This is a genomic window from Exiguobacterium sp. R-17 (assembly GCF_049913315.1).
In the GTDB taxonomy this organism is placed as follows: domain Bacteria; phylum Bacillota; class Bacilli; order Exiguobacteriales; family Exiguobacteriaceae; genus Exiguobacterium_A.
This window is the reverse complement of sequence record NZ_CP184372.1, coordinates 1691410-1806752: the sequence shown is the minus strand read 5'-3', so window position 1 is coordinate 1806752 and position 115343 is coordinate 1691410. Positions and strand designations below refer to the sequence as shown.

Annotated in this window: 117 protein-coding genes and 1 tRNA gene (2 of these 118 only partly in view); 98 read left to right on the top strand and 20 right to left on the bottom strand. The window is 45.3% G+C overall.

Going from position 1 to position 115343, the window contains the following annotated elements; translation table 11 throughout:
• From ACN9MT_RS09725 to ACN9MT_RS09705, 5 genes are all read left to right on the top strand, one after another.
• A protein-coding gene (locus ACN9MT_RS09725) for a GntR family transcriptional regulator (protein WP_035407101.1) crosses the window boundary here: on the top strand, positions 1 to 231 show its 3' end. The gene continues 489 nt to the left of window position 1, outside the view; the window shows 231 of its 720 coding nt (coding positions 490-720); the start codon falls outside the window, past its left edge; it ends in the stop codon at positions 229 to 231.
• Between the two features lie 130 nt (positions 232 to 361).
• Complete coding sequence (locus ACN9MT_RS09720; protein ID WP_035407104.1) at positions 362 to 1435, top strand: BMP family lipoprotein; 1074 nt, start codon at positions 362 to 364, stop codon at positions 1433 to 1435.
• Positions 1436 to 1500: 65 nt separating this feature from the next.
• Positions 1501 to 3030 carry an ABC transporter ATP-binding protein gene (locus ACN9MT_RS09715; RefSeq protein ID WP_035407107.1) on the top strand — a complete coding sequence of 510 codons (1530 nt, stop codon included), beginning with the start codon at positions 1501 to 1503 and terminating at the stop codon, positions 3028 to 3030.
• Complete coding sequence (locus ACN9MT_RS09710; RefSeq protein ID WP_368915522.1) at positions 3027 to 4097, top strand: ABC transporter permease; 1071 nt, start codon at positions 3027 to 3029, stop codon at positions 4095 to 4097. Before ACN9MT_RS09715 ends, ACN9MT_RS09710 begins: the two co-directional genes overlap by 4 nt.
• The gene (locus ACN9MT_RS09705) at positions 4097 to 5056 is read left to right on the top strand and encodes an ABC transporter permease (protein ID WP_035407114.1); all 960 of its coding nucleotides are present in this window, start codon (positions 4097 to 4099) and stop codon (positions 5054 to 5056) included. Before ACN9MT_RS09710 ends, ACN9MT_RS09705 begins: the two co-directional genes overlap by 1 nt.
• Positions 5057 to 5189: 133 nt before the next feature.
• Here the strand turns inward: ACN9MT_RS09705 and ACN9MT_RS09700 are convergent, their stop codons facing one another.
• Positions 5190 to 5438, bottom strand: a complete 249-nt coding sequence (locus ACN9MT_RS09700; RefSeq protein ID WP_029342027.1) for a ferredoxin — start codon at positions 5436 to 5438, stop codon at positions 5190 to 5192.
• A gap of 230 nt (positions 5439 to 5668) precedes the next feature.
• On the opposite strand from ACN9MT_RS09700, the gene ACN9MT_RS09695 reads away from it, so the two are divergent.
• The 8 genes from ACN9MT_RS09695 to ACN9MT_RS09660 all read left to right on the top strand — a co-directional run bounded on the left by ACN9MT_RS09695 (position 5669) and on the right by ACN9MT_RS09660 (position 13567).
• Positions 5669 to 6691: a helix-turn-helix domain-containing protein gene (locus ACN9MT_RS09695; RefSeq protein ID WP_426272134.1), complete on the top strand. Its 1023-nt coding sequence runs from the start codon at positions 5669 to 5671 to the stop codon at positions 6689 to 6691.
• On the top strand, positions 6691 to 8121 hold the full coding sequence (locus ACN9MT_RS09690) for a RecQ family ATP-dependent DNA helicase (protein ID WP_375091885.1): 1431 nt from the start codon (positions 6691 to 6693) through the stop codon (positions 8119 to 8121). The genes ACN9MT_RS09695 and ACN9MT_RS09690 overlap by 1 nt, the downstream gene beginning before the upstream one ends.
• A 43-nt stretch (positions 8122 to 8164) precedes the next feature.
• A complete protein-coding gene (locus tag ACN9MT_RS09685; RefSeq protein WP_035407120.1) occupies positions 8165 to 8359 on the top strand; it encodes a hypothetical protein in 195 nt (64 codons plus the stop codon).
• A gap of 71 nt (positions 8360 to 8430) precedes the next feature.
• Entirely contained in the window at positions 8431 to 9315 is an 885-nt protein-coding gene (locus ACN9MT_RS09680; RefSeq protein ID WP_035407123.1) for a MerR family transcriptional regulator, read from the top strand.
• 57 nt (positions 9316 to 9372) lie between these two features.
• A complete protein-coding gene (locus ACN9MT_RS09675) occupies positions 9373 to 9963 on the top strand; it encodes an adaptor protein MecA (protein WP_329468762.1) in 591 nt (196 codons plus the stop codon).
• A 139-nt stretch (positions 9964 to 10102) separates the two neighbouring features.
• Entirely contained in the window at positions 10103 to 11035 is a 933-nt protein-coding gene (locus ACN9MT_RS09670; protein ID WP_056062191.1) for a D-alanine--D-alanine ligase, read from the top strand.
• A gap of 146 nt (positions 11036 to 11181) precedes the next feature.
• A complete protein-coding gene (locus tag ACN9MT_RS09665; protein ID WP_035407132.1) occupies positions 11182 to 12447 on the top strand; it encodes a Glu/Leu/Phe/Val family dehydrogenase in 1266 nt (421 codons plus the stop codon).
• Between the two features lie 130 nt (positions 12448 to 12577).
• Positions 12578 to 13567: a YpdA family putative bacillithiol disulfide reductase gene (locus ACN9MT_RS09660; protein WP_056062188.1), complete on the top strand. Its 990-nt coding sequence runs from the start codon at positions 12578 to 12580 to the stop codon at positions 13565 to 13567.
• A gap of 51 nt (positions 13568 to 13618) precedes the next feature.
• Here the strand turns inward: ACN9MT_RS09660 and ACN9MT_RS09655 are convergent, their stop codons facing one another.
• Positions 13619 to 14587, bottom strand: coding sequence for an asparaginase (locus ACN9MT_RS09655; protein ID WP_056062186.1), 969 nt, complete (start codon positions 14585 to 14587; stop codon positions 13619 to 13621).
• A 167-nt stretch (positions 14588 to 14754) separates the two neighbouring features.
• On the opposite strand from ACN9MT_RS09655, the gene prsW reads away from it, so the two are divergent.
• The 26 genes from prsW to ACN9MT_RS09525 all read left to right on the top strand — a co-directional run bounded on the left by prsW (position 14755) and on the right by ACN9MT_RS09525 (position 35822).
• Positions 14755 to 15432, top strand: a complete 678-nt coding sequence (gene prsW, locus ACN9MT_RS09650) for a glutamic-type intramembrane protease PrsW (protein ID WP_035407140.1) — start codon at positions 14755 to 14757, stop codon at positions 15430 to 15432.
• Between the two features lie 19 nt (positions 15433 to 15451).
• The gene (locus ACN9MT_RS09645) at positions 15452 to 16108 is read left to right on the top strand and encodes a flagellar brake protein (protein WP_035407143.1); all 657 of its coding nucleotides are present in this window, start codon (positions 15452 to 15454) and stop codon (positions 16106 to 16108) included.
• 76 nt (positions 16109 to 16184) lie between these two features.
• Positions 16185 to 16859 (top strand): (d)CMP kinase, encoded by a 675-nt coding sequence (gene cmk / locus ACN9MT_RS09640; RefSeq protein WP_035407146.1) that lies wholly within the window; start codon positions 16185 to 16187, stop codon positions 16857 to 16859.
• The gene (locus ACN9MT_RS09635; RefSeq protein WP_035407149.1) at positions 16856 to 17455 is read left to right on the top strand and encodes a lysophospholipid acyltransferase family protein; all 600 of its coding nucleotides are present in this window, start codon (positions 16856 to 16858) and stop codon (positions 17453 to 17455) included. Before cmk ends, ACN9MT_RS09635 begins: the two co-directional genes overlap by 4 nt.
• A gap of 102 nt (positions 17456 to 17557) precedes the next feature.
• A complete protein-coding gene (gene rpsA / locus ACN9MT_RS09630) occupies positions 17558 to 18691 on the top strand; it encodes a 30S ribosomal protein S1 (protein WP_056062180.1) in 1134 nt (377 codons plus the stop codon).
• 123 nt (positions 18692 to 18814) lie between these two features.
• Positions 18815 to 20125, top strand: coding sequence for a ribosome biogenesis GTPase Der (gene der, locus ACN9MT_RS09625; protein ID WP_029342014.1), 1311 nt, complete (start codon positions 18815 to 18817; stop codon positions 20123 to 20125).
• A 14-nt stretch (positions 20126 to 20139) separates the two neighbouring features.
• Positions 20140 to 21165 (top strand): NAD(P)H-dependent glycerol-3-phosphate dehydrogenase, encoded by a 1026-nt coding sequence (locus ACN9MT_RS09620; protein ID WP_426272133.1) that lies wholly within the window; start codon positions 20140 to 20142, stop codon positions 21163 to 21165.
• 18 nt (positions 21166 to 21183) lie between these two features.
• Positions 21184 to 21381, top strand: a complete 198-nt coding sequence (locus ACN9MT_RS09615) for a DUF2768 domain-containing protein (RefSeq protein WP_231496841.1) — start codon at positions 21184 to 21186, stop codon at positions 21379 to 21381.
• Positions 21378 to 22112: a hypothetical protein gene (locus ACN9MT_RS09610; RefSeq protein WP_035407154.1), complete on the top strand. Its 735-nt coding sequence runs from the start codon at positions 21378 to 21380 to the stop codon at positions 22110 to 22112. Before ACN9MT_RS09615 ends, ACN9MT_RS09610 begins: the two co-directional genes overlap by 4 nt.
• A gap of 85 nt (positions 22113 to 22197) precedes the next feature.
• Positions 22198 to 22470, top strand: a complete 273-nt coding sequence (locus ACN9MT_RS09605; RefSeq protein WP_012370671.1) for an HU family DNA-binding protein — start codon at positions 22198 to 22200, stop codon at positions 22468 to 22470.
• Between the two features lie 140 nt (positions 22471 to 22610).
• A complete protein-coding gene (locus ACN9MT_RS09600; protein ID WP_426272132.1) occupies positions 22611 to 23189 on the top strand; it encodes a heptaprenyl diphosphate synthase component 1 in 579 nt (192 codons plus the stop codon).
• A gap of 22 nt (positions 23190 to 23211) precedes the next feature.
• A complete protein-coding gene (locus ACN9MT_RS09595) occupies positions 23212 to 23919 on the top strand; it encodes a demethylmenaquinone methyltransferase (RefSeq protein ID WP_035407160.1) in 708 nt (235 codons plus the stop codon).
• Between the two features lies 1 nt (position 23920).
• Positions 23921 to 24883 (top strand): polyprenyl synthetase family protein, encoded by a 963-nt coding sequence (locus tag ACN9MT_RS09590; RefSeq protein ID WP_035407163.1) that lies wholly within the window; start codon positions 23921 to 23923, stop codon positions 24881 to 24883.
• 93 nt (positions 24884 to 24976) lie between these two features.
• Complete coding sequence (gene ndk, locus ACN9MT_RS09585) at positions 24977 to 25393, top strand: nucleoside-diphosphate kinase (protein WP_035407166.1); 417 nt, start codon at positions 24977 to 24979, stop codon at positions 25391 to 25393.
• Between the two features lie 192 nt (positions 25394 to 25585).
• Positions 25586 to 26362 carry a CheR family methyltransferase gene (locus ACN9MT_RS09580; protein WP_290774980.1) on the top strand — a complete coding sequence of 259 codons (777 nt, stop codon included), beginning with the start codon at positions 25586 to 25588 and terminating at the stop codon, positions 26360 to 26362.
• Positions 26363 to 26381: 19 nt separating this feature from the next.
• A complete protein-coding gene (gene aroC / locus ACN9MT_RS09575) occupies positions 26382 to 27536 on the top strand; it encodes a chorismate synthase (RefSeq protein WP_426272131.1) in 1155 nt (384 codons plus the stop codon).
• Positions 27533 to 28594, top strand: a complete 1062-nt coding sequence (gene aroB / locus ACN9MT_RS09570) for a 3-dehydroquinate synthase (RefSeq protein ID WP_426272130.1) — start codon at positions 27533 to 27535, stop codon at positions 28592 to 28594. Before aroC ends, aroB begins: the two co-directional genes overlap by 4 nt.
• On the top strand, positions 28585 to 29841 hold the full coding sequence (aroA, locus tag ACN9MT_RS09565) for a 3-phosphoshikimate 1-carboxyvinyltransferase (protein ID WP_426272129.1): 1257 nt from the start codon (positions 28585 to 28587) through the stop codon (positions 29839 to 29841). Before aroB ends, aroA begins: the two co-directional genes overlap by 10 nt.
• Before the next feature lie 11 nt (positions 29842 to 29852).
• Positions 29853 to 31139, top strand: coding sequence for a tetratricopeptide repeat protein (locus ACN9MT_RS09560; protein WP_231496842.1), 1287 nt, complete (start codon positions 29853 to 29855; stop codon positions 31137 to 31139).
• A gap of 28 nt (positions 31140 to 31167) precedes the next feature.
• Positions 31168 to 31698 carry a ReoY family proteolytic degradation factor gene (locus ACN9MT_RS09555; protein WP_035407179.1) on the top strand — a complete coding sequence of 177 codons (531 nt, stop codon included), beginning with the start codon at positions 31168 to 31170 and terminating at the stop codon, positions 31696 to 31698.
• A gap of 183 nt (positions 31699 to 31881) precedes the next feature.
• On the top strand, positions 31882 to 32322 hold the full coding sequence (locus ACN9MT_RS09550) for a DUF2487 family protein (protein ID WP_035407181.1): 441 nt from the start codon (positions 31882 to 31884) through the stop codon (positions 32320 to 32322).
• Positions 32323 to 32426: 104 nt separating this feature from the next.
• A complete protein-coding gene (locus tag ACN9MT_RS09545) occupies positions 32427 to 32933 on the top strand; it encodes a ubiquinol-cytochrome c reductase iron-sulfur subunit (protein WP_035396830.1) in 507 nt (168 codons plus the stop codon).
• Positions 32934 to 32936: 3 nt separating this feature from the next.
• On the top strand, positions 32937 to 33608 hold the full coding sequence (qcrB, locus tag ACN9MT_RS09540; RefSeq protein WP_012370658.1) for a menaquinol-cytochrome c reductase cytochrome b subunit: 672 nt from the start codon (positions 32937 to 32939) through the stop codon (positions 33606 to 33608).
• A 40-nt stretch (positions 33609 to 33648) separates the two neighbouring features.
• Entirely contained in the window at positions 33649 to 34440 is a 792-nt protein-coding gene (locus ACN9MT_RS09535) for a menaquinol-cytochrome c reductase cytochrome b/c subunit (protein WP_035407183.1), read from the top strand.
• 54 nt (positions 34441 to 34494) lie between these two features.
• The gene (locus ACN9MT_RS09530) at positions 34495 to 35097 is read left to right on the top strand and encodes a DUF1405 domain-containing protein (protein ID WP_035407193.1); all 603 of its coding nucleotides are present in this window, start codon (positions 34495 to 34497) and stop codon (positions 35095 to 35097) included.
• Positions 35098 to 35141: 44 nt separating this feature from the next.
• Positions 35142 to 35822 (top strand): zinc metallopeptidase, encoded by a 681-nt coding sequence (locus ACN9MT_RS09525; RefSeq protein WP_035407205.1) that lies wholly within the window; start codon positions 35142 to 35144, stop codon positions 35820 to 35822.
• Positions 35823 to 35863: 41 nt separating this feature from the next.
• Here ACN9MT_RS09525 and ACN9MT_RS09520 read toward each other — a convergent pair whose 3' ends face one another.
• The gene (locus ACN9MT_RS09520; protein WP_035407218.1) at positions 35864 to 36751 is read right to left on the bottom strand and encodes a YitT family protein; all 888 of its coding nucleotides are present in this window, start codon (positions 36749 to 36751) and stop codon (positions 35864 to 35866) included.
• A gap of 170 nt (positions 36752 to 36921) precedes the next feature.
• Here ACN9MT_RS09520 and bshA point away from each other — a divergent pair, with 170 nt between their 5' ends.
• The 13 genes from bshA (at position 36922) to nth (ending at position 49871) form a co-directional block, all read left to right on the top strand.
• Complete coding sequence (bshA, locus tag ACN9MT_RS09515) at positions 36922 to 38064, top strand: N-acetyl-alpha-D-glucosaminyl L-malate synthase BshA (RefSeq protein ID WP_290751204.1); 1143 nt, start codon at positions 36922 to 36924, stop codon at positions 38062 to 38064.
• Positions 38051 to 39184 (top strand): CCA tRNA nucleotidyltransferase, encoded by a 1134-nt coding sequence (locus ACN9MT_RS09510; RefSeq protein ID WP_426272128.1) that lies wholly within the window; start codon positions 38051 to 38053, stop codon positions 39182 to 39184. Before bshA ends, ACN9MT_RS09510 begins: the two co-directional genes overlap by 14 nt.
• Positions 39154 to 40125, top strand: a complete 972-nt coding sequence (locus tag ACN9MT_RS09505; RefSeq protein WP_426272127.1) for a biotin--[acetyl-CoA-carboxylase] ligase — start codon at positions 39154 to 39156, stop codon at positions 40123 to 40125. The genes ACN9MT_RS09510 and ACN9MT_RS09505 overlap by 31 nt, the downstream gene beginning before the upstream one ends.
• A gap of 248 nt (positions 40126 to 40373) precedes the next feature.
• On the top strand, positions 40374 to 41213 hold the full coding sequence (gene panB / locus ACN9MT_RS09500; protein ID WP_035407228.1) for a 3-methyl-2-oxobutanoate hydroxymethyltransferase: 840 nt from the start codon (positions 40374 to 40376) through the stop codon (positions 41211 to 41213).
• Positions 41210 to 42040: a pantoate--beta-alanine ligase gene (gene panC / locus ACN9MT_RS09495; protein WP_035407239.1), complete on the top strand. Its 831-nt coding sequence runs from the start codon at positions 41210 to 41212 to the stop codon at positions 42038 to 42040. Before panB ends, panC begins: the two co-directional genes overlap by 4 nt.
• A gap of 2 nt (positions 42041 to 42042) precedes the next feature.
• Complete coding sequence (gene panD / locus ACN9MT_RS09490; protein ID WP_029341994.1) at positions 42043 to 42426, top strand: aspartate 1-decarboxylase; 384 nt, start codon at positions 42043 to 42045, stop codon at positions 42424 to 42426.
• Between the two features lie 104 nt (positions 42427 to 42530).
• Positions 42531 to 45344 (top strand): ATP-dependent DNA helicase DinG, encoded by a 2814-nt coding sequence (gene dinG, locus ACN9MT_RS09485; protein WP_426272126.1) that lies wholly within the window; start codon positions 42531 to 42533, stop codon positions 45342 to 45344.
• A gap of 62 nt (positions 45345 to 45406) precedes the next feature.
• Positions 45407 to 45577: a YpmA family protein gene (locus ACN9MT_RS09480; RefSeq protein ID WP_012370646.1), complete on the top strand. Its 171-nt coding sequence runs from the start codon at positions 45407 to 45409 to the stop codon at positions 45575 to 45577.
• Complete coding sequence (locus ACN9MT_RS09475) at positions 45574 to 46041, top strand: hypothetical protein (RefSeq protein ID WP_035407242.1); 468 nt, start codon at positions 45574 to 45576, stop codon at positions 46039 to 46041. Before ACN9MT_RS09480 ends, ACN9MT_RS09475 begins: the two co-directional genes overlap by 4 nt.
• A gap of 14 nt (positions 46042 to 46055) precedes the next feature.
• The gene (locus ACN9MT_RS09470; protein ID WP_058704903.1) at positions 46056 to 47237 is read left to right on the top strand and encodes a pyridoxal phosphate-dependent aminotransferase; all 1182 of its coding nucleotides are present in this window, start codon (positions 46056 to 46058) and stop codon (positions 47235 to 47237) included.
• Between the two features lie 20 nt (positions 47238 to 47257).
• The gene (gene asnS / locus ACN9MT_RS09465; RefSeq protein ID WP_035407248.1) at positions 47258 to 48556 is read left to right on the top strand and encodes an asparagine--tRNA ligase; all 1299 of its coding nucleotides are present in this window, start codon (positions 47258 to 47260) and stop codon (positions 48554 to 48556) included.
• A 75-nt stretch (positions 48557 to 48631) separates the two neighbouring features.
• Complete coding sequence (locus tag ACN9MT_RS09460; RefSeq protein WP_023468616.1) at positions 48632 to 49210, top strand: DnaD domain-containing protein; 579 nt, start codon at positions 48632 to 48634, stop codon at positions 49208 to 49210.
• Between the two features lie 4 nt (positions 49211 to 49214).
• On the top strand, positions 49215 to 49871 hold the full coding sequence (gene nth, locus ACN9MT_RS09455; protein ID WP_023468615.1) for an endonuclease III: 657 nt from the start codon (positions 49215 to 49217) through the stop codon (positions 49869 to 49871).
• Between the two features lie 38 nt (positions 49872 to 49909).
• Here nth and ACN9MT_RS09450 read toward each other — a convergent pair whose 3' ends face one another.
• Together ACN9MT_RS09450 and ACN9MT_RS09445 are read right to left on the bottom strand one after the other, a co-directional pair.
• Positions 49910 to 50824: a DUF3800 domain-containing protein gene (locus ACN9MT_RS09450; protein ID WP_023468614.1), complete on the bottom strand. Its 915-nt coding sequence runs from the start codon at positions 50822 to 50824 to the stop codon at positions 49910 to 49912.
• Positions 50825 to 50997: 173 nt separating this feature from the next.
• The gene (locus ACN9MT_RS09445) at positions 50998 to 51300 is read right to left on the bottom strand and encodes a DUF1798 family protein (RefSeq protein ID WP_023468613.1); all 303 of its coding nucleotides are present in this window, start codon (positions 51298 to 51300) and stop codon (positions 50998 to 51000) included.
• Between the two features lie 74 nt (positions 51301 to 51374).
• Between ACN9MT_RS09445 and recU the strand changes: the two genes are divergently transcribed.
• The 7 genes from recU to ACN9MT_RS09410 all read left to right on the top strand — a co-directional run bounded on the left by recU (position 51375) and on the right by ACN9MT_RS09410 (position 59857).
• Positions 51375 to 52001 (top strand): Holliday junction resolvase RecU, encoded by a 627-nt coding sequence (gene recU / locus ACN9MT_RS09440; protein WP_215148244.1) that lies wholly within the window; start codon positions 51375 to 51377, stop codon positions 51999 to 52001.
• Between the two features lie 20 nt (positions 52002 to 52021).
• Positions 52022 to 54733 (top strand): PBP1A family penicillin-binding protein, encoded by a 2712-nt coding sequence (locus ACN9MT_RS09435; RefSeq protein ID WP_426272125.1) that lies wholly within the window; start codon positions 52022 to 52024, stop codon positions 54731 to 54733.
• A 97-nt stretch (positions 54734 to 54830) separates the two neighbouring features.
• Entirely contained in the window at positions 54831 to 57095 is a 2265-nt protein-coding gene (locus tag ACN9MT_RS09430) for a DEAD/DEAH box helicase (RefSeq protein ID WP_056062151.1), read from the top strand.
• On the top strand, positions 57092 to 58297 hold the full coding sequence (locus ACN9MT_RS09425; protein WP_426272124.1) for a ribonuclease H-like domain-containing protein: 1206 nt from the start codon (positions 57092 to 57094) through the stop codon (positions 58295 to 58297). Before ACN9MT_RS09430 ends, ACN9MT_RS09425 begins: the two co-directional genes overlap by 4 nt.
• Positions 58294 to 58854 carry an SLOG family protein gene (locus tag ACN9MT_RS09420; RefSeq protein WP_426272123.1) on the top strand — a complete coding sequence of 187 codons (561 nt, stop codon included), beginning with the start codon at positions 58294 to 58296 and terminating at the stop codon, positions 58852 to 58854. Before ACN9MT_RS09425 ends, ACN9MT_RS09420 begins: the two co-directional genes overlap by 4 nt.
• A 5-nt stretch (positions 58855 to 58859) precedes the next feature.
• Positions 58860 to 59174 carry a cell division regulator GpsB gene (gpsB, locus tag ACN9MT_RS09415; protein WP_035407267.1) on the top strand — a complete coding sequence of 105 codons (315 nt, stop codon included), beginning with the start codon at positions 58860 to 58862 and terminating at the stop codon, positions 59172 to 59174.
• A gap of 128 nt (positions 59175 to 59302) precedes the next feature.
• A complete protein-coding gene (locus tag ACN9MT_RS09410; RefSeq protein ID WP_290751162.1) occupies positions 59303 to 59857 on the top strand; it encodes a nuclease-related domain-containing protein in 555 nt (184 codons plus the stop codon).
• A 43-nt stretch (positions 59858 to 59900) separates the two neighbouring features.
• On the opposite strand, the gene ACN9MT_RS09405 is transcribed toward ACN9MT_RS09410, so the two are convergent.
• On the bottom strand, positions 59901 to 60218 hold the full coding sequence (locus ACN9MT_RS09405) for a hypothetical protein (RefSeq protein ID WP_056062146.1): 318 nt from the start codon (positions 60216 to 60218) through the stop codon (positions 59901 to 59903).
• Positions 60219 to 60251: 33 nt separating this feature from the next.
• The gene (locus ACN9MT_RS09400; protein ID WP_035407276.1) at positions 60252 to 61826 is read right to left on the bottom strand and encodes an FAD-dependent monooxygenase; all 1575 of its coding nucleotides are present in this window, start codon (positions 61824 to 61826) and stop codon (positions 60252 to 60254) included.
• A gap of 88 nt (positions 61827 to 61914) precedes the next feature.
• Between ACN9MT_RS09400 and yvfG the strand changes: the two genes are divergently transcribed.
• The 11 genes from yvfG to ACN9MT_RS09345 all read left to right on the top strand — a co-directional run bounded on the left by yvfG (position 61915) and on the right by ACN9MT_RS09345 (position 71617).
• On the top strand, positions 61915 to 62136 hold the full coding sequence (gene yvfG, locus ACN9MT_RS09395; protein WP_035407279.1) for a protein YvfG: 222 nt from the start codon (positions 61915 to 61917) through the stop codon (positions 62134 to 62136).
• Entirely contained in the window at positions 62133 to 62744 is a 612-nt protein-coding gene (locus ACN9MT_RS09390; RefSeq protein ID WP_058704911.1) for an NUDIX hydrolase, read from the top strand. The genes yvfG and ACN9MT_RS09390 overlap by 4 nt, the downstream gene beginning before the upstream one ends.
• Positions 62745 to 62804: 60 nt before the next feature.
• The gene (locus tag ACN9MT_RS09385; RefSeq protein ID WP_023468601.1) at positions 62805 to 63014 is read left to right on the top strand and encodes a hypothetical protein; all 210 of its coding nucleotides are present in this window, start codon (positions 62805 to 62807) and stop codon (positions 63012 to 63014) included.
• A 351-nt stretch (positions 63015 to 63365) separates the two neighbouring features.
• Positions 63366 to 63995, top strand: a complete 630-nt coding sequence (locus tag ACN9MT_RS09380) for a 3D domain-containing protein (protein ID WP_290751148.1) — start codon at positions 63366 to 63368, stop codon at positions 63993 to 63995.
• Between the two features lie 188 nt (positions 63996 to 64183).
• A complete protein-coding gene (locus ACN9MT_RS09375) occupies positions 64184 to 64915 on the top strand; it encodes an ABC transporter ATP-binding protein (RefSeq protein WP_035407287.1) in 732 nt (243 codons plus the stop codon).
• The gene (locus ACN9MT_RS09370) at positions 64912 to 66429 is read left to right on the top strand and encodes an ABC transporter permease/substrate-binding protein (RefSeq protein WP_056062137.1); all 1518 of its coding nucleotides are present in this window, start codon (positions 64912 to 64914) and stop codon (positions 66427 to 66429) included. The genes ACN9MT_RS09375 and ACN9MT_RS09370 overlap by 4 nt, the downstream gene beginning before the upstream one ends.
• Positions 66426 to 67298 carry a diacylglycerol/lipid kinase family protein gene (locus tag ACN9MT_RS09365; RefSeq protein ID WP_035407293.1) on the top strand — a complete coding sequence of 291 codons (873 nt, stop codon included), beginning with the start codon at positions 66426 to 66428 and terminating at the stop codon, positions 67296 to 67298. The genes ACN9MT_RS09370 and ACN9MT_RS09365 overlap by 4 nt, the downstream gene beginning before the upstream one ends.
• A gap of 172 nt (positions 67299 to 67470) precedes the next feature.
• A complete protein-coding gene (locus ACN9MT_RS09360) occupies positions 67471 to 68814 on the top strand; it encodes a sodium-dependent transporter (RefSeq protein WP_426272122.1) in 1344 nt (447 codons plus the stop codon).
• Positions 68815 to 69062: 248 nt separating this feature from the next.
• Entirely contained in the window at positions 69063 to 69806 is a 744-nt protein-coding gene (locus tag ACN9MT_RS09355; protein WP_035407298.1) for a 5-bromo-4-chloroindolyl phosphate hydrolysis family protein, read from the top strand.
• Positions 69793 to 71001 (top strand): toxic anion resistance protein, encoded by a 1209-nt coding sequence (locus tag ACN9MT_RS09350; RefSeq protein ID WP_214854348.1) that lies wholly within the window; start codon positions 69793 to 69795, stop codon positions 70999 to 71001. The genes ACN9MT_RS09355 and ACN9MT_RS09350 overlap by 14 nt, the downstream gene beginning before the upstream one ends.
• A 49-nt stretch (positions 71002 to 71050) precedes the next feature.
• The gene (locus ACN9MT_RS09345) at positions 71051 to 71617 is read left to right on the top strand and encodes a deoxycytidylate deaminase (protein WP_056062130.1); all 567 of its coding nucleotides are present in this window, start codon (positions 71051 to 71053) and stop codon (positions 71615 to 71617) included.
• A 270-nt stretch (positions 71618 to 71887) separates the two neighbouring features.
• Here ACN9MT_RS09345 and ACN9MT_RS09340 read toward each other — a convergent pair whose 3' ends face one another.
• Positions 71888 to 72373, bottom strand: coding sequence for a hypothetical protein (locus tag ACN9MT_RS09340; protein ID WP_426272121.1), 486 nt, complete (start codon positions 72371 to 72373; stop codon positions 71888 to 71890).
• 145 nt (positions 72374 to 72518) lie between these two features.
• On the opposite strand from ACN9MT_RS09340, the gene ACN9MT_RS09335 reads away from it, so the two are divergent.
• Genes ACN9MT_RS09335 through ACN9MT_RS09325 form a run of 3 tightly spaced genes read left to right on the top strand, consistent with a single transcriptional unit; the run spans position 72519 to position 75071 of the window.
• A complete protein-coding gene (locus ACN9MT_RS09335) occupies positions 72519 to 73706 on the top strand; it encodes an HD domain-containing protein (protein WP_426273500.1) in 1188 nt (395 codons plus the stop codon).
• 11 nt (positions 73707 to 73717) lie between these two features.
• Complete coding sequence (locus ACN9MT_RS09330) at positions 73718 to 74677, top strand: CobW family GTP-binding protein (protein WP_035407311.1); 960 nt, start codon at positions 73718 to 73720, stop codon at positions 74675 to 74677.
• Positions 74670 to 75071: a reverse transcriptase-like protein gene (locus ACN9MT_RS09325; RefSeq protein ID WP_035407314.1), complete on the top strand. Its 402-nt coding sequence runs from the start codon at positions 74670 to 74672 to the stop codon at positions 75069 to 75071. The genes ACN9MT_RS09330 and ACN9MT_RS09325 overlap by 8 nt, the downstream gene beginning before the upstream one ends.
• Positions 75072 to 75093: 22 nt before the next feature.
• Here ACN9MT_RS09325 and ACN9MT_RS09320 read toward each other — a convergent pair whose 3' ends face one another.
• Positions 75094 to 76398, bottom strand: a complete 1305-nt coding sequence (locus ACN9MT_RS09320) for a hemolysin family protein (protein WP_035407316.1) — start codon at positions 76396 to 76398, stop codon at positions 75094 to 75096.
• 115 nt (positions 76399 to 76513) lie between these two features.
• Between ACN9MT_RS09320 and fumC the strand changes: the two genes are divergently transcribed.
• Positions 76514 to 77908 (top strand): class II fumarate hydratase, encoded by a 1395-nt coding sequence (gene fumC, locus ACN9MT_RS09315; RefSeq protein WP_426272120.1) that lies wholly within the window; start codon positions 76514 to 76516, stop codon positions 77906 to 77908.
• A gap of 81 nt (positions 77909 to 77989) precedes the next feature.
• Positions 77990 to 79507, top strand: coding sequence for a diguanylate cyclase (locus tag ACN9MT_RS09310; protein ID WP_426272119.1), 1518 nt, complete (start codon positions 77990 to 77992; stop codon positions 79505 to 79507).
• Positions 79508 to 79553: 46 nt separating this feature from the next.
• On the opposite strand, the gene ACN9MT_RS09305 is transcribed toward ACN9MT_RS09310, so the two are convergent.
• From ACN9MT_RS09305 to ACN9MT_RS09295, 3 genes are read right to left on the bottom strand one after another with little or no spacing between them, the layout of a single operon-like run.
• The gene (locus tag ACN9MT_RS09305; protein WP_290775028.1) at positions 79554 to 80036 is read right to left on the bottom strand and encodes a dihydrofolate reductase; all 483 of its coding nucleotides are present in this window, start codon (positions 80034 to 80036) and stop codon (positions 79554 to 79556) included.
• The gene (locus ACN9MT_RS09300) at positions 80033 to 80827 is read right to left on the bottom strand and encodes a thymidylate synthase (protein WP_029341960.1); all 795 of its coding nucleotides are present in this window, start codon (positions 80825 to 80827) and stop codon (positions 80033 to 80035) included. The genes ACN9MT_RS09305 and ACN9MT_RS09300 overlap by 4 nt, the downstream gene beginning before the upstream one ends.
• 51 nt (positions 80828 to 80878) lie before the next feature.
• A complete protein-coding gene (locus ACN9MT_RS09295; protein ID WP_290786570.1) occupies positions 80879 to 81496 on the bottom strand; it encodes a hypothetical protein in 618 nt (205 codons plus the stop codon).
• Between the two features lie 224 nt (positions 81497 to 81720).
• On the opposite strand from ACN9MT_RS09295, the gene ACN9MT_RS09290 reads away from it, so the two are divergent.
• Positions 81721 to 83391: a glycoside hydrolase family 13 protein gene (locus ACN9MT_RS09290; protein WP_056062112.1), complete on the top strand. Its 1671-nt coding sequence runs from the start codon at positions 81721 to 81723 to the stop codon at positions 83389 to 83391.
• A gap of 52 nt (positions 83392 to 83443) precedes the next feature.
• Here ACN9MT_RS09290 and ACN9MT_RS09285 read toward each other — a convergent pair whose 3' ends face one another.
• The 3 genes from ACN9MT_RS09285 to ACN9MT_RS09275 form a co-directional block, all read right to left on the bottom strand.
• Positions 83444 to 83815 (bottom strand): PilZ domain-containing protein, encoded by a 372-nt coding sequence (locus tag ACN9MT_RS09285; RefSeq protein ID WP_035407335.1) that lies wholly within the window; start codon positions 83813 to 83815, stop codon positions 83444 to 83446.
• A gap of 57 nt (positions 83816 to 83872) precedes the next feature.
• Positions 83873 to 84571: a queuosine precursor transporter gene (locus ACN9MT_RS09280; protein ID WP_035407338.1), complete on the bottom strand. Its 699-nt coding sequence runs from the start codon at positions 84569 to 84571 to the stop codon at positions 83873 to 83875.
• Between the two features lie 124 nt (positions 84572 to 84695).
• Entirely contained in the window at positions 84696 to 85178 is a 483-nt protein-coding gene (locus ACN9MT_RS09275) for a GNAT family N-acetyltransferase (RefSeq protein ID WP_426272118.1), read from the bottom strand.
• A gap of 204 nt (positions 85179 to 85382) precedes the next feature.
• Here ACN9MT_RS09275 and ACN9MT_RS09270 point away from each other — a divergent pair, with 204 nt between their 5' ends.
• Entirely contained in the window at positions 85383 to 85697 is a 315-nt protein-coding gene (locus tag ACN9MT_RS09270) for a hypothetical protein (RefSeq protein ID WP_023468579.1), read from the top strand.
• Positions 85698 to 85738: 41 nt separating this feature from the next.
• Positions 85739 to 86530 (top strand): class I SAM-dependent methyltransferase, encoded by a 792-nt coding sequence (locus tag ACN9MT_RS09265; protein WP_426272117.1) that lies wholly within the window; start codon positions 85739 to 85741, stop codon positions 86528 to 86530.
• A 56-nt stretch (positions 86531 to 86586) separates the two neighbouring features.
• Here ACN9MT_RS09265 and putP read toward each other — a convergent pair whose 3' ends face one another.
• Complete coding sequence (gene putP, locus ACN9MT_RS09260; RefSeq protein WP_035396955.1) at positions 86587 to 88059, bottom strand: sodium/proline symporter PutP; 1473 nt, start codon at positions 88057 to 88059, stop codon at positions 86587 to 86589.
• 261 nt (positions 88060 to 88320) lie between these two features.
• Entirely contained in the window at positions 88321 to 89496 is a 1176-nt protein-coding gene (locus ACN9MT_RS09255; protein WP_426272116.1) for a MalY/PatB family protein, read from the bottom strand.
• A gap of 156 nt (positions 89497 to 89652) precedes the next feature.
• On the opposite strand from ACN9MT_RS09255, the gene ACN9MT_RS09250 reads away from it, so the two are divergent.
• The 7 genes from ACN9MT_RS09250 to ACN9MT_RS09220 all read left to right on the top strand — a co-directional run bounded on the left by ACN9MT_RS09250 (position 89653) and on the right by ACN9MT_RS09220 (position 94652).
• Positions 89653 to 89850 (top strand): hypothetical protein, encoded by a 198-nt coding sequence (locus tag ACN9MT_RS09250; protein WP_035407347.1) that lies wholly within the window; start codon positions 89653 to 89655, stop codon positions 89848 to 89850.
• Positions 89851 to 89935: 85 nt separating this feature from the next.
• Positions 89936 to 90006, top strand: a tRNA-Thr gene (locus ACN9MT_RS09245).
• Positions 90007 to 90094: 88 nt separating this feature from the next.
• Entirely contained in the window at positions 90095 to 90982 is an 888-nt protein-coding gene (locus ACN9MT_RS09240; RefSeq protein WP_308101706.1) for a helix-turn-helix domain-containing protein, read from the top strand.
• A gap of 7 nt (positions 90983 to 90989) precedes the next feature.
• Positions 90990 to 91880: a helix-turn-helix domain-containing protein gene (locus ACN9MT_RS09235; protein WP_426272115.1), complete on the top strand. Its 891-nt coding sequence runs from the start codon at positions 90990 to 90992 to the stop codon at positions 91878 to 91880.
• A gap of 83 nt (positions 91881 to 91963) precedes the next feature.
• Positions 91964 to 92845, top strand: coding sequence for a helix-turn-helix domain-containing protein (locus ACN9MT_RS09230; protein WP_426272114.1), 882 nt, complete (start codon positions 91964 to 91966; stop codon positions 92843 to 92845).
• Between the two features lie 36 nt (positions 92846 to 92881).
• Entirely contained in the window at positions 92882 to 93748 is an 867-nt protein-coding gene (locus tag ACN9MT_RS09225) for a helix-turn-helix domain-containing protein (protein WP_426272113.1), read from the top strand.
• A 28-nt stretch (positions 93749 to 93776) separates the two neighbouring features.
• Positions 93777 to 94652: a helix-turn-helix domain-containing protein gene (locus ACN9MT_RS09220; protein WP_035407359.1), complete on the top strand. Its 876-nt coding sequence runs from the start codon at positions 93777 to 93779 to the stop codon at positions 94650 to 94652.
• On the opposite strand, the gene ACN9MT_RS09215 is transcribed toward ACN9MT_RS09220, so the two are convergent.
• The gene (locus ACN9MT_RS09215) at positions 94649 to 95278 is read right to left on the bottom strand and encodes an FMN-dependent NADH-azoreductase (RefSeq protein ID WP_056062089.1); all 630 of its coding nucleotides are present in this window, start codon (positions 95276 to 95278) and stop codon (positions 94649 to 94651) included. The two genes, ACN9MT_RS09220 and ACN9MT_RS09215, sit on opposite strands and share 4 nt — an antisense overlap.
• A 145-nt stretch (positions 95279 to 95423) precedes the next feature.
• Between ACN9MT_RS09215 and ACN9MT_RS09210 the strand changes: the two genes are divergently transcribed.
• The gene (locus ACN9MT_RS09210) at positions 95424 to 97265 is read left to right on the top strand and encodes a putative bifunctional diguanylate cyclase/phosphodiesterase (RefSeq protein WP_426272112.1); all 1842 of its coding nucleotides are present in this window, start codon (positions 95424 to 95426) and stop codon (positions 97263 to 97265) included.
• Positions 97266 to 97348: 83 nt separating this feature from the next.
• On the opposite strand, the gene ACN9MT_RS09205 is transcribed toward ACN9MT_RS09210, so the two are convergent.
• Positions 97349 to 98026, bottom strand: coding sequence for an amino acid ABC transporter permease (locus ACN9MT_RS09205; RefSeq protein WP_290784344.1), 678 nt, complete (start codon positions 98024 to 98026; stop codon positions 97349 to 97351).
• Positions 98027 to 98028: 2 nt separating this feature from the next.
• Positions 98029 to 98871 carry a transporter substrate-binding domain-containing protein gene (locus tag ACN9MT_RS09200; protein ID WP_035407369.1) on the bottom strand — a complete coding sequence of 281 codons (843 nt, stop codon included), beginning with the start codon at positions 98869 to 98871 and terminating at the stop codon, positions 98029 to 98031.
• A 294-nt stretch (positions 98872 to 99165) separates the two neighbouring features.
• Between ACN9MT_RS09200 and gltB the strand changes: the two genes are divergently transcribed.
• The 12 genes from gltB to ACN9MT_RS09140 all read left to right on the top strand — a co-directional run.
• Positions 99166 to 103638: a glutamate synthase large subunit gene (gene gltB / locus ACN9MT_RS09195; RefSeq protein ID WP_426272111.1), complete on the top strand. Its 4473-nt coding sequence runs from the start codon at positions 99166 to 99168 to the stop codon at positions 103636 to 103638.
• Positions 103635 to 105101, top strand: coding sequence for a glutamate synthase subunit beta (locus ACN9MT_RS09190; protein ID WP_426272110.1), 1467 nt, complete (start codon positions 103635 to 103637; stop codon positions 105099 to 105101). Before gltB ends, ACN9MT_RS09190 begins: the two co-directional genes overlap by 4 nt.
• A gap of 158 nt (positions 105102 to 105259) precedes the next feature.
• Positions 105260 to 105553: a hypothetical protein gene (locus ACN9MT_RS09185; protein ID WP_290751047.1), complete on the top strand. Its 294-nt coding sequence runs from the start codon at positions 105260 to 105262 to the stop codon at positions 105551 to 105553.
• On the top strand, positions 105546 to 107558 hold the full coding sequence (locus ACN9MT_RS09180; RefSeq protein WP_426272109.1) for a BglG family transcription antiterminator: 2013 nt from the start codon (positions 105546 to 105548) through the stop codon (positions 107556 to 107558). The genes ACN9MT_RS09185 and ACN9MT_RS09180 overlap by 8 nt, the downstream gene beginning before the upstream one ends.
• A 194-nt stretch (positions 107559 to 107752) precedes the next feature.
• Positions 107753 to 109183, top strand: coding sequence for a PTS mannitol transporter subunit IICB (locus ACN9MT_RS09175; RefSeq protein ID WP_035407382.1), 1431 nt, complete (start codon positions 107753 to 107755; stop codon positions 109181 to 109183).
• 34 nt (positions 109184 to 109217) lie between these two features.
• Complete coding sequence (locus tag ACN9MT_RS09170) at positions 109218 to 109655, top strand: PTS sugar transporter subunit IIA (RefSeq protein ID WP_200934376.1); 438 nt, start codon at positions 109218 to 109220, stop codon at positions 109653 to 109655.
• A gap of 2 nt (positions 109656 to 109657) precedes the next feature.
• Positions 109658 to 110800: a mannitol-1-phosphate 5-dehydrogenase gene (locus tag ACN9MT_RS09165; protein WP_426272108.1), complete on the top strand. Its 1143-nt coding sequence runs from the start codon at positions 109658 to 109660 to the stop codon at positions 110798 to 110800.
• 246 nt (positions 110801 to 111046) lie between these two features.
• On the top strand, positions 111047 to 111844 hold the full coding sequence (locus ACN9MT_RS09160) for a hypothetical protein (RefSeq protein WP_035407387.1): 798 nt from the start codon (positions 111047 to 111049) through the stop codon (positions 111842 to 111844).
• A gap of 68 nt (positions 111845 to 111912) precedes the next feature.
• Positions 111913 to 112437 (top strand): TraR/DksA C4-type zinc finger protein, encoded by a 525-nt coding sequence (locus ACN9MT_RS09155; protein WP_023468557.1) that lies wholly within the window; start codon positions 111913 to 111915, stop codon positions 112435 to 112437.
• Between the two features lie 196 nt (positions 112438 to 112633).
• A complete protein-coding gene (adh, locus tag ACN9MT_RS09150; protein WP_056062075.1) occupies positions 112634 to 114154 on the top strand; it encodes an aldehyde dehydrogenase in 1521 nt (506 codons plus the stop codon).
• A 22-nt stretch (positions 114155 to 114176) separates the two neighbouring features.
• Positions 114177 to 114539: a DUF779 domain-containing protein gene (locus tag ACN9MT_RS09145; protein WP_023468555.1), complete on the top strand. Its 363-nt coding sequence runs from the start codon at positions 114177 to 114179 to the stop codon at positions 114537 to 114539.
• A gap of 186 nt (positions 114540 to 114725) precedes the next feature.
• On the top strand, positions 114726 to 115343 hold the 5' portion of the coding sequence (locus ACN9MT_RS09140) for a S66 family peptidase (RefSeq protein WP_426272107.1). 393 nt of this gene lie beyond the right edge of the window; the window shows 618 of its 1011 coding nt (coding positions 1-618); its start codon is at positions 114726 to 114728; the stop codon falls past the right edge of the window.

The window sequence follows — 115343 nt, the reverse complement described above, 5'->3', positions numbered from 1 at the left end:
ACATCATTGTTTGATGCTTTAGAAAAAGAACTCGGACGACGTGTCACACATGCTGTGACGCATATCGAGCCGCGTATTGATCCGAAAATCGCTGAACAATTACATACGGACCAACCTCTGCTCGCTTTGCGTCAGACGCATTATGATGAGCTCGACCGTTCCGTTCTTTTTTCAGCGAACTATTTCCGAGCAGATAAGTTCGATTTCCACGTCATCCGTAAACGTGTGTGAGCCATTGTTTTAGGATGAATACTGAAAGCGCTTCCCGTCAAAACCTACGTAACGCTCCTCATCGCCAGCCTCAGGTGCTAGACGTAGTCTTGAACTTTGTATGACCATATTCGAAAGGGGATTTTTCCAGATGAAAAAGAAGTCACTTCTCGCATTAGCAGCAACAGGTTTAGCAATGAGTTCCGTCCTTGCAGCATGTGGTGGCAACGACGATTCGAAAGATTCAGGTAGCGGCAGCAAATCAGAAGGCTTTAAAGTAGGTATGGTTACAGATACAGGCGGCGTGGATGATAAATCATTCAACCAATCTGCTTGGGAAGGTATCCAAAAGTTCGGGAAAGACAATGACTTAAAAGAAGGTACTGGCTATAAATATCTCCAATCTGCAAAACAATCAGACTATCAACCGAACCTTCAGCAATTAGCACGTGCAAAATACGACTTAATTCTCGGGATTGGTTTCTTGATGGCTGAAGATATCGGTAAAGTAGCGGATCAGTTCAAAAAGAACAACTTCGCACTCGTTGACCAAGTCGTCGATAAACCAAACGTCGCTTCAATCGTCTTCAAAGAAAACGAAGGTTCGTTCCTCGTTGGTGTCGTTGCAGGTCTAACGACGAAAACGGATAAAGTTGGATTTGTCGGTGGTGTCAACTCGGACTTGATCAAAAAGTTCGAAAGCGGATTTAAAGCAGGTGTTAAAGCGGCTAACCCGAAAGCGGAAATCGAAATTCAATACGCAGAAGATTTCAACGCTGCAGAAAAAGGACAAGCAATCGCTTCAGGTATGTACGGTAAAAAAGTCGACGTCATCTATCACGCAGCTGGTGGTACTGGACAAGGGGTATTCACAGAAGCGAAAAACCGTAAAAAGAACGGTGAAGATGTTTGGGTTATCGGTGTAGACCGTGACCAAGTCGAAGAAGGTATGCCAGAGAACGTCACATTGACATCAATGGTCAAACGTGTGGATACAGCAGTAGAGCAAGTCGCGAAAGACACGAAGGACGGCAACTTCCCAGCAGGTAAAGTCGTTGAGTTCGGTCTAAAAGACGGCGGTGTCGATATCGCTCCTTCAAAAGACAACGTCTCAAAAGAAGCCCTCGACAAAGTCGAAGAGTACAAAAAACAAATCATCGATGGTGACATTAAAGTTCCATCGACTGACGACGAGTATAAAGAGTACGAAGCGTCACTTAAATAATAATGAAAGCGGGGGTCGCTAGCATTGCGACTCCCCTTTTAAACTAAACATGGGAGTGGATTTTCTTGGAATACGTCATTGAGATGCTGAACATCAGAAAAGAGTTTGGCAATTTCGTCGCAAATGATAATATCACGCTCCAGCTTCGGAAAGGTGAGATTCACGCTTTACTTGGTGAAAACGGTGCCGGAAAATCGACGCTGATGAACGTCTTATTTGGTTTGTATCAGCCTGAGGCTGGAGAAATTCGTGTACGTGGTGAAAAAGTCAATATTACGAGTCCGAACGTCGCGAATGATCTTGGAATCGGCATGGTGCACCAACACTTCATGCTCGTTCAAAATTTCACTGTTACTGAAAACATCATTTTAGGTGCAGAGCCACGTACAGGGATTAAGATTGATCGTGCATCGGCGCGTGAAAAGGTACGCCAGATTTCTGAACAGTATGGTCTTGCTGTTGATCCTGATGCAAAAATCGAGGATATTTCAGTCGGAATGCAACAACGTGTTGAAATTTTGAAGACGTTGTACCGTGGGGCAGACATCTTGATCTTTGATGAACCATCTGCTGTTTTGACACCGCAAGAGATCAAAGAATTGATTCAAATCATGAATCGCTTGATTGCGGAAGGAAAGTCGATTATCCTCATTACGCATAAACTGAAAGAAATCATGGAAGTAGCTGATCGCTGTACGACGATTCGCCGTGGTAAATATATCGGCACGGTCGATATTGATGAGACGATGACACAGTCGCGTCTTGCTGAAATGATGGTAGGTCGTGAAGTCAACTTTAATGCGGAGTATTCCAAGGCAACTCCACAAGAACTCGTCCTCGATATCAAGAATCTAGTCGTCAAGGACGGTCGTGGCATCAAAGCAGTCGATGGGTTGAATCTCGACATTCGTGCCGGAGAAATCGTTGGAATTGCCGGGATCGACGGGAACGGACAAACGGAATTGATTGAAGCCATTACAGGTCTTCGTAAAGCAGACAGTGGCGAAATCTTCCTCAACAACAAATCGATTAAAAACCTGAAGCCACGGAAAGTAACGGAATCAGGTGTCGGTCACATCCCGCAAGACCGACATAAACATGGACTTGTCCTTGATTATTCGATTGGACATAACATGGTCTTACAAACGTACTACAAACAACCGTACTCAAAAGCAGGCATCATGAACTATAAACAAGTCATGGAAAAAGCCAAAACGCTCATCGAGAAGTTCGACGTCCGAACTCCAAGTCCAGAGACGTTCGCTCGTGCCTTGTCTGGTGGTAACCAACAGAAGGCGATCATCGCGCGTGAAGTCGATCGTTCACCAGATTTGCTGATTGCGGCTCAGCCGACTCGTGGTCTTGATGTTGGGGCAATCGAGTTCATTCATGAACAATTAGTTCTTGAGCGCGAAAAAGGTCGTGCTGTCTTGTTGATTTCATTCGAACTCGAAGAAATTCTGCAAGTCTCTGACCGGATTGCCGTGTTATATGAAGGAAAAACAGTGGCCTTCTTGGATCCGAAAGAAACGAACGAAATTGAGCTTGGCTTCCTGATGGCCGGCGGTAAGAAAGAGGAGGTAGGTCATTCATGAAGTTAGAGCGTTTTTACGGCATCCTCATTCCGATTCTTTCCATCGTGCTTGGGATGGTCGTCGGGGCAATCGTCATGCTCATTGGTGGGTATAACCCGATTGCTGGGTTTGATCAATTATTCTATGGTATTTTTGGCGAACCGTACAGCATCGGTGAAACATTGCGTGCGGCGGCTCCATTGATCTTCGCGGGTCTTGCTGTCGCGTTTGCTTTTCGGACAGGACTTTTTAACATCGGTGTCGAAGGTCAAGTGCTCGTCGGCTGGATGGTTGCAGTCTGGATTGGAATCAAGTTTGATTTGCCGACAGTTGTTCATTTACCACTCGCTTTGATTGGAGCAGGTTTAGCAGGTGCGCTTTGGGCATCGATTCCTGGTATCTTAAAAGCGAAATTCCACGTACATGAAGTCATCACGTCGATCATGATGAACTATATCGCGTTATACGTCACGAACGATATTTTACGTCATGTCATCGGCATTACGAATGAGCGGACGGAGACAATCAAGGAATCAGCATCACTTGCGTCGCCGTTTTTACAAGAGATCACGGATTTCTCACGTCTTCATAACGGAATTTTCATCGCAATCATCGCTGCACTCGTCTTTTGGTTTATTCTTTGGAAAACAACACTCGGTTATGAACTTCGAGCTGTTGGATTCAATAAGAATGCTGCTGAATATGCAGGGATGGGCGTTAACCGCAATATCATCTTATCGTTCGTCATCTCAGGTGTGTTCGCTGGTCTTGCTGGGGCGATGGAAGGTCTTGGGACGTTCCAAAACATGACGCTGAATGCGTCCTTCACTGGTGTTGGATTCGACGGGATCGCGGTTGCCTTGTTAGGTGCGAATAATCCGATCGGCGTCGTGCTCGCTGCATTACTATTTGCAGGACTCAATATCGGTGGTCTGTCGATGCAACAGATTGGTATTCCACCGGAACTGATCAAAATTATCATTGCGTTCATCATCATCTTCGTGGCTTCTGGATACGCGATTCGTCTCGTCATCGAGAAGTTCGCAGTTAAGAAAGAATCTAAAAAAGCGAAAGGAGCCGGTCAGTAATGGGCTTTCTTGAAGTACTTTATATCATCGTGCCAATCGCACTTGCCTATTCGGCTCCGTTGATCATTGCAGCACTTGGCGGCATTTTCAGTGAGCGTTCTGGCGTCGTTAACATCGCGTTAGAAGGTTTAATGGTCATGGGTGCCTTCACGGGTGTCGTCACGGCATTGACGCTATCAAAAATGGGCTTGGGTGCTGCGAGTCCTTGGCTTGCGATGCTCATTGCGATTGTCGTCGGAGCAGTTTTCTCGCTCTTCCTTGCGATTCCGGCAATCCTTTTCCGGGCTGATCAAACGGTTCTTGGAGTTGCGATCAACTTGCTTGCAGTCGGTCTTGCCATCTTCCTCGTCCGGGCGCTTTACGGAAAAGGACAAACGGATTCGATTCCAAACCGAATCTCAAAAGAGAACGTGCCATTCTTGTCCGATATTCCTGTGCTGAAGATGTTCTTCGCGAACGTCTACTACACATCGTATATCGCGATCATCCTTGCCTTCGTCGCGTGGTACATCATTTTCAAGACGCCATTTGGTCTTCGTTTACGTTCTGTCGGGGAACATCCGATGGCGGCAGATACAATGGGAATCAACGTCACGAAGATGCGTTTCATCGGTGTCATGATCTCTGGTGGTTTCGGTGGTCTTGCTGGTGCTGTTTATGCGACATCAATCTCACTGAACTTCAGTGTGACGACGATCCTCGGTCAAGGGTTCCTCGCGATTGCGGCGATGATCTTCGGAAAATGGAATCCACTCGGGGCTATGGGTGCTGCACTATTCTTCGGATTCGCTCAAGCGATTTCAATCATCGGTCAGCAATTGCCGTTACTCGATCAAATTCCGCAAGTGTATCTATTGATTGCACCGTATCTCTTGACGATCCTAGCACTCGCTGGTGTCGTTGGTCGGGCGGATGCACCAAAAGCTGTTGGTGTACCATATATCAAAGGAAAACGCTAAATTTTTTACCACTTAGAAACCGGATGTTGCCAAATGGCGACATCCGGTTTTTTTAATGATTGATAGATATATCGAGTGAATAAAAGACCAACAAAAAAAGATGTTTCGCAAGGAAACATCTTTTTTTATTCACTTATTCGAATTTTAACGCATCGCCTTCGAACGATTCATCTGCTACTTTGATTGAATCCGTCGGGCATCCTTCAAATGCATCAATCATATCGTCGAATAATGCTTCTGGAATTTCGGCAGTACCATTGTTATCATCAAGAATGACATATGCCAAACCCTCATCATCATAATCATAGATATCTGGTGCCGCTGCTCCACAAGCACCACAAGCGATGCAAGTATCTTTGTCGACAATCGTAAATTTAGCCATTGAACGGTCTCCTCTCTATACGAAAACATTATTGAAACACGCTGTTCTCATCTATATGTCATTGTATCGGACTCATCGTTGCATTTCAATGACGAAGCGTAAGTGATAACAGAAAATGTATATATCATCACATGCCCGCAAACAGTATGTCTAAAACGTAACGAAAAGAAAATGGATGAGGTATCATCTTCAAATCGATAAACACTATATATCAGAAAGGAGCGTGGCAGATGGAAATTTCATTACTAGAGCGCATTTTTCTAGAATCGATTCAGCGTCTTCGAGACGAACGTTCGGACCGGAGTCTTTATCATGTTTTTCAAGGGAAGAAGTCAGCAACTTCTCTTCAAGATGCTCATTTTTATGATTTAGAGTCGACGTTCGGTACCGTATTAGTCAGTAAACAGCGATTCGAGTCGGTTTTAACGGAACTCGCTCAGAAAAAGTGGATCGAACGGCAAGAGACACTTCGACTGACGAGCGAAGGCGCTCGACTAGTAGGACAAACGGATGGAGTAATTATTGATCAACTTGGTGGTGAACTTCGGGGATATGCTGAAATGATGTGGAAACGGCTCAGTCTTCTCGTTCAAACGGTAATTTGTCTAGAAGCGCAACAACCATTCATTCCCGTGCAACAAGAGACGATCGTTCGGGAGTGGGTCAAGAGTGTTCTTCCGACCATCTCGAATCGAGCAGATTGGTTAGCGCAGATGTATCAAGAATTGACGCTCCTCCTTGAGCGCTTACCGGAACGAGATGCGACATTGATCAGTCATCGATTATCAGGTGTGCAAACGGGATGGTCATATCCTCAATTGTCACGAATGATGAAGGTAGATGTCGAGACGGTCCAGTTCGAATTTATCATAGCTTGGCGAAGATGCATCAATGACTTAAAAAGTACACCGCTCATTCAACAAATCGGAGCCGGTCTCCACACTCCGAAGATGACGCAGTCTGCTCAAACGACTTGGGAATTATTGCAACAAGGACTCACTGTTGAAGATGTTGCGGTCAGAAGACGTCTAAAAAATAGCACGATGGAAGATCATCTTGTTGAAATTGCAATGTATGCACCCACTTTTCCGTTAGATCATTTCGTTGATACGGCTCAACAAGAAGAAATTCGACATATCGCACAACAACTCAAAACTTATGCGCTCAAGCGAATCAAAAGCGCGATGCAATCAGACGTATCCTATTTTCAAATTCGATTGGTCTTAGCTCGTAGTAAATGGGAGGGAAGTTAATGGAAGCGTTATTGCATCGACATTTCGGTTATGAAGCGTTTCGACCTGGACAACGCCAAATCATCGAATCCATCCTGAATGGAACAGATACGTTAGCAATTTTACCGACAGGTGGAGGAAAGTCTGTTTGTTATCAGTTTCCTTCGTATGTAAAAGGAGAGGGACTGACATTGATTTTGTCTCCGTTGCTCTCTTTGATTGAGGATCAAGTCATGCAAATCAAACGTCGGGGAGAACGTTCTGTCGCAAAATTAACATCTGTTGAGACGCGAGAAGAAAAAGAGCAAATCTTATCCGTACTCGAACATCTACGGTATCTCTACTTATCACCGGAACAACTCGCGTTACCACAAATACGGGCTCGTCTGAAACAGGTCGACATCGCGCTATTCGTCGTCGATGAAGCCCACTGTATCTCGCAGTGGGGACACGAGTTTCGACCTGAGTATGCAAGACTTGGGCAAATTCGCCGGGAACTAGGTTTTCCGCAGTGCCTCGCCTTAACCGCAACAGCGACTCAAGCTGTCGAACGAGATATCCGAATACAATTGCAGATGCGAGAACCGCATGTCATCCGTCGTTCCGTCAATCGACCGGAAATCCAATACATCGTGGATCGCGTCGATCGAGAAGAAAAAGACGCAGCACTCGACCGTTGGATGACTCGTATCGTTCGTCCATGTGTCATCTATACGACAACGCGTAAAGAAGCGGAACGGATTGCAGGAATCATTGAAGGGGCAACCTACTATCATGCCGGATTAACGATGGAAGACCGTCAGCTTGTTCAACAACAGTTTCTTCATGATGAAATGGACTGTCTCGTTTGTACGAGCGCATTTGGAATGGGTGTCGATAAAGGAAACGTTCGTACAGTTATCCATCATACGATGCCGGCGACGCTTGAAGCTTATATGCAGGAAATCGGACGTGCCGGTCGGGACGGAAAAGAGGCGACGGCGATCTTGCTTTATGCTCCTCAGGATGAACAATTACAAACCTTTCTGATTGAGACACAATATGCGCCTGTCCTTTGGATTGATCAGTTACAACAAGGGGTGAGAAGAGGTGAGTCCTACGCGAAAATCGAGACTCGTCTACACCTCAATCCGGAAGATCCAGCATATCGGTTACTGAAATCGCAACTTGAGAATGGCTGGTCGAAGGAACGTATCATGCAATGGCAGGTGGAACGAAAACAGCTCAAAGGACGAGAAGTCAGCCAGATGATGGACTATATTCACCGGAATGAATGTCGCCGTAAGATGTTATTGCATCATTTTGATGAACCGGCAATCGTTCAGCCACGTTGTTGTGATATATGCGGTACGATCGAATGGCAGGATCCCGTGAAGAGTAAGGTGCTTCAAACGGTAAATTGGAAAAAGCGTTTAGAACAAGTCTTTTTTTCGTCACTAGATTCGGTGTAAACTAGAAAATATCCTTATTTTTTTCAAGAAAAGGTGATGAACATTGAGTAAACAAGATCAACGGCGGTTACATCAGAACGAAGAGGAGCAACTCTTACCACCACGTTCCTCGCGAATCGAACACGTTCGAAATGAACGACTGAAGCAACCATTTCGAAAAAATCCGCTGGCAATCACGCTAACGGTACTCATGATCACGATCATCATCGCCTTCGTCTCCATCGGTTTCATGATGTAAAGGCACATTGTGAACGGAGATTTTTTTCCTTTCAGCGTATACTAGAAAGGAAGGGGAAGGAGGCACGATGCATGGATCGTGGGAAATACAATATCAAAGCAGTCGCTGCGTTGGTGGGACTCAACCCGACGACCATTCGTGCTTGGGAGCGGAGATATCAAGTGCTTGATCCGGATCGAAGTGAATCCGGGCATCGCATTTATAGTGATAGTGACGTTGCGAAATTGCGTTGGATCGTCGATAAACAAAAAGAAGGATTGTCGGTTTCAAAGGCAATTCAATTATATGAGATGCCTGTCAATCGAGCTGAAGTGCCCCATGATTACGGAGTCGAACTACGAGATCAGTTATTCCGTGCATTGACGAACTTCGAAGAACGACACGCGCATGACATCATGAATAAAGCGTTCTCGATGTTTAGTTTCGATAAAGTCATTCAAGATATCGTTGGTCCACTCTTACATGAAATCGGACTGAAATGGGAGTCAGGAGAGATTACAATTGCGCATGAACATTTTGCAACAGCTTTCTTAAGAGCCCGTCTTTCGACGTTATCACTACAGATGCCGATCAATCCGTTCTTGCCGCGAATCGTTTGTGTCTGTGCACCAGAAGAAGAACATGAGCTCGGACTACTCTTCTTCACACTCTACTTGCGGCAATCGGGTTTTGATGTGATTTTCCTCGGTTCTGGTATTCCGGTGCCGGACTTAGTAGCCGTGACACATCAATTGCAACCGAAAGCTGTCATCTTATCGTGCACGTTATCCGATCATTTACCATTGCTTGATGAAGCATTAGACTGTTTGATGGCTGATTTTCCGAATCTTGAAATTGGACTTGGAGGATACGCGGTCGATCAGCTTCCGGAACGATACGGACCACACTTACTTGGTGCGGACGATCAATCGTGGAAAAGTTGGTTAAGTCGACTCACTCCGGTATCTGGTGTATAGTATGGTTCATAGCGAACGGAGACACCTATGTTTCCGGTCTTGACTGGAGGAGTCTATATGAGGTTTGAACAAATGAAACAAGGACACCTTCGTGTCTTCATTACGAAGCAAGAGTTATCACTTCACGATGTCCGACCAGAAACGTTGGCCGTTGGGAAGGGACAAGCTCTATTGCGCAATTTATTAGAGGAAGCTGAATCGAATTTTGGTTTTCAGGCAGCAGGAACACTCGAATTTTTCGTCACATTCTTTCCGAATGACGGCATGCTCGTTGATGTGCGTCGTGAAGGTGATCTACCGGAAGAGATGAATGACGAATTTGATCAAGTCGAAATTCGCATGACGGTCGACATCGTCCATCATGTCTTGTATGCCTTGAATTCGCTCGAAGATGTCATTCAAGCGAGCCATGGGTTATTACGACATATGCCGTACACGGAGACAGGCGGTAGTCTTTATTTCTTCGAAGGCAGCTATTATCTCTATTTCCAGGAACGAATGAATGACGCGCTCGAGCGTACGGTGACGACGATTTTGTCAGAATACGGGGAACCGAGCCCGAAAAGTCCGCTCGTCATGTCAGAGTACGGAAAAACGATTCAATCGAAACAAGCCATTGCCACGATTGCGGAACAATTCCACATTTAGAACATTAGGTGCGACATTGCCTCGTCAGGCAATGTCGCACCTTTTTATCTTCTACCAGAAGTGGCACCATTTTGTATTTTTTCGTGGTCAGAAGGATGGTATGATAATCATTGAACGTAAGAAGAAGGAGTGAAGTAGGATGAAAGTGGCAGTGTTATATGGTGGGACTTCAGGTGAACGGGAGGTTTCATTAAACAGTGGAAAATCAATCATGGAAGCGTTAAACAGTAAAGGACATGAAGTCACGGCTGTTGATTTCCATCCTGATCGAGCACATGAACTCTTCCAGCTGGATGTAGATGTGGCTGTCATCGCTCTTCATGGGAAAATTGGTGAAGATGGACGCGTGCAGGCGTTACTTGAACTTGCGAATATTCCATACACAGGTTCAGGTGTGTTAGCGTCAGCACTTGCGATGGATAAGGCACGTTCAAAAGTTCACTTTGATAAAGCGGGTATCACGATTGCACGTGATGTATTATTAGAACGTGAAGATGATGTCGAGGCGAAAATCGCAGAATGGAATGGTCAATTCCCTTGTGTCGTTAAACCAGCACAAGAAGGTTCATCGAATGGATTGACAATCGCACAAGACGAGACGATGTTACGTGAGGGGATTGCAAAAGCGTTCGAAGCCGATGATGCGGTTCTCGTCGAACAATTCATTAAAGGACGCGAAGTGACGGTTCCAGTCGTTGGTCATAAAGGTGCAGAAAAAGCATTACCGGTCATCGAGATCATTCCGAAGAATGCCTTTTATGATTACGAATCGAAATATGCAATCGGAGGTTCAGAGCATATCTGCCCAGCCGAACTAGATGAGACGACGACAGCAATACTTCAGGAGTGGGCCGTCAAAGCACATCAAGTACTGGGTTGTGCTGGGTATTCCCGGTCAGATTTCCTTGTTCCTGAGTCCGGAAATCCAGTTATTTTAGAGACGAATACATTGCCAGGTATGACGTCAACGAGTTTATTCCCGGACGGAGCACGAGCAGTTGGTATCGAATATCCGGAATTGGTCGAGTATTTCATGGAATTAGCGATTGAACGCCACGCCCAAATCAAGTAATCCAATCATTGATATCCTAGGAAAAGAAGTGAGAAAGCGCTTACAAATATGGGCGTAACCCCTTTCATTACGTTCGAGAAAAGAGTATACTTTATCCGAACAAGGAAACGGCATAGGGGATGCCACTTATGGGGAGGAACGTTGGAATGATTACTGACCAACAACATGCGAATCATCGCAAGAACGTACTGGAAGCAACACAAGAAATCGTCAAGGAAGCACTAGGGAAATTAGGGTATCCAGACGAAATGTATGAATTACTTAAAGAACCACTCCGGATGTTGACAGTCCGGATTCCGGTGCGAATGGATGATGGTTCGACGAAAATCTTCACAGGATATCGTGCGCAACATAACGATGCTGTTGGACCGACAAAAGGGGGAATTCGTTTCCACCCAAACGTGACGGAAGTCGAAGTCAAAGCATTATCCGTCTGGATGAGTCTGAAGGCAGGTATCGTTGATTTACCATATGGCGGCGGGAAAGGCGGGATCATTTGTGACCCACGTGAGATGAGCTTCCGCGAAATCGAACGTCTCAGCCGTGGATATGTCCGTGCTATCAGTCAGATCGTTGGACCGACAAAGGATATTCCAGCACCTGACGTCTTCACGAACTCACAAATCATGGCTTGGATGATGGATGAGTACAGCCGGATCGATGAATTTAACTCTCCTGGTTTCATCACAGGAAAACCGCTCGTTCTTGGTGGCTCACACGGTCGTGAAACAGCAACGGCGAAAGGTGTCGCAATCATGATCCGAGAAGCGGCAGCAAAAAAAGGCATTACACTTGAAGGAGCACGCGTCGTCGTTCAAGGGTTCGGGAACGCAGGTAGCTTCTTGTCGAAGTTCATGTATGACTTAGGTGCAAAAGTCATCGCCATCAGTGATGCTTACGGTGCACTTCATGATCCGAACGGACTCGACATCCCATATCTACTGGACCGTCGCGACTCATTCGGAACGGTTACGACATTGTTCAAAAATACGATCTCGAATAAAGAATTGCTTGAACTCGAATGTGATATTCTTGTTCCTGCGGCAATCGAGAATCAAATTACAGAAGACAATGCACATGATATCCACGCAGCGATCGTCGTAGAAGCAGCAAACGGTCCAACGACGAACGAAGCGACGAAAATTCTTGCAGAACGTGACATTTTGATCGTTCCGGATGTTCTTGCTTCGAGTGGTGGCGTAACGGTTTCTTACTTCGAATGGGTACAGAATAATCAGGGGTATTACTGGACGGAAGAGGAAGTCCACGAGAAACTCGAAAAGGTCCTCGTGAACTCATTCAACCAAGTCTATCAGACAGCACAGACGCGAAATGTCGATATGCGTCTCGCCGCTTATATGGTAGGTGTGCGGAAAATGGCAGAAGCATCCCGTTTCCGTGGTTGGGTCTAATTAAACGTTAAAAATACGTACCACCCGTTCCTCTAGATGAGGAGCGGGTGTTTTCCTATTGCAATTTCTTTCGTCTCTTGATGAGATTTGCTAAGATATAAAAAAAGCAACCGGAAGAGGAGATATTCGAATGTTAGATTGTATCGTAATCGGTGCAGGACCATGTGGTTTATCGGCAGCGATCGAAATGCAAGATCGAGGACTAGACGTCGAAGTGCTCGAAAAAGGAAATATCGTTGAAGCGATCTATCGTTATCCGACGCATCAAACGTTCTTTTCAAGTAGTGAAAAATTAGAAATCGGTGGCGTGCCGTTCATCAATAAGGAATTAAAACCACGTCGTCTCGATGCACTCGTCTATTATCGAGAAGTCGTCAAACGAAAGCAGTTGACGATTCGTCCATTTGAGACGGTCGAGCACATTGAACGTCAGGCGGATCGCTTCATCATCCACTCAGAACGCTCTGGAGTGAAGAAACAGCGAGAAGCACGATCTGTTGTGCTTGCGACAGGTTATTATGGGTTACCGAACCGAATGGACGTCCCAGGAGAAACGTTACCCCACGTATCGCACTATTTTACGGAAGGGCATCCATACTTTGATCAGGATGTCGTCGTCATCGGTGGGAAGAATTCAAGTGTTGATGCAGCAATCGAGCTTGAAAAAGCAGGAGCACGCGTTACCGTACTTTATCGTGGACCCGAGTATAGTCCGTCGATCAAACCATGGGTCTTGCCGAACTTCGAATCACTCGTTCGTTCGGAAAAGGTCAAGATGGTGTTTGACGCGATGATCGAGGAAATCACGGACCAAGAAGTCGTTTACCGAGTGGAGGGAGACAAGCGGACTGTCCGAGCAGATTTCGTATTTGCGATGACGGGTTATACACCAGACGTCGGCTTGTTCGCTGATGCTGGTATCGCGATCGATCGCAAGACAGGTGTTCCGAGTCATGATGAAGAGACGATGGAGTCGAATGTTCCTGGGATTTATATTGCCGGCGTCGTTGCAGCAGGATACGATGCCAATAAGATATTCATTGAAAACGGACGTTTTCATGGCGCGAACATCGCGAATCATCTCGTCGAACGATTACGTGGTCTATCAATTCACGTCTAAAAAAACCTCTTGATTCGGAATGATGAGTTCCCAGTCAAGAGGTTTTTTCATTTATTCGACCCGGAATGACTCTTCGAGTTCTGATTGGGTCGCATTGATTTCGAGTTCAATCATTAATTTAAGTCGTGCTTTTTGTGAGTTCAGTCCATTTGAGAAAATGACACCGATCTCTTTTAACTGTTGACCGCCACCTGTATATCCATAAACATCTTGCACGATTCCATTGAAGCATCGACTAACGATGACGATCGGCATGACTGCGATCAATTCGGCAATGGCATCGACGATACTCGGAGGGACGTTTCCTTGACCGAGAACTTCAAGTACGAGTCCATCGTAACCGAGTTGTTTCACGGCTAGTAATAAATCTGGTTCCATTCCGGCATATACTTTCAAAACAGCAACACGTTTAGAGAGCGAGGTTACCATATGTGTTTGCTTCAGAAGTGGCGTGTTGAATAGGTAAACGTGATCTTTCGTCACCATGCCAAGATTTCCGAAGTGAACCGATTTAAACGTATCGACGGATGACGTATGCGTTTTCGTGACGTTGAATGCCGAATGAATCTCACCATTAAAGACGACGAGAACACCTTTTTCACGCGCTGCTTCACTGACTGCGACACGGAGTGCCGTGATCAAATTAAACTCGCCATCCGATCCGACTTCGTTGGATGAACGCATGGCTCCAGTCAAAACAATCGGAACAGGTGCACCAATTGTCAAATGCAAGAAATAAGCGGTCTCTTCAAGTGTATCCGTCCCATGGGTGATGACGACTCCATCGTAGTGTTCCTTAGCAAGTTCACTTTCGATGAAGTGTGCCAAACGTAGCATGATGTCGGGCGTCATATGTGGAGAAGGTAAATTCGAAAAATGACGCGTTGTGATGTTTGCGATATCCGTCGCTCGAGGTAGTGAAGCATCCAGTGGATTGATGTCATTCGGTAAGACGTGACCGGAGTGATCTTGCGCCATCGCAATCGTTCCACCCGTATGAATTAATAATAATGATTTCATTCTAAATGGTCTGTGTCAAAAGACAAAAGACCTTCACCTACTTTCTATAGCATATTCAATTAGTTCTTCCATATTGTAACCTTTTTCCCTCCCGAAACAACGAGGACGTTTTCTTTTTTCCAAGAAACCTTTATTCTTATGGAGAGGAAGAAAGGGGGAGAGGAAGCGTGATTCAAATCGTTTTCTCCGGAGTTGCCCCAGGCATCGCACTCCTAACTTATTTTTATCTACGTCACGAACATGAATCAGAGCCCGTTGGATATATCCTTCGAAGCTTCATTTTTGGAATTTTACTCGTTTTTCCCTTGATGTTCATCGACTATATCGTTCAAACGGAGTTTGGTGGGCGTGAAGAGGTGCAATTGGTTCGAACAGCAGTCACAGAAGAGTTTGCAAAATGGTTCGTCGTCTTTTATACCGTGTATATCCATCAACGGTTTAATGATTATTATGATGGGATCATCTATGCCGTAGCGTGCTCGCTTGGATTTGCTACCCTTGAGAACATCTTATATCTGATGGTGAATGGAACGGTCGAACACATGCTATTCCGAGCTTTACTACCGGTATCCGGTCATGCTTTGTTTGCTGTCATCATGGGTTTCTTCATGGGAATGGCGAAATTCTCGCCTCACCCGTATCGGTGGTTGTCCTTATCGATAACGATTCCGGTATTTGCACATATCTTATTTAATTTGTTAATATTGGAAAATGGTGGTATATCTGTTTTGCCAATCGTCTTCATGATCATTTTATGGACGATCGGATTATTTCAAGTACGAGGTGCCAACCGTTTGAATCGTCGATTCAAACGAAAAAAACAACATTCAGATGGCATCGAATAGAAAGTAGGAGCGAAGTAGGATGATGGAAATCGGGGATTTAGTAATGCTTTCGAATAGTGAAGATCGACAAGGACGGTCAAAAGTAACAGCCGTAACGAATCGATTGATTTGGATCGAGGCACCAAGTGAGGTCGCGACATTGAAAACGTTCATCTTGTCAGACCACGAAGAAGTTTCGTTTTACTTCTTTAAAGAAAAAGGTAAATTATTTGGATTTGATACGGTCGTCGTGGAACGACAAAATGATCCACTTCGTGGTCAGCGGTACGCCTTAAAGCGACCAAGTGATGATCAAATCGAGCGCATCCAACGACGTCAATTCGTTCGAGTACCACAAATGCTCGATGTCGCCGTTCATCCGCATAAAACGCAATTTGATCCGTTTACGACGGTGACGCTTGACTTATCGGCTGGTGGCATGATGATTTTGTCAGATCAGTTACCGATTCAAAAAGAGGAAGAGGTAGAGATGACATTCATTCTACCTACTGGTGACGGTATTTCGAGTACGTTAGATGTTATTGCTGAGCTCGTCCGTATCGATCGACGGGAAGAACGGTATGAACTCGCATTCCAATTTACAATGATTCCTGACAGAAGTCGTGAGCTAGTATTGCGTCACTGTTATCAAATGCAAATGAAAAGTTCAAGAAGGGGCATGAATCCATTCACCTGACCGCATTTTTTTGCTATGATAACGTTCGGAAGAATGAATCCCCATCAAATATGGGGAAGATGGAAGGATTGGATGGATGATGAAGAAGATTCAAATTGCATTAGATGGACCAGCAGGTGCTGGGAAAAGTACGATCGCAAAACAACTGGCGGCACGCCTTGACTATGTATATATCGATACAGGGGCGATGTATCGTGCCGTTACGCTCGCAGCACTCGAACAATCGCTTGATCTGAACAACGGAGAAGTGCTTGGCGAATTGATGAAATCGCTTGATATTCGTTTAACACCAGGCGAAAACGGGCAACGTGTCTTTATTGGTGATCGCGAAGTGACGGATGCGATCCGTTCCATCGAAATCACGAATAACGTATCGTTCGTCGCTCGTCAAAAAGAAGTTCGAGCAGCACTCGTCACGGCGCAACGAAAATTAGCAGATCAGGGTGGCATCGTCATGGACGGTCGTGACATCGGTACAGTCGTATTACCTGATGCTGAATTAAAAGTTTTCTTGACGGCAACTGTGGAAGAGCGTGCAGCTAGAAGGCACCGGGAGAACATCGCGCGTGGGATGGATAGCGATATCACAGTTCTTCAAGAAGAAATCGCGCTGCGGGACAAACGGGACAGTGAACGTGAAGTCTCTCCACTACGCCAAGCAGACGACGCATTATATCTAGATACGACAGAGATGACGATTGATCAAGTCGTTGTTCGCCTGATGGAACTAGCGGAAGGTGTTCTAAAATGAAACGTCAAGATACCGTTTATCGGATTGCGCGGTTTGTCGTCTGGGTCATAGCCAAAACAGTCTTCCGATTGAAGGTGACGGGGCAAGAGAATATTCCGAAAGACGGTTCCTTACTCATCTGTGCCAACCACAGTTCAAATTGGGATCCCGTCTTCCTCGTCAGTGCGATTCCACCGAAACGTTCGGTTCGTTATATGGCGAAGGAGGAGTTGTTTAAAGTACCTGCCTTAAAGCAGCTGATGATTGCGGCAGGAACCTATCCTGTCGGTCGTGGTCAAGGGGACCGTCAAGCCTTGAAACGGACGATCGAGCTGTTAAATACGGATGAGACTGTTGGCATTTTCCCAGAAGGAACGCGTTCTGCTCCAGGAGAATTTACATCAGCACAACCCGGTGTAGGGTTCTTCGCCTTACGATCGAATGCTCAAATTTTACCGATTGCCATCATTGGATCGTATCGCCCTTTCAAACGAATGCGCGTCGCGATCGGAAAACCGGTCGATATTTCGGATTTACGTGATCAACGTGGTGCTGCGAAAGCAATTTCTGATCGAATCATGGACGAAATCAAATCCGTCTACTTCAATCACGCTTAATACCTTGACAAATAGTCAGAATTGTAAGAAGTTAGAAGCAGGATAAACGCATTGACACGTGTCAGGCGTTTCTTGTACTCATCGTGAGGAGGTTGTTTTGGAATGGTCGAAGAAATGAAAGATATGCCTGATTTTGAAATTCATCGGGACCAGGTAGTTACCGGAATGGTCGTGAAAATTGAAGACAAGCAAGCACTCATTGATATCGGATATAAAACAGAAGCCATCTTACCGATCAGCGAAGTATCGAGTCTTCATCTCGATGATATTCGTGGTGTGTTGAACGTCGGAGATGAACTACAAGTGAAGGTCAAGAAAATCACGGATGAAGAGGTCGTCGTCTCAAAACGAGAAATTGATGCACTTAAAGCGTGGGAGCAAGTTGAAGAGAAGTATAAATCAGGTGAGATCTTTGAAGTTGTCGTGAAAGACATCGTTAAAGGTGGTCTCGTCGTTGATATCGGTGTTCGTGGATTCATCCCAGCGTCGCTTGTCGAGCGGCATTACGTCGAGGACTTCTCGGATTACATCGGTCGTTCGATTGACGTCAAGGTCGTTGAACTCGATCAAGAGAAGAACCGTGTCATTCTCTCGCACAAAGCCGTCGTTGAAGGTGAATTGAACGCGAAGAAAAAAGAGACACTCGAAAATCTAGAAGTGGGGCAAGTTCTAGAAGGAACAGTCCAACGATTGACAGATTTCGGTGCTTTCGTTGATATCGGTGGCGTCGATGGTCTCGTTCATATCTCGGAAATGGCGCACCATCGTGTCGAACGTCCTTCGGACATCGTCACGGAAGGTCAGAAAGTCGAAGTCAAAGTACTTGGCGTCGACCGTGATACAGAAAAGGTTAAGTTGTCGATCAAGGAAACACAACCGGGTCCATGGCAACAGATGGAAGGGAAAATCGAAGCTGGGGATATTGTCAAAGGACGCGTACGTCGTCTTGTCCAGTTCGGTGCCTTCATTGAGCTTGCACCGCAGGTAGAAGGGCTTTTGCATATTTCACAAATCGCGAACCGTCATATCGGATCGCCTTCAGAAGTACTTGAAGAAGGACAAGAAATTGAAGCGAAGGTACTCGAAGTGCGTCTTGATGAGCACAAGATCTCGCTCTCGACACGTGTTCTCGAAGAGGAAGAAGGGTCTTCTGAGGACTATTCGGATTACTCGAATCAATCAGAAGGATTTTCTGTCGCTGACTTGACAGAAGACGATTCAGAGACGAAAGAATAAAGGTTGACACAAAGCGGACACAAGCGTGTCCGCTTTTTATATGCGGTTTGTTATGGTATATGAGAGTTTGATTTGATACAATAGAACGGCTATGAAGCGAGAGAAGAGAAAGAAGGTGTTGGGATGGCAATTCCAGTCGTGGCGATCGTAGGTCGCCCAAATATCGGAAAGTCGACGATTTTTAACCGGGTGATTGGAGATCGGGTTTCAATCGTAGAAGACAAGCCAGGCGTTACCCGCGACCGTATTTACGGAACTGGAGAATGGCTGAATCGTCATTTTCATTTGATTGATACAGGTGGAATCGAAGTTGGGGATGAGCCCCTACTTCAAATGATGCGTCATCAGGCGGAGCTCGCCATTGATGAAGCGGACGTCATCATTTTCATGGTGAACGGACGCGAAGGAATCACAGCAGCGGATGAGGAAGTCGCGAACATGTTGTTCCGTTCGAACAAACCAGTCGTCGTAGCTGTCAATAAAGTGGATAATTTTGAGATGCGTGATTTAATGTATGAATTCTACTCTCTTGGATTCGGGGACTTATTCCCGATTTCTGGTACACATGGTCTTGGACTTGGTGATTTACTCGACCGTGTCCTTGAACTCGCGCCAGATAAAGAAGAGTTGGAATATGACGAAAGTACGATTAAGTTTGCTTTGATTGGTCGTCCAAACGTCGGGAAATCAAGTATGACGAACTCGATTCTTGGTGAAGAGCGTGTCATCGTCTCGAATATCGCTGGTACGACACGTGATGCAATCGATACACCGTTTACGCGGGATGAACAAGAATACGTCATCATCGATACGGCAGGGATGCGAAAACGCGGGAAAGTCTATGAATCGACAGAACGCTTTAGTGTCATGCGTGCTCAAAAAGCAATCGAACGAGCAGATGTCGTCTGTGTTGTTCTTGATGGTGAAGAAGGTATCATCGAACAAGATAAAAAAGTAGCAGGATATGCCCATGAAGCAGGTCGCGCGGTCATCATTGTCGTCAATAAATGGGATGCTGTTGAAAAAGATGATAAGACGATGAAAAAGATGCAAGAAGAGATTCGGGAAGAATTCCGTTTCCTTGACTATGCACCGATCGTCTTCGTCTCAGCTAAAACAAAACGTCGTTTACAAACGTTATTACCAGTCATTCAGCAAGCAGCGCACAGTCATGCGCAACGGATTCAGACAAGTGTCTTGAACGATGTCATCGTCGATGCCGTCGCTATGAACCCTGCGCCGACAGATAAAGGAGTTCGTTTACGGATTAACTATGCGACTCAGGTCGCGTCGCGTCCGCCAACGTTCGTCTTGTTCGTCAATGATCCAGAGTTGCTTCACTTCTCTTATAAACGATATCTCGAGAACCGGATTCGGGAGGCATTTGATTTCACAGGTACACCAATCCGGATTTTAGCTCGTCAAAAACAATAATGAGGTGAGTCAGTATGACCAAAATCGCTGTCATCGGAGCGGGAAGCTGGGGAACAGCGCTCTCGCTCGTCTTAGCCGATAATGATCAGGAAGTCATTCTTTACGGTCGTGAACAAACAAATGTCGACCGTATCAATGAACATCATGAAAATGCGCAATTCTTGCCGGGCGTCGTGTTGCCACAATCATTGAAGGCGACGACGGATCTCAAAGTGGCGGTCGAAGGCGCGACACATATTTTGATCGTGACACCGTCATCTGCGATTCGTGCGGTTTCTCGTCAATTAAATGAACTATTGACAGAACCAGTCGTCCTGATTCATGCATCAAAAGGAATCGAACCGAAGACACATCTTCGATTGTCTGAGTTGATCGAAGCAGAGGTCGACCCGGCGAAACGTAAAGCGGTTTGTGTCTTGACAGGTCCTTCACATGCTGAAGAGGTTGCGTTACGTAAACCGACGACGGTGACCATTGCATCGGATGATTTAGAAGAGGCTGGTCGTGTGCAGGAATTGTTTACGAATGAAAACTTCCGTGTCTACCTCAATGCGGACATCATCGGGGCAGAACTTGGTGGAGCATTGAAGAATATCATTGCACTTGCTGCGGGTATGACAGATGGTCTCGGTTACGGGGACAATGCCAAGGCAGCCTTGATTACGCGTGGAATGGTCGAGATGGCTCGTCTTGGAACGATGCTTGGGGCAAACCCAATGACGTTCACCGGCTTGACAGGAATGGGTGACTTAATCGTCACTTGTACTTCTGTCCATAGCCGAAATTGGCGTGCGGGAAATGCCATAGGTCGAGGAGAAAAACTAGAGACAGTGCTTGAAAACATGGGAATGGTCGTAGAAGGTGTTCGTGCGACACAAGCTGCATATGATCTAGCAGAGTCGAAACAATGTGAACTCCCAATTACTTCTGCTTTATACCATGTTCTCTTTGACGGTCATACACCGGAAGAAGAAGTCAAAAAGTTGATGCAACGACCACAAAAAAATGAGATCGAGCATCTCTTCACGACGAAAGATTAACGGAGTGGGGTGGAAACCTTGAGTCCAGGATTATTAAAAATGTGGATTTCGTTCGCTGGCATCGGACTCTTTGCGATCAGTGTCTTGCTGGTCACGGTCAGTCGGACGAAGTTGAAAGGGATTTGGCAGATTCTCGTGTCAACCTTGGCATTCGTTTGTTTCATCGTTGCGTCGATCATCATGGTATTCATCGTCATGGCGGGACCGAGCGCATGAAAAAGTGGTTCGTACTACTCATGCTCATTCCGGTGACGTTATTATCAGGTTGTCTCTTTCCGGACAGCCAGAAACCATCGAACCGCGTGCCGTATCCGCAACAATTACGTACCGTTCAGGATGCCGTCGATGCATACCAGAAAGACACAGGTGTTTTGCCGATCAAAACGATGGAGGCAGATACGCCTCTCATGGAACGTTATCAAATCGAACTGGGCCGTCTGATACCTCGTTATATGAGCGATCCACCAACGAACAGTTTTGAAGGCGGGGGAACATTCATCTATTTGTTGGTCGACGTTGAGACGAAGCCGACTGTCAAATTGATGGATTTGCTTGTCGCGGAAGAACTACAGAAGCTTCAAGTCCGAATTGATGCGTATCGCAAGAAGAATGATAAGTACCCATTTAAAGGCTCCATCGGAAAAAATCAGTTTACCCTTGACTATAAAAAGTTATTCATCAAAAAAGAACCGACTGTCCCAAGTCCGTACTCAGATGAAAAGCTATCAATCTATGTCGATGGTCAAGGTCGTCTTTTCATCAACTATTTGCCAGAGTTGAAGAAAGCTGTACAAACTGCGAAGAAAAAGCCGAAAGTCGGTCAGGATATTCGGTATTTGCTTTATGAAGATCAACCTTTTGTTCCTGCCTATTCTCAAAGCTACACGATAAACGAAAAAGGCGAACCTGTGTTTTCAGAGAAATCGAGCGAAGAATCTGAAAATTGAACGTTATTTACACGAAAATGTTGTAATAGCAACGTTTATAGGGTATGATTACCCTCGAAGAAGTGATTGGGAGGGGGTGAAAGTAATGAACAAAACTGAACTCATTCAAGCAGTCGTCGAAAAATCAGGTCTTACAAAAAAAGACGTGACGAAAGTTGTTGAATCAACATTCGAATCGATCACTGAGACACTTCAGTCTGGAGAGAAAGTCCAATTGATTGGATTTGGTAACTTCGAAGTCCGTGAGCGTGCAGCCCGTAAAGGTCGCAACCCACGTACGAAAGAAGATATCGAGATTCCAGCAAGCAAAGTACCTGCCTTCAAACCAGGTAAAGCATTGAAAGATGCTGTGAAGTAATCCGGCTACATAGTCGCCCGAGATTTTCTCGGGCGGCTTTTTTGTGGACATTCAGAAGCGTGAAAGCCCGCCGATTATGGTATATTAAAAAAGAAGAACGTCCATCAACGAGATGGCACTGGAGATCGGGGGGTAAAAGCATGGAACAACATGAGCTGCGCGTGGATGAAATCATCACTGCACTCACCATTAAACAAACGACACGATTGGCTCGACATGTGGATTTCCCTTCCATCGATCGTGAACAGATCCGTTGGTTGATTGATGTCGCTCAACATGACAAGCTAGATTCAGAAGCACTCGTCAAAGCGATTCATTTCGCACAAGTCGCCTTACGTCTGCATGAACGCGTCAATAAAACATTACGCGGTTCGAAGGAAAGACAGCTTCTTGTATTAGCTGGAGATCTTTTCTCGAGCTACTTCTTCGAACAATTAGCGGGTTTGCCGAAAGAGGTTCTTGTCTCACTCGGACGGACCATTCAACGTGTCAATGAAGCGAAGTGTGCCTTACACGAAATGAACTATGAATCAACGGAAGAACGGGTTCTCTTATGGTTAACAGCAGAGTTCGGATTAATGCAAGGACTCGCGGCAATCACCAAACGAGAATGGCTGACACGACAAGGACGGCAGATCATTCAACAACAGGCAGAGCAGCTAGATCTGGTCGCACAGAAATTACTGTTATCGCATCTCGAACAGATGGCGGTAGCATGAGATCTTGGAAAGGGTGAGCAGTGTGCAGACAAAAGATAAAGAAAAAAAAGTGTATGAAGTGTTCCAATCGATATCAACGAACTATGATCAAATGAATTCAGTCATCAGCTTCCGACTGCATAAATTGTGGAGACGCGAAACGATGCGCCGGATGCAAGTCTTCCCAGGTGCTAAATGTCTTGATCTTTGTTGTGGAACGGCAGACTGGACGATTCAACTGGCAAAAGCAGCCGGTCCGACTGGTGTCATCAAGGGACTTGATTTTTCAGAGAACATGTTAAAAGTCGGCGTGGAGAAAGTAGAAGCGCTCGATATGAAAAACATCGAATTGATTCACGGAAATGCGATGGATTTACCGTTTGGTGACAACTCATTTGATTTCGTGACAATTGGTTTCGGTTTACGGAACGTTCCTGATTACCTTCAGGTCATTAAAGAGATGCATCGCGTCTTAAAACCAGGTGGAACGGTCGTCTGTCTGGAAACGAGTCAACCGACGGCACCGATTTTCCGAGAAGCATATTCGCTATACTTTGGAAAAATCATGCCACAAGTAGGTCGTTTGCTTGCTAAATCGTATGATCAATACAACTGGTTACAAGAATCAACGGAAGTGTTCCTCGACCGTGTCGAACTGAAACAACTCTTCGAACAGGCAGGCTTCATGCAAGTGGAAGTCAAAGCATTCGCGGGTGGGGCTGCTGCGATGCACCTTGGGAAGAAGTGGTGAGATGTCACTGCATTCCATCTACCGTGATGTCACGAAGGAAGTTAATTTAGTCGATCGTTTTCTGATCAGTCATATCGCTTCGGAGGAACCAACGATTGATGCAGCAGGAAAACAACTGCTGAAAGCTGGTGGAAAACGGATTCGACCAGCGTTCGTATTGTTAGCCTCTAAATTCGGTGAGGCAGATCGAGATGAACTGATCCGTGTAGCAGCAAGTCTCGAGCTCGTCCATATGGCATCGCTTGTACACGATGATGTCATTGATGACGCTGAACTACGACGAGGAAAACCGACCGTTATGCAATACTTCGATGAAGAAGTGGCGCTTTATTCAGGCAATTATTTGTTTGGGGAAGCGATTCGGTTGATTGGAGAAGTCGGAAAACCAGAGCTGGTCCAAGTCATGGTCCATACGATGCGTGAAATTTGCGAGGGTGAGATTGAACAGATCTATGATCAATATGATTGGGAACAGTCGATTAAACGTTATATCAAACGAATTGAACGAAAAACAGCCATTCTCATTGAAGCAAGTTGCCATCTAGGTGCAATCGTTGCGAATTGTTCAGCGGCCGATACGAAAGCGTTACGACTGTTTGGACGAGATATCGGACTCGCTTTTCAGATTGCTGATGATTTGCTTGACTTCACAGCGAATCGAACGCAACTTGGTAAGCCAGTGGCAGAGGATCTACGTCATGGACATAAGACGTTACCCGTCTTTTATGGAGCGGAAGATGCTGCCTTTTACGAAAGTCTTTCGAAAATCGAGACGATGCCTACCCATGAAGAAGTTGCACCATTGCTAGCATTTCTTCAAACTTCAGGTGCCCTCGAACGAACACAACGAACGGTCGATCTTTACATTCGTCGTGCCATCAACCGGCTCGAACCCTTACCTAAATCTTCCGCTAAACGATCGCTCGAAGAAGTGGCGCGCTACGTTGGTAAACGAAAAGGATGAAGATTGTCAAAAATTTCTTGCTGTTCTTCTAAAAAGCCAGTAAACTGACTATGTAAGCGCTTTTCTAAAAGCATTTCATAGGGGGAACTAGAGATGGAACAGACATTTTTAATGGTCAAACCGGATGGCGTAGAACGTGGGTTGATTGGGGAAATCATCGGACGGATCGAACGCAAAGGATTCATCATTCGTGAAATGAAAATGATGAACGTCACAGAAGAACTCGCAAAAGCACACTACGAGGAACATGCGGAGAAACCATTCTTTGGAGAGTTGGTCACTTTCCTGACGTCAGGTCCTGTCGTCGCTTTGCGTGTTGAAGGGGCAGACGTCGTTGCCGTTTCTCGTTTGATGATCGGAAAAACAAAACCACTTGAAGCAGCACCTGGAACGATCCGTGGTGATTTTGCGAACACGATGAGTGAGAACGTCATTCATGGTTCAGACAGTATCGAAAGTGCGGAGCGTGAGCTTGGTCTTTGGTTTCAAGGACAGCCAGTTAATGTCTAATACATGAATAGTAGGACAAGCGGGGAGGGATTCGATTCAATCGAATCCCTTTTGTCGTATTCTTGTAAAACGGACTGACCGGATTGGTTAATTGCTTTTTGGAATGCCTATAGCTTTATGCTACTATAGAAAATAAGTTGAACCGGTCAAAGAGATGACCATTTGATATCGAGAGTGAGCGAGGTGTGCCAATTGGAAGATTACGAACTTTTCATACAACGATTCAAGACCAAATCAGGGATTGATCTCGGTCAGTATAAAGAAGCACAGATGAAACGACGGTTGACGGCGTTACGTGACAAAAAAGGGTACAGTACGTTTGCGTCCTATATGCAGGCAATGGACAAAAGTACCTCGTTATACGAAGAATTTCTAGATCGGATGACGATTAATGTCAGTGAATTCTTCCGTAATCCGATACGTTGGCAACAATTGGAGCAAGACATCTTACCGGTCTTGGAATCACGTGCCCATGGACGAATTCGAACGTGGAGTGCTGCCTGTTCGACAGGAGAGGAACCGTATTCCCTAGCGATGATCTTAAGTGAACGACTCGATTCGTCGGCTTTTACGATTCAAGCAACGGATTTGGATGAGCTTGTCCTTGAAAAAGCGAAGCTTGGTCGATACGGAGCTTCCGCATTGAATGAGGTCGTAGAAGCGCGGAAAAAGCAATATTTCATCGAGCAAGAGCAGACATTCGAAGTTGTTCCAGAAATCAAACGACTTGTTCGTTTCAGTAAACATAATTTGTTAGGCGACCGGTACGATACCGGTTTTGATTTAATCATCTGCCGTAATGTACTGATTTATTTTACGGAAGAAGCGAAAGCACATGTCTATCGTTCGTTCGTCGAGGCATTAAAACCAGGCGGTATTCTGTTCGTTGGAGGAACGGAACAAATTTTCCAACCAGAACGATTTGGATTAAAGATGAAACAAAGCTTCTTTTACGAAAAAATCGGTTGAACAGGAAGGGATGAAGTGAATGCGTTACATGACAGCAGGAGAATCGCACGGAAAAGGATTGACCGTCATCATTGACGGGATGCCGGCAGGACTCACGATTGATTTCGAAGCCATTCAGCGTGATATGACGCGTCGTCAAGGGGGATATGGACGAGGTCGACGGATGCAAATCGAACAAGATCAGATTGATGCACGTGGTGGGATTCGCCACGGATACACGACGGGATCACCGATCAGTTTGTTCATCGAGAATAAGGATCATACGCACTGGACACAAGTCATGCAGGCGGAACCGCTCGAAGAAGAGTTGGAACGCCCACGGACATTAACGCGTCCACGTCCCGGACATGCGGATCTTGTCGGAGGATTGAAGTACGGTCATCGCGATTTACGCGATGTGCTGGAACGTTCTTCAGCGCGTGAGACAGCAGCACGTGTTGCCGTCGGTGCCTTCGCTAAACAATTACTGAATGAACTCGGAATTGAAGTATTCTCGCATGTACGATCGATCGGTGGGATTGATGCCCCTTGGAAAGATCCTGTAGAATATCAGGAAACCATTGATGCTTCACCTGTTCGCTGTGCCGACGAACTTGCAGGACAACGAATGATGGAGGAAATTGATGCTGCCAAAAAAGAAGGCGATACACTCGGCGGTGAGATCGAAGTCGTCGTGACGGGCATGATGCCAGGCATTGGATCCTTTACCCAAAACGATCTAAAGCTCGACAGCCGAATCGCGCAAGCTGTCATCAGCGTCAATGCGATGAAATCAGTCGGTTTTGGTGACGGGTACGAGCTCGGTCGTCGCAAAGGAAGTACCGTCCAAGATGAGATCGTCCATGATGCATCCGGATATCATCGACGGACGAATCATCTAGGTGGAATCGAAGGAGGGATGTCGACAGGGATGCCGATTCGTGTCCAGGTCGCGATGAAGCCGATTCCGACTCTCTATCGCCCCCTGCAATCAGTCGATATTGAGACGAAGGAAGCCTTCACGGCACAAATCGAGCGAAGTGATGCCTGTGCCGTTCCTGCCGCATCTGTTGTTTTAGAAGCCGTCGTTGCGTTTGAGATTGCGGTCGCTATCCTTGAAATGTTCGGAACATCAACGATTGATCGTCTTCAAGCTGCCGTTACCGCTTATACAGAGGAGGTTCGAACGTTTTGATCGAGCTTGATATCCGGTTAAAAACTTCATATCCAGTATTTGTCGGAAATGGGGCATTAGCACGTTTATCGCATCTTTCGGCGCTGAACGAGGCGGATCGCATCTGGATCATTACAGATGAGACAGTTCGCGACTTACACTTGCACACATTGCAAGAGGCATTAGGGTCTATATCTCAATCAACAAGTATTCATGTCAGCACTGTACCAACTGGGGAGAAGAGTAAATCGCTTGCGGTCTACGGTTCTTTATTGGAAGAGGGAATACGTCATGGAATGACACGACATAGTATCATCCTTGCGTTTGGTGGTGGCATGATAGGTGATTTAGCGGGATTCGTTGCAGCGACTTTTTTGCGCGGCATTCCGTTCATTCAAATTCCGACGACACTCTTAGCACATGATTCGAGTGTAGGTGGAAAGGTCGGTTTGAATTTATCGCTTGGAAAAAACTTGGTCGGGGCATTTTATCAACCGAGCGGTGTCTTGTATGATTTAACGCTTCTTCAGACATTACCAGATCGGGAATGGCGGAGCGGCTTCTTTGAATTGGTCAAACATGGATTCCTCGCACGACCATCGTTTGCAGATACGTTACTCGATGTCTCGTTGGATACTATCAAAGGGCTTGATCTTGAAGACTGGCTCGCACGAGGGATTAACGTTAAACGGGATATCATCGAACAAGATGAGACGGAACAAGGGATGCGTGCCTTCTTGAATTATGGGCATACATTCGGGCATGCCGTTGAATATGCGAGCCCGGGTCTGTCGCATGGCGAGGCAGTAGGGATCGGACTCGTCTTCGTCAAGTTTTTGGAAGGAAATGAGGAACAGGCGGAACAACTCGGACGATTGCTCCACCGTCTCGGAACCGGATTGCCGGACCGACAATCGTTCGAGACATATCTGGAACTGATGCGTCGTGACAAAAAGAATCACCAAACTACGATCCGATTCGTCCTTGAGAAAGAAGGACGTTTTGACTTAGAGGCAATCAGTGAAGAACGATTGCAACAAGCGTTCAATCAAACAATGAGGTGTTTAGAATGGGATTAAGAGGAACAGTACAAGTACCGGGCGATAAATCAATGACACACCGTGCTTTTCTGTTCGGTGGGATCGCTAAAGGAACGACACATGTCAGAAATGCACTCGAAGGAGCGGACTGTCTCGCTTCATTAGAAGCGATGCGAGCGCTTGGGGCACATGTCGAGCGAACAGCAGGAGAAATTCGCATCACCGGTACGGAAACGTTTCAAGAAGCAACGATCGATTGCGGAAACTCGGGAACGACGATCCGTCTTTTATGTGGGATTCTAGCAGGCGGTCAAGCAACGTATGTACTCGATGGAGATGCTTCCTTGCGCAGACGTCCGATGAAACGGATCACGGAACCACTTGCCTTGTTCGGAGCGAACATAACAGGTGAGACGGCACCGCTTCACATTACGGGAACGCCACTTGTCGGAACGACGTATACGTTACCGGTCGCAAGCGCGCAAGTGAAAAGTGCCGTCTTACTCGCAGGTTTACAAGCGACGGGCGAGACGACGGTCATCGAGCCGATTCTATCACGGGACCATACAGAACGCATGTTGCCGCAGTTTGGCGTTGACGTATCGATCGATGACTACGAAGATGGTCGACATATTCGTGTTCAAGGTCCTGTACATTTACAAGCGACGTCACTCGACATCCCGGGGGATCCATCGTCAGCAGCGTTTTGGTGGACGGCAGCAGCGATTGGGCAGGATAGTCGGATCACAACGACGCACGTCTTGATGAATCCGACACGGATCGGTTTTTTACAGACGTTGCGCCAGATGGGGGCAAGTGTCGAAATCGATCATCGCTCAGAAGACGGTGGAGAGGAGACGGCAGATGTGACCGTCGAGACGACATCGTTGCAAGCGACCACGGTCGAAGGTGAACAAATCCCTTCCTTGATCGATGAGATCCCGTTACTTGCATTGCTTGCGACGCAAGCGGAGGGACGGACGATCATTCGCGATGCGGAAGAGCTCCGTGTCAAGGAGACGGACCGAATCGAGACGGTCGTGACGGCGTTACGGCGTCTCGGGGCGAATATCGAGGCGACGGATGACGGTATGATTATCGAAGGACCGACACCTTTGCAAGCAGCGGAAGTCGACAGTGCAGGTGATCACCGACTCGCGATGATGTTGACGATCGCGGCGACGATCAACCCGGAAATTATAGTGCATGGACGCGAAGCAGTTGAAGTCAGCTACCCAACGTTCTATGATGATTTAAAGAAACTTCAATCCGACCGATCTGAGTAAGAAATAGGCGGATGACAGAAAGTGGGGCGTTTGCCTTGAATGAACAAGTATTGAATGGCATCATCGAAGAACTAGAACACGGCCATACCTCGGAAGCCTTAGCGACACTAGAACAACTCGAAAAGACAGGAACGGATGAGGATCGCCTCGCGGTTGCCGATCTCTATATCGAACTTGGATTATCAGACCGAGCAGTTAATCTATTGGCACCGCTTTACGTCGAATACGCAGGTAACGCCGGAGTCGCCTTGTTACTGGCAGAATGTTATATCGATTTGGACCGGGAAGAGGAAGCGATTTCTGTCCTTGAGCAGGTCGACACAACGGACATGGAATATGGTCCCCGTTCTCTCGTATTACTCGCTGACCTCTATCAGTCACAAGGTCTTGACGAAGTGGCATTAGCGAAGCTGAAGGAAGCACGTAATCTCGCTCCTGAAGAACCACTACTGGCATACGGATTAGCCGAGCTCTACATGACGCTAGGAGCATTTGATCAAGCGGTACCACTATTCGCTGAAATCGCAGAGCGTCCAGAGTTACGTGCTGAATTGCCGCTCGATGCCCTGTACGCGGAATCACTCGCGATGACAGGACAATTTGAAGATGCGATTCCACTGTATGAACGTGCTGTCGCAGAACGTTCCGACTTGCATACGCTGTTTGGTCTTGCGATGACGGCTCACCGTGTCGGTCAACACCAAAAAGCAGTCGAGACATTCCAACAATTGATTGCGCAGGATCCGGATTATACATCAGCGTATGTACCGTACGCAGAAAGCCAAGCCGAACTTGGTCTGACGAAAGAAGCACTGAACGTCATCAAGCAAGGGATGGAGCGCGATGATTATAATGACGAGTTACGGACGATGGAAGCCTTATTCCTTCTCAAACTCGGCGATCGCGCAGGAAGTGTTCAAGCGTTACGTGAAGCACTCGCTTTGAACCCGGAATCAATCGTCGCAGCGGAACGTTTGCTTTCGTTACTGGCAGAAGACGAGGACCATGAAGCGATGATTGAGACGATCTCAGCCATTGAAGAACATGTCACGGCTCCGATTTTGACATGGTACCGAGCGCGCGCTTTATATGCGTTAGAGGAATACACGCAAGCGATGGAGAACTATGCGATAGTCGAAGGCGCATTCACGGAAGACGCGCTTTTCTTAAAAGAGTATGGTTTTGCACTCGTCGAGGAAGGACGGCGTGAAGAGGGACAACGTCTCTTACGACGCGCTGCACAGTTGACACCAGAGGATAACGAACTCGTCGACTATGTTGAACGAATGGATGGATGACTTCACGGGAGAAGGGAGTAGGATTGAGATGATAGAGAGAAAGCAGCGATTCTTACGCCGCATCTTGACCTATTACACGTTAAAGCGACGGGAAGCAAAATGGATCATCGATTACTGGTTGCGTAACGAGGCAAAACTCGAGCAGGTACACTTCGTTCAAAATGCGACTTTCGCTCCGAAAGCCATCATCATGACGACATATGGATTCGATGCGGAACCGTTTCTTTTTAAAAAAGGGGACGTCACGACGCTAGATCCAGAAAAAGCGTATCATGACATTCGTTTGACATCGGAAGATATCTACATCGAGCTAAACTTCCAAGGCATGATGATGGACGATGAATACTTGTCTTTACTGGAAGAAAATCCATTTCGTCCGGAAGTCGCTGTTGAACCGCGTTTAGCAGATGAAGCGACTCATTTCATCGCTGTCACGGTCAATCGACAAGAAGAAGAACGGTTGGTCCGATTGATCGATGAAGCACTTGATGCACGCGATCAACATCGATTCCACTCCCTGTCCGAACAGTTACGTCTCGTTCGAAATCAACTCCCTTAATCAAAGAACTCTATTGCTTATAACAGGCGATAGAGTCTTTTTCGTATGTGAAGATTTGTGCAAAATATGAAGAAAAATAGGGTGGAATTTCATAAAACGTTCACATTAAGAGAGCAGGAGGAAATGTGGATATGATACATTAAATGTGACGAATTGTAAGTAAGAAAGAAAGGGGGAAATGACTTGCGTTTCAAACCATCCGACGTACAGCGGACACGAAGCGAGCAAGCGTATATCGACACGCTAATCGTGCCTTTGCTTCCGATCGGTTTCGATGAGGCGATGCATGCTTATGCGGAATGCGCAGACATGACATTGACGGTGGCGTCCGAAGTCGAACGCCAGCTATCTGGACGGGCGTTGCTCTTACCTGCCATGACCTACATCGATGTACCGTCGATCGAACAGTTGGAAGGATGGCGTCAAGCGGCTGCTTCCGGGCAATTCCGTTTCATCACCTTCATCACCGCTGATTTAAGGTGGAAGGAGACTGCCGCAGAAGAGATTATCTACGTGCCACGTCTAGCTCTTGAGACGATGAGTCGTGACCAACAAGGTCAGATGGTCGGGAATTTTGTTGGACAAGTTCTCGAACAGTTAGGAAACCGTTGGACCGCGCTATGAAGCGGTTGACGCAATGATTTTATTAAGATACTATTACCATGTGAGAAATTTGTGTGAAGTACTGTCGTCTTGGGGCACAGCGTACATCACAAGGGGGGATCGAGATGGCTCAAAACGGGTCTAACGTAACACGTCGTCAATTCTTGACGTATACATTGACAGGCGTCGGCGGTTTCATGGCTGCGACAATGGTCATGCCGATGGTCAACTTCGCAGTTGATCCAGTCCTGAAGAAATCAGGAGCAGGCGATAAAGTAAAAGTAATGAAGTTGTCGGATATCACGACAGAACCAAAACGGGTCGACTTCAAGAAACAAACGCAAGATGCGTGGTATGAGTTCGAAGAAACGTTGTCGGCTTGGGTGTTCAAAGATGATAAGGGAGAAATTTTGGCCCTTTCACCGATTTGTAAACACTTAGGTTGCCAAGTCAGCTTCGGCGCAGATCCAACGCACCCGGAGCAATTCTATTGCCCATGTCACTTCGGACGGTATACGAAGGATGGCACGAACGTACCTGGTACGCCTCCAACGAAACCACTCGATGAGTATGAAATGCAACAGAAAGATGGTTACCTCTACCTTGGTAAACCAGTCGAAAGAGGTGCGTAAGCGATGATGCAAAAAATCTATGATTGGATTGATGAGCGCGTTGATATTACGCCGCTCTGGCGAGACATCGCCGATCATGAAGTACCGGAGCACGTCAACCCGGCACATAACTTTTCAGCTTTCGTTTATTGTTTTGGCGGATTGACGTTCTTTACGATCGTCATCCAGATTCTTTCGGGGATGTTCTTGACGATGTATTATGTACCGGACATCATCAACGCACACGCGTCCGTCTACTATCTACAAAACGAAGTCGCACACGGACAAATCGTTCGTGGTATGCACCACTGGGGTGCGTCTGTCGTTATCGTAATGTTGTTCCTACATACATTACGTGTCTTCTTCACTGGTTCATACAAAAAACCACGTGAATTGAACTGGGTCGTCGGAGTTCTCTTGTTCTTCGTCGTCTTAGCTCTCGGTCTGACAGGATACCTATTGCCTTGGGACATGAAAGCGTTGTTCGCGACAAAAGTTACGATTCAGATTGCTGAAAGTATCCCGGTCATCGGTGGTATCGCGAAGACCCTCCTTGCGGGTGGAGAAATCGTCGGCGCAAGTACAATCGCTCGATTCTTTGCGATTCACGTCTTCTTCCTTCCTGCAGCATTGTTCGTCTTGCTCGGGGCCCACTTCATGATGATCCGTAAACAAGGGATCTCTGGACCACTTTAAACCGACTATCATCTAGACAACAAAAAAGGGGGAGAACACGATGCATCGTGGTAAAGGAATGAAATTCGTCACCGATTCACGGGTGTCGATCAATAACCGGATGCCGAACAAGTCAAAAGACTATTCGGAATATCCAGGTCGAACGGAAGCGTTCTGGCCGAACTTCTTACTTCGCGAATGGATGGTTGGAGCGGTCTTCTTGATCGGCTTCATGACTCTGACAATCGTAGAAGCAGCACCACTTCAAAACATTGCCGATCCGACGAATACGTCGTACATTCCACTTCCGGACTGGTACTTCCTATTCCTCTATCAGCTCTTGAAATACCAATTCGCTGCAGGTCCATACATCTTGATGGGAACAGTCATCCTTCCAGGTCTTGCGTTCACAGCACTTCTCGTCGCGCCATGGCTCGACCAAGGTCTTGAACGCCGTCCTGCGAAACGGCCAGTCGCCGTCAGCATGATGCTCCTCGCAGTCGTCTCGATCGTCTTCTTGACATGGGAATCTGTTCAAACGACACACTGGGATACAATCCACAAGCAAGGTGAGTTGACGATGAACGAAGGACCAAAAATTGATACATCGGCAAAAGGATACGAAATTTATTCGAACCAGTCATGTGTCAACTGTCATGGTAAGAACCTCGAAGGTGGAGCAGCAGCTCCAGCGCTCGTCGGAACGAAAAAGACTGAAAAAGAGATTTATGATATCGCAGTCAAAGGTGTCGGTTCGATGCCGGCTGGTCAGTTCAAAGGCTCAGATGCCGATCATAAAGAACTTGCGAAATTCATCGCTTCATACGGTGAAGGCGGCGAAAACAATAAATAAGCCAAAAGCCGGGGGAGCAATCCTCCGGCTTTTGTCGATGATGAGGTGAAACGATTGCAAGGAATATTTACTTTACTCCGTCATAAAGCCGTGCTTTGGATCGTCGGATTGATCAACTTAGCAGGCACCTTATACGGCTACTACTGGTATGAACCACAACTCGCGACATCGAAGTGGTACTTCTATCCGTTCATTCCGGATAGCCCAACCGCATCGCTGTTCTTTACGATCATCGTTTTTCTATGGATTTTCGGACGACGTTCCCGCTTGTTTGAAGCGCTCGCATTCGTGACATTGATCAAATATGGTGTCTGGGCGGTCGTCATGAATGCCTTGATGTTGAACGAACTCGGCACATCAAACGCCTACTTAACAACGATGGCACTGATGCTGATGGTGTCGCACGGAGCGATGGCGTTTCAGGCGTTGTTATTCAGTCCTTTGATGACATTTCGCATCAAGGAACTTGTTCTCGTTGCGATTTGGGTCGTTCATAACGATGTCGTCGATTATGTCCTTGGGCAATGGCCCCGGTACCCGGCGCTTGCAGAGCACATCAAATGGATCGGATACGGTTCTTTCTGGTTGACTGGATTATGTCTTTTGATGGGATATCTGTTTGTCGCACGCGATTCAATTGACAATAAGGTCGCTTGAACATAAAATAGACCTATAAACAAAAAAGAAAGGAACGATGTCTCGTGGCAAACTATTTGATTTATCTCGCGATCATCATGATCGTCCCGATTTGGGCTCAGATGCGGGTGCGGAGCACCTATAAAAAATATCAAGATGTTCCGATTCAGAGTGGGGTGACAGGAGCACAGGTCGCTGACTTCATCATGAAGCAGAACGGGATTACGAACGTCCGGCTCGAGCCGATTGGTGGAACGATGTCCGATCATTATGATCCGACAAATAAAGTCGTCCGGCTTTCAGAAGACGTCTATTACGGTTCGACGGTCTCAGCCGTTTCGATTGCGGCACACGAAATTGGTCACGTCATCCAAGATGCGACGGATTATAACATGATGCGTGTCCGGCACCGCATTGCACCTGTCGCCTCAATCACGTCGAACTTATCGTTCCCTCTGTTGTTGATTGGTCTATTCGCTGGGTTCACTGGTCTTGCGATGCTAGGTGTCGTCCTGATGCTTGGAGCGGTCATCTTCCAACTCGTCACGTTACCGGTCGAGTTCGATGCTTCGAACCGAGCAATGGCGCAATTGACAGATCACGGAATCATCGACGCGGAAGAAGAACGTGGTTCACGTCGTGTCTTGAACGCAGCCGCTTGGACATACGTCGCGGCAACACTCGTTGCCGTCGCCGAGTTCCTTCGTCTCGCACTAATCGTCTTCAACCCGTCAAGTGATGACTAAAACGAAAAACACGGATCGCTCGTTTGAGCGATCCGTGTTTTTTACGTTTCTTTGATCGGAATCCGATTCTCATCGAACGTGAAACCTTCCCCCGTCACCTCATAGACATCATGCAAGGTGATGAAGGCATGCTGATCGACACTTTTAACGAGTGTCTTCAAGCGATTGATCTCGTTTCGAGCGACGACGACATATAATACTTCGAGGTCGCGTCCCGAGTATCCACCCTTCGCAATCAGACGGGTCGTACCTCGGTTCATCGTCGCATGGATGCCGTCCGCGATCTCCGTGCGGTGGTCACTGATGATCATCGCCGCTTTACCAGCGTAAGTGCCTTCTTGCATCCAATCGATGACACGGGCACCGACGTAGACGGCAAGTAACGTATACATTGCCTGCTTATAATCGAGATACGTCAAAGAAGCAACGATGACGAAGAAGTCAAAGACTAAGAACGTTCGACCGATCGACCAACCAAAGTAGCGTTTCGTCAGACGCGCGATGATATCGACACCACCCGTCGTTCCGCCATTGTTGAAGATGATTCCAAGTCCCACCCCGATGAACACACCTGCAAACAGGGCAGCAAGGACCATGTCTTCTCGTAAATCAATCACGAGTGGTGAATACTTCGCAATCACTCCGTACCAAAAGGAAAAACTGAATGTACCAATCAACGTATAGACGAACGTCGTTCGCCCTAAAATCTTATAGCTGACGAAAAAGAGAGGAACGTTCAGCACTAAGTTCGTGATCGATGGTGATAACCCGAACAGTCCTTTTAGAATCAGCGTGATTCCGGTGAAACCGCCCTCTGCCAATTCGTTTTGGACGTTAAAATGATAAATACCAAAAGCAAAGATGAATGACCCGACTAAAATCCAGAGAATGTTCTGAACCCGAATCGGAAACTGGAATGGAGGTGCCATTTCCGTGTGCTCCTTTCAAATCAAGACTCTTTCTCTAGGGTAACGGCACGGTCGGAAAAAGACTAGCTTTTCCTACGAAAATCAGTCGAAAAGTGATCAGTATGGTCATTCTGATCGATATTGCTTAGAATAGAGACGAATAGAAGTCATAAAGAGAGTGTGGTTTTATCATGAAAAAAGCAATTGGGATTCTCTGTTATCCATCAGTCGGCGGTAGTGGGGTTGTCGCGACTGAACTTGGTATGAAGCTAGCAGATCGTGGACATGACGTTCACTTTATTACATCGAGCATGCCGTTTCGGCTGACGGAATATCGACCAAACATCACGGTCCATTTGGTTGAGGTCAACCAGTATTCTGTTTTTAAATATCCACCCTATGACATTACGTTAGCGTCAAAAGTCGCAGAAATCATTGATTTATTCGATCTCGATGTGATCCACGCCCATTACGCTGTTCCGCATGCCGTTTGTGCAGAACTCGGACGAAACATGGCGAAGAAAAAAGGCGTCGCCGTCGTCACGACATTACATGGAACAGACATCACCGTCATCGGTCAGGACTTAGAGATGCAACCGGCCATTCGGTATGGTATCGAACAATCGGATGCGGTCACGGCTGTTTCTGAGAGTCTTGCGCTTGAGACGAATGCGACACTTAACGCCCATTACGACATCGATGTCATCGCGAACTCGATTGATGAGAGTGTCTATTATCCGATGCGGGATGAACGATTGAAGCGGCATTACGGTATCGAATCGGATGAAGTCGTCGTCATCCATATCTCGAACTTCCGACCGGTCAAACGAATCGACGATACAATCGCGGCATTCGCAATCGCGGCAAAAGATCGGAAGATGCGTCTGTTGCTCGTCGGAGATGGTCCAGAGATGGGACAAACGAGACGGCGTGCGAAGGAACTTGGCATTGACGACAAAGTCATTTTCGCTGGTAAACAGGAACATGTCGCGCAGCTGCTCGCCATCAGTGACATTCATGTGTTGCTGTCGGAAAAAGAAGCGTTTGGACTCGTCGTCCTCGAGGCGATGGCAATTGGTGTTCCAAGTGTCGTCTCGACAGCGGGTGGATTACCAGAAGTCATTCAGGACGGCGTGACAGGATATATCGTTCCGACTTACGACGTTAAGGTCGCTGCGGCGCGCATCGGTGAACTTGCGGATGATCCGTTGTTACGAGAACGGATGGCAGAAGAGGGTATTCGCGATACTCGTCGTCGTTTTGATTCGAATGAGATCGTCCGTCGTTATGAACAAGTCTATGAACGGGTGTGTGCGCGTCATGAACTTGCTTGAAGGCGCGCATCATATCATTCAGACGATCGAACAAGCGGGTGGTGAGGCTTATATCGTTGGTGGTGCCGTTCGCGACATGTTACTCGACCGGACACCAGGAGACTATGATTTAGCGAGTTCGATGTTACCGGAACAGATCATCGACTTATTCCCTGTCGTCATTCCGACAGGGCTCGAGCATGGAACCGTAACGGTTGTTCTCAACCACGTACCGTACGAAATCACGACGTTCCGCTCGGAAGCAACCTATAGCGATCGTAGGCGACCGGATGCGGTGACGCTTGGCGTTAGTTTGGAAGAGGATTTGACCCGGCGTGATTTTACGATCAACGCGATGGCACTCAGACCATCCGGACGTGTGGATTTGTTCGGCGGAGCGCGCGACATCGAAGAGCGGATCATCCGCACGGTCGGTGAACCAGTCGAACGTTTTAATGAAGATGCACTCCGTATGATGCGGGCGTTCCGCTTTATGAGTCAACTTGATTTTTCGCTTGACGAGACAACCGAGCAAGCAATCTTTGAACTTGCTCCGCATCTAGAGGCCGTTGCGATTGAGCGGATCGCGACCGAGTTTGAGAAGCTCTTACTTGGTCCAGGGAAACAGCAGGCGTTACAGGCGATGCTCCGGACAGGGATCGAACGCTATCTACCCGGCATGACTTCAGAAATCGTCGAGAGACTCGCCAAGCAATCGTTTCGGGGTGTTTCAAAGGATGCCGTCTGGACACTCGTACTTGATGCCGGTCTAACGCGCGATCAATTGACACGCTGGAAACGATCGAAACATCAAATGCAACTCGCTGTGCGTTTAGTCCCTCTGTTATACCGACCGTTAATGGACTGGGATCGTTATCAATTGTCGGATGAAGAACTGGCGATTCTGCGGGAGATGACTGGAATGGATTATCCGGATCGATCGGATTTACCGATTCGCGGTCGCAAAGAGCTCGCTGTTGACGGAAAAGACATGATTCGTCTTGGTCTTCGAAAGCAACAGATTAAAGAAGCACTCTTGCACTTGGAGTACAGCGTCGTCATACGGTCTTGTCCAAACGACCGAACGGTATTGATGAAGGAGGTAGAGCGATGGCACACACAGTCCGAGAACAAATCTTGATAGCACTGCGCAAGCGAACGTGGTATTCCGGACAGGAATTAGCGAAGACACTGAATATTTCACGTACCGCTATTTGGAAACATATGCAAACCTTAAAGGAAGAAGGATACCAGATCATCTCCAATAAAAAACAAGGCTATCAATTGGTCGATGAAGGTGACTTGTTGACACCGATTGCAATTGAGGACGGATTAACAACAGTGCGTTTCGGTCGACACATCCTTCATTTCGAAGAACTGGACACGACGCAACGGATCGCACATGAACAAGCACAACAGCAGGCGCAGGAAGGAACACTCGTCGTATGCGATCATCAGACGAATGGTCGCGGACAACTGGGACGGACTTGGCATGAGGCGAAGAATGAGGGGATCGCGATGAGTTTGCTCGTCCGTCCAGATGTACCGATGCACCAAGCGGGGCAATTGACGCTCGTAGCAGGTATTGCGCTTGCGCAGTCTCTCCGGACATTCGATGTTCCGGTTACAATCAAATGGCCGAACGATATCTTGATCAACGGTCGCAAGGTAGCTGGCATCTTAACAGAGATGCAGACCGAGGCAGACCGGATCAGTTCAGTCATCATCGGCATTGGAATCAACGTGCATCATGAAAAGTTTCCGGAAGGGATCAAAGATCGTGCTACCTCACTTGTCCGAGAATCAGGAAGAACTTTCAGACGTGCGGAAGTCGTCGCAGCTTTTTTGAATCGATTTGAACGACTATATACGCAGTGGGTCGAGCTAGGGTTCGGACCTTTCGTATTCGAATGGGAAACACTCGCTGATCGCCTACATGAACAAGTGACGCTACGGACGCGTCAAGCGACCGCTTCCGGAACATTGCTCGGTATTGACGAGACGGGAACGATCCGGATTGAGACGGATGCAGGCGAGACCCGTTTCCATTCGGCAGAGCTGATTTACTGGGAAAAAGAATGAGGATTTGAATCAGACGGTTTGCAGAGAGCTTTTCCCGTCATGTATAATAAAACCACGGATGGTATCCGCTCGTCGGAATCATACCGAATCGACAGGTGTCAGTTTTAGCTGTTTCAACTGCCTTGATCTTAACGGACAGGGACAGAAGGACGATATTCAATTATTCCGCCTTCTTTTCCGCATGCGTTTATTTTGGAGAAGAAGGCGTTTTCCTTTTGTCCTCCCTACACACGTAAGGAGAGAACACGATGCACACAATGGGTCCATTATTAAAAAAACAACAAGCTGGAGAGAAGCTCGTCATGTTGACGGCGTATGATTATCCTTCAGCAAAATTATCAGAGGCAGCAGGGGTAGATATGTTACTCGTCGGGGACTCCCTCGGAAACGTCATCCTCGGCTATGACTCAACGATTGCCGTCACGGTCGACGACATGGTCCACCATGCGCGTGCTGTTCGCCGTGGCGCACCACAGACGTTCATGATCGTCGATATGCCGTTCGCAAGTTATCATGGTTCATTTGATCGCACGCTTGAATCAGCGGCCCGTATTTTCCAAGAATCACAGGCGGATGCTTTGAAACTAGAAGGGGCAGGGGAGATCTTAAAAACGATTCGTCGTTTGACGGACGCTGGGATGCCTTGCGTCGCACATCTCGGACTAACACCACAATCCGTTGGAGTTCTTGAAGGATTCAAGGTCCAAGGGAAATCACTAGAAGCAGCCGAACAACTGATTGCAGATAGTTTGGAAGCAGAGCGTGCCGGAGCGAAAATGCTTGTCCTTGAGTGTGTGCCGCATCCGCTCGCGAAACGAATTCAAGAGCTCCTCTCGATTCCCGTCATCGGCATCGGAGCCGGTGCAGATGTCGCCGGTCAAGTTCTTGTCTATCATGATATCTTGACGTATGGCGTCGGACGTTTACCGAAGTTCGTCAAAGCGTATACGGACTGGAATACTTCAGGAACAGAAGCAATCGCTGCTTATGTCAAAGATGTCAAAGCCGGTGCCTTCCCTGAACTTGCACATTCGTTCCAGATGGACGAGGAACTAATCGGTGCGCTTTATGGAGGAAACAAGGAATGAAGATTGTTCAAGATATTCAGACGTTACGAGAACGTCTAGCGGGAGCCGGTTCAATCGGATTTGTACCGACGATGGGATTCCTGCACGAAGGGCATGCCTCATTGCTAAAACAAGCACGACAAGAGAATGATGTCGTCGTCTTAAGTATTTTCGTCAACCCGACACAATTCGGACCAAACGAAGATTTGGATCGTTATCCACGAGACGCGGAACGCGATCAGAAGATCGCGGAGGCAGAAGGTGTCGATTATCTGTTTTATCCGACGAACGAGACGATGTATCCGCTGGATATGGCCCGTGTTACGGTCCGCTCCGGTGATGATGTCTTATGCGGCGCATCGCGACCAGGACATTTTGACGGTGTCTTGACGGTCGTCAGTAAGCTGTTGAACGTCGTCCGTCCAACGCGTGCATATTTCGGCTTAAAGGATGCACAACAGCTCGCCTTGATTGAAGCGTACGTCGCTGATTACTTCGTTCCGGTTGAAATCGTCCGTTGCCCAATCATTCGCGAAGCGGATGGTCTAGCGAAATCGTCACGAAATGTCTATCTTTCGGAGACGGAACGCACGCAAGCACCGGGAATTCAACAGGCGTTGCAACAAGCGAAACAAGCACTCGATCAAGGAGTGCCCGTTGAAAAGGTTCTCGAACAGACGCGCGCAGCACTTCAATTTGAAGGAACGACGATTGATTACGTCGAAGCTGTCGACTATCCATCACTACGACCTGCCACTGAACAAACGACTACGATTCTCTTAGCTGTTGCCGTGCAGTTCGCATCGGCACGCTTAATCGATAATTTACTATATACGAGAGGAGTATGACGATGTTACGCACATTCATGCATGCTAAACTACACAAGGCCCGGGTCACCGAGGCAAACTTACACTACGTTGGGTCGATTACGATTGATGAAGATTTACTCGATGCTGTCGGGATCCTTGAAAATGAAAAAGTCCAAGTGACGAACAATCAGAATGGTGCGCGGATTGAAACGTATGCGATTAAAGGGGCTCGCGGCTCAGGTGTCATCTGTTTGAACGGTGCTGCAGCACGCCATTTTCAAGTTGGAGATGAGGTCATTATCATGGCGTATGCGCAATTGTCGACGGAAGAAATTGCGACACATGTCCCAAAAGTGGCTGTTCTAAATGAGCAGAATGACATCAAACAAATGTTGTCTCAAGAAATCGCCCACACGATCTTATGAAATTTTAGAGACCCGATTATGTCAGCGGGTCTCTTTTTTGTTAAGATGAAGAATGAGATGCCATCCAATCATGGATAGGATGGATTAAAGGTGGAGGATCAGTGTTGAAGAAAAAGTACGTCGTAGTCGACCTGGAAACGACAGGTCATTCCATAAAGGCTGGCGATGAGATGATTGAAATCGGAATGGCGGTCATTGAAGATGGACAGTTGACAGAACAACTGTCTGCCTTCGTCCGTCCGACCCAACCGATTCCTCCATTCATTTCCCAGTTGACGGGCATCACGGATAAAGATGTCAAAGATGCCGAGAAGTTCGATGTCATCGCACCACGAGTTTTATCATTGCTCGATGGTGGCGTCTTCGTCGCACATAATGTGCAGTTCGATTTAAACTTCTTAAACGATGCGTTAGAAGAAGAAGGATACTTGCCGTACACAGGTCCCGTCATTGATACGGTAGAACTTGCGCGAATCTTACTTCCAACAGCAGAAAGCCATGCGTTGTCGCATCTGTCAGAATCATTGCATCTTGCTCATCAAGAAGCACATCGGGCAGGAAGTGATGCTTCGGCGACGGCTGAATTGTTACTTGAACTACTCAAGCGACTACATACGTTGCCGCTCGAGACATTAAAACATCTCAGACGGTTATCACCACGTCTATTTAGTGCCATCGAAGAGGAAATCGACCATGCGATTCGTTTAGTCGGCATCGAAGAGGATGAGCGATTCGATCGTTTTCGTAAAATCGCTTTGAAAAAGCGTCAGACAATAGAACGTTTGTCACATCCGCCCATTCTTGAACCGTTCGGACCGTTCGTTGATGAATTGAATGCCGTGACGTTCCCTCGTCTATTTGAAGGATATGAAGAACGGCGTGGGCAGCTCGAGATGATGCGTCATGTCTATCAGTCGCTCGATCAAGAAACGCCGTTACTTGTCGAAGCGGGAACAGGGACCGGGAAATCGCTCGGTTATCTCGTGCCTGCAGCGCACTACGCGCTCGAACACGAAGTGCCGATTGTCGTCAGTACACACACGATTCAATTACAGGAGCAACTGTTTGCGCGTGATTTACCGCTATTGCGTCAATTGTTCGATACGCCGGTCCAGATTGCATTGCTTAAAGGACGAAGTAACTATATCGATTTACGGAAATTCGAGTTTTTCTTGAATGAACAAGAGGATGTCTATAACTTTACGCTCGCAAAAGCGATTCTTCTCGTATGGTTGACGGAGACGGAAACAGGAGATTTAGAGGAAGTCAGCTTACCGGGTGGTGCAGCGCAAGGCAATATCGGAATCAAGCAATTGATTCAATCTGATAGTCAATCGCAGCTTGGACGGTTTGATCCCTGGTACAGTCGGGACTTCTTCCAGCATGCGATTCGCCAAGCGAAAGATGCGACGATTATCGTCACGAACCATGCGTTGTTGTTTAGTGATCTGCAGTTCGAAGCAGGGGTCTTACCGAAAGGAAGCCCGTTGATTCTCGACGAGGCACACCAAATCGAAGAAGTCGCGAGCCATCATTTTGGTCTCGTTTTTGATGGTCATACGTTTGATCGTCTGTTCCGCCAACTCGGGTATTCATCTGACAAAAAATTATTGCACCGTTTGCTTGATCTATCGGAAGAATGGGATATTGCCGAGATGGTTGAAGCCCATAGTGAGACGGTCGATGAAGCACTGACGACGTTGCTCGAAGAAGCGGACGGCCTACTGATGATCGTTCAAGCATATGGGCTCGAACTGGCTTCCCGCAAAGCACGACGGGAAGGAATGGTCAGCATTCGCTTTAAGCGACTTGATCGTTCGATGCGTGCCGTCCAAGAGAGTGCCAAGCGGGTTGAATTGGTGTTGCGGCGTTTGCGTCAAGCAATTCGTGCGATTCATAAACTGTTCCATGAACATCGGGAGCAAATGAGTTATCGGGAGCGTTCGCTCGTCGCGGATTTAAAAGCGATCACGGCACAAATCGAAGAAGCAGAGCTCGCGATCTTCGAGACGATGCTTGCTCCGCACGATGAGACGGTATCTTGGATCGAGACGTCCGTTAAGAACCGGAAGCTAACACGCGTATACACACAACCAATTGACATTTCAGAGCGATTACGACGCGATGTCTTTTCAAAACGCACGTGTATCCTGACGTCTGCGACGTTGACTGTCTCGAACAAATTCCAATTCATTGAGAACCGATTAGGACTCGATGCTTTTGAGACTCGTCGTTTCGTCGTGCCGTCGCCGTTCGGATATGCCGATAATGTGCGACTGATGATTCCGACGGATCTCCCACTCTTACAGGATGTGCCATTGCCAGAATTCGCGGAGACGATTGCGGAAGCAATCTTACAAATCGCAGAGGTGACGGAGGGACGGATGCTTGTCTTATTTACCTCGAACGACTTGCTACGACTGACGCATGAGGCGACGAAGCTGTTGCTGCCAGACCGGTTTACATTACTCTCGCAAGGGGTCACGCAAGGTTCACGGCAACGACTGATGAAACAGTTCAAGCAACTCGATGCCTGTATCTTGTTCGGGACGGCTAGTTTTTGGGAAGGGGTCGATATCCCGGGAGATGATCTCAGTTGTCTCGTCATCGTCCGCCTACCATTCGCGCCACCAGATCAACCAATTGTCCAAGCACGCTCGGAACGGATCGAAAAACTCGGAAAATCATCATTTTTCGAATACAGCCTACCGCAAGCAATCATTCGCTTTAAACAAGGGTTTGGTCGCTTGATCCGGACGACGAACGATCGTGGTGTTGTCTTCGTGCTCGATCGCCGGATTGAGACGACGAGATACGGAAAACGATTCGTTACGAGTCTGCCGAAAGTGCCTGTTTTATCAAAACCGCTTGATGAACTGACCGCAGAACTTGAATTGTTCTTGAATGATGGCGATTGAGTCTATTCAGATAAACCCTATCGCATTATAATAGATAGAGAAAAATGAGGGAGGACATACAGATGGATTCAAAAATTGAAACACTTGCGACCGTCAAAGTGAACCGCCATGACGATACGTATAAAATCGTCGACTTATTGAACCGGACGCTGAAAACGGAAGATTTAATGTTCGGTCTTGCTCTCGATGAAAAAGACAAGGAGCAGATGGTTTTCACCATCTATCGCACATGAAGTGGAAAGTCACGCTTGGTCTACTGAGTGCACTCCTCATCTTGGCTGTTCTTGGAACAGCTGTTTATCAGGTGACGATCGCTGAGGCAAAAGACCGAGAACAGAGCGTCGCGGAACAAGCAGAGACGCGTCTGAAAAAAGAACTAAAGCCGACAGACGTCCGGTTCGAATCTGTCTTTAGCGGAAAACGCCAATATGTCGTTTTTACGATGAAGCAGAGTGGACAGGCGGTACGGGCGTTTGTTCCGGAAAAAGGAACGATTGAGACACGACCGGTTGCTGATGGTATTGCCATTAAAACGGTCATCGCGGATCATCCGGAACTCGGAGATATCGTGTCTGCTAAATACGGTTTTGAGGACCGTGCTGTCATCGAGATCGTTTCAAAGACGAAGACAGGCTATGATTATTCGTATTACACATATCAAGAAGGATCTTTTATCAAACGATTACGAATTAAGTAAAGGGAGTGGGCGACATGTTATCGAAACGCGTACGACAATTGACACCATCTACGACGCTAGCCATCACAGCGAAAGCCAAGGCACTACGTGAAGAAGGTCAAGACATCATCGGTTTAGGTGCGGGAGAGCCCGACTTCAATACACCGGAATTCATCATCCAAGCAGCATTCGAGGCAGCAGAAGCGGGCGATACGAAGTATACGCCGTCTGGCGGAACGGTTGCCTTGAAGGATGCGATCATTGAAAAAACACGCCGTGACTTATGGATGCCATACGAACGCTCAGAAGTCATGGTCGCTTCAGGAGCAAAGCATGCACTATCAACATTGTTCCAAGCGATTCTCGATCCAGGCGATGAAGTCATCGTCCCAGCACCATACTGGGTCAGTTATCCAGAGCAAATTAAACTCAGTGACGGCGTACCGGTCATTTTAGAAACGGACGAATCGTCTCGCTTCAAAGTGACACGGGAATTGCTCGAGCAACACATTACCCCAAAAACGAAAGCACTCGTTTTGAACTCACCATCGAATCCGACAGGAATGGTCTATTCGAAAGAAGAGCTCGAGATGGTAGCAGATGTTGCGATCAAGCACGATCTACTCGTCATCAGTGACGAGATTTATGAAAAGTTGCTCTATAACGGTGCGACACATATTTCGATCGCGTCCTTGCCAGAGATGCGCGAACGGACGGTCATCATCAATGGTGTCTCGAAGTCCCATGCGATGACAGGCTGGCGGATCGGGTATGCAATCGGACCGAAGGAAATCATCTCTGCGATGACGAACTTAGCGAGCCATTCGACGTCGAACCCGACATCGATTGCGCAAGCAGCATCGGTTGCTGCGTATGCAGAGGGTGATGCACCGGTCGAAGCGATGCGTGTCATCTTTGAAGAACGACTTGAAAAAATCTACGCACGACTCATCGAGATTAAAGGATTGACGTGTCTGAAGCCGGAAGGGGCATTTTACTTGTTCCCACATGCAAAGCAAGCTGCTGAGATGTGTGGATTCGATAATGTCGATGACTGGTGTACAGCTGTTTTATCTGAAGCGAAGGTTGCCTTGATTCCAGGTTCAGGATTTGGTGCACCGGACTATGTCCGCCTATCTTATGCAACGGATCCGGCACGTGTCTTAGAGGCACTCGACCGGATTGAAGGATTCATCACGGCCCATACAGCCGTTTAATAGAGAGAGGATGTTGACTGTTGAAAACAATGATTCGGGATGTAAATAAATATGTAGGAGAAGAAGTGACGATCGGGTGTTGGTTAGCAAACAAACGCTCGAGTGGTAAAATCGCCTTCCTCCAACTTCGGGATGGCTCTGGATTCATGCAGGGTGTCGTCGTTAAAGAAACGGTCGGCGAAGACTTATTTAAACAAGCAAAAGGCTTAACACAGGAATCATCACTTTGGGTGACCGGCGTCATCAAATCAGATGGCGGTCGGACAGCGATCGGTCATGAAATGGAAATTTCAAAAATCGAAGTTATCCATGAAGCGATCGATTATCCGATCACACCAAAAGCACACGGAACGGATTTCTTGATGGATAACCGTCACCTCTGGTTACGTTCAAAGCGTCAGCATGCGGTCATGGTCGTTCGGAATGAATTGATTCGTGCGACGTACGAATTTTTCAACCAAGAAGGATTCATCAAAGTGGATCCGCCAATCTTAACAGGTAGTGCGCCAGAAGGAACAACAGAATTGTTCCATACGAAATATTTCGATGAAGATGCATACCTTTCACAATCTGGTCAGCTCTACATGGAAGCGGCAGCAATGGCACTTGGAAAGGTCTTCTCGTTCGGTCCGACGTTCCGTGCTGAAAAATCAAAAACACGTCGTCACTTGATCGAATTCTGGATGATGGAGCCGGAGATGGCATTCCACGATCACGAGATGAACCTCGAAGTCCAAGAAAATTACGTCTCGCACCTCGTGCAATCGGCACTGAAGAACTGCCGTGCGGAGCTTGAGTTGCTTGGACGTGACTTGACGGTCCTTGAAAACATTAAAGCACCGTTCCCACGCGTCAAGTATACAGAAGCAATCGACATGCTCAAAGAGCAAGGATTCGACGATATCGAATTTGGGGATGATTTTGGTGCACCACATGAGACAGCGATCGCAAACAGCTTTGCGCGCCCTGTCTTCATCACGCATTGGCCAAAAGCAATTAAGCCGTTCTACATGAAAGAAGATCCGGAAAACCCAGATTTCGTTTTATGTGATGATTTGATTGCCCCTGAAGGATACGGGGAAATCGTCGGTGGTTCACAACGTGAAGAAGATCATGACAAACTTCTCGCTGAGATGAAGAAACATGGTCTTGATGAGACGGGTGCCTATAAATGGTATCTTGAAACACGTCAATACGGTTCTGTTCCACACAGTGGCTTCGGTCTTGGTTTAGAGCGGACAGTTGCTTGGATTACAGGCGTCGAGCACGTTCGGGAAACGATTCCGTTCCCACGTCTGCTGAACCGCCTCTATCCATAAGCAGTAAGGAAAAACATCGACCCATCGTCTCGACGGGTCGATTTCTTGTTTAGACTAGAGAATCGAGGAATTACGATGAATCATAATTTAGTGCAATTATTCGAGGAAGGGACGGTCGTCTTACCAAAACGATTGTTCACAGAGGCGAAACGATTAGGTATCAGTTTTGTCGAGTTCACGTTAATTGGTCAACTGTTTGCCTGTCGGGCGGAAGGCATGGAGATGCCGTCTCCGGAAGAGTTAAGTAATCGACTTGGACTATCCGAGACGGAAACAATCGAGACGACACTCGGTTTATTACAAAAAGGATTACTAGCGATGGAGAACGTCAACGGGTCTGAACGTTATTCGCTTGTGCCGCTTTACGAAAAACTGATGGCACCACCGGAACAGGAAGCACCGAACTTTGATACAATCAACCCATCCGTCTTCCAACAATTCGAGCGGGAACTCGGGATGATGTCACCGTTTCAGATGGAGCAAATCATTCAGTGGTTGACGATCGAAAATATTTCGGAAGAGCTCGTGCTCGCTGCACTTCGAGAAGCGGTCTATCATAACGTTCGCAAGATGACTTATATCAATCAAATTTTACGAACATGGGAACGCGAAGGCATCAAGACACTTGAGGATCTTGCCGGGCGAGGAGGCTGAGTAGATGTTACGGAAAGCAGAAATCGATCGGATTGAAGCGACGTTAGAAGAGATGTTTCCGGATGCATTTTGCGAGTTGATTCACCGCAATCCGTTTGAACTGGTCGTCGCGGTCGCACTGAGTGCGCAAGCGACCGACGTACTCGTCAATCAGGTGACGCCTGGATTATTTGCTGCGTATCCGGATCCTGCTTCACTTGCTGCGGCGCCGGTTGAGGAAATCGAGGACAAGATCAAACGACTTGGATTATACCGGAATAAAGCAAAAAACATCAAGGCACTGGCAGCACAACTCCTTGCGCAACACGACGGTGAAGTCCCGACGGAACGAGCCGGACTTGAAGCATTACCTGGTGTCGGGCGTAAAACGGCGAACGTCGTCTTGTCTGTCGCCTTCGATGTCCCGGCATTTGCAGTTGATACACATGTCGAGCGCGTCTCGAAACGTCTCGGAATCTGTCGGTGGAAGGATAATGTCACACAGGTTGAAGCGACACTCATGCGCCGTTTCAAACGAGAACGTTGGTCAAAACTCCATCATCAATTCATCTTCTTTGGACGTTATCACTGTAAGGCACAACGTCCGAACTGTGAAGCTTGCCCGTTACTCGACATGTGTCGAGAAGGGAAAAAGCGGACAAAAGGATTAGCGACACCATAAAAAAGTGGATCCCTATCGGATCCACTTTTTTTGAGTCATCAACCATTCCAAGGGGTATCGGACCATTCACGACGCTTTTTCGTGATCGGTACTTTTTTGAAACCCCAGTTTCGGAAATCTTGGTCCGGGCTATCGCGGCGAATGTAAATTTTATCTTTGATGGCTTTAAAAATCCGGTTTTCGTCCCCATAATGGACAAACCGTGGTTTTACCTCGATGACACCACGACGGACGCGGGACAAAGGTAAGCAGACCAAATCGGCAATCTCAAGACCAGATTGGTAGAGGTCGCTGTCTTTTTCAGCAAAGATGAAGCCCTTGATTTTTTGACGGCTTTTTTCAACGTCGAGATGGACCGTTCCTGAATTGAAGATATCGAAGAATGCCTTTTGAATTAGCAAGTTCTGATAATCATCACGACTTTCAAGCACAACACGTGCACTCGTCGCTTCTGTCTCATCAAGGAAGGAATAGAACGATTTCATCAGATGAGCGAAGGCAACGACATACGGATCCTTCGGTGTCGAGAAGAAGTCTTGCAGCTTCTGTTTATCGACTTCGACACTGACGATCGTACAATCGATATCGACTAAAAATTCCGGTAAGGCAATCCAGAAGTGACGCAACATATCGATCGTGATCCCGTCTTCTTTTCCATATGGATGTTCGGCTTTTAAAATTTCTTTGAGATGAAGCGGAATATGTGGATCCTCAAAGACTTTTGCCTTGAAGTCCATCAAACGTTGACGAAGCGGACTCGGTTCGCCCGTCTCATCCGAATCGATGGCATATTTATATTCCATCAAGACACCTGTTAGATTGAATTGTGTATTCCCCTTAGGTGTTCCTGTCTCATCAACGAACATGATGTATTTCTTCGGGGCAGGGGTTGAGTTCTTAGGAAATCCTTTGACATCAACGCCTTTGACGTTCGATTGTACCCGTTTGTTCAAATGAATCTCCTCCAATTGCACGATAATTACACAGTCTTTAAGAAAGAAATGCTCTTGATGCCACTTTACACGCTAGGCGACTGAAAAGCTATAGCCTGGCAAGTGAAACCGGTGAAACATTCCCTTATAGATTAGGTGTTCGACTCAAGGAAGATAATTCCTGTTTTTAATTATTATTCTTCGCCATTCATCAATCGATCGATATAGCGGACGGATTTAATCGTTTCATTGAAACGTTTCAGACTCGTCTTTGGCTGAAAGGCTTGGACAGAAATCTGCTTCAGTTGATCCACAGCACTTTCGACCATGCTCGGACGTAAGTAAGGACTATCTTGGGCATTCGTTTGCCACTGCGCAATCAGTTGATCTGCTCGTTCGACGAACGGTACGACGTCTCGATTGAAGTCATATTCGGTTCCGGCACGTCCTTCCTGATATATACGTTCAATCTCTTGTAATAACGGTTCAATTGTCATTGGTTTTTAACTACTCCTCTCGGCCGATACGGTACAATCACATATCATGGTACAATAAACGCGATAGGAGGGGAATCGTTTTGAATTACCCGAATGGGAAAAAATTTCAAAAGCCACTCGAGTCGCACGGAACCCGAATCAAGAAGGCACGATCAACCGATTCAACCTTTTCAAATCGTGGGATGACGCTCGAAAAATTATTGAATGAAAGTAATACGTTTTATCTGACTCATAATCGGGCAATCATTCACAAGAAACCCACTCCGTTACAAATCGTTCAAGTGGATTATCCAAAGCGATCTGCAGCTGTCGTCAAAGAAGCTTATTTTAAGCAACCATCGACGACCGATTATAATGGTGTCTACCGCGGAAAATATATTGATTTCGAAGCGAAGGAGACGACAAATAAAACGTCCTTCCCGATAAAAAATTTTCACCCCCATCAAATCGCACACATGCGTCAATGTGTCGAACATGGAGGAATTTGTTTTGTCATCATTCGATTCAGTCTGTATAATGTGCAATATGTGCTTTCAGTCGAGCACGTGTTCCCCTGGTGGGATCAACTCGAAAGCGGACGGAAATCCATTCCGCTGACGATCATCGAACGAGACGGTATCAAAGTCGAGACTGGCGCGTACCCTGCTATCGATTATTTAAAGGCAGTGGACGAACTATATTTCAATTCAGACACTTTTTGATTGAAGGAGAAGGATAGCATATGGAAAGAAGTCGTGTCGCACGTCGTGAAGAGACGAAGTCATCTGAGAAAAAGATGAAACGGACGAAACGTCCCCAAAAGAAAAAATCAGGTGGAGGATCCGGTGGGAAAGGTCCACTCTGGAAAAAGTTATTGTTGATTGCTACCGGATTATTTATCTTGATGATGTTGATCGGAGGCGGATTTGCGGCTTATGCGATTGCTACGGCACCTGAGCTTGATGAAGCAGAGCTTCGTGATGCTTTACCGTTAAAGATTTATGCAAGTAATAAAGAGGAAATCACAAAAGGTGGAACGAGCCGAGAATATGTGTCGATTGATGAAGTACCAGAAGTCGTCAAGGACGCATTCATCTCGATCGAGGACCGTCGTTTTTATCAGCATAACGGGATTGATTTCCGTCGTCTCGGAGGTGCCATCATCGCGAACGTCACCGATGGATTTGGTTCTGAAGGCGCTTCGACGATTACGCAACAGGTCGTCAAACAATCATTCCTCAGCTTTGATAAAACAATCACACGGAAAGTCCAAGAGCAATGGCTTGCGATCCGCTTAGAGCAGGATTATACGAAAGATCAGATTTTAGAGATGTACTTGAATAAAAACTACTATGGTCAAAACTCATTTGGCATCCAGACCGCTTCAAAAGCCTATTTCAATAAATCAGTTGATAAGTTGAATTATGCGGAAGCTGCAATGCTCGCGGGATTACCGCAACGTCCGACAGCTTATGATCCAATCAAAGGATCTCCGAAGCTAACGAAATGGCGTCAGACGCAAGTCCTCAATGCGATGCAAACGACAGGCGTCATTACAAAAGCGCAACGAGATAAAGCGGTTAAACAACCAATTTCGAAATTAATCAATCCGGCGCCGAAGTCAACGAAGGATGAATCATATGATAGTGTCATCTTCGACATGGTATCAAAAGAGTTAGAAGATGATTTTGGTCTAGAAGGAAAAGATATCTATGGTCAAGGGTTAAAGATCTATACGTCGATTGATAAGCCGATGCATGACTATATGAACGAAGCAATCAAAAAAGATCAAATCGTTCAATTACCGGAATATGCTGAAACGGCTGCTACGGCAATTAATACGCAAACCGGAGAAATTCTTGCAGTCGTCGATGGTAAAAATCCAGGTAAAGGAACAGCGCGACGAAACTATGCAAATGAACCCCATCAACCGGGATCATCCGCAAAACCATTCTTCGCATACGGCCCGGCCATCGAAAATGACAAATGGTCGACTGCGAAACAATTGACGGATAAGCCGACAGAAGTCAACGGAAAAGAGATTGGAAACTATTATGATGGATATCGTGGTACGAATACGATTCGTTATTGGTTGAAAATCTCGGCTAACACACCTGCCATTCAGACGTTCCAAGAAATTGGTGGGGATGCAGTCGAAGCATTCGCTGAAAAGTCTGGCTTGAAAATGAAAGACGATGAGTCGATTTCACCAGCTTATGCAATTGGTGGGATGAAGCATGGTTTTAATACGACTCAGATGGCAGGAGCTTATGCAACACTGGGTAATGGGGGCGATTATATCAAACCGCACGTCATTAAATCGATTGAGTACAGTGACGGATCTAAAATCAAGTCACCAATCAAATCGAAAAAGGCGATGGAAGACTACACAGCTTATATGTTGACGGATATGCTTCGTGATGTCTTGAAACCAGGCGGTACGTTCCCAAGTGCTGGGTTGTCGTTTGATGCAGCCGGTAAGACAGGGACAACTAATGCTTATAAAGATGTCTGGTTTGCAGGATATACATCTGATGTCTCGATCAGTGTCTGGACAGGAACAACGAAATCAGGAAACAACAATGGATCCGGACTCAGTGGTCCGTATAACAGTACGATGGCACAGCAAATCTGGAAAGATTTCATCACGAAAACACGCGATCGAACGCCAGCGCCATTTGAACAACCAAGTTCTGTCCTCAGTATCGGAAACGAATTATACGTGAAAGGGACGAAGGAACCTGTCGTTGAAAAAAAGACGGTACCCGCTCCGACTGGATTACAAGCATCTTACGATGAAGACAAAAAGAGCGGTGAACTGACTTGGAACTACAATGACGCTGCGCTTCGTGCCAATGGGTATGATAATGTATCGTTTGAAGTAAAGATGACAGATGCTGATGGTAAATCATCGACAGTCGGAACGAGTACGACGAATCGAATCAGTATCAGTGGATTAAAGCCAGGTCGCTCGATATTCCAAGTCGTAGCGAAAGCGTCAGGAGAAAAATCGGGACCAGTCTCGACGACGGTAACGGTCACCGATCCTGAAGAAGAAAAACCGTCAACGGACGAGCCAACGACGGATGAACCAACGACGGATGAACCGTCGACGGACGAGCCAACGACGGACGAACCGTCAACGGACGAGCCAACGACGGACGAACCGTCAACGGACGAGCCAACGTCGGACGAGCCAACGACGGACGAATCGTCAACGGACGAGCCGACGACGGACGAGCCAACGACGGACGAGCCAACGACGGACGAACCGTCAACGGACGAGCCAACGACAGACGAACCAACGACGGATGAACCGTCAACAGATACACCGAATTCAAATGATGGTGCGAATGCACAAAACAATTCGAACGGTTCAACGGAACGAAACAACTCGAATGATAATGGAAATAATGGTCGTGGAAACGACGCTACGAATTCTACAACACCATAAGCACGACTTGTAAAGAAAGACAAGACCAAAGACGAGTAGATCGTTCTTTGGTCTTGCTTCTTTTTTTGTATAATGAAAAGTGGAAGGAAGTGAAGGCATGCAAGCGAAACAAACGCTCGTTGCATTTCTTGAAGAATTGAAACAGGACCGTTCATTCATGGAGCGGATTACGTATATGAAAACGATGGAAGCGACAGCGGGACGCTATGTCGATTTTCCAGAACAGTTACCGGAACGCTTGCGCCAAGCCCTCCGGACACGTGGCATCACTCAGTTATACCGTCACCAAGGATTGGCGTATGAACGCGTACAAGCAGGCGAGTCGACGGTCATCGTCACTCCAACCGCCTCGGGAAAGACCTATTGTTTTAATTTACCGGTCTTATCACACTTGCTCGAACATCCAAATGCACGAGCGTTGTATCTGTACCCGACAAAAGCGCTGGCACAAGATCAAAATAGTGAATTACTCGAACTGATCGATCAATTAGAGGCTCCAATCCGTTGTTTCACATATGACGGAGATACGTCACCGACGATTCGAACAAAAGTACGAAAAGCCGGGAACATCGTCATTACGAATCCAGATATGCTACATTCCGGAATCTTACCACATCATACAAAATGGATCGAACTATTTGAGAACTTAAAATATATCGTCATCGATGAGCTTCATACGTATCGCGGTGTCTTTGGCAGTCATGTCGCGAATGTCATTCGTCGCTTACGACGGATTTGTCGGTATTATGGCAGTAATCCCGTCTTCATCATGACAAGTGCAACGATTGCAAATCCAAAGGAACTAGCCGAACGATTAACGGAGAAAACAGTCGGACTAATTGATGAGAATGGTGCGCCGACAGGACGTAAACATTTTCTCGTCTATCAACCACCGATCGTCAACGCACAACTCGGTATTCGACGCTCGGCGACACTTGAGACAAAACAATTAGCGATGCGCTTCATCAAGAACAAGTTTCAGACAATCGTCTTTGCACGGTCTCGCGTCCGCGTCGAAGTCTTACTGACGTATCTGAGAAGTATCTATCCGCACGAGCTTGGTCCTCGATCCATCGAAGGGTATCGGGGTGGTTATTTACCAAGTGAACGTCGCGATATCGAACGACGATTACGCCAAGGAGAAATCACAGGTATCGTCTCGACAAATGCTCTTGAACTCGGTGTCGACATCGGTCAACTGCAAGTGTGTATCATGAACGGCTATCCGGGTACGATTGCTTCACTTTGGCAACAAGCAGGACGAGCGGGGCGTCGGCAAGATGATGCACTAATCATTCTTGTCGCCTCATCTGGTATGCTCGATCAATATGTTGCAGAACGACCAGAGTTATTCTTGAATCAATCCCCGGAAGCAGCGCGACTTGATCCAGATAATTTGATCATTGCCGTCGATCACGTCAAATGTGCGGCGTTTGAACTGCCTTTTACGAAAGGCGAATCATTTGGAACGCTTGAGACGGAAGACATCCTCGAGTACTTAGTCGAAGAGCGTGTCCTGCACGAGCGAGGCGATCGTTTTTATTGGATGAATGACGCGTTTCCAGCACACGGGATATCGCTACGGTCGAGTGATCAAGAGAATGTCATCATCGTCGATCAGACCGAGGTACCGAATCGAGTCATCGGCGAGATGGATACCTTTAGTGCAATGACGTTGTTACATGACGAGGCCATTTATTTGCATGGGGCCGATCAATACCAAGTCGAGTACTTGGATTTTGAGGAGAAAAAAGCATTCGTCCGTGCAGTAGACGTTGATTATTATACAGATGCTAATTTTTCAGTCGACCTTTCCGTTCTCGAAGAAGATGAACAGTATGCAGAGGGAGAATACAGTGTTGCGCGTGGAGATGTCAGTGTTCGGGGGATGGCGACGATGTTCAAGAAGATCAAGTTCGGAACACATGAGAACATCGGGTCTGGTCCGATTCACTTACCGGAACGAGAGATTCATACGACAGGTGTCTGGTTCACCTTACCCGATCATGCACGCTCCTCGACGGAGCTTGAACAAGTGTTGGAAGGTGTCGCGAATAGTTTACGGCGTGTTGCTCCGCTTTATTTGATGTGTGACGCTAGTGATGTCTTCGTCGTGCCGCAAGTCAAGGCGACACACACGCAGCAACCGACCGTCTATCTATATGATCGTTATCCTGGAGGCGTTGGTCTCGCGGAATCAATCTACAAACAACGCGGTGTCATGCTACGCGCAGCGCGTGATTCAATTGTCACATGTCCTTGCCAGGACGGTTGTCCTGCTTGTATCGGCATGGTCGGCGTAGCAGACGAGAAAGAACGAACGATTCAGTTGTTAGCAGAAATGGAGAAGGAATTATCATGAAAAATCGTCTTAGACGAATGCTGAAATCTACATCAGACGTCTCATCGGAGAATATAGAGCCTTCTGTCCTCGAAGTGGAAACGCTAAAGCCAACAAGCGGATGGACTGAAGAGCAACAAGCCTGGATTGATCGTGGGGCGGATATCTTAACATTCGAACAAGAGTGGATTGTCAGGGTCGACAAACGCTATGCTTTGACGGACCGGCATGGAGACCGGAGTTTTGCCGAAGTGTATGAGTCTTTACAGCTTCCTCATCCACCACTTGCGCTGGATGTCCCACTTGAGCAGGTCATCTTCTTTGATACGGAAACGACAGGATTGCGGGGAACCGGAACGACGATTTTTTTACTCGGGTTTGCGCGCTTTGAGCAGGGAGGATTGTTGATGCGACAATATTTCTTACCGCATCCGCACTTTGAGGCTGCCTTTTACCATCACTTCCTGCATGATATCGGGGATGATGTCCGATTCGTGACCTATAATGGAAAAAGCTTTGATTGGCCGCAAATCAAGACACGACACGTTTTCGTTCGGGAACGTGTTCCACGATTACCGAAAGTCGGTCATCTTGATTTACTCCATGTTGCGCGGCGCATTTTTAAAGGAATGTATGACTCGTATCGATTGACAGCGATGGAAGAGCGGATTGGATTCGAGCGGGAAGGTGACCTACCTGGTTTTTTGGCACCAATGCATTATTTCCAATATGTCGAACATCAGCAACCGGAAATCATGACGGGCGTCTTACAACATCATCTAGATGACTGTTTAACGCTCGTTGGACTGTATGATGCGTGTAACCGTCTTGTCACGCATCGGGCGGAAGCACCTTCTCCTATTCAAGAGAACATCGCGATTTGGTTAGCGGATCTTGGAATCCATGAAGAATCCCATGCTCATTTTCAGCAGGTTAAAGAATTATCAGCAGAAGGATGGCTACGCCAAGGGTATTTGCATAAAAAAATGAAGAACCATGAACAAGCTAGAGACTGCTTTTTAAAAAGCGATAGTTACTTGGGGTATCTCGAACTTGCGAAGTGGGCAGAGCACATTGCAAAAAATCCTGTGCTTGCTTATGATTATACGGAACGAGCACGACAACACGTCGAACGGCATCATTGGTTAATCACTAAAAAAGAACGAATATTAGCTGAACTGGATCATCGAGAACGTCGGTTAAAAAGGAAGTGTAACTCGTGAAAGTAGTCGCCATCACAGGATACAAACCAAATGAACTAGGCATCTTTGATCAAAAACACCCGGGTATCCGGGTCTTAAAGGCAGCATACCGAGAGCGGATGATTCGCTTGATTGAAGACCGTGGAACAGAGTGGTTCATTACGAATGCCTCGCTTGGATGCGAAATCTGGGCATGCGAAGTCGTTCTTGAATTAAAAGAAGAGTATCCAGATATTCATCTTGGTATCCTCTTGCCGTTTTTAGAACAGGAAGCGCGCTGGAAAGAACCAGTCCAAGCACAGTATCTTTCGATTCTTGAACAAGCTGACTTTGTCGAAGCAATCAGTCAGAAACCGTATACGGATCCATCGCAGTTGCGTAATAAAACTGAATTCATGATCCAAAAAAGCCAAGGATTGTTGTCGGTTTTTGATGAAGAGCATGGAGGATCAGCGAAATTTTTAGTAGAGCGTGCTAGAATGGAAATGGAACAATCCGATTATCAGTTATTTTTGATTACACAAGATGATTTATCTTGGCTCGAACAAGAATTACAATACAATGATCAGTGGGAGTGAAGAGGATGTATAAGCCATTGTTGACAGCGGACGATATTTACAAAAAGGAATTCAAGACCGGCCTCCGTGGCTATGTCATCGAGGATGTCGATGGATACTTGGATCAAATCATTAAAGACTATGAAGGATTCGAACGTGAAATCGAGCGTCTGAAGAAAGAGAATGAGGCGTTGAAACAAGCACCGGCTCAACCAGAAAAACGGGAAGAGCGTCGTGTTGAACACGTTGAACCACAAGTGTCGAGTTCATCCAATTATGATATGTTACGTCGTATTTCGAATCTTGAGAAGGCGGTTTTCGGTCGCCCTCATCAAGACTAATGAAAAAAGACATTTCTGCCAATCGTCAGAAATGTCTTTTTTGATTTCCTTCTTTTTGAAAGAATCGTCATGTATACGAAAACGGTGTTAAGATAACTACTAATACATATTACAAAGGATGATGAATCATGTTACAAGTCATGACTGCTTCTGTTCCGGCACCACCACGCCGTCGCTTTTTTGCAAGTAAGCAAGTGAATACGATGACGCATGAAACAGATGCGCTCTGCAATGAAATCCGTCATGTATGTCGTTTTGATTGGATGTTATTTGAACGTATACGTCTAACTGAAACGATTATCATTCCCTTTGCTTTGATTGGTCCAAAAGGGTTGTTTCTTGTGTTGCAAAACGATGCAGTCGTAGAATGGATGACGGAAGAATCCTGTCATGTCAGCGATCCTATGCATGGGAAAAAGGTGTTTTCACCCCATCCGATTAATCAATCGAAACGAATTGTCCAAATGGTTCGAAAAACGCTAAAAAAACAAGGGATCGTCATACCGATTCATGGCATCACACTTTTTCCGAATGCACCACAGATGCGGACGGAACGAATTAAATTTCCGACGGGTCATACATTCAAAGATGTGCGAGCGTTCATTGTTTCAAAGAAATCCTCTCCTGTTCAAGAGCAAGAACGAAAACAAGTCGCGTTTTATCTCGCGCAGCAACAGGAATGAATAAAGGCAGTGAAGCGAACGCTTCACTGCCTTTCATTTAAATTTATCGTCTTGGTCGAGACGCAAGGATGTTCTCGGCTTGATCCAGGTCTTCTTTTAAGACATACACCGCTACGCGATCGTCTAAATCTTTACTGAAGCGTCGGAATAAAAACGAAGTCTTGACGCCGCGTTCGACTCGAATGTCTAGATCAGCTGCCTCAAGTCGAGCAGCATCCTTCAATAAATCTTCTCCTTTTTCACCGAATGCTTCTCCGAGAAGCGACCATCGAAGATTTTCCTTCGCTCGTCTACTGACGATGACAAGAAATGCCACAATCAGAAGAATGATCAAAATCGTTCGAATCAGTTGTATATCCATATCTGCCTTCACCTCATCTTCTATCATACCGAGTTAGCGCGCATAAAGTAAACGTTCAACATAACGGGCGAACGATTTACTTTTTAAACCTTGCTGGCGATACGCGATATAACCGTCAGGGCGAATCAAATATAGTCCGGATTGCTTAATGCCGAAGCGTCGTGCGAGTTCGCCACCTTGATCGACGACACCATCCTCTTTAAGGGATTGATGGATGGGTACTGTCTCAAATAGATCTGGATAGGTATAGGCGAGTTCCTTAAATGGCTCAAGAAGATCGTCAGTTGCGTTTTTTGGTAAGAACAACAGTAATAAGAAATTTCGATCCGCGCGACGTAACAAGAGTTCATTTTTTTTCGTCCGCGGATGTACGACTTCACTGTAGGGCATCGGTTCACCCGGCTTAGGTGTCAATGGACTGAAGTGTCCTTGCGTGACAAAGGTCAGGCTTGCTGGGTAGTGACTGTTGAGTTGAGCAATTCGATTCGTCACGAAATGATGTAAGGGTGCGATCTTGAGACTATTTCGAATGACTTTTTCTTGTAGAGGCAACAAAAACGGAATGTTGATCTGCAAGAGTTCGGTTGCTAAATTCGTTGATCGTAAGATACCTTGTGCCGCTTCGCGGCGTTCGACACTGTAAGAATCAAGCAACGGAAAACTCGCTTTGAACTGATGCACACACCAAAGTTTCCAAGCAAGGTTCATCGCATCAGCAATCCCTGTATTCATTCCTTGACCACCGACAGGGGAATTGATGTGTGCCGCATCCCCAATCAAATAAATTCGATGGTGACCAAATTTCTCGATAATTCGATTATGGACACGGAACATGGAGTACCAATGGACTTTTTTTAGCTCGAACGGTACTTTGGCTCGATTTTGTAAAAAATCATCAATCGCTTTATGATCAGTCGGAACAGGTCCGCTCGTTAGGTTGCCCGTAATGCGGAATAAATTCGACTGAAGTGGGAAAGACTCGATGACCCCATGATCAGAGAAGAAAATGTGGACCTCTTCGGAAGAGAGCGGCCAGTCGACTTCGATATCGGCCAATGCCCACGACTCTTTGAACGATTTTCCGCTAAATGGAAGTCCAAGTTCTCGACGAACAAAGCTATTCGCGCCATCAGCTCCGATGATAAAGGAAGCATCTACCGTCTCTGTCTCTCCTTTATGTTGTAAGGTAGCAGTAACGAACGTTGGAAATTGAGCGAATCCTGTTAATTCCGTCTCTCGTTCAACGGTATGTCCGTAAGTGGCGAGTCGTGCTTCGAGAATCCGTTCCGTCTCACTTTGAGGCAAGAGCGTAACAAACGGAAAAGGTGTATTTAAATCAGTAAAATCAAGCTTTGCCTGCCATGCACCATTAACATAGAGGTTTCCTTGATTGATTTTAATCGCATTTTCCATTAAATCTTCTGCCACGCCAAGTCTTGCGAACAATTCAAGGGAACGTGCTTGAATGCCGATGGCTTTGGAGACGACAGATGGTCCACTTGCACGTTCGACGATGCGGAAGGATAATCCATAGCGCGAGAGTGCGAGTGCGAGTGTTAAACCGGTTGGTCCGGCACCAATAATGAGGACATCTAATTTTTTATTCACGGATAACCCCCCTTAATTTACATCTTAGCCAAAACTCGTTACCATTAAACTATTGATGACACGCTCGACGTGTGAAAGGATGAAACTTGTGAACGAACAACTTTTTACGACAGAACGATTGATTGCGAATTTTAAGGAATATATCCGTCAGAACGAGGCTCATCTGACAAAGCGCAATGCTTTAAACGCCTACTACAAGACGGTAGCGGGATCGATTTTATCGGACCGGATCGCTAAAAATGCGGATCTGATCGTTCGTATGCGCCATCTTGAAGAAGCGTATCATCATGTTGCACAAGAAGGGCGATGAAGCAGGTGAACTTAGCCGATATCCGAAAACACTATGTAGATTCAGAAGAACGTTTACCTCGACATGCAGCAGCCGTACTCGTTCCTTTGGTTGAACAGGATGGCGAAGTCTATCTGTTATTTCAAGTACGAGCCAAAACCCTACGTTCGCAACCAGGCGAAATCGCTTTTCCAGGTGGTCGGATCGATGGCGGTGAATTACCGAAAGCAGCAGCCATCCGTGAAACGGTTGAAGAATTAAATGTCAGTGCTTCCGAGATTGAAGTGATTGGAACGCTCGAACCACTCGTGACACCGAACCGGTCAATTATTTATCCGTATCTTGGTATTCTACATGCAACGGATTTTAATCCTTCACCGGCAGAAGTCGATCATGTCTTTCTCGTATCCTTGACAGAATTGATGACTTCTAAACCAATCAAAGGGGATATGGAGTGGCGGATACGCCCTGGTAAGGAAGTGCCGACCGAACGAATGGCGAATCGAGAAGCATATCTCGATCGTACGTATACAGTCACGGAGCATTTCTATGAGCACGGGGATTATCTAATTTGGGGATTAACCGCTAAAATCTTGCGCCAGTTCTTAGCTCAATTGACGCGTGACTAGCTTTTTTGGTCGTTATTTTATATGATTAACTGTAATTGAACGTGTCAGGAGATGAGTCAAATGGAAGAAACAGAAGAGTTATTCGATTATATCGTTGGTGATATGGTAAAAACAAAAGAAGGCTGGGTTGCGGAAGTAACAGCTGTATTGACAAATACGGTCGTCGGTGATGTATCCCATACGAAAAACTTTGAGGCACTCGGCTTAGAATTTGAAAAACAAGTCTTGTTAAAGTCAGAGATCGAATTGTTAGAACGTAAAACAAAATAATACATGAAAGCATACCAAGCTACTATGGTGTGCTTTTTTTATGTTCATTCAAAAAAATGAATAATAATGAAATATGATATTGGCTGGAGTGTTGTTAGGTCAATCGAAATGACTGAAAACATCGAAAAGATACATTTATTACAAAAGAGTAACAAAAGATAAATCGTAACAGAACGGTTACAAAATATAAAAACGTTGCTATACAACGAATGAGAGCGTTTTTTGTAAGCGTGTAACCATTTCGTTACTTTTTGACAGATATATTTCAAATCATGGTGTTCGCTTTTCAAACGGTTTGTCGCCGTGATACGTTGTGCGGGTCGTAAAACGGCGAGAAAGGTTGGCACCAACATGAAACGAACATCATTCCTATTATCCCTCTGTTTAGCGGGATTCATATTTATTCTTTTGCCGCATCATGAAGCTTCAGCGGCACAAATCGGGATTGGAACAGAAAAGACGATCGTACAAAATCCGTTAGAGATGAAACGTCAAGCTGCTCAAAAAAAGCGGGAACAAGCTGAGGCAGAAAAGCGAGCTCGATTACAAGCCGTAGCCAAACAAAAAGCAGAAGCGGAGCAGAAAGCAAATGCAAATGCTAAAAAGAGAGCACGACAAGCTGCGAAGCAAAGCCGGAAGCAAGTGAAGACGGATCGTTCATCAAAACGTACGGTAACATTTGAAACGACAGCGTATACGACAAATCCAGAAAACAATGGAAGCCGCTTGTATAATGGTCGTGCCTTAACGGCATCAGGTTATGACGTCACGAATACGATTACATATGAAGGTCGTCGGATCGTGGCTGTTGATCCATCTATCGTGCCGCTTGGAACAAAAGTTCATGTAGAAGGTTTTGGTGACGCAATCGCACTCGATACAGGTGGTGCGATTCGTGGAAGAATCATGGACCTTCTAGTAGGATCAAAACAAGAAGCACTAGAATGGGGACGCCGCCAAGTGACGGTAACGTTCGAATAAATCAATATCGAGACTAGACGATGGGTAAACTCCATCGTCTTTTTTTGTGTTAGTAAAAATGAATCAGTATTCGGTTATAAAACAAATTGTTTAGGAAACGAGAGATCAATTGGTCAAAATAGGTTTTAGAATACGAGAGAAAGGGGAATTTTACAAAGATAATAAACAGGGGAAATGAGGGATGAGGAGTGATTGAGTTCAAAGATGTCGGCAAAACGTATGCGGATGGAACAAAAGCGGTGCAACACGTTAACTTTACCGTCGATCAGGGTGAGATTTTTTGTTTGATTGGTCCATCGGGTTGCGGAAAAACAACAACGATGAAGATGGTCAATCGATTGATCGATCACACAGAGGGTCAAATTTGGATCGACGGTGAGCCGATCATGTCAATCAACGAACATGAATTGCGGCGGCGAATCGGTTACGTCTTACAACAGATTGCCCTCTTTCCACATATGACGATCGAAGAAAATGTCAGTGTCGTGCCAGAATTATTAAAGTGGGACAAAGAAAAGGTGGCGCGTCGAGTCGATGAATTATTCCGTCTGACAGGTTTAAACACATCGCTTAAGAAAAAATATCCGAGTGAACTTTCTGGGGGGCAACAACAACGTGTCGGTGTCATGCGTGCGCTCGCAGCAGAGCAAGACGTCATCTTGATGGATGAACCTTTCTCCGCCCTTGATCCAATTTCACGTGAACAATTACAAAATGATTTGTTGCATCTAAACGAAGAGCTTGGAAAAACAATTTTATTCGTTACGCACGATATGAACGAGGCATTAAAACTGGGTAGTCGCATTTGTCTGATGAACGCTGGGGAGATTGCTTTCATCGGAACAAAGGAAGAAGTACTAGCGAGTAATGATCCATTTGTTCAAGAGTTCATGCGTCAAGTCAGGGGGAAAGTCGAATGAACGGCTTGATTGAAACGTATCAAGATCGGAAAAGTGAATTGCTTCAAGCGTTAATTGAGCATATTCAACTATCGGTCATTTCGTTACTTATCGCATGTATCATTGCCATTCCGCTTGGGATCTACTTATCACGGAATAAACGTCTGAGTGAGTGGTCGATTGGTGTGACTTCCGTCATTCAAACGATTCCATCATTAGCGCTACTTGGTCTGATGATTCCACTTGTCGGAATTGGTACAGTCCCGTCTATCATTGCACTTGTTCTCTATTCTTTATTACCAATCGTTCGAAACACATATACAGGTCTCGCCGAAGTCGATCCTTCAATCAAAGAGGCGGCACGCGCATGTGGGATGACCCCGATGCAAAGTCTATGGAAAGTCGAACTTCCGTTAGCTTTGCCTGTCATGATGGCCGGAATTCGAACGGCGATGGTATTGATCATTGGTACGGCAACGATTGCCGCTTTGATCGGTGCTGGTGGACTAGGGTCGATCATTCTCCTTGGAATTGACCGTAATGATAACTATCTCCTTTTGCTTGGTGCGATTCCTGCAGCTCTCCTTGCTCTTCTATTTGACGGTTTACTACGCCAAACGGAAGTCGCAACTCGTAAGCGGCAGACGGCACGTCTCGTGACGGCAGTCGTCTTAATGGTCGCAATCGTCATCGCACCTTTCGCATTCGGCCGTAGCGAACGACCAGATCTCGTCGTTGCCGGAAAACTGGGCGTGGAACCGGAAATCTTAATGAATATGTATAAAATCGTCATCGAAGATGAGACGGATTTAAAGGTTCAAGTCAAACCAAACTTCGGGAAGACGACATTCGTTTATAAAGCACTCGAGTCAGGAGACATTGATGCTTATCCAGAATTCACAGGAACGGTGCTCGCTAGTTTGACGAATGAAAAACCAAAATCAAACGATGCAAAAGAAGTATACGAACAGGCGAAAACCGGTCTAAAAAAACAAGATTTGACCTTATTGCCACCAATGAACTATAACAACACCTATGCTGTAGCCGTTCCGAAAAAATTAGCGGAACGCTACGATTTAAAGACGATTTCTGATTTAAAACAGGTCGCGAATCAACTGACGGCTGGATTTACATTAGAATTCAAGGATCGCCAAGATGGTTATAAAGGAATCCAAGATAAATATGATGTCAATTTCAATAAGGTCGTCACGATGGAACCGAAATTGCGTTATAAAGCGATTGAATCTGGTGAAATCGATGTCATTGATGCGTATTCGACCGATCCAGAGATTGCGAAATACGACATGCTTGTTCTAAAAGACGATCAGCAATTATTCCCACCGTACGAAGGAGCACCTTTACTTCGTCAAGAGACAATCGATGAGTATCCAGAGGTAAAACAAGCGCTTGAGCAATTATCGGGTAAGATTTCCGATGAAGAGATGTCGAAAATGAACGAAGCTGTCGCGTATGGTGGAAAAACTGCAAATGCGGTCGCCCGCGATTACTTGAAGAAGGAAGGCATCATCCAATGAAACTATTACTGATCAGTAACCCGACAGCCGGTACGAATGGTACAGGATTACTTGGAGAAGTCATCGAACCGTTAAGTACGTTGTTCGACGAGATCGTCATTCGAAATACAAAACAAGCAGGAGATGCGATGCATTTTGCGGAAGAATCATCCGCGTTTGACGCTGTCGTCGTCATTGGTGGAGATGGGACGGTCTTTGAGACGATCAATGGTGTAGCGAAATTAGAAAATCGCCCGATACTTGGCATTATTCCTGGAGGTACGTGTAATGATTTCGCACGAACACTTGGCTTACCGATGGCGCCACGGCTTGCAGCAGAAGCAATTGCTATGCAACATGTCGTTCAAGTCGACCTCGGGCAAGTCGGAGATAGCTATTTCTTGAACTTTCTGGGTGTCGGTCTCGTCGCCGAAGCATCGATTGGGATCGATACAGAAGAAAAAGCGCGTCTTGGGAAGATGGGGTATTATTTATCGACGATTCGCTCGAGTTTAGAAGCAAAACCATTTGAATATGAATTAATTTTAGATGAAGGTCGTCATATGACAGGTGAAGCAGTATTGATTCTGGCAGCAAATGGAGAATCACTGGGTGGAATCGAGACGAATTTGTCGGATGGAGCTTATAATGATGGAAAACTAGATTTGGTAATTGTTGATGAGGTAAATCTGACGACAATCCGGGACGTCATCCTTCAAAAAATTGGTCTCGCCAATGATCCATCTTTTACCCATATCTTGACGAGCGGATTTCAATTAAAGACAAAAGAAGCAAAAGTCATTGATACAGATGGTGAAAAAGCCATCCATACGCCAATTACCGTCAAAGTGTTACCGGAATATCTTCGAATGTATGGTGGCACTGATTAATACAAATTGAGTCGAGAGAAGGTCGAGATAATATTCGACCTTTTTTTTATTTTCATGCAATGCGTATATGCGGTTATGCTTTGACGCTTTAAAGAAAATATTTGATAAAGGATGACTTTCATGATTTCTTTCTGTACAATGAAAAAGTATTTTGAAAAGGAGGTGGAGCACCATGAAAGGAAACGCATGGGCTTCAAAAGTTGGATTTATTTTAGCAGCAGCGGGATCCGCCATTGGTCTGGGGGCCATTTGGAAATTCCCGTATACGACTGGAACAAACGGAGGGGGCGCCTTTTTACTTTTATTCCTCGTGTTTACCTTGCTACTTGGATTGCCTGTCTTGATTGCTGAGTTTTTAATCGGTCGAACGAGTGGGAAAACGGCACTTCAAGCGTTCTCGGCGCTTGGTCATAAGAAGTTCACGTTCATTGGTGTCCTGGGTGTCATCGCCTGTTTCTTGTTGCTCTCTTTCTACAGCGTCATCGGAGGCTGGGTCTTAATTTATACCATTCTTGGTTTTACAGGTCGGTTAACGACAATGGATAGTGGAGCACTCGGTGAATTATTCGGAACGATTTCAGCCTCACCGCTTTATGTCATCTCGGGGCAATTGATTTTCCTCGCTCTGACATGTTGGATCGTTTTACGTGGTGTTCAATCTGGTATTGAAAAAATGAGTAAGATCATGATGCCATTATTATTCGTGTGTTTTATCATTCTTGTCTTACGATCGTTAACGCTTAATGGTGCGATGGAAGGCGTCAAGTTTTTCGTTCAGCCTGATTTCTCGGTGCTCAACCGAACTTCTGTCCTGAGTGCCCTTGGGCAAGCGTTCTTTTCCTTATCGCTCGGTGTATCAGCGATGCTGACGTATGCATCCTATATGAAGGAACGTGGAGAAATTAACCGTTCGGCAGCATGGATTGTTGCGATGAATGTAGCCGTCTCATTATTAGCAGGATTTGCGATTTTCCCAGCCGTTTTTGCTTCAGGTCTTGACCCGGCAGAAGGTCCAGCGTTACTGTTTATCGTCTTACCGACCGTCTTCAGCCAAATTCAATTTGGTTCGTTGTTCTTGATACTATTCTTCTTGTTGTTCGCTTTCGCGTCGATCACTTCATCGATTGCGATGCTTGAGGTCGTCGTTGCTTCCTTGACGGATCGAAAAGAAAACGCGACGATGCGCGATAAAAAGCGGACGACTTGGCTTGCGACACTCGCAATCGCCATCGTCGGGATTCCATCTGCACTCTCGTTTGGAATTCTAGGTGATGCACAATTCATGGAGAAAACATTCTTTGACAGTGTTGATTTCCTCGTCTCAAACATTCTGATGCCGATTGGTGCATTATTGATTTCAATTTTTGCCGGTTACAAACTCGACCGAACTCTTATCGAGCAGGAGCTAGTAACAAGTCCATTCATGAAAAAAATCGTTCCTGTGTGGCGGGTAAGCGTATGCTACTTGAGTCCGATTGCGATTTTGATTATTCTCATCTGGCCAATTTTTGGATGATATATAACTCTCAGAAGGTAGTCGACAACGTGTGTCGACTACCTTCTTTATCGAAAGAGTTGATATAAAAAAAGGCGAACAGTTCGTTCTTCGGTCTGATGTCATTACTGCAAAAGTATGTTGAAATATAAATATACGAGGCGTAACATTTCGGGAAAACGGGAAACTTTTTGTTAAACGTTACGTAATGTTAAAATAAAGACATGTAGACCTGATAAAAGAATCAGCAAGAAGGAAGAGGGGATGATATGAAGTCTTCATGGTGGATATTTGGCTCCATCGGTATGATGTTCGTATTTTTACAATTGGCTGATACGTTCAACTTTTCGGGAATCTTCATCGCACTTGGGTTATGGTTCATTTGGAGTGGTTATCGGACTAAACCAGGACGACGATATCGGACTGAACGAAAATCGACCGAAATCAAGCGGAAAAATGTCAAAAAGAAACTACTACTCGATGACGAAGATGAGTTTGTGGGCAGTGTCATCTTAAAACCCGAGCGGGCGACACGACGCTTTGAGGAGACGGATGATTTAGAACTTCAAGTCTTGCAACGGACGATTGAGGAAGGATTTGTGAAAATCCAGACGTATGATCAAATCGTTCCCTCCATACGAGATGGTGAAATTAGAAGTGAGATGCGAATGGTTTCACGCGAAGCCCATGTATTGTTCGAAGAGTTATATGAAAGTCCACGAGACGTCAAAAAAGTCCGAGACTTCTTTACATTCTACCTAGATTCCTTATTATCGATTTCAGAAAAATACGCCGATCTGGAACGCCGTGGTGCCCAAGTTCAAGTTGATACGAAAAATCAACTGATTTCGAATTTGAAAATGATTGGTCAAAAATTAAAACAACAACAAACCTTATTGCTCGAAGGGGATACCGTTGATTTAGAACGGGAACTCTTGACGATTGAAAAGGTTCTAGCACAAGAGACCGAACAACAAAAACAGGAGGAGAGTTACCGACATGACCCATTCTGATAAAGAAACGTGGCAACAATGGCCTGATGAGCAAGATCAACCAACGATCTCCGATCCGTCGGTCGATCTAAATATAGCGGAGACACCTCCTAAAATGCCGGCACGCCCTGTCGAAGAGATGATTCCTTCGGATGTTCCAGCAGAACAACGACAAAAGATCGAACGTTTGCTGCAAGTAATCGATCTTCAAAAGACGGATGCCGTCATGCAATTTGGAGCACCCGTCCAGCGTGAACTCTCTCAATTCTCCGATCAAGTCTTAAGTGAAGTAAAAATGAAGGACGGCGGGGAGGCAGGAAAACTGCTGAGTGATTTAATGCAACGTGTACGTCAAATGGATCCAGACACACTTCAAGAAAAAAAGAGTTTCTGGTCGAACGTTCCGGTTATTGGGCGAGCAAAGAAAAAAGCAGAAACGTATTTCTTACAGTATGAGAAAATGAGTGCTTATCTCGAAGAAGTCGTACACAATCTTGATCGATCGAAATTTGGATTGATGAAAGACATCACTTTACTCGACCAAATGTATCAAAAAAATAAACGTTATTTTGAAGAATTGAACGTCTATATTGCGGCTGGCGAGACGAAAATCGCTCATGTGCGTCAGCATGAAATCGAACCGCTACGGACAGAAGTCGAGGTATCTCGGGATCAGACGAAGTTACAGGAATTAAATGACTTGATTCAATTGACGGACCGTTTCGAAAAGAAAATCCATGATTTAAAATTATCACGAACGATCAGTTTGCAAATGGCGCCGCAAATTCGCGTCATTCAACAAAACAACCAAATTTTAGCGGAAAAAATCGAATCGGCGGTCGTCAATACGATTCCGCTCTGGAAGAACCAAGTCGTCTTATCCTTAAGTTTATCACGTCAAAAAGCAGCACTCGAAATGCAAAAGGATGTCACCAACACGACGAATCAGCTACTTGAGCAAAATTCGAAGTTACTGAAAGAATCGTCGATTGAAATTGCGGAAGAAAACGAAAAAGGAATTGTTTCTGTCGAATCATTAAAAGTGGCACACCAAAACTTGATTGAGACACTTGATGAGACATTACGCATTCAACAAGAAGGAAAACAAAAACGTCGCGATGCTGAGCATGAATTAGAACGAATGGAAAACGAATTGAAACAAAAAGTCATCGAAGTTGCCTCAAAAAGTAGAGAATTACCGAATCGACCATACTAAGGAACACGAATTTTCGTGTTCCTTTCCTTCATGAAAGGAAGGATTTTAAATGAATATAGAAGAGAAGCAATTGAAGTGGGACACAACATGGTTATTATTTGCGCGGATGATGGCAGATCGTCATTCAAAATGCGCCTCAAAATCCGTTGCTTGTGTCATCGTCAAAGACGAAAAGCCGATTTCGATCGGGATAAACGGAACACCCAGTCAGCATGTGAATTGTAATGAAATTTACTTAAAGCAAGAGGGTATTCTCTATACATCAAGATCCGACCATCCGATTACTGAAGAGTCGATTGAACGAAACGGGATTCTCTTTTATCGTTGTGAAAATCAAGAGGAACATCATGAGTGGTCGAAGCAGCATGAGATTCATGCTGAAATCAATGCACTCGGTAAGCTAGCTGCCGATTCGACGAGTGCGCGTCATGCGACAGCATACGTCACACATAGTCCGTGTCATGCGTGTAGTTTAGCGCTCATTGCCTCTAAAATTGATCGTGTCGTCTATTCGACAGGATATGAATATGGGGACGGATTGAACCTGATGCGACAAAGTGGAATCGAAGTCATCCACTTGCCACTCGCAAACGAATATTTTCTTGAAAAAATTTAACGAAAAAGGGTTGTAAACGCTTCCATGGCATTGTATGATGAAATCAAGCATTGCCATGGTAATTATTCACTCTTCCATTCGGACTGATTTTCAATCGAAAATCGGTCCACTTTTTTTAGAAAAGAATTGACAAGACTTGAATAGTTTGGCATGATGACTATAGAATATGACGAAGCGGAACGCCGCATTTTCATACAAAACCAATCAAGGAGCTGGAATGCCAGGTCGTTGAATGAAAAATCCTGACTCATTCGAGTCAGGATTTTTTTATTATGGATGAACAAGCATGGTTTCCTTGAGACGCTTAGCACTGATTTTACATTTTGTAGCGACTGCACCCGCGAGGATTGTCATAAATCGTTGACAAAGAATGTCTGGTTGCGACTGATGTAAAAACAGTTGATGCAATAGTCGATTGAAAGCGGCATCAAGTGTAGAAAGATGTCGTTTGATAGCGGTCGGTGACATATGTTGAATTTCTTCTGCTAAATAACCTGCATCACATTGGAAAGCAGAGAGGATCAACAATTCCGTCTGCATATCAGCCAAGGATAGTCCTTCTTCTTTAACACAATGACATGCCTGACGTAACTCATGAAGCAACAACTCTTCCAGAGCATGCGACGTATGCGATTGGTACGGATCATACGATTGAACAGCTTGCCGAATTTGGTCGCGTGTCACGATTTTGGATGGATCCAATTGATCGTGTGTGACGACAGCTTCGCTGTATAAATGAGTAAGTGGTCGAATCATCGTTTCTCCTCCTTAAAGCATAAAAATTGACTTCCATGTTCATCATAATTCATTTAGAAAACGCTTACAATATATGTTTGATAGTAGTCGTGATGAAATCGTCTCTGCTATGATATGGATGAAGAAAAAGGAGTGAGATGAAGTGATGCAATTATTCAAGGCACTTCCAGAAGTGACGATGCCTTCTAATGAAAATGACGCTTTTTCTATCAATCAATCAAATCAACCGATTGGACTTTCGCTAGATACACTTGTTCCTGGTGAGCGAATCGAAGAAGTACTACTCGTTGCCTCGGGTGAAATTCGCACAGGTCAAACCGGACGAGAGTGGTTACAGTTTACATTCAACTCGCCTGCTGGATCTTGTAAAGGAAAACAATGGATCAATCAAGGAACAGCAGAAGAAGCACTCCGTCCATATCTCGAGACACGAATTGTTCGAGTCGAAGCAAAAGTAGAAGAGTATCCGCCGCAATCCGGTAATAAATCATTGACGGTTCAACGCGTCGCACCGATTTATGATGCTTCACCTACGCAGTTCTTGCCGCAGCTACCGTCAGAGGAGTCGCTTGAAACGTATCGTGATCAGTTACTTGGATTGATCGATCAACTAGATACGCCTTACCGAGAAATCGCGCTATCGATTCTGCGACAGTACTGGGCGGACTTTTCAACGCGACCGGCTGCCTTATTTCATCACCATGCCTATATCGGTGGATTATTAAAACATACTGCCTGTATGATGACGATTGGTCAAGGAATCTGTGGTAGTGAACAACCGTATTTGACATTGCTGAAATGTATCCAAGAAGCAGAGGCCGATCACAAAAATGAACTATTCCAAGCATCTGAACGAGAGATGCGTCAATTTTCTTGGGATGACAGCTTTGATGCGCTTTATCAAGCAGCAAAAGGAATTGCTCTGTTAGATCAACGACCGAATCCGAATGAATTGTTGCTCGGTATTTTATTGCACGATATCGGTAAATTGTGGGAATATACACATGCAGGTGCATCGACAGATCGTTTTTCGAGACTGTTACACGTAACCGAAGAAGAAGAAGAACTAGCAGGTATTGCGCTTGATCCAGATGGTGTTCTTATAGGACATATGCCATACGGATGCTTCGTGCTCGAACAAACGCTTCGAGAAGAAGATATTCGGTTACCACGAGCGGTCTATCATCGTCTCATGCATATGGTATTATCGCACCATGGGAAACGCGAGTGGGGATCAAGTGTTACGCCGCAAACGGCGGATGCCTGGTATCTTCATGCGATTGATCTGCTCGATGCACGAAAAGAAAAATGGCGTCAGCAACAAGGACGCTAAGGAGTGAAATCATGCAAGACAAAATACGTACGACCGTCATTACTGGTTTTTTAGGTGCTGGTAAGACCACGTTACTCAACCATCTTGTTTCTCAACCGACAGAGAAGTTTGCGTTGCTTGTCAATGAAGTAGGTTCTGTTCACATTGATGAAGCATTGATTGAGCGAAGCGATGAAGAGATGATCGAATTGACAAATGGTTGCATCTGTTGTTCTATTCGAGGTGATTTACGGGATGCATTGCTACGGATTGCCAAACGTCGCCGTGATGGGGAACTATCATTCGATCGATTATTGATCGAAACGACTGGTGTCGCTGATCCAGGACCGATTCTTCAGACATTTTATTTTGAACCAGCCGTTGAACAGTCTTATCAGATTTCAAGTGTCGTCACAGTCATTGATGCGTATCACTTAGAACGACAATTGACGTTCCAAGAAAATGTGAAACAAATCGGATTTGCTGATGTACTTGTATTAAATAAGATGGATTTAATTAAAGCATCAGAACGTGAAACGTTGATTGCTTTGCTGCGCGAACGAAATCCATCTGCAGCCATCATTGAAACGGAACAGGGACAACTGGAATCAAATCGACTATTTGAAACATTCCATTTTCCAAAAGAAGAACAAGTGCGACTCAGCCAACAAACAGATCAGATTCATCAATCTGTCGAAGATTTTACGGCACTAACGATTGTTGAGGAACGACCATTGAATCGAAATCGATTCGGTATGGTCCTACGTGAGGTGTTAGAAGCCTACGCGGAAGATCTCTATCGTTATAAGGGGATCATCCATTTTGCAGATACAGAACGAAAAGTAATCTTACAAGGGACAGGGATGATTTACGGAACAGCAATCCGAGAACCATTTAGCGAACAACCAAAGACGACGCTCGTCTTCATTGGGAAAGGGCTAGATGAGCAAGCGATACGAAAAGGAATCGAGGCGGCAATTGAACATGGTTGAACTTTATTTTGACGGAACGGTCCGTCCCTCAAACGACGAAGCAGCGGTTGGACTGTTTAGCAAAAGCTCCGAGGGAGAAGTCACAGAAAAAATGTATCAAATTCAAGCAATTAATAATCATGAGGCAGAATTCATCGCATTTGCAAAAGCCGTCGAGTGGGCGCACGAACTAATTACTCAAGGAGAGAGCGTCATTTCGTTTCGGACGGATTCAGAAGCGGTTGCATTAGCGGTCGAACGTGAATTCGTCAAGAATAAACGAACGCAGACGATCTTTGATCCTGCTTTTGAACGCTATCAACTCTTACCACTCGCCTTCGTGAAGTGGATTCCGCGGTCTGAGAATAAAGCAGATCGCGTCGCACGCGAGGCATTACGATTATACGAAGCATAATTGAAGGCAAACACCCCTATCCTTATGGAAGGGGTGTTTGTTCATGTTCGATGCGCTCAATCAGGATTTGATCGACGCGACGTCCGTCTAAGTCAACGACTTCAAATCGGTATGATCCAATCACGACAGCACTTCCACGCGTTGGTACATCACCTAACATATACAGGATTAAACCGGCAACTGTATGATAGGCGTTTAACTGTTCACCGGGTAAGTCATCTGTATAGCCGAGCGTTCGTTTTAAATCATCGATGTGCAATAATCCGTCCGCTAGGAACGAACCGTCTTTCCGCATGACGAGTTCCGGTTCTTCCTCGACGCTTGAAATCTCGCCGACGAATGCTTCGAGAATATCGAACAAGGTGATCATGCCAAGAAAACCACCGTACTCGTCTAAAACGAATGCAATCGATACAGTTTCCTTCCGCATCCGTTCAAGTAAAACGGTTGCTTTCAGTTGGCGGGGAACAATCAGTGGAGATTGAATTAATCGTTCAAGTTCTTTGACAGGATGTTCCGTTGATAGTATTTCTTTTGCATCGATGAATCCGACAAAATGATCCAAATCCCCGTGACCGACCGGTAAGTTTCGGTGTCGCGCTTGTCGGAGCTCTTGTAAGATCGTGTCGGGTTCATCAGCTAAGTCAATCCACTCCGTAACCGTTCTGGGCTCCATCAGTTCATATGCATATAAATCATGAAAATCAAAGACACGAGAAACTTGCTCAGCTTCTGAACGATTAAATGTTCCCTCTTTCGTGCCACGAATTAGTAATTGCCGGACTTCGTCTTCCGTCTCGTCTTTCGTCTGCAATCGATCGAGACCAATCAAGCGGAAGATGGAACTCGTCGATTTACTCAAAACCCAGATGAATGGTCGAAGAACGATCGAGAAGAAGCGCATCGGTGGGGCGAGCCACATCGTAACTCGTTCTGGACTGACAAGAGCAACACGTTTAGGAACGAGTTCACCGATGACGAGCGAAATATAGGTGATGATTGTCACGACAAGAATATAACCAATTGTACTGGCATAAGGAGCGATCCATCCGAATTGTGCGAGCCAATTGATGACAGGACCGGAGAGCGCGGCACCACCGAATGCACCATTGACGATTCCAATTAACGTGATGCCGACTTGAACAGTCGATAACAGGTCAGTCGGTCGATCCAGCAACTCTAATGCGACATGGGCTGATTTTTTACCATCATCCATTGCTTTTTCTAATTTCGATCGTTTGGAAGAGAGCAAAGCAAGTTCGGTCATCGCAAATATACCGTTTGCCAGAATCAATAATAAAACAATTATTAAATTTATTAACCACATGAAATCTTCACTCCTTTTCGATAATAAACTATTCCCCAAAACTGTCTCCCTCATTCCCATTCTGCGAGCTTTCCGGTAAACTAGAAGAGAAGTAATCAAAAGGGGGAATTTGTTTATGGAATACCGTGTAGAACGTGACACGATGGGGGAAATTCGTGTACCGGAAGCGCAGGAGTGGGGCGCACAAACACAACGTAGTCTAGAAAACTTTAAGATCGGAACGGAAAAAATGCCGATTGAAGTCATTCGTGCCTTTGCAGTCCTGAAAAAAGGAGCGGCGCTTGCGAACCGCGACTTAGGTGTGCTTGAGACAGAAAAAGCTGGTGCCATTGCTGAAGTATGTGACGAAATCATCGCGGGGAAATTCGATGATGAGTTTCCGCTTGTCGTTTGGCAAACGGGTTCAGGTACTCAGTCTAATATGAACGTCAATGAAGTGATCGCTCGGGTCGCGACACGCAAATTAAAGGAACAAGGCAGTGAAACGACGATTCATCCGAATGATGATGTCAATAAATCACAAAGTTCAAATGATACATATCCAACAGCGATGCATTTAGCGGCAAAAACAGTCTTATTGGAATCACTTTTCCCAGCTATCGATGCGCTGCATGCGACCCTTGATGAAAAAGCAAAGGCTTTTGCGGATATCGTTAAAATCGGACGAACACACTTGCAAGATGCTACACCAATCACACTTGGTCAAGAAATCAGCGGCTGGGTCCGGATGCTTGCGCTTTCGAAGCAAATGATCGAACGGACGCTTGATCCATTAACGGAACTAGCAATCGGCGGTACGGCAGTTGGTACGGGGATTAATGCGCATCCTGAGTTTGGTGATTTGGCAGCGAAGAAGATGAGTGAAGAGACGGGTTATGAATTCACGAGTGCGGAAAACAAATTCCACGCTTTAACAAGCCACGATCAACTCGTCTTCACACATGGTGCTGTCAAAGCACTAGCGATGGACGCGATGAAGATTGCAAATGACGTCCGCTGGCTTGCATCTGGTCCACGAGCAGGAATCGGTGAAATCACGATTCCAGAAAATGAACCAGGGAGCTCAATCATGCCAGGAAAAGTCAATCCGACTCAAAGTGAGGCATTGACGATGGTCGCTGCGCAAGTCCTCGGAAATGACGCAACGATTGGTTTTGCTGCAAGTCAAGGTAACTTTGAACTAAACGTCTTCAAGCCGGTCATCATGTATAACTTTATTCAATCCGTTCGTTTACTTACAGACGCCTTGCATTCGTTCAATGACCATTGTGCGATCGGCATTGAACCTGAGCGGTCCGTCATCGCTGAGAACGTCGAACGGTCACTGATGCTCGTAACAGCGCTCAATCCGCATATCGGATATGAGAATGCGGCAAAAATTGCGAAAGCGGCGCATCAGTCAGGGTCGACATTAAAAGAAGCGGCACTTGCGACAGGATTGCTAACAGAAGAACAATATGATCAATGGATTGTACCAGCAGACATGGTTCGTCCGAACTTAAAAGCATGAGTTGAAAAAGCGGGGGATATTCCCTCGCTTTCTCTTTATCCGAGAAATGTTATTCGGATCTATAGAAAGAGAGGGAATTGCATGGAGCAAAATCGAAAGCGGGCAGAAAAACAATTACAGCAAACGATCAACATGGTAGAGACATTACTTCGGATGCCGGCTGTACCACGATCAGAATTGCTTGCATTGGCGAGCTGGATAGAAGGACTCGGCAGAGAGGAACTCTTTAAGGGACTCGCCGATCAAGTAAGCCATGAAAAAATTACTTGGGAACGAGTAGACGTTGTCATTGATCAGTCAAGCGTCAAAGAATTATTGCAACCTATCGTCGATCAGTTATCAGAGCGCTCACGTGCTAACCGGATCCGAAAGCAATTAGTCGTCACTGTGACAAAACGTTTTCTTGAGAATATCAAATGGAAAAAGTCACTGGAACAAGCGCGCTATATGTCACGTTTTTTTAGCTCGGTAGAAGATACCTTATCAATGTCACACGACATTACGATGGACGCCGTCATCATCGATTATGCATGTATCACTGATTCAGTGGAAGTGTTCAAAAAGCTCATGAAGCAGATGGAATCCGCATTCGTTCCGATCATCATCGTCGGTCCGAGCCAATCAGAAGTCCGACAAAGTAGTTATGAGATGGGGGCCGATGATTATTGGGATGAAACCGTGAGGAATGAAGAACGTCATGTCCGCCTTGCGCGACTTTTACGAAAACTGAGAGTTGTATCGTCAACAATTTTGGTCGATGAATTGACAGGGGCTTATAATCGGAAATACCTTCAGAATGCATTTGATCGTCGCACAGCACGTTTAGAACGTGAACAACGAACATTTGGATTAGCGATTTTTGATCTTGATCACTTCAAACGAATCAATGACTTACATGGACATCCGACAGGAGACTTAGTCCTATCCGAACTAGCGACCGTCGTTCAACAAGCGGCTCGTCTCGACGATGAGTTCATTCGTTTCGGTGGTGAGGAATTCATTTTACTGTTTTCAGCAGAAACATTGCCTCAAGCAATCGCTAATATGAATAAAATACATGAACGTATCGAACGACATGTTTTTGCGAATGGATTAAAAATTACTGTTTCGATTGGTCTATCCTTTTTATTTGATATACATACGACGCTTGCTCAAGCGACGGCGGAGGCAGATGAAGCGTTATATCAAGCAAAACGTAATGGACGTAACCAAGTCCTTTCCTACTCTACTTCAATATCGATTGAAAAATTATCTGTGTCTATCCGTGTCGAGGAAAGATTGCTTAAACAAGTCCGTCAGTTGGATCTACCCGATCATCCCAAATACCACTTCGAAGTGGTTCCATTAGACGATCAGCAGACAACACAACTACAACTGGCGATTCTTTCGCTTGATCAATTAGCGATCGAGAACTTTCTGCGACTAGAAGAATGGAGAAAACAACGAGATTCAATCATTGATGTTTTGGTCGTGACAGAACAAGAAGATGATCGTCTTGCAGAAGCCTTATCTCGAGGTGCTACCGATTATGTGATGGTAACTCATGTAGATCAAGAAGTGGAAGAATGGATCACAGAGTGGATTATGCAAATACCGTAAAAAAACCAGCCTTTTCCTTCCGCTATTCGGATGGAAGAGGCTGGTTTTATAATGATCGATCATATTGACGAATGACAAAGGAGTAATCATTTCCTTCTACTGCATCATAATGCGTTTCAGACGTGATTTGAAAAGTAGACGGGATCTCGGGGTAATAGACATCTCCCTCAAGCGTCGCATCAATTTCTGTTACATAGATGCGCCGTACGAGAGGAAGCGTTTGAGCAAATAATTCTCCTCCACCAATCAAAAAGACTTCTTCCTCTGAATCAACATATGGGTGTAAGGTAGATAAATCATGCCAAATTGTCACGCCATCTACTACATAATTTTGATCACGCGTGATGACGATGTTCTCTCGACCAGGTAACGGGCGTCCAATTGATTCGAACGTCTTTCTCCCCATGATGATCGGTTTACCAAGCGTCGTACGCTTAAAGTGTGCTAAATCAGATGGAAGGTGCCACGGCATGGCATTATCGCGTCCGATGACATGATTTTTCGTGTACGCTACGATGTGTGTAATCATACAGCCACTACACCTTTAATATGCGGATCAGGATCATATCCTTCGATGATGATATCTTCGAAGCGGAAGTCTTCAATACGATCGACTGTTCGAGCGAAGCGCAGCGTCGGTAATTTTTTAGGGGTACGTGTCAACTGAAGATTGACTTGTTCCACATGGTTCGAATAGATGTGGGCATCTCCGAGCGTATGGACGAAGTCACCGACTTCGAGTCCACACACATGAGCAATCATATGTGTCAGTAAGGCATAGGATGCAATATTGAACGGTACGCCTAAAAAGACGTCGGCAGAACGTTGATACAGCTGACAGGACAGTTTTCCGTCAGCGACATAAAATTGGAACAAGAGATGACATGGAGGTAACGCCATCTCATCGACTTGTCCAGGATTCCAAGCGCTGACGATCAAACGACGGGAATCCGGATTCGTCTTGATTTGTTCGATGACTTGTGCGAGTTGATCGACCGTTGTTCCATCAGGACGTGGAAAAGAACGCCATTGTGCCCCATACACAGGTCCTAAATCCCCATTCTCATCTGCCCATTCGTTCCAAATGCGCACTCCGTTTTCCTGCAAGTAACGAATATTCGTATCACCCGAAATAAACCAGATCAACTCATGGATGATCGACTTCATATGTAGCTTTTTCGTCGTAATAAGCGGAAAGCCATCTTGAAGGGAGAAGCGCATTTGGTGACCAAACACGCTCAGCGTTCCCGTTCCTGTCCGGTCTTCCTTTTTTGTTCCGTGTTCCAAAATGTGTTCGCAAAGTGCATGATATTGTTCCATCGGATGACAGCTCCTTTTAAAAAAATCCAATTTCCATTGTACCATAAACCATCACGATTTTGAGGAAGCTGGCAGATGTCTTGTGAACAGATAGCGGAATAGACCAAAAAGAGGAATGCCGTCTTGCCATTGCAATGATTGTTCATTTCGAAGACGAATGCGTCGTAATAAATAAACCTGAAGAATATAAAACAGTAATAAATCGACTGTCATCGTTCGAACAAATTGATTCGTCTCGAAATAAATACGGAAAATATTCCAATCGGCACGTGCGAGGGCAAGCCAAAGCAATAATGTCGTCACGACACTCAGTAAAGCGACGACAGTTGGAATCCAACCTCGACGCTGAAACGGTAAAAAGGTTTTCCTTGGAATAGCGAGTGCGACATAGGGCATTAAAACGAATGCACCTAAGAAGAACGACCCTATGCTTGCAACGAGCGGTCCTGGTCGCATGAATCGTTTTTCATCTAAAAATAATAAAAAGAAAGCAAATGGATAAATACCAAGTAAAGCAAACAAACTTAATGCGGAAGTATCAAATTGACTTTGATCGAAACGTAAAAATGAAATTAAGAAACCTTCCGGAAAGACACGATTATTTCCAAATAACAAGATAAAGACAATGGCAATCGCCCAGACCAAGAAGAGCAAATACCGACGATACATTCGCCCACACTCCTTTCCCATACCGTTCTTTCCCATTATATTAGATGTGGTAAACGCCCCTATTTCATATTCCATGATATCAAATATGTAAAAGTTCTCACTTGAGCACCTCTTATGGACATGTTAAGATGACGTTGTGAGAATTGAAAGCGCTTTTACGAATTGATGCAATCGTTTGCTCAATATGTAGCACGACAGGTACATAAAAGAGGAGAGTGTAGAAGATGGAACGTAAATGGTGGCATGATAGTGTCGTTTATCAAATTTACCCTCGTAGTTACAAGGATTCAAATGGAGATGGAATCGGTGACTTAAACGGAATCGTTGAAAAATTGGATTATCTGAAGACCCTTGGCATCGACGTCATCTGGTTAAGTCCAGTCTATGATTCACCGAATGACGACAATGGATATGATATCCGAGATTATGAAGCCATCATGAAGGAATTCGGAACAATGGATGATTTTGATCGTCTTCTAGATGAAGCGCATGCACGAGATATCAAAATTGTCATGGATCTCGTCATCAATCATTCGTCGGATGAACATCGGTGGTTTGCGGAATCACGTCAAAGCAAGGACAATCCGTATCGGGATTATTACATGTGGCGTCCAGCAAATCCAGACGGTTCATTACCGAACAATTGGGGTTCGATTTTCTCTGGTCCTGCATGGGAATATGATGAGTCAACAAATGAGTATTACTTACATCTATTCTCGAAAAAACAGCCTGACTTGAATTGGGAAAATGAACAGATGCGTCAAGAGGTTTATGGGATGATCCGTCGTTGGTTAGATCGAGGAATCGATGGTTTCCGGATGGATGTCATCAACTTGATTTCAAAGACACCTGGATTACCCGATGCGACGGTCCATCCAGGAGCATTGTATGGAGATGGTGGAGAACACTATATCAATGGACCGCGTGTCCATGAATTTCTACATGAGATGAACGAAGCATCGTTTGGAAAGTACGATGTCCTGACAGTCGGTGAGATGCCGGGAGCAACAACAGATGATGCCATTCTTTACACGGATCCGGCACGTAAAGAGGTCAACATGGTCTTTACGTTCGAACATATGGATCTTGATTCAGGTCCGAACGGAAAATGGGATGTCATTCCGTTTGATTTGCTTAAACTCAAGCAAAATTTCACCAAATGGCAAACAGCGTTGCATGAAACAGGCTGGAACTCCCTCTATTGGAACAACCACGATCAACCTCGAGTCGTCAGTCGATTTGGTAATGATACGACGTATCGCGTCGAGTCAGCTAAAATGCTCGCTACGCTCTTACACCTTCTAAAAGGAACGCCATATATCTATCAAGGCGAAGAAATCGGAATGACGAATGTCGCGTTTGAAGACATTACGGACTATGAAGATATCGAAATTCGGAACATGTGGAAAGAACGTACGGCACAAGGAGCATCACCAGCGGAACTACTACGTTCCATCCATATTAAAGGACGCGACAATGCGCGGACACCGATGCAGTGGGATGCATCGGAAAATGCTGGTTTCTCGACGGGAACACCGTGGTTGAAGGTCAATCCGAATTATCCAGACATCAATGTGGAACAGGCGCTTGCCGATGAACAGTCCATCTTCTATTACTACCAGCAATTGATTCGACTACGACATGATCATGAACTCGTCGTATACGGTCGCTATGAACTCTTACTTGAAGATCATCCGGAAGTCTACGCGTATTCGCGGACGCTTGAAGGAGAAACGTGGTATATCTATTGTTCGTTTGCAGATCATGACATTCATGTACCGATTTCTCACGCGACAACGGATCGCGTGATTGGTAACTACGCTGACACCAATACATCGGATGGCTTGACATTACGGCCATATGAATCTGTCGTTTTCCGAACATTTGACGCTTAAATTTTCTGATTAAAAAATGGCATTGCCCTTACAAATGTAGGGCGATGCCATTTTAGTCTTTATGAAGTGACCGTTCTAATTGCACGATCTGTTTCACTTGTGAAATAATTTTTTCGCGATCAGTTATTGTCGAATTAAGATGGATACCGTACAACCGCTCAGGACCAGAAGGCTTCTCATGCAATAAAAATCCATCGATGCAGAGCGGCTCGTGCCCTTCGATTAACGAGAACTCAACAACGATTTTCATTGATTTTTGAAGAGGCAGTTTTAATGCAGTAGTGATTGCGATTCCATTTGGTGAGATGTTATGAATCTTCATCAAGCCTTTTGGTGTCCGTTGCTCATTTTTCAGCAAATAAAACTCGCCCGTTACGGGTGTTTTCAATGTATAGCGAAACGGTTCATTACGTTTAATCTTCATCTAGGCACCTCCATTCCCATTATCCGACAATTCGCAAAACTCTTCTAGTCTTTTTTATCAGGCTGCAGCATCTGTTGATCGTTTCGTCGGATGGATGCGCTTTGCTAAATACATGAATGGTGTCGCGAACCAGGCGACGACGAATTTTGCGAGATATGTCGTAATGAAGATTTGCCACCAAATAGAGAATGGCATATCGTGAAAGGCGATCGCACAAAATGTCAACGTATCGAGCAATTGGCTTAATACAGTTGATCCTGTCGTCCGTAACCAAAGTTTTCGTTCGCCTGTCTTTTGACGAATCTTCGAATAAATGAAGACATCAAACAATTGCGACACGAGATAAGCGGCAAGACTACCTACAGCAATCCATGGCAGGAGTCCGAATAGTAGATGTAAAGAATCAGATGTTTCGAGTGCTGCTTTATCGGCGAGTGGGGTATACAAGAGACTGAATTGCATGAGGACGGTCGTCGTGATCAAGGAAAAGAAACCCATATAGACACCTTTTCGAGCGACCTGTTTGCCATATTTCTCATTGAGAATATCCGTCGCTAAATAACAACTGCCATAAACGACATTTCCTAACGTGAAGACGAAACCAAAAATATCGACGGTTTGTGTGACTTGAATGTTTGCAATGATTGTTGCGATGGCAATCCACATCAACAATCCGGTCTTTCCAAATAGATAATAACTGAAAATCAATAATCCCATCGTTAATAAAATGGAAGGGATCCATAACCATTCGTTCATGAGGTAGACTCCTTTCTGTTCATACAGATGAAAATTGTACGCTGAAATTCATCAACTGTCAAAGGTGATGAAGCGATAAGGGCATTAAAAAAGACCATGAGTTTCATGGTCTTTCGGACGGTCTTTAGCCCATTCGTTGCAGAGAGTACCGACGACGTCTTCCTTTGACGTAATAGTTCTCAATCGACGTAAAATCATTCGCTTCCAAAATGCGTTTTGCAAACGAAGCGTGTGGTGATTGTTCAAGGACACGCGCGCGTACTTCGTGACGATCTAGTACCCCGGAATACGTCAATGCTTCAGCAACTGCTTGAGTAGCTAGACCCCGACGCGTATAGGGATCAAACACCATGAAGTCGAGTTGGAAGTAATGACCCATTTTTAAGAGCAGAACCCGCCCCACGATCGTATCTGCTTCAACGATATCAAAGTAATAATCTTCAGGATAACTGTGCTCGACGGAATCAAAAGCCCGCTCTTCTCCAAGCTCATGGTCATACCCTTTGATTTCTTGCGGAGTCAGTCCATATGCTTGCTCGCCATACTTCAAGAAATGATCGTACTCAGCTTGATCGACATGACGTAATGTTCGACGTCTTAATTCCATCACAAAATCCTCCCTCATCCCAATTGATGCTTCGTTTACATTATAGCGATACCCTCCGTGCAATTGCAAAAATTAACTGGAATCGATCCGCAGGAAGAAATCTAAAAAAAGTCATTCTGTAATCATCTTGTGATTGTTTTAATTACCTCGGAATATGGTAAAGTAATGATGTAGACAACTGCATACTGGAAGGGGCTGGAAAACGTGTTCACAGAACGTGACGGAATCAAATTGCGTCTAGAGCAAATCGAACGATTGTATTCGGACTTGAATCGTGAAGCGAAACAATTGACGGAACGCTTACGCCAATTAGATGAACAAGGGGATGAAGTTCAACATGATCTTTCCCTTAATAAAGAAGACCGCGATCATTTGAAGTCAAGCATCGATGAAACGCTTCAGGCACTCATGAAGCGGACGACGGTCGATGCAAAAGTCGAACAGGAAAAGCAAGAAGACCTGATTTCGAAAAAAGCATTGATTGAAGATATCGAAGGATTATTGAAGAAAAAGAAATAAGCTAGCTCCGGCTAGCTTATTTTTTTATGGGGGAAATAAGTATGAAACCAACCATTGGACTGACGACATGTCTTCGTCCGACTGACGACGTGCATCATCGTGTGAAGCAGTTGTTAGCGGATGAGACGATACATTTTATCTATGTCGTGCGTCAGAAAAAAAGCATAGAACACTTGCAACAGGAGACAGGATTACCGGTGCTTGTCGTCGATAAACAACGGCTTGATTTATATCCACTAGGTGAGACCACATCGTTCTTTTTCCATCCTTCGAGTGCGGTGTTTCGCATCAAACAAATTGATGCAGGAGGAGGCGATCCTCTCGTTACAATCGGACGCTTATCGGAAGGGATGCGTGTGCTTGACTGCACACTTGGTCTTGGAGCAGATGCCATCGTCATGAGTCATGCCATCGGAGAGCGGGGGCGGATCATCGGGTTAGAAAGCCGGGTTGAGACAGCATTTGTCGTCAAGAATGGATTAAAACGGTGGGAAGAATCTTACGAACCGATCAATCAAGCGATGCGACGAATCGAAGTGAAAGTCAAACACCATTTAGCCTTTTTGAAAGAATGTCCGGATAATTTTTTTGATGTCATCTACTTTGATCCTATGTTCGAACAGACCGTCGAAGAATCGACGCATCTCGATGCTTTACGAACGCTTGCGAATTATGAAGCCTTATCCGAGGAAGCGATGGTGGAGGCGAAGCGTGTGGCACGTCAGCGCATCGTGTTAAAAGCACATTATGAGAGTCCCTTGTTTGAACGGTTTGGGTTTGAACGAACTAAGCGAAAGACGTCGAAGTTGCATTATGGCGTGATTGAACTGTAAGTCAAAAAAAGACCTCTGCCGATGTTTCGGCAGAGGTCTTACTTGTTATTTGCTGATTATTGAACAGCGTCTTTTAATTCGTCTTCCATCTCTTCAAACGTTTCCTGAACGGCATTGACCGGTTGTTTCGTCATCAAGCTGACGACGACCGTAAAGATCAAGCTTGTGAAGAATCCAGGTACCATTTCATAAAGCGTCGTACTAAGTCCGAGTTGAACCCAGATGATGACAGTCAAGGCACCTGAGATAATACCAGCTAGTGCACCTTGTTTCGTCATCCGTTTCCAATAAAGAGAAAGCAAGATGATCGGACCAAAGGCAGAACCGAATCCAGCCCATGCATAACCGACGAGTGCAAGAATCGTCGCTGACGGATTCCACGCGAGAATACTTGCGATGACGGCAACGACAAGAACGGCAATTCGACCTGTCAGGACGAGTTCTTTATCCGATGCGTCTTTTTTCAAGAACGTCTTATAAAAATCTTCTGTCAACGCACTTGAAGTAACGAGTAATTGTGATGAAATCGTCGACATGATCGCTGCAAGAATCGCAGCCATTAAGAATCCTGTGATATACGGGTGGAATAGTACATCCGAGAAACGGATAAAGACTGTTTCCGGATCACCGAGTCCATTGCCTTGTCCTTCGAAATAAGCGATCCCGACAAGACCAGTCATCATCGCACCGATGATAGAGACGAACATCCAACCGATCCCGATGCGACGGGCACTTTTTAAATCTTTAACAGAACGAATCGCCATAAAGCGGACGATGATGTGTGGTTGACCGAAGTAACCAAGTCCCCAAGCAAGGAATCCGATGATTCCAAGAACTGTTGTCCCTTTGAATGGGTCAAATAATGAAGGGTCTAATTTTTCAGCGTAATTGTACGCACCATCGATTCCGCCGACGTCGGTCAATGCGACGATCGGTACAAGAACGAGTGCGATGAACATGATACAGCCCTGGACGAAATCGGTCCAACTAACTGCGAGAAAACCGCCGAAAAGTGTATAGGCGATTACGACCGCAATCGTCAAGAGCATACCATAGTGGTAATCAAATCCAAATGAGCTGACGAACAATTTTCCGCCTGAGACGATTCCAGCTGATGTGTAGAACGTGAAGAAGATGATGATAACGAGTGCTGATACGGTACGAAGCACGCGTGATTTGTCTTCAAAGCGATTCTCTAAGAAATCAGGGATCGTAATTGAGTCGTTTGCCATTTCCGTATAGAGACGGAAACGTGGTGCGAGTACGATATAGTTTACGTAACATCCAATCAATAAACCAAGTGCGAGCCAAAGGGCTGAAACACCTGTTGCATACATGGCGCCGGGAAGTCCCATGAGCATCCATCCACTCATATCTGATGCACCAGCAGAGAGTGCTGTGACACCTGGACCGAGATCGCGTCCGCCTAACATGTAATCTTCTGTATTCGTCGTTCGCTTGTAGGCAAAATAACCGATTGCCAACATGAGAACAAGATACAGGATGATCGAAATCCATTCTTGCGTCATAAAGTTAAATCCTCCAAATGCAATAGTTTTTTCAGCGATCAAGCATGTATTGACTTGTTCGCCAAATGATATGTTACCCACCTTACAGGGGATAAAACGACTTTGCAAGTCACTTCATTTTCATGAAAAGTGCCGCTACGCCTAGTGCCTTAAGGGATTGGGACGGTTTTAGTCCCTATTAAAGTTCTACTAATCAAAATATTCCGAATAATTCACTGTATTAAAAAATGACCTTAATGATTTAAGGTCATTCGAGTCAAATTAATTGCTCCAAAATCGTTCGTACGCAGCGCTTAAGCGGTCTAGAGCTTGATCGAGCTGTGCGCGAGGGCAACCGATATTTAAGCGTTCAAACGTTTCTCCATGGGAACCGAATGAAGAACCGTGTGTCAAAGCGAGTTTTGCTTCCTTAACGAGCCAATCGGCGCGCGTTTTGCTATCGAGATTAAGTGCTTTGAAATCAATCCACAACAAGAATGTAGATTCTGGAATGATGACATTTAATTTCGGCATTTCTTGACGAATACGACGGACGGCATGGTCACGATTGTCTTCCAAATAAACAAGGAGTTGCGCTAACCATTGCTCACTCGCATGATCTCCGTACGCCGCCGAAATAGCAGTTGAAGCCAATGCGTTTGGATGAACAAAATGACGTTGCTGGACACGCTCGATCCGTTGACGAATCGAAGTGTCTGGTACGACCAAATAAGACGCGTAAAGTCCAGGAATATTGAATGTTTTGGATGGTGCGCTGACCAAAATGATTTTTTCATAATCTAAGGCAAGAATTGGTGTGTGCAAAGAACCCTTATAGACGAGATCCGCATGAATTTCATCGGACACAAGGTAGACATCGTGTTGTTTCGCGAGTGCTACGATGCGCTGTAATTCCTCTTTAGGAAAGACTTTTCCGCTTGGATTATGAGGACTACACAGAATCATCATCTGCGCAGTCTGCATTTGTTGTTCGAGAAGCGAGAAATCCGTCCGGTACGTCTCTTCTTCTAAAAGAAGTGGATTCTCAACGATCTGCCGTTGGTTAGACTGGATGATCTGATGAAATGGTGGATAGACAGGTGTCTGGATGATGATTGAATCACCAGGTTCAGTTAGCGCTAGGACTGTATGGGCAAGTCCTGGAACTACACCGTTCGAATAAAGAATGGAATCGGTAGTGATCGTTACGTCATATCGCTTCAGAAACCAATGCTGAATCGCTTGTTTTGCTTCCTCTTCAAACATCGAGTAACCGAAATGACCTGTAGCAGCACGTCTTGTCAACCGTTCTGTGAGATGATGCGGTGGACGGACATCCATGTCGGCGACCCACATCGGAATCAGCTCATCGGATCCATAAAGTGAATGAAGTCCGTCCCATTTGACGGATCCTGTATTTCGTTTCTCAATCGTTTCATCGAAATTAATCTGTTCCATCAGACTTCACTTCCTATTCTTTTTAAGTTAAACTGCTCCATTTCACCATAGCGGATAAAGAGAGGAAGGAGCAAGTCGGAAAATAAAAGGTTTAACATTTATTCGATCAGGCAATTATTTAACTCGAACCTACCATAACAGAACGGAGTGATGATCATGTTACATTCTAAAGTAGTTGTCGGGCGAACGCCTGAAGAATTAGAAGAACGATTGAACGAATTTTTTGAGAACAATGGTGTTGGATCAAACGCCATCATTACGTTGAAGTTTTCAACATTCGTCGCGTCTAAAGCGGATGAACATTATTCGGTTTTAGTCGTCTATGATAATTCATTAACAAAAACGACACTGTAAAAAAGTAACAAGGAGTTGCGTGGAAATCACGTCGACTTCTTGTCTTGTCTTTTTTTATAAGTTATACTAGAAACAGATTTTACAAGCTTCCGTAGGTTAATGGCAGACCTCAGCAATGGTAATGCTGCAGTGCGAGTTCGATTCTCGCCGGAAGCATACACGCGTCTTTCGTCTCAAGTGATATATACTTGAAACGAAAGACTTTTTTTATGATGGATTCATCTTTGATTGAGGAGTGAACTTCATGCATCCAGTCATTCATTCTGTTGGCGATAAGATCAAGCAAGAACGAAAAAAACAAGGAATGACACAAAAAGCACTTTGTGAAGGAATTTGTAGTCAGGCTGAGATCAGCAAAATCGAAAATGGTCGAAATTCTCCGACGATTGATTTACTACAGCAAATTTGTCGAAGACTGCGCATTCCGATTTCATTGTTTTTTGAAGATGAAATCGTGTCACATAAGTTAAACGAAATTGATCAACGAATGATTCGTCATTTACGCGAAAAAACATATTCAGACATGGCAAAGGACTTAATATTATATGAAAAATCAAAAAACGCTGTCGAAACTCAAATTTTAATTCGTTATCATCAAGAATTACTTGAATATGAAAGAGGAAATGTTGATTTTCGGACCTGTATTGCGTCCTTGTTGCAAGTTGTCAGTGAGGAACGGGTGGAAGAAAAATCATTTTTACTTTATACACGAATTCAGATGGTGATAGCGGTACTTTATACGAACCATGAAGAATATAATCGTGCTCATCAAATCTACAAGGCATTATTAGAGTTGCCTTATCAAACGAGAGAATATAAAAAAATTCGAATGAAGATCATGTATAATTTCATTCGTAACTTAGTAGAGTTTGAACGATTCGAAGAAGGGTTGCAGAAAGTTGAGCAGGTAATTAAAGAAACGAAACAATTGCAAGATTTAACGTATCTTGGACAGTTTTATTTTCAAAAAGGCATTTTGTTAGAGGCATTAAAAGCATCGGAACGAGATACAACGGAAGCCTATACGACCGCCTATTCCTTTTTTATTGCGACTCAGAATCACTCTTATTTAAAAATCCTTGAAACGTATTTTTCTGAACATCTCTTATTTCCGCTTAATGAAAGTGAGTGAGTAAACGATGGAGATCACTGCATTAACTTCATCGATTGGTACAAAAATCAAACAACTGCGAATTGAGAAGCAGATGACACAAAATGAACTATGTGAAGATATTTGTAGCCAAGCTGAAATCAGTAAAATCGAAAACGGCTTAAATTCACCGACTGTCGATTTGTTGCAACAAATTGCCAAAAGGTTAAAGGTGCCCATTTCTTTATTATTTCAAGAACATACGGATGAAGAACAATTTTTTCAAATTGATCAATTCTTATCCGATTTGCTTCGAGAAGAGAAGTACGAAGAAGCAATGGAGCGAATTAATCAACAAGAAAAAAATATGATCACTGAAGTCGATATTTTAAAAAATTACATTAAAACGATCATTGATCTAAAACAAAATCGGATTGACTTTCGAACAGCTGCGAGCCTACTCAGTAACTTGTTGAATGAAAAAGAAGTGTGGTCGCACTCCATCCAATTGTTCATTCGAATCAAAATGGCAATTGCGAATATGTATTCAGAACAGGATCTATTTCATTTAACAGAATCCGTATACCAGGAATTAGAAAAAGAAATTGAAGCGCTCCAGTCGACTGCTCATCTGAATGCGCTACTGAAAATTTATTTTAATCATTGTCAGATTCTTGAATACCAAGAAAAGTCTGAGGATAGTATCGTCATCGCTAAGAAAGGATACGAACTATGTTTGATGCATAACCATACATTTTTATTTGGACATTTTTATTATCAACTCGCGCACTACCACGAACAATCGGGTGAAGATGAAATGTCACTTCAAAAACAGTATTCCATCGCATATGTGTTGTTCCATGCGTTTGAGCATGATGTTCGAAAACAGATGATTCTTCGCATGAAGGAAAAGTATATGTTATTTACTTTTGAGAAGTGATAAATAGGATGCGTAACCTTCTTGCCAAACAAGAAGGTTTTTTTATTAAAAGTGCAATCAAATGAGTAGTGAGAGGTGATAATATGAAAAACGTACATCCAATTGGGGAGACACTGAAATTTTATCGACGTTTGAACAACGTATCACAAAAAGACATTAGTACAGGGATCTGTAGTCAGGCTGAAATTAGTAAAATTGAAAACGGTAAGGTGATGCCGACCGTTGAATTATTACAGCAACTTGCTATAAAACTTTGTGTTCCTATGTCCGAACTCGTTAAAGATGGTGCTGAACATCGTTTGGAACAAGCTCGTATTCTTGACCAAGCACTTCGTAAGTTAGTACGAGAAAATAAATTTGATAAATGCCTTCGTGTAATGAAACAAGTCTCATCCAGTCGATCTTCTGACGAAGTAAGGCGAATAATGAGATACTATGAAATCGTGATCGCCTACCGGCAACAGCACGTTGATTATCGAACGACCTCAGTCTTATTTGCACGATTGATCGATCAAGAAGGTTTACAGGTGCAGGATCCGATTCTTTACTTTCGAGTCAAGATGGCACTATCCATTTTATATGCGGAGTGCGAACAGTATCAACAAGCAGAAAAAATATATACTGACGTATTACAGTTCACGACAGAAATTAGCGGTTTAAAAGAAGAACGACTTAAGATTCTTTATAATTATGCGAAATTATTATATAAAGTCAATCAGCCAGAAAAGGGACTTCGTATCATCGAGGAAGGGATACTGCTCAGTCGAAAATTGAAACAGACATCCTATTTAGCGCACTTCTATTATCAACGTGGTGAATTTCATGAGCGAATGGGTGTAGATATCTTGCAGACGAAACATGATTATACGATGGCCTACGAATTATTCTCTGCCTTTCAGATGAAACAATATGCTGACATCGTTCTAGAGGTGAAACGTTCTTTTTTGCAGTCTATACCTGAATGAGGTCATTGCTTAACAAACGAGAAAAGAGGAGAAACGTTGCGTATTGAATCATTTGGTAAACAGATCAAACAACTACGGATCGAGAGGAAGTTGACACAAAAAGAATTAGCGAAGGATGTATGCAGTCAAGCTGAATTAAGTAAGATTGAAAATGGGAAAACTATACCAACAATTGATCTTGTTCAGCGTTTGTCTCAAAAGTTACATATTTCAATGGATCAGATTTTCATCGATTCAAATGAAGTAAAACTATTTCAGCGCTATGAGGTACAACTAGCGGACTTTTCTAGACAACGTCGTTATGATGAAATGCTTGATTTCATGAGATGTTTACCAACTAGTCTTCCTCCTTCCGTTCAGTTATTGATTCGTTATTTTGAATGGGTCGCTCGCGAAGGGAAAAAAGATATCGATTATCGAACATGTATCTCACAGTTGCTTCGGTTATCGGATGAACAACAAATGGAAACAGAGTACCCTGTTCTTTATTTACGTATCCGGATGTCTGTTGCAAACTATTATTATTTAAACAGTCAGTATCCGTACGCAAGAAAAATTTATCAAGAATTACTAACCTATGATTACTCGACGGATACGCTGAAAAAGTTACAATGTAAAATTTTATATAATCATGCGCAACAGCTCTATTTTCAAAATGATTTTCTAACAGGGTTAGAGATTACTGAAAAAGGAATCGCCTTATCCGTTGAGCGAAAAGATACAGCGATGTTAGGACACTTCTTTTATCAAAAGGGATGTTTCTATGAAGAATTGAGTTACGCAGAACGTGATATTCGTGACGCGTTTACCTACGCTTATTCTCTTTTTACTGCTTTTGGTAATGAAAATCATGCCGCGCTAGTATTAAAAGGAAAAAACCAGTTTCTCTACTTTCAAATGTAATCATGGAAGTAAAAGAAAGGAGTATAATTTGAATCATTTACCCGTCTCCATTGGCTATGAAATCAAGCGACTTCGAAAAGAAAAAAAGATCACACAAGCAGAATTATGTGAAGGCATCTGTAGCCAAGCTGAAATTAGTAAAGTCGAAAACGGTAAAAATTCACCTACCATTGATTTACTCCAACAAGTGGCAAAACGGCTGAAAGTACCATTATCGATGTTGTTTCAAGATCATTTACGAAGTGATGTCTTTCAATCATATGATGAACAATTAGCGGACTTGTTACGTACTAATCAATATGTAGATGCTCTGAAATTGAGCGAACACGTACTGTCTACAACTGAATATGAACAGGTACGTAATTTAGCAAGATATTATCAAGTCATCGTGCAGGAAAGAAGTGGTCAAATTCATTACTTAAAAGCTGTTCAATCGCTCGAACGGTTACTAAATAAAGAACAACTCTGGTTTGAATCAGCTACCTTGTATCTACGGATTCAGATGGGGATGGCGAATCTGTATGTCGAACACGGTGACTTTGAATTAGCGGATGATCTTTTTCAGAATTTGATTCAAGCAAAATACGAAACGATCGAATTAAAAAAAGTTCGAATCAAGATTTTATATAATTATGGACAACAACTTTCACTGCAAAAAAAATACCTTGCCGGTCTAAAAATCACCGAACAAGGTATTCAGGAGAGTCTTCAGTTGGAAGACGGTCATTTCTTAGGTCACTTTTACTTTCAAAGGGGGTACTTTAAGCAGCAATTAAATGGTGATCTCTCAGATATCCAGCGTGATTTTACGATGGCCTATTCTTTATTTTGTGCATTTGATATGCCGATTCATGAAAAACGTCTTCTGGAAGAATATGCAGAGTATGTTCTATTCCCAATTTAAAACGAACGACCGAATTGTCGGCACTCTTGAAGCGCTTGTTCGATCAATTCAGATGCACGATCGGGGTATTGCTGATGTCCTTCTAAGATGACAGTTGATACATCATTGATCCCAAAGAATGCTAACAAGTCTAACATATAGCGAACCGCGTGTTCACTTGGGGCTTTCTCTTTTGTCGAGTAATCACCACCGCGTGAATGAATCAACAGCACTTGTTTGTCTTCAACAAGTCCGATCGAACCTTCGGCTGTATAACGAAATGTTTGACCAGCCTGGGCGAGATAATCCATGTAATTGTGAAGCGGTGCCGGAACCGTTAAGTTCCACATCGGAAATGAAAAGACAACTTTATCGGCATCTAAGAATCCGTTTAGATATTCTTGAAGCCGTTGTGCATGAGTCGCATCATCTCCAGTTAATTCTTCCCCTTTAAATAGCCGCCCTGCCGCGTTCGCAAGTTTTAGATCAAAGAAGGGAAGACGTTCTTCGAATAAATTCAAAACCGTAATTTTGTCCTCAGGATGATTTTCACGATAAGCATTCAGAAAGGCATCGTTTAATTCAGAACTAATGCCTTTTTTTTGATGTGTGCTATCGTTTGCTTCGATGAATAGTAAATGAGACATAGTGATCGCTCCTTTCTATACCTATCTATTCCCATTTTGCTTAAAATCATGACTTCCCATTATTTTATTATTTTTAGAAAATTCAAGTTTTATTTTGGTTCTGATAAGGAAAATAAACGACAGGAACTTGAAAGAGGGGATGGCGGTGAACACACAACGACGTTCTTCCAATAGTCAGCAATATCATCGAGAAATTCGGGCAAATTATCAATTGTTCGGGATGATCATTTTTATTTTGACGAGTTGTGGTGCCGTTTTATATATCGTTGCCAATACATTTAGTAGTTATGGTTTGAAAGGGGAGGATTGGATACGTGCACTTGTCATTGCGAGTGCTGGGAGTGTTCAATACTTCATCGGTAAAAGTACATTGTCAGACCGACTAAAGCCACATATGATGTCTAGCGTTTTTTTATTGATTCCATATATTTATCATCCATTCATCGGTAGGGGAGTCCAGACAGTTTGGGCATGTGCCCTTCTATTCATATTAGCTTCCTTAGTCGTCATCAACCGAACGATGCTACTGTACGCAACAAGCATCACGACGGTTTCTCTTCTTTATATTTGGTATCAAACTCCATCACTTGAAAACACTTCGATGTTTGTATCCGATCACATCGCGCGTATTGGACTTATCTTGATTGCGACGATCATTAGTTTACTGATCCATAATCAATATGTTACCCGTCTTGAACGAAATATTGAATACTTAGCCCGTTTACAGGAACAAGCATTTACGGATCCCGTGACAGGTTTACCAAACCGCTCTTCGTTTGTCATTGAAGTAGATAAGAAAAAACAAGATGGCGATATGATTTGTCTCGTGGATTTGGATGATTTTAAAACAGTAAATGATGCATTCGGTTACCGAACTGGTGACCGTTCATTACACATCATTGGTCGACGATTGATGAATCGTTTTTCAGATTGTACGATTGCGAAAGCGAGCGGTAGTGCTTTTTTACTGCATGCGCCTTATCATCATGATGCACGAGTCCTCTGTGACGATATTTTATCAAGTGTATCAGAACGGGTACAAATTGACTTTAAGCAAATCAATGTTACTGCGAGTATTGGTGTTTCCTATATTAATGATGAATCGACGGACCATGTCATCAATGACGCGGAGATTGCATTATTTACAGCCAAAGCAAATCGAAAGAACACGTATGCGATCACAGACTTAGCAACACAAAATGAACGGAAGCGAGCACTCCAGTTAACGCGCGATTTATATGATGCAGAATTGGATCGAGACTTCTTTATTTTATTTCAACCTCAAGTCAATGCGAGAACGCGTCAAATTACAGGTGTAGAGGCTTTAATTCGTTGGAATCATCCGGAATACGGTCTTGTTCCACCAGTTGAGTTCATTCCACTCGCGGAAAGAACACGATTTATTGAGACATTAGGGCGATGGGTCATGCGTCAAGCCTGTCTTCAAGGAAAAGCTTGGTTGGAGGAAGGGAAGGAACCTCTGACGATTTCGGTTAATGTTTCACCGTGGGAATTACGACAAGCTGATTTTACGAATCGAGTGCTCACTATATTAAAGCAAACAGGTTTTCCTCCATCACTACTTGAAATCGAGATGACAGAACATATCTTTATCGAAGGAACCGAGCAAATTATCGAAACATTAAACGCACTCCATTTGTATGGCGTTCGAATCGCTCTTGATGATTTTGGAACTGGATTCTCATCCATGCAACCACTCGTGGAACTACCGTTCGATCAATTGAAAATTCCAAAAGAAATCGTTCAAGAAGCGATTCATTCTGAAAGGAAACGAGCAATGATCGAGACGATCATTCAATTAGGAAAACGATTAAATATGACAATCGTAGCAGAAGGAATCGAACTTGAAGAAGAGGCAACATTGCTCGAACAGATGGGTTGTCATACGTTGCAAGGATATCTATTCTTTCGACCGCTACAGCCGCAACAATTAGAACATTTTTTAGCCATGTATCGAGAAGGCTAAACAGATATCAAACAATTGAAAATACAAACAGGCGAAGGATCATGTCCATCGCCTGTTTGTATTACCATATACGAGATAATAAATCAGAGATACCGGGCAAAACGACGCTCGAGAATCTCTTGGATGACTGCGATACATGAACATATACCCCAGTAAATGAACGCAACGACAAAATAGACGGTCATATAGTCGAATTCACGCCCACCAACGATTTTTGCCTTTTGAAAAATTTCAGGGACAGTAATCATGGCAGCAAGCGACGAAGCTTTGACAAGATCTAGCAAGACGTTCGAAAGCGGTGGGATGGCAATTCGAATCGCTTGCGGCAAAATGATGCCAACAAACGTCCGATACCTAGATAAACCGAGGGACGCTGCTGCCTCTTCCTGCCCACGATCAATCGAGAGTAAGGAAGAACGAATGATTTCTGCCATGTATGCCGCACTATTCAAACTAAAACCAGTAATCGCAGCGGTCAACGCGTTCAGTTGAATATTGATGACTGGCAGCCCGAAATACAACATGAACAATAGCACAAGGATGGGTACACCACGCATAAATGAGATGTAGGCGCTCGCTCCAATACGCAATACTCGAAAATGAGAGAGACGACAAAGCGCAAGAATTAACCCAATTCCAAGACCAATCGCCATGCTGAGCAAAGAAATCCATAATGTTTGTCCAAGTCCACTTAAAATATATGGAAACGAATCAACCGCCAATTCAGGATTGAAGACGGACCGCCAATCAATCGATGACATCGTTAGTTCACATCGACAATCGTCGTTTTGACGTCAGGCATTTGGGAAACATTTTTTCCGGCATAAAATTGCTTCGAAATATCTTTTAATGTACCGTCTTCCTTCATTTTATCGAGTTGTTCGTTAATGTTGGATTGAAGTTCTTTATTGTCTAAATCCATGATTAAACCGACTTGGCTCGGATTATAGGCGATGTCCGGATGAATCGTGATATCGAAGTCTTTGAAGAAATCGACAGCCAGTGTTTGCAAGTAATAATCATTCAAGATGACGTCTGTGCGACCATTTGAGACATCTCGTAGATATTGATCGTTCGTCGCATTATCGTAAGTGACTTCTTTTGCACCGTATTTTTTAGCAATCTGCATATACGTCGTTGTTGCTTCTCCGGCAGCTTTTTTTCCTTTTAGATCTTCTAGAGACTTGATGCCTGACAAATCACTTTTACGGACGATTGCCGTACCATACGTATATTTATATGGTTTTGAGAAAGCGAATTTTTCTTTACGGTCATCTGTGATCGTAATGTCGTTAGCCGCAAGGTCAACTTGACCTGTATTAACGCTTGTCAACATACCGTCGAAAGACATCTCTTTGAACTTTACTTTCAAATCAAGACGTTTGGCTACTTCTTTGACGACTTCAACGTCAAACCCCGTCAATTTATTACTTTTTTCATCATGATAGGACGTCGGGTAAAGTGTACCTGCTGTTGCGACGACGATTGTGCCTTCTTTTTGGATTTTATCGTATGCGGTTGCTTTCTCGTCTTGTTGACCGCATGCGCTTAATAGAATCGAGCTTCCTGCAATCAAGAGTCCCGTCCATTGCATTGTTTTTTTCATCGTATTGTTCCTCTCTTTATTTCCGTAATCAGTAACGCTGTTCCTACTTAAAAATACCACGGAATCACATGTTCGGGCAAAGCAATACGCGCATAAAGTGTTGGATTTAATTAAAAAAAATATTGAATGAATATCCAAGTATATGTAAGCGTTATCAATGTTGATATATGGTAATTCTACCTCCTGAGGGTGGACAAGATGGTGATTATGCATAGTAGCGAATAAACATAAAAGGGTGTAAAGTGTAACTTAACTGAATATACAGAAAATTAAGAAGGCAAGGAGAGTGCTACTATGACATTTCATAAATACCCTGAACAGCAGGGCTTATACGACCCTCGTATGGAACATGATGCGTGTGGGATCGGGGTTTACGCACATCAAACAGGACGAGCGAGTCATGAAATCGTTGAACATGCATTGGCCATGCTTTGTCAAATGGAACACCGTGGTGGACAAGGGAGTGATGCGAAGACTGGAGACGGGGCGGGTATTTTAACGCAATTACCAGATCGGTTGTTTCGTGAAACGGTTCGGCACATTTCCTTCCCTAAAAAAGGGGATTATGGCGTTTTCATGATGTTCTTGCCACGTGAGGAACGGGAACGGATGCGACTCGAACGAACGTTAGAGTCAATCATTTTGACAGAAGGGCAAGACGTATTAGGGTGGCGGACCGTACCTGTTCGGTCCGAAGTGCTTGGATCAGGTGCACGTCGTACGGAGCCAGTCATTCGTCAATGCTTCATTGGTGCACAGGCGATGGAAGGATTGACATTTGAACGAACACTTTTTTTGATTCGACGAGCGTTTGAACGTGAATCGGAGCAACTCGGTCTTGAGCAATACGTCTTGAGTAGCTCGAGTGAAACAATCGTGTATAAAGGACTCGTGACGACGGATCAACTGCGTGCGTACTTTGATGATTTACGAGACGAACGCTATCAGTCAGGCTTTGGTATTGTACATTCACGTTTTAGTACGAACACGTTCCCAAGTTGGAAACGTGCCCATCCAAACCGTTATTTGATTCACAATGGCGAAATCAATACGTTGCAAGGAAACATTCGGGCAATGCGCGGTCGAGAACGTCGACTTGCTGAGACGACGTACGGTAATCGGGCAGAGGAAGTGTTGCCGATATTGGATGAGACAGGTAGCGACTCATCAATGCTTGATAATGCGTTTGAGTTTCTTCATCTGTCAGGTCTTTCTCTCGCTGAGACAGCACTGATGCTCGTGCCGGAACCATTCGAACATGCCGAAATCAGACCGGCGAAGCGCGCGTACTATGAGTATCACAGTAGCATGATGGAACCGTGGGATGGTCCGTCTGCCATCGTCTTCACGAACGGAAAACAGATTGGTGCGACGCTTGACCGAAACGGTTTACGCCCGGCGCGATATGTATTGTTACGCGATGGTCACTTCATGTTGTCGTCAGAAGCAGGAGTACTCCCTCTTCGTGAACAAGACATTTTGTACAAAAAAAGATTAGCACCGGGTGAACTCCTTTTACTCGATTTTGCGTCCGGTCAGTTAATCGCAGATGAAGAGATCAAGCGGGAGCTAGCGACACGTCATCCTTACGCGGAGTGGCTCGCTCAAGAAGTCGTTTCTCTCTCAAGTAACGACTTCAAGGAAACACTCATTGAACTTGGAACGAAACAGCGGCATTTTGGATATACGCGTGAAGATATCGATCAATACTTGATTCCACTCGTCGAAGAACAAAAGGATCCGTTAGGCGCGATGGGAACGGACATACCGCTAGCGGTCTTAAGTGAACGTCCTCAATCCTTGTTCCGTTATTTCAAACAGCTATTCGCACAAGTCACGAATCCACCGATCGATGCGTTACGCGAAGAGATCGTCACCTCGACGCTAACATGGCTTGGTCGACAAGGGGAGCTGCTGACGCCGAACCGTGCGAACTGTCGTCGTGTTCGCTTAGAGACGCCGATCCTGCGACCAGACGAAGCCCATGTGCTTAAACAATGTGGACTTAAGCAGAAAACGATCTCAACGACGTTCACCGACTCGCTTGAAGAAGCGCTTGACATGATCGTTGATGAGGCTGTGACCGCTGCACAAAACGGGTATGAATTATTGACGTTATCGGATCGTCTCGTTCGCCCTGGAACATTACCGATGCCAATCCTCTTAGTAACGAGTGCGATTCATCATGCGCTGATTCGTAAGGGATTACGTACAAATCTCAGCTTGATCGTTGAAGGTGGAGAAATTCGTGAAGTCCATCATGTCGCCACGTTGATCGGGTATGGTGCGGATGCGATTTATCCGTACCTTGCATATGCGACGCTTGAAGAAGCAGTAGGGGATCGTTTTACGGATGTAGCCAAACGTTATCAAAAAGCAGTCACGGAAGGCGTCGTCAAAGTCATGTCGAAGATGGGCATTTCGACGATCTTCAGTTATCGGGGTGCTCAAATCTTTGAAGCAGTCGGAATCGATCGCTCTGTCATCGAACAGCATTTCACTGGCACGGTCTCTCAATTGAGTGGGATGACGCTTGAGCTGATGGAAGAAGAAGTCCGACGAGCACAACAGGTTGCAGATGAACGGATTCATTTAGAGTCCGGCAGTGTCTTCCGGTACCGTCAAGCAGGAGAACATCATGCGTTTAATCCAGCGACGATTCATTTGTTGCAACACGCATGCCGCACAAATGATTACCGGCTCTATCAAAAGTACGCACAACGCATTCAGGAGGAACCAGCAACGGTGCTACGACATCTGTTGACGTTCAAGGAGACGACGGCGATCCCGATCGAAGAAGTTGAGCCTGTCAGCGAAATCGTCAAATACTTCAAGACGGGTGCGATGTCATACGGTTCGTTATCAAAAGAAGCGCACGAGACGCTTGCGATCGCGATGAACCGCTTAGGTGGTAAAAGTAACAGTGGTGAAGGTGGGGAGGAAGAAGAACGATACGAACGGGATGAAAATGGTGACTTCCGGATGAGCCGAATCAAACAAATCGCCTCTGGTCGTTTTGGAGTGACGAGTCATTATCTGGTACATGCCGACGAATTACAAATCAAGGTGGCACAAGGTGCGAAGCCCGGTGAAGGCGGTCAATTACCCGGTGAAAAAGTCTATCCATGGATCGCACGGGTGCGTGCATCGACACCTGGTGTTGGATTGATCTCACCACCTCCACACCATGATATCTATTCAATTGAAGATTTAGCCCAGTTGATTCATGACTTAAAACGTGCGAACGATCAAGCCCGGATTAGCGTCAAACTCGTCGCCAAAGGAGGCGTTGGAACGATTGCTGCTGGCGTTGCGAAGGGGTTAGCAGATGTTATCGTCATCAGTGGTCATGACGGCGGAACGGGTGCCTCACCTAAGACGAGTATTCAACATGCCGGACTGCCATGGGAACTCGGTCTTGCTGAAACACATCAAACGTTGACATTAAACGGGTTACGCGAGCGTGTCGTTCTTGAGACGGACGGAAAGCTATTGACCGGTCGTGATGTCATCCTCGCAGCAATGCTCGGAGCGAATGAATATGGGTTTGCGACAGCACCACTTATCGCTGTCGGCTGTATCATGATGCGTGCGTGTCATCTCGATACGTGTCCTGTTGGTGTCGCGACACAGGATCCAGAGCTCCGCAAGAAATTTACCGGATCTGCTGATGACGTCGTCCATTTCATGACATTTATCGCTGAGGAAGTACGAGAACATTTAGCAAAGCTCGGTGTGAGACGGTTGCAAGATCTCGTAGGGCGTACGGATTTACTCGAACCATCGGAACGACAACGAACGCATTGGAAGGCGAAAAGTCTTGATTTCTCTCGTCTCCTCGTTCATGTGTCACACGGTCCGGCTGAACAACAACAGCATCACGTCGAGCGTTCCTTTGACGCCCGTGAAGTCGCACCGTATTTAGAGTCGGCAGATTTCAGTCAACCACAGACACTACGTTTAACGATTCAAAATACAGACCGTGCGATTGGCACGCAGACCGGTGCGATGCTGACCAGACGATTTGGGGCACTTGGTCTTCCGACGGATCGATTGAAACTTGAACTGCAGGGATCTGCCGGGCAAAGTTTAGGTGCGTATCTCCCACGTGGGATGACGCTTGATGTCACGGGAGAAGCGAATGATTATGTAGGGAAAGGGTTGTCCGGCGGTATCATTGCCGTTCATCCTCCACGTTCGATTTCGTTCGTCTCGTCCGATCAGTCGATCATCGGTAACGTCGCACTTTACGGGGCGACGAGTGGAGAACTCTATGTGAACGGTCAGGCAGGTGAGCGATTTGCGGTTCGAAATAGTGGAGCCGTTGCCGTCGTCGAAGGAATCGGCAACCATGGACTCGAGTATATGACCGGTGGATCTGTCGTTGTCCTTGGCGATATCGGAAAAAACTTTGCAGCCGGTATGTCAGGCGGTGTCGCTTATGTCTTACCGCGTAATCCCGAACAATTTTTACAACGTGTCAACCGCGAACTCGTCTCGACTGGACCCGTCACGCATGCCGAAGAGATCACGCGACTGAAGACGTTCATCGAGCGGCACGTCGAACGGACCGGAAGTGAGCAGGGCGATGCGATTCTAGCGAACTGGGATCATGTCATCCATTCGTTCATCCGCGTCATTCCATCGACGTACGAGAAAGTGACGACATTGATGGCTGATTTCGCAAAACAAGGACATAACACTGAAGAAGCGATGTTACTCGCATTCGAGACACATCTTGGTCGAAGAACAGGAGGAGTACGATGAAACGACGCGATCAATTCATGACAGTTGCTCGTTCAAGCGGAGCGGAACGACACCCAAGCGAACGGGTGGGGGATTTTAGTGAATACAAGACGGCTTTGACGGAAGCGGAAGCGAGTCAACAAGCAAGTCGATGTATGGATTGTGGCACCCCGTTTTGCCATGTAGGGGAAGTATTTGATCAAGTGAAGATTGGTTGTCCAGTCTATAACTTAATTCCAGAATGGAATTTACTTGTAGAAGAAGGACGTTTTCAAGAGGCCCTCGATCGACTGCTTGAGACGAACAATTTTCCTGAATTCACGGGTCGCGTCTGCCCAGCGCCGTGCGAAGGATCGTGTACGTTATCAATTCATGAACCTGCAGTTGCAATCAAGGATATTGAACGATCGATCATTGATATCGGGTTTGAAAAAGGATGGGTCGTGCCTCGAATTCCAATGATACGTTCGTCGCATTCTATTGCCATCGTCGGATCTGGTCCTGCCGGTCTTGCAGCTGCTGATCAGCTGAATCAAGCAGGGCACCAGGTCACCGTCTTTGAACGAGAGGACCGCGTCGGCGGGCTTTTGACATACGGTATACCAGCGATGAAACTCGATAAAGAGGTCGTACAGCGTCGTGTTGATTTGCTTGAAGCAGAAGGAATCCACTTTCGGACGAATGTTACGATCGGCACAGATATCACGCTCGAGACACTTGAAGCAGAGTATGATGCTGTAATCTTGTGTGTCGGTGCGACGGAACCACGAAAATTGACAGAAGCACCAACGCAAGGAGTCGGTTATGCGATGGATTATCTGACTGGAGTGACACGCCACGTGCTCTCGAAAGAACCGTTGTCTCCTGATCACGATGCGAGAGATAAGGATATTCTTGTCATTGGTGGCGGCGATACAGGAGCGGACTGTGTAGCGACGGCGCTCCGTCAACGCTGCCGCTCCGTCGTCCAATTCGGCAAGCATGAACAACCAGGTACGACACGTGCAACAGGAAACATGTGGCCGGATACACCTTTGCTTTATTCGATCGATTATGGATATGCGGAAGCATTCCAACAATTCGGTCGAGATCCCCGTGAATACTTGATCGCCATCAAGCGATTCACGACAAGTGAATCGGGTCAAGTCACCGGTGTCTGGACGATTCAGACGACAAAAACAAAAAATGAATCGGGTGCGGTGATCTTTGAGGAAATCGAAGGGAGCGATCGTTACTTCCCGGTCGATCAAGTCTGGATCGCTATCGGATTCAGCGGTGTGGAAGAGCGTATACTCGAGCATTTAGCGGTTGCATCGGAACGCGGAAAAATCAAGACGATTCGTTATGCGACGAACCGTTCAGGTGTATTTGCCGCAGGTGACGCACGACGTGGTCAATCGCTCATTGTCTGGGCAATTCGAGAAGGTCGTGAAGTGGCGGAAGCCGTCGGTCAATATTTAAGAACAATGCAACAAACTGGCTAAATCACGCAGTCTGGATTTTCTGGCATCTTCAGAAATCCAGGCTTTTTTGTGTTTGGCAAGGAAATCTGCCAGTTCAAAAATAACTATTGATTTTGTTTCAAGGTAAAACCCCGAAACTATTTCTGATATTCTTATAAAATGAAGGGGAGGAATGACGGATGAATCCAGAAATCATCTATTTCGTATGCGAGAGTGGAATGGCAAGTAGTGTCATAGCGGCTACGATTTTTAGAAAACGCTTACTTGAATGTGGGATTACGACAGACGTCAAGACATGTCGAATCGTAGATCTTCCTGATCAGGCATCTTTTATCGTCGGAGAAGCACAACTTATCCATCGACACGTCTGGAAAGCGTATTGTTCTGTTCATCCAGTCGATCGGATTCTGGATCCGACTGCATATGACGTCATCCTCGAATCTTGGCGGAAAAGAGTGAGGCTACATGACTGAATTCACACCACGGGAACACGATATCTTATTTTTCCTCTTATCACGTGAGGAACCTGTTCAAATACAAGAAATCGCGGAAACGCTCGAGACATCGGAACGAACGATTCAGCGTGAACGGGATCGTCTTGCCCAGTCTTTAGAAGACCATGAGTTACGTTTGACATATGTCCGCGGTAGAGGTCTGTTGATTGAGGGAACGGATGAAGCCAAACACTTACTACGGGACCAATTATTGTTATCACACAAACAATTACCGACTGCTGAGGATCGCCAAGTCGAGTTAGCGTATCGGCTACTGCAAGAAGACGGGATGGTCAAATTACAGGCGATCGCCCATGCGATGTACGTGGCACCGAGTACGATCAGCCAGGATTTAGAGCGGATTGATGAGTGGTTTATGCAATATGACCTTGAAATCAAGCGCAAAAAAGGCATTGGTGCCGAAGTCATCGGCGAAGAGATCAACAAACGACGCTTATTGATCTCATTGATCTTTACACAATGGGATGTTCTTGCTTTCTATCGGTTGTTGCAAGGAGATGTCGATCAGTTACCCCATCTGTTACAAATGAACCGAACATCATGGCTTGAGATGATCAATCAAGCGTATGCAGTCATTGCACCGTTGACGAAAGAAGGACGTCTCAATGACCGACAAATCATGCGTGCCACACTCAGCTTAGCTTTACAAGCGTTGCGCAAAGATCAGTTTCCGATGCGTTACGAGTTAAAAGCGTACCCAGTCGAAATTCTCAAATGGGTGGAACGCGTCGAAGAGCGATTACCTGACACATTGTCGATTGCCGAACGTCAATGGTTATCAGAAGAGTTGCGCGCGTTTTTTCAATCGGACGCAGGAGATACGGAAGAACTCGTCACACGTCTCCGTGTGAAACGATTGATTGAACACGTCTCTTTATTATATGGAACGAACTTTACGAAAGATTATGCTTTGGAGCGGGGGCTCGTTTCGCATATTCAATCCTATACGCGTCAAAATAGCGTCAATCCGTCCTATGTCATCAAACAAATTGAACGGGAATATCCACGTCTGTTCGATGCGGTCAAACAAGCAGCATTGTCGATCTTCACAGATGCGACATTTGAAGACGTGGATTTAGCATTTTGGGTCATGCATTTCGGGGCTGTTCTCAGCAAACCGACACCTAAACTACCATATCGCGTTTTAGTCGTCTGCTCTGCTGGACTCGGCTCTTCAAAGTTATTGATGAATCGGTTACGGCAAGAATTTACTGAACTTGAACATATCGATAACTCGTCGCTGTTTGGCATTGAACGGTTACCGATTGAATCGTATGACTTCGTTTTATCGACCGTGCCGTTGCCTGACATCCGCCCACCACATCTTCTTGTCAACCCGTTGCTCCCTCAGGATGAAGTCGAACGGATCCGAAAATTGATTCTTGCCTTACCAAAATCCTTCCAACCAGAACCACGGCAGACGAAAACAGAATGGCTCGATCTCGAGCAATTGCATCGGCTCGTTGCATCGTCGATTCAAGTGTCGAACGGATTTCAAATGGAACGGTTGGAGCGTGTGGACGATGGAATTGAATCGTTATTGTTTGAGATCAGCACACGAATGGTCGATCAAGGATTAGCAAAATCAGCTGTTTCACTCTCGGCGCAATTGTTGCGTCGTCATGAGATGTCGGGTCTTGGTATTCCAGGAACACGGCTTGCTTTATTCCACGGACGTGATGCGACAATTCAAAGAGGAGGATTTCTCATTTTTGAATTGCCTGAACCAATCGACTTACTCGGGATGGATCAACAGTTGCAATCCGTCGAACGGCTTCTTGTCCTTGTCGCACCGGAAGAGACCTCGAACGAACTGCTTGAATTACTCAGTTCGATTAGTGCCGCAATCATTGAAAGTCCCGAACAAATGGATCAATTTGAGTTCGGAGAGGAACATGCAATTCGTCTGCTTTTAAATCGAACGTTTCGAACGGTAATTGATCAATTCCTAGGCAATACTTGAAAAACCCCTGTCACTCGATCTTTGAAGTGGCAGGGATTTTTTCTTAGATCAGGCAGGCTTCTTTCCAGTCTGTCCAACTTCTTGGACAAAGACTGAACTAGGAAAGATTGAGTAAGCGTTTGCAATGGTCTTACAATAAGGGCATAGCAAAGCAATCATCTTATCAACTTATACACGAAATGGAGGCTAACGCAATGGCGACAGCTCAAAATGGAGCACGGGGTATCCGTGTACAAGTTCAACGGTTCGGTAGCTTTTTAAGCGGTATGGTCATGCCGAACATCGGTGCATTCATCGCTTGGGGGATCATCACGGCACTCTTCATCCCGACTGGATGGGCACCGAATAAGGAACTCGGTGAACTTGTCGGTCCGACAATCACCTATCTCTTACCGTTGCTGATTGGATACACGGGCGGGAAATTAATGCATGACGTCAGGGGAGGCGTTGTCGGGACGCTTGCGACGATGGGGGTTATCGTCGGAACAGAGATTCCGATGTTCCTCGGTGCCATGATCATGGGACCACTTGGTGGATACGTCATCAAAAAGTTCGATCAGTTAATTGAAGGAAAAGTCAAACCAGGTCTCGAGATGCTCGTCAATAACTTCTCAGTCGGAATCATCGGTGGTTTGTTGATGCTCGGTGGATTCAAAGTATTCGGACCACTCATGACAGGTCTTGACGACATCATGGCCGCAGCAGTTGGTGCGATCGTCAGCGCACATTTGCTACCATTAGCGAGTTTGTTCATCGAACCGGCAAAAATCTTGTTCTTAAATAATGCGATCAACCACGGTATTTTAAGCCCGCTTGGTCTCGACCAAGTAAACGAGGCGGGTAAATCAGTTCTGTTCTTACTCGAAGCCAACCCAGGTCCAGGTCTTGGATTGTTACTTGCTTACTCGTTCTTCGGTTCTGGTGCAGCGAAGAAGACAGCACCCGGTGCAGCATTTATCCAATTCATCGGTGGAATTCACGAAATCTATTTCCCATACGTCTTGATGAAGCCAGTCTTGTTGCTTGCGATGATTGCAGGTGGCATGAGTGGTATCCTCACTTTCGTCCTGTTTGATGTCGGATTAGTCGCACCCGCTTCACCAGGTAGTATCATCGCGGTCCTCGCAATGGCATCACGCGGTTCTTACGTCGGATTGATTGCAGGTGTACTTGTTTCAGCATCTGTGACATTTGTTGTCTCGACTGTCCTGCTAAAAACTAGCAAGGCAAAAGAAACGTCGCTTGAAGAGGCGAGTGCGAACGTCAGTGCGATGAAAGGAAAACAATCGATTGCCTCGACACTCGTTTCAGCTGATGCCAAACCACTTGCGGAAGTCGAACATATCATCTTCGCTTGTGACGCTGGTATGGGATCGAGTGCGATGGGAGCATCCGTCCTTCGCAATAAGATCAATAAAGCGGGCTTACCCATTAAAGTGACGAATACGTCGATCAGTCAATTGCCGCAAAACGCCGAACTGATCATCACGCATCGTGATTTGACGGAGCGGGCGAAGGAACAGGTACCAACGGCAGAACACCGATCAGTCGATAATTTCTTAAATGCCGGATATTATGATCAACTCGTCCACGAGATCGAAACAGCACGGAATAAGATTTCTTAAAAATAAAGATAGAGACACTCAAGGAGGAATAAACATGACAACGACAATGAACCTTTCACCGGAACTTGTATTACTTGATCAACAATTCGCAGACGAGACGGCAGCCATTACGGCTGCCGGTCAACTCCTCGTCGATCACGGATATGTCGAAGCGGGGTATATCGATTCAATGCAGGAACGTCATGCCTTATCAACGGTCTACATTGGCAACCATGTCGCGATTCCCCACGGAACAGAGTCGGCTAAATCACAAGTCAAGAAAACGGGGCTATCGATTCTACAAGTACCGCAAGGCGTAGCGTTCGGAACGGAACAAGCACGACTCGTTATCGGCATCGCTGGCGTCGGTGATGAACACCTCGAGTTGTTATCAAATATCGCAGTCATTTGCTCCGATGAGGAGAACGTCGAGCGTATCGTGGCAGCGACATCAAAAGAAGAAATCATCGCCTTATTGACAGCGGAGGTGTAACCATGAAAGCCATCCATTTTGGTGCCGGTAACATCGGACGTGGTTTCATCGGCTTACAACTTGTCAAGACGGGTTACGAAGTCTGTTTCGTAGATGTCAATACAACGGTCGTCGATGCATTAAAAGCACGACATACCTATGAGGTGGGTTATGCCTCTGAAAGAGGAGGGCGTGAACGGGTCGACGGCGTGACGGCACTTAACAGTTTATCTGAACCAGATCAGGTCATTGCAGCGATTCGTGAAGCAGATGTAATCACGACAGCTGTCGGACCGAGCTTGTTGTCGAAAGTAGCTCCTTTGATCGCGGAAGGGTTACGTCAACGGGATCAACAGACACCTGTCTACGTCATTGCGTGTGAAAACATGATTGGTGGGTCAAAACACTTACAAGCAGAGGTGGCGAAACATCAACCGGTAGCGGAGAATTGGTATTTCCCGAATGCAGCAGTTGATCGGATCGTTCCACTTCAGCACCACGAAGATCCGTTGTATGTCGAAGTGGAAGAATTCTTCGAATGGGTGATCGAAACGACTGGACTACCGGAAGCCTATCCACGGATCGAAGGCGTCACCTATGTCGAGAATATTGAACCGTTCATCGAGCGGAAGCTGTTCACTGTCAACACGGGACATGCAATTGCTTCATACCTCGGAGCACTATTTCATAAAGAGACGATCGCTGAAAGTCTAACAGATCCACGCATCCGTCGGGGTGTCCAGACGGCACTTTACGAAACAGGGTGGTTGTTACTTGAAAAGTACGGCTTTAATCCGGTCGATCATAGTGCGTACATCCAAAAGAATATGAAACGCTTTGAAAACCCGCGAATTCATGATGAAATCATTCGTGTCGCCCGTTCACCGATTCGTAAATTGAGTCCAAGTGACCGACTTGTCAAACCAGCAAAGGAATTGATGGAGCGTGGGATCGAAGCAGATGGATTAGCACGTGGGATTGCAGCAGCCCTAACCTATTTCGATCCAAATGATTCAGAATCTTCAGAATTAAATGCGTATATTACGAAACATGGAATCGAAGATGCGCTGAACGCATATCTACAACTGTCAGCAACGGATCCACTTGGATCTCGGATCGTTGAACACTATGAAGCGATGCAACAACAAGTCAATTCGATTGCTTAAGAATGAATAACTCTGTGAGCCGAACACCTTTCATATCTGTGGAGGGTGTTTTTAGTTTACGATTTAAATATGTCTTGGTATCAACGAAAAAAGCAGTTTCTAAAAATCTTACTATCACAATTTGATTACAATTTGTATATTAAATTTGGAATATTCGAAAACGAATATTTAGCGATTAAAATACATTGTACGCTATATGAACGGAACATCTCTATTCCGATTTTTCAGGTAAGAGAAGGTGATCATATGTTAAATTATAAAGTGAATGTATATAGATTAAACGGAGCACGACCAAAAGCAACAAAAGGAACCGGACCGAAGCATTTGATTTATTCGAGTCAATTTTCTTCACGTACACCAGTCCATTTATTGCATCAACTTATCTTGAATCGATTGTTGGTTGAGCAAGAAAAAAACCTAGATTTAACGTATACGATCGAAGTAAATGCGGTACTTGATCAATTCGTGATCGACGTCCGTGTCTTTTCAACAGATACGGTCAGCATCCAAGTCGAGCGTGACTTGATTGAAATCATTGAACGTGAAGAAGTTCGTCATATCCCAGCGCTTGAAATCGGAAAACCGGATTTCGCGGAATTCGCTCACATCGTCTTAAAGGTTAAGGAAGGTGGACCACGCCTTTCACAAGAGGATACGCAACGAATTTTCAATGAGTCTGGTGTTCGAGGACGAATTATCCTGCATAAGGAGCGAATCGATAGTCATGAACCCTCCCATTCGATTCAGTTGTTGATTGGTGGAGCCGAGAAGTGTTTGTACAGTCTCTCGCAATATCAGCTTGATCCACTCTTCCGTAAACATGGTTTGACGATTCAATCCTTGAATCTGTTACCGTTTGATTTATTCATGATTCGCGACAAAATCGCGATGCTGTCTTCAGCAGATGCTTCGCAACTGTGGATTGATGACATCACGACATCCAAGAATGGACGATCACATCAGATTTGTTTTAACGATGGGAATGAATGTATGACGGTTATCTGTGATCTTCATGGATCAATTCGGTCTTATAAGTGTTCGTGATGGTTTAATTCTTCTTCGAATAGGCTACATTCTTAACAGAGGTTCTAACGAAGGGGAGTCGAACAATCATGTTATCTAAACAACAGACGGAAGAATTCAAGCAACGGTTATTGAAGGAAAAAGAAAAGACGACATCAAACATCGAACAACGCGATACCGATTACGATGAAGGTGAATTGTCGAGTTACGATAATCATCCTGCCGATTCTGGCGATGAATTGTTCTTACGGGAACGTGATCAAGCAATCACGGATATGCAAGAGGATATGCTATCAGATGTGGATCGCGCCTTAAAAGCGATCGAGGACGGAACGTATGGCATTTGCAAAGTCTGTGGAAAAGAGATTGAAATCGAACGCCTTGATATCATTCCAGAAACCCTATTATGCATTGAGCATGCAAAAGAAGAAGCAGAACAAAACGAGAACGATCCGAATTCGCGACCAAGCGAAGAAGATGTACTAGATCCATCTGTCACAGCTCGTGGGAAAGACATCGACGGTGATACGGACGGATTCTCGAAAGTGAGTGACTTTGGTAGTTCTGATACACCGTCTGATCAAGAAGATGGAATCGATCCGACACGGTCTTGACCGGCAAAACATCTCCCGAAAATGGAGATGTTTTTTTTCGAAAAATATCATAGATATTTACTAGAATTTTTTGACTTTTCATATAATTTTGGTACGATGGTATCGAGAGGACTGTTTTTAGCCTATATTAAAATGTAAGCGCATACAAGCATCCGTCTCACTGCTTGACCATTTTAGTTGAGGGAGGATATAACGCATGATTTATGACATTCCGAACAAGCAAGGGTCAAAAGTACAGTACAAGGAACGGTATGAAAACTACATTAATGGAAAATGGACGGCACCAGTCGGGGGAGAATATTTTGATAATGTGACACCTGTTACTGGTAAGGTGTTGTGCCAAGTCGCTCGTTCTACAAAGGAAGATATCGAACTCGCTCTTGACGCAGCACATGCGGCAAAAGAAGCATGGGGAAAAACATCTGTAACCGAACGTTCGAATATTTTAAATAAGATCGCCAATCGAATGGAAGAAAATCTCGAGATGCTCGCTTATGCGGAAACACTTGAGAACGGAAAAGCCGTTCGTGAGACACTTAACGCCGATTTACCGCTCGCGATCGACCACTTTCGTTATTTCGCTGGGGTCATTCGTGCCCAAGAAGGTTCGGTCGGCGAACTCGATCAAGATACGGTTGCGTATCACTTCCATGAGCCACTTGGCGTCGTCGGTCAAATCATTCCGTGGAACTTCCCGCTCCTGATGGCTGTCTGGAAATTAGCACCAGCTCTCGCAGCAGGAAACTGTGTTGTCTTAAAACCAGCAGAACAAACACCAGCGAGCATCATGGTACTCGTTGAGATCATCGAAGATTTACTTCCACCAGGTGTGCTCAACATCGTCAATGGATTCGGTCTTGAGGCAGGGAAACCGCTCGCCTCAAGCAAACGAATCGCCAAAATCGCCTTTACGGGTGAGACGACGACAGGACGTTTGATCATGCAGTATGCTTCGCAGAACTTGATCCCGGTCACACTCGAACTCGGTGGGAAATCACCGAACATTTTCTTTGAAGATATCATGCAGGCAGACGATGCATTCTTTGATAAAGCAATCGAAGGATTATTGATGTTTGCGTTGAACCAAGGGGAAGTCTGTACGTGTCCGTCGCGTGCCTTGATTCAAGAATCGATTTACGAACCGTTCATGGAACGTGTTTTAGAGCGCGTCAAAGCCATCAAAATCGGAAATCCTCTTGATGCCGACGTCATGATGGGTGCTCAAGCTTCGAACGAACAGATGGAGAAAATCCTTTCGTATCTTGAAATTGGTAAGTCGGAAGGCGCAGAGTGTCTCATCGGTGGAGAGCGCAACATGCTCGAAGGAGATCTCGCAGAAGGATATTACATTCAACCAACGATCTTTAAAGGACACAATAAGATGCGCATCTTCCAGGAAGAAATTTTCGGACCAGTTCTATCGGTCACGACATTCAAGACGGAAGAAGAAGCACTCGAAATTGCGAATGATACGTTATATGGTCTTGGTGCCGGCGTCTGGACACGTGACATGAACCGTGCTTATCGGTTTGGTCGTGCGATCGAAGCAGGGCGCGTCTGGACGAACTGTTATCACCAATATCCAGCTCACGCGGCGTTTGGTGGTTACAAAATGTCAGGGATCGGACGCGAGAACCATAAGATGATGCTCAACCATTACCAACGGACGAAAAACCTACTTGTTAGCTATAACCCGAATAAACTCGGTTTCTTCTAAGTCGGAAAGGACGTGGATGCAAATGGTGGAACGTGTTCAGGCGACAGCAGCTTGTCTTGAGTTGATCGACCAGTTGAGAGAAAAACACGGTCCGTTGATGTTTCATCAATCTGGTGGTTGTTGCGATGGCAGTTCCCCGATGTGTTTTGCGCAGGGCGATTTATTCCTGGGAGATCAGGATAAAAAACTAGGAGAGATCGGTGGTTGCCCGTTTTATATTCATGAAGATCAATATGAGTACTGGAAACATACCCAACTCATCATTGATGTCGTGGATGGTCGAGGCGGAATGTTCTCTCTTGAGGGTGTCGAAGGGAAACGTTTTTTGACACGCTCCCGTGCGTTCACGCAAGAGGAATACGCTGAACTATCAGCATCAAGTTAATGAAGGATATAAACGCGATTTTGTCTAGGCGACTTGTTCATTCAGGTCGCTTGTACAGAATCGTGTTTTTGTTCGTATTACAGCGTTCTAACAGGATAAAAGTTGGTAATGCGGCATAAGAACGGTATAATGAACTCATATTTTGACGAGAAGATTTTTTCATACTATGACATTTAGGGGGTCACCATGAAATATCCATTTTTAGGTTGGACAGGTCACACGATCGGAGTGACGGCGCCCTCCTCCGGATTACGTGAACAGCAAAAGGAATGGGTCGAACGAGCAGTTGAACAGGTACAAGCACGGCAAATGAACGTCCGTTTAGGTGAAACGATTTGGTCGCATCAACTTGCTGAGAGTGCACCGGTCAAACAACGCGCCGAAGAATTGAATCACATGATGGCGGATGAGACGATTGATGCTGTTATCCCGCCATTTGGTGGGGAACGCGCCATTGATCTTTTACCCGAGTTGACACCAACTGCTTACCAAACAAAATGGTTGCTTGGCTATTCCGATATCAGTACGTTATTGCTCAGTTTGACGCTTCAGACGGGAATTGCGACAGCACATGGTCCGAACTTCGTTGAGCTTCGGAGTAAAGAATGGGACGAGACGACAAGTGCCTGGCGACGGGTGCTCGCGACGCCATCTGGAAAAACCGTCACACAGTGGGCTTCCGATCGTTATCAAACCGCGTGGACAGACGAAGAACGTCCAGCAGGTTCGTTATTTCAGCTGACGGAAGCGACAGAATGGAAAGCACTTGATGAGCGAACAGAAGTGACCGGACGGTTACTTGGG

Bases quoted from the DNA above. Each gene is read 5' to 3' on its own strand.
- ACN9MT_RS09720 (WP_035407104.1), top strand. From the start codon at position 362: ATGAAAAAGAAGTCACTTCTCGCATTAGCAGCAACAGGTTTAGCAATG.
- ACN9MT_RS09710 (WP_368915522.1), top strand. From the start codon at position 3,027: ATGAAGTTAGAGCGTTTTTACGGCATCCTCATTCCGATTCTTTCCATC.
- ACN9MT_RS09705 (WP_035407114.1), top strand. From the start codon at position 4,097: ATGGGCTTTCTTGAAGTACTTTATATCATCGTGCCAATCGCACTTGCC.
- ACN9MT_RS09700 (WP_029342027.1), bottom strand. From the start codon at position 5,438: ATGGCTAAATTTACGATTGTCGACAAAGATACTTGCATCGCTTGTGGT.
- ACN9MT_RS09695 (WP_426272134.1), top strand. From the start codon at position 5,669: ATGGAAATTTCATTACTAGAGCGCATTTTTCTAGAATCGATTCAGCGT.
- ACN9MT_RS09690 (WP_375091885.1), top strand. From the start codon at position 6,691: ATGGAAGCGTTATTGCATCGACATTTCGGTTATGAAGCGTTTCGACCT.
- ACN9MT_RS09680 (WP_035407123.1), top strand. From the start codon at position 8,431: ATGGATCGTGGGAAATACAATATCAAAGCAGTCGCTGCGTTGGTGGGA.
- ACN9MT_RS09675 (WP_329468762.1), top strand. From the start codon at position 9,373: ATGAGGTTTGAACAAATGAAACAAGGACACCTTCGTGTCTTCATTACG.
- ACN9MT_RS09670 (WP_056062191.1), top strand. From the start codon at position 10,103: ATGAAAGTGGCAGTGTTATATGGTGGGACTTCAGGTGAACGGGAGGTT.
- ACN9MT_RS09665 (WP_035407132.1), top strand. From the start codon at position 11,182: ATGATTACTGACCAACAACATGCGAATCATCGCAAGAACGTACTGGAA.
- ACN9MT_RS09660 (WP_056062188.1), top strand. From the start codon at position 12,578: ATGTTAGATTGTATCGTAATCGGTGCAGGACCATGTGGTTTATCGGCA.
- ACN9MT_RS09655 (WP_056062186.1), bottom strand. From the start codon at position 14,587: ATGAAATCATTATTATTAATTCATACGGGTGGAACGATTGCGATGGCG.
- ACN9MT_RS09645 (WP_035407143.1), top strand. From the start codon at position 15,452: ATGATGGAAATCGGGGATTTAGTAATGCTTTCGAATAGTGAAGATCGA.
- cmk (WP_035407146.1), top strand. From the start codon at position 16,185: ATGATGAAGAAGATTCAAATTGCATTAGATGGACCAGCAGGTGCTGGG.
- ACN9MT_RS09635 (WP_035407149.1), top strand. From the start codon at position 16,856: ATGAAACGTCAAGATACCGTTTATCGGATTGCGCGGTTTGTCGTCTGG.
- rpsA (WP_056062180.1), top strand. From the start codon at position 17,558: ATGGTCGAAGAAATGAAAGATATGCCTGATTTTGAAATTCATCGGGAC.
- der (WP_029342014.1), top strand. From the start codon at position 18,815: ATGGCAATTCCAGTCGTGGCGATCGTAGGTCGCCCAAATATCGGAAAG.
- ACN9MT_RS09620 (WP_426272133.1), top strand. From the start codon at position 20,140: ATGACCAAAATCGCTGTCATCGGAGCGGGAAGCTGGGGAACAGCGCTC.
- ACN9MT_RS09610 (WP_035407154.1), top strand. From the start codon at position 21,378: ATGAAAAAGTGGTTCGTACTACTCATGCTCATTCCGGTGACGTTATTA.
- ACN9MT_RS09605 (WP_012370671.1), top strand. From the start codon at position 22,198: ATGAACAAAACTGAACTCATTCAAGCAGTCGTCGAAAAATCAGGTCTT.
- ACN9MT_RS09600 (WP_426272132.1), top strand. From the start codon at position 22,611: ATGGAACAACATGAGCTGCGCGTGGATGAAATCATCACTGCACTCACC.
- ACN9MT_RS09590 (WP_035407163.1), top strand. From the start codon at position 23,921: ATGTCACTGCATTCCATCTACCGTGATGTCACGAAGGAAGTTAATTTA.
- ndk (WP_035407166.1), top strand. From the start codon at position 24,977: ATGGAACAGACATTTTTAATGGTCAAACCGGATGGCGTAGAACGTGGG.
- aroC (WP_426272131.1), top strand. From the start codon at position 26,382: ATGCGTTACATGACAGCAGGAGAATCGCACGGAAAAGGATTGACCGTC.
- aroA (WP_426272129.1), top strand. From the start codon at position 28,585: ATGGGATTAAGAGGAACAGTACAAGTACCGGGCGATAAATCAATGACA.
- ACN9MT_RS09560 (WP_231496842.1), top strand. From the start codon at position 29,853: ATGACAGAAAGTGGGGCGTTTGCCTTGAATGAACAAGTATTGAATGGC.
- ACN9MT_RS09555 (WP_035407179.1), top strand. From the start codon at position 31,168: ATGATAGAGAGAAAGCAGCGATTCTTACGCCGCATCTTGACCTATTAC.
- ACN9MT_RS09545 (WP_035396830.1), top strand. From the start codon at position 32,427: ATGGCTCAAAACGGGTCTAACGTAACACGTCGTCAATTCTTGACGTAT.
- qcrB (WP_012370658.1), top strand. From the start codon at position 32,937: ATGATGCAAAAAATCTATGATTGGATTGATGAGCGCGTTGATATTACG.
- ACN9MT_RS09535 (WP_035407183.1), top strand. From the start codon at position 33,649: ATGCATCGTGGTAAAGGAATGAAATTCGTCACCGATTCACGGGTGTCG.
- ACN9MT_RS09520 (WP_035407218.1), bottom strand. From the start codon at position 36,751: ATGGCACCTCCATTCCAGTTTCCGATTCGGGTTCAGAACATTCTCTGG.
- bshA (WP_290751204.1), top strand. From the start codon at position 36,922: ATGAAAAAAGCAATTGGGATTCTCTGTTATCCATCAGTCGGCGGTAGT.
- ACN9MT_RS09510 (WP_426272128.1), top strand. From the start codon at position 38,051: ATGAACTTGCTTGAAGGCGCGCATCATATCATTCAGACGATCGAACAA.
- ACN9MT_RS09505 (WP_426272127.1), top strand. From the start codon at position 39,154: ATGGCACACACAGTCCGAGAACAAATCTTGATAGCACTGCGCAAGCGA.
- panB (WP_035407228.1), top strand. From the start codon at position 40,374: ATGCACACAATGGGTCCATTATTAAAAAAACAACAAGCTGGAGAGAAG.
- panC (WP_035407239.1), top strand. From the start codon at position 41,210: ATGAAGATTGTTCAAGATATTCAGACGTTACGAGAACGTCTAGCGGGA.
- panD (WP_029341994.1), top strand. From the start codon at position 42,043: ATGTTACGCACATTCATGCATGCTAAACTACACAAGGCCCGGGTCACC.
- ACN9MT_RS09480 (WP_012370646.1), top strand. From the start codon at position 45,407: ATGGATTCAAAAATTGAAACACTTGCGACCGTCAAAGTGAACCGCCAT.
- ACN9MT_RS09475 (WP_035407242.1), top strand. From the start codon at position 45,574: ATGAAGTGGAAAGTCACGCTTGGTCTACTGAGTGCACTCCTCATCTTG.
- ACN9MT_RS09470 (WP_058704903.1), top strand. From the start codon at position 46,056: ATGTTATCGAAACGCGTACGACAATTGACACCATCTACGACGCTAGCC.
- ACN9MT_RS09460 (WP_023468616.1), top strand. From the start codon at position 48,632: ATGAATCATAATTTAGTGCAATTATTCGAGGAAGGGACGGTCGTCTTA.
- nth (WP_023468615.1), top strand. From the start codon at position 49,215: ATGTTACGGAAAGCAGAAATCGATCGGATTGAAGCGACGTTAGAAGAG.
- ACN9MT_RS09445 (WP_023468613.1), bottom strand. From the start codon at position 51,300: ATGACAATTGAACCGTTATTACAAGAGATTGAACGTATATATCAGGAA.
- ACN9MT_RS09435 (WP_426272125.1), top strand. From the start codon at position 52,022: ATGGAAAGAAGTCGTGTCGCACGTCGTGAAGAGACGAAGTCATCTGAG.
- ACN9MT_RS09430 (WP_056062151.1), top strand. From the start codon at position 54,831: ATGCAAGCGAAACAAACGCTCGTTGCATTTCTTGAAGAATTGAAACAG.
- ACN9MT_RS09425 (WP_426272124.1), top strand. From the start codon at position 57,092: ATGAAAAATCGTCTTAGACGAATGCTGAAATCTACATCAGACGTCTCA.
- gpsB (WP_035407267.1), top strand. From the start codon at position 58,860: ATGTATAAGCCATTGTTGACAGCGGACGATATTTACAAAAAGGAATTC.
- ACN9MT_RS09410 (WP_290751162.1), top strand. From the start codon at position 59,303: ATGTTACAAGTCATGACTGCTTCTGTTCCGGCACCACCACGCCGTCGC.
- ACN9MT_RS09405 (WP_056062146.1), bottom strand. From the start codon at position 60,218: ATGGATATACAACTGATTCGAACGATTTTGATCATTCTTCTGATTGTG.
- ACN9MT_RS09390 (WP_058704911.1), top strand. From the start codon at position 62,133: ATGAAGCAGGTGAACTTAGCCGATATCCGAAAACACTATGTAGATTCA.
- ACN9MT_RS09385 (WP_023468601.1), top strand. From the start codon at position 62,805: ATGGAAGAAACAGAAGAGTTATTCGATTATATCGTTGGTGATATGGTA.
- ACN9MT_RS09380 (WP_290751148.1), top strand. From the start codon at position 63,366: ATGAAACGAACATCATTCCTATTATCCCTCTGTTTAGCGGGATTCATA.
- ACN9MT_RS09370 (WP_056062137.1), top strand. From the start codon at position 64,912: ATGAACGGCTTGATTGAAACGTATCAAGATCGGAAAAGTGAATTGCTT.
- ACN9MT_RS09365 (WP_035407293.1), top strand. From the start codon at position 66,426: ATGAAACTATTACTGATCAGTAACCCGACAGCCGGTACGAATGGTACA.
- ACN9MT_RS09360 (WP_426272122.1), top strand. From the start codon at position 67,471: ATGAAAGGAAACGCATGGGCTTCAAAAGTTGGATTTATTTTAGCAGCA.
- ACN9MT_RS09355 (WP_035407298.1), top strand. From the start codon at position 69,063: ATGAAGTCTTCATGGTGGATATTTGGCTCCATCGGTATGATGTTCGTA.
- ACN9MT_RS09350 (WP_214854348.1), top strand. From the start codon at position 69,793: ATGACCCATTCTGATAAAGAAACGTGGCAACAATGGCCTGATGAGCAA.
- ACN9MT_RS09345 (WP_056062130.1), top strand. From the start codon at position 71,051: ATGAATATAGAAGAGAAGCAATTGAAGTGGGACACAACATGGTTATTA.
- ACN9MT_RS09340 (WP_426272121.1), bottom strand. From the start codon at position 72,373: ATGATTCGACCACTTACTCATTTATACAGCGAAGCTGTCGTCACACAC.
- ACN9MT_RS09335 (WP_426273500.1), top strand. From the start codon at position 72,519: ATGCAATTATTCAAGGCACTTCCAGAAGTGACGATGCCTTCTAATGAA.
- ACN9MT_RS09330 (WP_035407311.1), top strand. From the start codon at position 73,718: ATGCAAGACAAAATACGTACGACCGTCATTACTGGTTTTTTAGGTGCT.
- ACN9MT_RS09325 (WP_035407314.1), top strand. From the start codon at position 74,670: ATGGTTGAACTTTATTTTGACGGAACGGTCCGTCCCTCAAACGACGAA.
- ACN9MT_RS09320 (WP_035407316.1), bottom strand. From the start codon at position 76,398: ATGTGGTTAATAAATTTAATAATTGTTTTATTATTGATTCTGGCAAAC.
- fumC (WP_426272120.1), top strand. From the start codon at position 76,514: ATGGAATACCGTGTAGAACGTGACACGATGGGGGAAATTCGTGTACCG.
- ACN9MT_RS09310 (WP_426272119.1), top strand. From the start codon at position 77,990: ATGGAGCAAAATCGAAAGCGGGCAGAAAAACAATTACAGCAAACGATC.
- ACN9MT_RS09305 (WP_290775028.1), bottom strand. From the start codon at position 80,036: ATGATTACACACATCGTAGCGTACACGAAAAATCATGTCATCGGACGC.
- ACN9MT_RS09300 (WP_029341960.1), bottom strand. From the start codon at position 80,827: ATGGAACAATATCATGCACTTTGCGAACACATTTTGGAACACGGAACA.
- ACN9MT_RS09295 (WP_290786570.1), bottom strand. From the start codon at position 81,496: ATGTATCGTCGGTATTTGCTCTTCTTGGTCTGGGCGATTGCCATTGTC.
- ACN9MT_RS09290 (WP_056062112.1), top strand. From the start codon at position 81,721: ATGGAACGTAAATGGTGGCATGATAGTGTCGTTTATCAAATTTACCCT.
- ACN9MT_RS09285 (WP_035407335.1), bottom strand. From the start codon at position 83,815: ATGAAGATTAAACGTAATGAACCGTTTCGCTATACATTGAAAACACCC.
- ACN9MT_RS09280 (WP_035407338.1), bottom strand. From the start codon at position 84,571: ATGAACGAATGGTTATGGATCCCTTCCATTTTATTAACGATGGGATTA.
- ACN9MT_RS09275 (WP_426272118.1), bottom strand. From the start codon at position 85,178: ATGGAATTAAGACGTCGAACATTACGTCATGTCGATCAAGCTGAGTAC.
- ACN9MT_RS09265 (WP_426272117.1), top strand. From the start codon at position 85,739: ATGAAACCAACCATTGGACTGACGACATGTCTTCGTCCGACTGACGAC.
- putP (WP_035396955.1), bottom strand. From the start codon at position 88,059: ATGACGCAAGAATGGATTTCGATCATCCTGTATCTTGTTCTCATGTTG.
- ACN9MT_RS09255 (WP_426272116.1), bottom strand. From the start codon at position 89,496: ATGGAACAGATTAATTTCGATGAAACGATTGAGAAACGAAATACAGGA.
- ACN9MT_RS09250 (WP_035407347.1), top strand. From the start codon at position 89,653: ATGTTACATTCTAAAGTAGTTGTCGGGCGAACGCCTGAAGAATTAGAA.
- ACN9MT_RS09240 (WP_308101706.1), top strand. From the start codon at position 90,095: ATGCATCCAGTCATTCATTCTGTTGGCGATAAGATCAAGCAAGAACGA.
- ACN9MT_RS09235 (WP_426272115.1), top strand. From the start codon at position 90,990: ATGGAGATCACTGCATTAACTTCATCGATTGGTACAAAAATCAAACAA.
- ACN9MT_RS09230 (WP_426272114.1), top strand. From the start codon at position 91,964: ATGAAAAACGTACATCCAATTGGGGAGACACTGAAATTTTATCGACGT.
- ACN9MT_RS09215 (WP_056062089.1), bottom strand. From the start codon at position 95,278: ATGTCTCATTTACTATTCATCGAAGCAAACGATAGCACACATCAAAAA.
- ACN9MT_RS09205 (WP_290784344.1), bottom strand. From the start codon at position 98,026: ATGTCATCGATTGATTGGCGGTCCGTCTTCAATCCTGAATTGGCGGTT.
- ACN9MT_RS09200 (WP_035407369.1), bottom strand. From the start codon at position 98,871: ATGAAAAAAACAATGCAATGGACGGGACTCTTGATTGCAGGAAGCTCG.
- gltB (WP_426272111.1), top strand. From the start codon at position 99,166: ATGACATTTCATAAATACCCTGAACAGCAGGGCTTATACGACCCTCGT.
- ACN9MT_RS09190 (WP_426272110.1), top strand. From the start codon at position 103,635: ATGAAACGACGCGATCAATTCATGACAGTTGCTCGTTCAAGCGGAGCG.
- ACN9MT_RS09185 (WP_290751047.1), top strand. From the start codon at position 105,260: ATGAATCCAGAAATCATCTATTTCGTATGCGAGAGTGGAATGGCAAGT.
- ACN9MT_RS09180 (WP_426272109.1), top strand. From the start codon at position 105,546: ATGACTGAATTCACACCACGGGAACACGATATCTTATTTTTCCTCTTA.
- ACN9MT_RS09175 (WP_035407382.1), top strand. From the start codon at position 107,753: ATGGCGACAGCTCAAAATGGAGCACGGGGTATCCGTGTACAAGTTCAA.
- ACN9MT_RS09170 (WP_200934376.1), top strand. From the start codon at position 109,218: ATGACAACGACAATGAACCTTTCACCGGAACTTGTATTACTTGATCAA.
- ACN9MT_RS09165 (WP_426272108.1), top strand. From the start codon at position 109,658: ATGAAAGCCATCCATTTTGGTGCCGGTAACATCGGACGTGGTTTCATC.
- ACN9MT_RS09160 (WP_035407387.1), top strand. From the start codon at position 111,047: ATGTTAAATTATAAAGTGAATGTATATAGATTAAACGGAGCACGACCA.
- ACN9MT_RS09155 (WP_023468557.1), top strand. From the start codon at position 111,913: ATGTTATCTAAACAACAGACGGAAGAATTCAAGCAACGGTTATTGAAG.
- adh (WP_056062075.1), top strand. From the start codon at position 112,634: ATGATTTATGACATTCCGAACAAGCAAGGGTCAAAAGTACAGTACAAG.
- ACN9MT_RS09145 (WP_023468555.1), top strand. From the start codon at position 114,177: ATGGTGGAACGTGTTCAGGCGACAGCAGCTTGTCTTGAGTTGATCGAC.